Annotated in this window: 118 protein-coding genes, 7 tRNA genes and 2 pseudogenes (2 of these 127 only partly in view); 68 read left to right on the top strand and 59 right to left on the bottom strand. The window is 72.5% G+C overall.

Going from position 1 to position 108,103, the window contains the following annotated elements; genetic code table 11:
- Together ACBJ32_RS34225 and ACBJ32_RS34220 are read right to left on the bottom strand one after the other, a co-directional pair.
- Window positions 1-270, bottom strand: the start of a protein-coding gene (locus tag ACBJ32_RS34225; RefSeq protein ID WP_375130296.1) for a GbsR/MarR family transcriptional regulator. It extends 330 nt beyond the left edge of the window; only the first 270 of its 600 coding nucleotides appear in the window; its start codon is at window positions 268-270; the stop codon falls past the left edge of the window.
- A pseudogene (locus tag ACBJ32_RS34220) lies at window positions 259-393 on the bottom strand (helix-turn-helix domain-containing protein); the annotation flags it as partial. The gene ACBJ32_RS34225 and the pseudogene ACBJ32_RS34220, both read right to left, overlap by 12 nt.
- Window positions 394-552: 159 nt before the next feature.
- On the opposite strand from ACBJ32_RS34220, the gene ACBJ32_RS34215 reads away from it, so the two are divergent.
- A complete protein-coding gene (locus tag ACBJ32_RS34215) occupies window positions 553-1,374 on the top strand; it encodes an oxidoreductase (RefSeq protein WP_375130271.1) in 822 nt (273 codons plus the stop codon).
- A gap of 63 nt (window positions 1,375-1,437) precedes the next feature.
- Here ACBJ32_RS34215 and ACBJ32_RS34210 read toward each other — a convergent pair whose 3' ends face one another.
- From ACBJ32_RS34210 to ACBJ32_RS34195, 4 genes are all read right to left on the bottom strand, one after another.
- Window positions 1,438-2,313, bottom strand: a complete 876-nt coding sequence (locus ACBJ32_RS34210) for an alpha/beta hydrolase (RefSeq protein ID WP_375130270.1) — start codon at window positions 2,311-2,313, stop codon at window positions 1,438-1,440.
- Window positions 2,310-2,804, bottom strand: coding sequence for a nuclear transport factor 2 family protein (locus ACBJ32_RS34205; protein WP_375130269.1), 495 nt, complete (start codon window positions 2,802-2,804; stop codon window positions 2,310-2,312). Before ACBJ32_RS34205 ends, ACBJ32_RS34210 begins: the two co-directional genes overlap by 4 nt.
- The gene (locus tag ACBJ32_RS34200; protein WP_375130268.1) at window positions 2,801-3,205 is read right to left on the bottom strand and encodes a nuclear transport factor 2 family protein; all 405 of its coding nucleotides are present in this window, start codon (window positions 3,203-3,205) and stop codon (window positions 2,801-2,803) included. The genes ACBJ32_RS34205 and ACBJ32_RS34200 overlap by 4 nt, the downstream gene beginning before the upstream one ends.
- Window positions 3,206-3,287: 82 nt before the next feature.
- Window positions 3,288-4,193 (bottom strand): hypothetical protein, encoded by a 906-nt coding sequence (locus ACBJ32_RS34195; RefSeq protein WP_375130267.1) that lies wholly within the window; start codon window positions 4,191-4,193, stop codon window positions 3,288-3,290.
- A gap of 68 nt (window positions 4,194-4,261) precedes the next feature.
- On the opposite strand from ACBJ32_RS34195, the gene ACBJ32_RS34190 reads away from it, so the two are divergent.
- Window positions 4,262-5,014 carry a TetR/AcrR family transcriptional regulator gene (locus ACBJ32_RS34190; protein ID WP_375130266.1) on the top strand — a complete coding sequence of 251 codons (753 nt, stop codon included), beginning with the start codon at window positions 4,262-4,264 and terminating at the stop codon, window positions 5,012-5,014.
- A 36-nt stretch (window positions 5,015-5,050) separates the two neighbouring features.
- Here the strand turns inward: ACBJ32_RS34190 and ACBJ32_RS34185 are convergent, their stop codons facing one another.
- Complete coding sequence (locus ACBJ32_RS34185; protein WP_375130265.1) at window positions 5,051-6,028, bottom strand: DMT family transporter; 978 nt, start codon at window positions 6,026-6,028, stop codon at window positions 5,051-5,053.
- 154 nt (window positions 6,029-6,182) lie between these two features.
- Window positions 6,183-7,151, bottom strand: a complete 969-nt coding sequence (locus ACBJ32_RS34180) for a WYL domain-containing protein (protein WP_357889581.1) — start codon at window positions 7,149-7,151, stop codon at window positions 6,183-6,185.
- A 98-nt stretch (window positions 7,152-7,249) separates the two neighbouring features.
- Between ACBJ32_RS34180 and ACBJ32_RS34175 the strand changes: the two genes are divergently transcribed.
- The 6 genes from ACBJ32_RS34175 (at window position 7,250) to ACBJ32_RS34150 (ending at window position 12,779) form a co-directional block, all read left to right on the top strand.
- Window positions 7,250-7,672, top strand: a complete 423-nt coding sequence (locus tag ACBJ32_RS34175; RefSeq protein WP_375130264.1) for a VOC family protein — start codon at window positions 7,250-7,252, stop codon at window positions 7,670-7,672.
- Between the two features lie 68 nt (window positions 7,673-7,740).
- The gene (locus tag ACBJ32_RS34170) at window positions 7,741-7,932 is read left to right on the top strand and encodes a hypothetical protein (RefSeq protein WP_375130263.1); all 192 of its coding nucleotides are present in this window, start codon (window positions 7,741-7,743) and stop codon (window positions 7,930-7,932) included.
- A complete protein-coding gene (locus ACBJ32_RS34165; protein ID WP_375130262.1) occupies window positions 7,929-9,044 on the top strand; it encodes a winged helix DNA-binding domain-containing protein in 1,116 nt (371 codons plus the stop codon). Before ACBJ32_RS34170 ends, ACBJ32_RS34165 begins: the two co-directional genes overlap by 4 nt.
- 146 nt (window positions 9,045-9,190) lie before the next feature.
- Entirely contained in the window at window positions 9,191-10,243 is a 1,053-nt protein-coding gene (locus ACBJ32_RS34160; RefSeq protein WP_375130261.1) for an NAD(P)-dependent alcohol dehydrogenase, read from the top strand.
- A 21-nt stretch (window positions 10,244-10,264) separates the two neighbouring features.
- Window positions 10,265-12,094 (top strand): glycoside hydrolase family 15 protein, encoded by a 1,830-nt coding sequence (locus ACBJ32_RS34155; protein WP_375130260.1) that lies wholly within the window; start codon window positions 10,265-10,267, stop codon window positions 12,092-12,094.
- Between the two features lie 196 nt (window positions 12,095-12,290).
- Window positions 12,291-12,779 (top strand): DUF6463 family protein, encoded by a 489-nt coding sequence (locus tag ACBJ32_RS34150; RefSeq protein WP_375130259.1) that lies wholly within the window; start codon window positions 12,291-12,293, stop codon window positions 12,777-12,779.
- Window positions 12,780-12,842: 63 nt separating this feature from the next.
- Here ACBJ32_RS34150 and ACBJ32_RS34145 read toward each other — a convergent pair whose 3' ends face one another.
- Window positions 12,843-13,754 carry a nitrilase family protein gene (locus tag ACBJ32_RS34145; RefSeq protein WP_375130258.1) on the bottom strand — a complete coding sequence of 304 codons (912 nt, stop codon included), beginning with the start codon at window positions 13,752-13,754 and terminating at the stop codon, window positions 12,843-12,845.
- Window positions 13,755-13,949: 195 nt separating this feature from the next.
- On the opposite strand from ACBJ32_RS34145, the gene ACBJ32_RS34140 reads away from it, so the two are divergent.
- Window positions 13,950-14,336 (top strand): winged helix-turn-helix transcriptional regulator, encoded by a 387-nt coding sequence (locus tag ACBJ32_RS34140; protein WP_375130257.1) that lies wholly within the window; start codon window positions 13,950-13,952, stop codon window positions 14,334-14,336.
- Between the two features lie 64 nt (window positions 14,337-14,400).
- On the opposite strand, the gene ACBJ32_RS34135 is transcribed toward ACBJ32_RS34140, so the two are convergent.
- From ACBJ32_RS34135 to ACBJ32_RS34125, 3 genes are all read right to left on the bottom strand, one after another.
- A complete protein-coding gene (locus ACBJ32_RS34135) occupies window positions 14,401-14,988 on the bottom strand; it encodes an alpha/beta fold hydrolase (protein WP_375130256.1) in 588 nt (195 codons plus the stop codon).
- Entirely contained in the window at window positions 14,961-15,467 is a 507-nt protein-coding gene (locus ACBJ32_RS34130; protein ID WP_375130255.1) for an SDR family oxidoreductase, read from the bottom strand. Before ACBJ32_RS34130 ends, ACBJ32_RS34135 begins: the two co-directional genes overlap by 28 nt.
- Window positions 15,468-15,530: 63 nt before the next feature.
- A complete protein-coding gene (locus tag ACBJ32_RS34125; protein WP_375130254.1) occupies window positions 15,531-16,097 on the bottom strand; it encodes a TetR/AcrR family transcriptional regulator in 567 nt (188 codons plus the stop codon).
- Window positions 16,098-16,199: 102 nt separating this feature from the next.
- On the opposite strand from ACBJ32_RS34125, the gene ACBJ32_RS34120 reads away from it, so the two are divergent.
- Window positions 16,200-16,862, top strand: a complete 663-nt coding sequence (locus ACBJ32_RS34120; RefSeq protein ID WP_375130253.1) for a hypothetical protein — start codon at window positions 16,200-16,202, stop codon at window positions 16,860-16,862.
- Window positions 16,863-16,890: 28 nt separating this feature from the next.
- On the opposite strand, the gene ACBJ32_RS34115 is transcribed toward ACBJ32_RS34120, so the two are convergent.
- Together ACBJ32_RS34115 and ACBJ32_RS34110 are read right to left on the bottom strand one after the other, a co-directional pair.
- Window positions 16,891-17,481, bottom strand: coding sequence for a TetR/AcrR family transcriptional regulator (locus tag ACBJ32_RS34115; RefSeq protein WP_375130252.1), 591 nt, complete (start codon window positions 17,479-17,481; stop codon window positions 16,891-16,893).
- A gap of 9 nt (window positions 17,482-17,490) precedes the next feature.
- A complete protein-coding gene (locus tag ACBJ32_RS34110) occupies window positions 17,491-18,741 on the bottom strand; it encodes a cytochrome P450 (RefSeq protein ID WP_375130251.1) in 1,251 nt (416 codons plus the stop codon).
- Window positions 18,742-18,964: 223 nt separating this feature from the next.
- Here ACBJ32_RS34110 and ACBJ32_RS34105 point away from each other — a divergent pair, with 223 nt between their 5' ends.
- Window positions 18,965-19,864 carry an aldo/keto reductase gene (locus ACBJ32_RS34105; RefSeq protein ID WP_375130250.1) on the top strand — a complete coding sequence of 300 codons (900 nt, stop codon included), beginning with the start codon at window positions 18,965-18,967 and terminating at the stop codon, window positions 19,862-19,864.
- Between the two features lie 276 nt (window positions 19,865-20,140).
- Here the strand turns inward: ACBJ32_RS34105 and ACBJ32_RS34100 are convergent, their stop codons facing one another.
- Window positions 20,141-20,632: a MarR family transcriptional regulator gene (locus tag ACBJ32_RS34100; RefSeq protein WP_357889826.1), complete on the bottom strand. Its 492-nt coding sequence runs from the start codon at window positions 20,630-20,632 to the stop codon at window positions 20,141-20,143.
- 286 nt (window positions 20,633-20,918) lie between these two features.
- Between ACBJ32_RS34100 and ACBJ32_RS34095 the strand changes: the two genes are divergently transcribed.
- Genes ACBJ32_RS34095 through ACBJ32_RS34085 form a run of 3 tightly spaced genes read left to right on the top strand, consistent with a single transcriptional unit; the run spans window position 20,919 to window position 22,807 of the window.
- Window positions 20,919-22,061 carry an MFS transporter gene (locus ACBJ32_RS34095; RefSeq protein WP_375130249.1) on the top strand — a complete coding sequence of 381 codons (1,143 nt, stop codon included), beginning with the start codon at window positions 20,919-20,921 and terminating at the stop codon, window positions 22,059-22,061.
- Window positions 22,062-22,071: 10 nt separating this feature from the next.
- Window positions 22,072-22,395 carry a hypothetical protein gene (locus ACBJ32_RS34090; RefSeq protein WP_375130248.1) on the top strand — a complete coding sequence of 108 codons (324 nt, stop codon included), beginning with the start codon at window positions 22,072-22,074 and terminating at the stop codon, window positions 22,393-22,395.
- A gap of 19 nt (window positions 22,396-22,414) precedes the next feature.
- Window positions 22,415-22,807, top strand: a complete 393-nt coding sequence (locus ACBJ32_RS34085) for a hypothetical protein (protein WP_375130247.1) — start codon at window positions 22,415-22,417, stop codon at window positions 22,805-22,807.
- 243 nt (window positions 22,808-23,050) lie between these two features.
- Here the strand turns inward: ACBJ32_RS34085 and ACBJ32_RS34080 are convergent, their stop codons facing one another.
- A complete protein-coding gene (locus ACBJ32_RS34080) occupies window positions 23,051-23,596 on the bottom strand; it encodes a GNAT family N-acetyltransferase (RefSeq protein ID WP_375130246.1) in 546 nt (181 codons plus the stop codon).
- Between the two features lie 60 nt (window positions 23,597-23,656).
- Between ACBJ32_RS34080 and ACBJ32_RS34075 the strand changes: the two genes are divergently transcribed.
- Complete coding sequence (locus ACBJ32_RS34075) at window positions 23,657-24,127, top strand: MarR family transcriptional regulator (protein WP_357889639.1); 471 nt, start codon at window positions 23,657-23,659, stop codon at window positions 24,125-24,127.
- Window positions 24,128-24,584: 457 nt separating this feature from the next.
- Here ACBJ32_RS34075 and ACBJ32_RS34070 read toward each other — a convergent pair whose 3' ends face one another.
- A complete protein-coding gene (locus tag ACBJ32_RS34070) occupies window positions 24,585-24,980 on the bottom strand; it encodes a RidA family protein (protein ID WP_375130295.1) in 396 nt (131 codons plus the stop codon).
- A gap of 135 nt (window positions 24,981-25,115) precedes the next feature.
- Here ACBJ32_RS34070 and ACBJ32_RS34065 point away from each other — a divergent pair, with 135 nt between their 5' ends.
- A complete protein-coding gene (locus ACBJ32_RS34065) occupies window positions 25,116-26,090 on the top strand; it encodes a helix-turn-helix transcriptional regulator (RefSeq protein WP_375130245.1) in 975 nt (324 codons plus the stop codon).
- 164 nt (window positions 26,091-26,254) lie between these two features.
- Here the strand turns inward: ACBJ32_RS34065 and ACBJ32_RS34060 are convergent, their stop codons facing one another.
- From ACBJ32_RS34060 to ACBJ32_RS34020, 9 genes are all read right to left on the bottom strand, one after another.
- Window positions 26,255-27,073: a nitroreductase/quinone reductase family protein gene (locus tag ACBJ32_RS34060; protein ID WP_375130244.1), complete on the bottom strand. Its 819-nt coding sequence runs from the start codon at window positions 27,071-27,073 to the stop codon at window positions 26,255-26,257.
- 289 nt (window positions 27,074-27,362) lie between these two features.
- Window positions 27,363-27,435, bottom strand: a tRNA-Cys gene (locus ACBJ32_RS34055).
- Window positions 27,436-27,456: 21 nt separating this feature from the next.
- Window positions 27,457-27,537: transfer RNA gene (locus ACBJ32_RS34050), tRNA-Tyr, on the bottom strand.
- 15 nt (window positions 27,538-27,552) lie between these two features.
- A tRNA-Arg gene (locus ACBJ32_RS34045) sits at window positions 27,553-27,629 on the bottom strand.
- Window position 27,630: 1 nt separating this feature from the next.
- A tRNA-Glu gene (locus ACBJ32_RS34040) sits at window positions 27,631-27,703 on the bottom strand.
- A 1-nt stretch (window position 27,704) separates the two neighbouring features.
- Window positions 27,705-27,780, bottom strand: a tRNA-Leu gene (locus ACBJ32_RS34035).
- Window positions 27,781-27,786: 6 nt separating this feature from the next.
- Window positions 27,787-27,858, bottom strand: a tRNA-Gly gene (locus ACBJ32_RS34030).
- Between the two features lies 1 nt (window position 27,859).
- A tRNA-Ala gene (locus tag ACBJ32_RS34025) sits at window positions 27,860-27,933 on the bottom strand.
- Between the two features lie 342 nt (window positions 27,934-28,275).
- On the bottom strand, window positions 28,276-29,082 hold the full coding sequence (locus ACBJ32_RS34020) for an SDR family NAD(P)-dependent oxidoreductase (RefSeq protein WP_375130294.1): 807 nt from the start codon (window positions 29,080-29,082) through the stop codon (window positions 28,276-28,278).
- Between the two features lie 138 nt (window positions 29,083-29,220).
- On the opposite strand from ACBJ32_RS34020, the gene ACBJ32_RS34015 reads away from it, so the two are divergent.
- The 10 genes from ACBJ32_RS34015 (at window position 29,221) to ACBJ32_RS33970 (ending at window position 37,270) form a co-directional block, all read left to right on the top strand.
- The gene (locus ACBJ32_RS34015; RefSeq protein WP_357889651.1) at window positions 29,221-29,814 is read left to right on the top strand and encodes a TetR/AcrR family transcriptional regulator; all 594 of its coding nucleotides are present in this window, start codon (window positions 29,221-29,223) and stop codon (window positions 29,812-29,814) included.
- A gap of 33 nt (window positions 29,815-29,847) precedes the next feature.
- Complete coding sequence (locus tag ACBJ32_RS34010) at window positions 29,848-30,630, top strand: MerR family transcriptional regulator (protein ID WP_375130243.1); 783 nt, start codon at window positions 29,848-29,850, stop codon at window positions 30,628-30,630.
- A 23-nt stretch (window positions 30,631-30,653) separates the two neighbouring features.
- The gene (locus tag ACBJ32_RS34005; RefSeq protein ID WP_375130242.1) at window positions 30,654-31,292 is read left to right on the top strand and encodes a TetR/AcrR family transcriptional regulator; all 639 of its coding nucleotides are present in this window, start codon (window positions 30,654-30,656) and stop codon (window positions 31,290-31,292) included.
- 2 nt (window positions 31,293-31,294) lie between these two features.
- On the top strand, window positions 31,295-31,588 hold the full coding sequence (locus tag ACBJ32_RS34000) for a DUF6204 family protein (RefSeq protein ID WP_375130241.1): 294 nt from the start codon (window positions 31,295-31,297) through the stop codon (window positions 31,586-31,588).
- A gap of 61 nt (window positions 31,589-31,649) precedes the next feature.
- Window positions 31,650-32,204 (top strand): RNA polymerase sigma factor, encoded by a 555-nt coding sequence (locus tag ACBJ32_RS33995; protein WP_375130240.1) that lies wholly within the window; start codon window positions 31,650-31,652, stop codon window positions 32,202-32,204.
- Complete coding sequence (locus ACBJ32_RS33990) at window positions 32,204-33,025, top strand: hypothetical protein (protein WP_357889666.1); 822 nt, start codon at window positions 32,204-32,206, stop codon at window positions 33,023-33,025. Before ACBJ32_RS33995 ends, ACBJ32_RS33990 begins: the two co-directional genes overlap by 1 nt.
- Before the next feature lie 112 nt (window positions 33,026-33,137).
- Window positions 33,138-34,514, top strand: a complete 1,377-nt coding sequence (locus ACBJ32_RS33985) for a hypothetical protein (RefSeq protein WP_375130239.1) — start codon at window positions 33,138-33,140, stop codon at window positions 34,512-34,514.
- Complete coding sequence (locus ACBJ32_RS33980; protein ID WP_375130238.1) at window positions 34,511-35,077, top strand: helix-turn-helix domain-containing protein; 567 nt, start codon at window positions 34,511-34,513, stop codon at window positions 35,075-35,077. Before ACBJ32_RS33985 ends, ACBJ32_RS33980 begins: the two co-directional genes overlap by 4 nt.
- Before the next feature lie 17 nt (window positions 35,078-35,094).
- The gene (locus tag ACBJ32_RS33975; protein WP_375130237.1) at window positions 35,095-35,622 is read left to right on the top strand and encodes a GNAT family N-acetyltransferase; all 528 of its coding nucleotides are present in this window, start codon (window positions 35,095-35,097) and stop codon (window positions 35,620-35,622) included.
- An 85-nt stretch (window positions 35,623-35,707) separates the two neighbouring features.
- Window positions 35,708-37,270: a carboxylesterase/lipase family protein gene (locus ACBJ32_RS33970; protein ID WP_375130236.1), complete on the top strand. Its 1,563-nt coding sequence runs from the start codon at window positions 35,708-35,710 to the stop codon at window positions 37,268-37,270.
- On the opposite strand, the gene ACBJ32_RS33965 is transcribed toward ACBJ32_RS33970, so the two are convergent.
- Window positions 37,251-38,066, bottom strand: a complete 816-nt coding sequence (locus ACBJ32_RS33965) for a MurR/RpiR family transcriptional regulator (RefSeq protein ID WP_375130235.1) — start codon at window positions 38,064-38,066, stop codon at window positions 37,251-37,253. The genes ACBJ32_RS33970 and ACBJ32_RS33965 overlap by 20 nt on opposite strands.
- A gap of 64 nt (window positions 38,067-38,130) precedes the next feature.
- Between ACBJ32_RS33965 and thrC the strand changes: the two genes are divergently transcribed.
- The 10 genes from thrC (at window position 38,131) to ACBJ32_RS33915 (ending at window position 45,834) form a co-directional block, all read left to right on the top strand.
- The gene (gene thrC, locus ACBJ32_RS33960; RefSeq protein WP_375130234.1) at window positions 38,131-39,195 is read left to right on the top strand and encodes a threonine synthase; all 1,065 of its coding nucleotides are present in this window, start codon (window positions 38,131-38,133) and stop codon (window positions 39,193-39,195) included.
- A 160-nt stretch (window positions 39,196-39,355) separates the two neighbouring features.
- The gene (locus tag ACBJ32_RS33955) at window positions 39,356-40,018 is read left to right on the top strand and encodes a DNA/RNA non-specific endonuclease (RefSeq protein WP_375130233.1); all 663 of its coding nucleotides are present in this window, start codon (window positions 39,356-39,358) and stop codon (window positions 40,016-40,018) included.
- 24 nt (window positions 40,019-40,042) lie between these two features.
- A complete protein-coding gene (locus ACBJ32_RS33950; protein ID WP_357889689.1) occupies window positions 40,043-40,642 on the top strand; it encodes a biotin transporter BioY in 600 nt (199 codons plus the stop codon).
- A gap of 7 nt (window positions 40,643-40,649) precedes the next feature.
- Window positions 40,650-42,014 carry a class I adenylate-forming enzyme family protein gene (locus tag ACBJ32_RS33945; protein WP_375130232.1) on the top strand — a complete coding sequence of 455 codons (1,365 nt, stop codon included), beginning with the start codon at window positions 40,650-40,652 and terminating at the stop codon, window positions 42,012-42,014.
- A gap of 1 nt (window position 42,015) precedes the next feature.
- The gene (locus ACBJ32_RS33940) at window positions 42,016-43,146 is read left to right on the top strand and encodes a thiolase family protein (RefSeq protein ID WP_375130231.1); all 1,131 of its coding nucleotides are present in this window, start codon (window positions 42,016-42,018) and stop codon (window positions 43,144-43,146) included.
- Window positions 43,146-43,823, top strand: coding sequence for an energy-coupling factor ABC transporter ATP-binding protein (locus ACBJ32_RS33935; protein ID WP_375130230.1), 678 nt, complete (start codon window positions 43,146-43,148; stop codon window positions 43,821-43,823). The genes ACBJ32_RS33940 and ACBJ32_RS33935 overlap by 1 nt, the downstream gene beginning before the upstream one ends.
- Window positions 43,820-44,425: an energy-coupling factor transporter transmembrane component T family protein gene (locus ACBJ32_RS33930; RefSeq protein WP_375130229.1), complete on the top strand. Its 606-nt coding sequence runs from the start codon at window positions 43,820-43,822 to the stop codon at window positions 44,423-44,425. Before ACBJ32_RS33935 ends, ACBJ32_RS33930 begins: the two co-directional genes overlap by 4 nt.
- Window positions 44,426-44,477: 52 nt before the next feature.
- Entirely contained in the window at window positions 44,478-44,831 is a 354-nt protein-coding gene (locus ACBJ32_RS33925; protein ID WP_357889704.1) for a metalloregulator ArsR/SmtB family transcription factor, read from the top strand.
- Window positions 44,828-45,442 (top strand): SRPBCC family protein, encoded by a 615-nt coding sequence (locus ACBJ32_RS33920; protein WP_375130228.1) that lies wholly within the window; start codon window positions 44,828-44,830, stop codon window positions 45,440-45,442. The genes ACBJ32_RS33925 and ACBJ32_RS33920 overlap by 4 nt, the downstream gene beginning before the upstream one ends.
- Window positions 45,442-45,834, top strand: a complete 393-nt coding sequence (locus tag ACBJ32_RS33915; protein ID WP_375130227.1) for a VOC family protein — start codon at window positions 45,442-45,444, stop codon at window positions 45,832-45,834. Before ACBJ32_RS33920 ends, ACBJ32_RS33915 begins: the two co-directional genes overlap by 1 nt.
- Window positions 45,835-46,024: 190 nt before the next feature.
- On the opposite strand, the gene ACBJ32_RS33910 is transcribed toward ACBJ32_RS33915, so the two are convergent.
- Entirely contained in the window at window positions 46,025-46,804 is a 780-nt protein-coding gene (locus tag ACBJ32_RS33910) for an SDR family oxidoreductase (RefSeq protein WP_375130225.1), read from the bottom strand.
- Window positions 46,805-46,910: 106 nt separating this feature from the next.
- On the opposite strand from ACBJ32_RS33910, the gene ACBJ32_RS33905 reads away from it, so the two are divergent.
- Both ACBJ32_RS33905 and ACBJ32_RS33900 read left to right on the top strand, forming a co-directional pair.
- Window positions 46,911-47,546: a TetR family transcriptional regulator gene (locus ACBJ32_RS33905; RefSeq protein WP_375130224.1), complete on the top strand. Its 636-nt coding sequence runs from the start codon at window positions 46,911-46,913 to the stop codon at window positions 47,544-47,546.
- A gap of 193 nt (window positions 47,547-47,739) precedes the next feature.
- Window positions 47,740-48,678, top strand: coding sequence for a cyclase family protein (locus ACBJ32_RS33900; RefSeq protein ID WP_375130223.1), 939 nt, complete (start codon window positions 47,740-47,742; stop codon window positions 48,676-48,678).
- Window positions 48,679-48,766: 88 nt separating this feature from the next.
- Here the strand turns inward: ACBJ32_RS33900 and ACBJ32_RS33895 are convergent, their stop codons facing one another.
- Complete coding sequence (locus ACBJ32_RS33895) at window positions 48,767-49,747, bottom strand: hypothetical protein (protein WP_375130222.1); 981 nt, start codon at window positions 49,745-49,747, stop codon at window positions 48,767-48,769.
- Here ACBJ32_RS33895 and ACBJ32_RS33890 point away from each other — a divergent pair.
- Both ACBJ32_RS33890 and ACBJ32_RS33885 read left to right on the top strand, forming a co-directional pair.
- Entirely contained in the window at window positions 49,739-50,305 is a 567-nt protein-coding gene (locus ACBJ32_RS33890; RefSeq protein ID WP_375130221.1) for a LuxR C-terminal-related transcriptional regulator, read from the top strand. The genes ACBJ32_RS33895 and ACBJ32_RS33890 overlap by 9 nt on opposite strands.
- 162 nt (window positions 50,306-50,467) lie before the next feature.
- Window positions 50,468-51,106: an NAD(P)-dependent oxidoreductase gene (locus tag ACBJ32_RS33885; protein ID WP_375130220.1), complete on the top strand. Its 639-nt coding sequence runs from the start codon at window positions 50,468-50,470 to the stop codon at window positions 51,104-51,106.
- Window positions 51,107-51,142: 36 nt separating this feature from the next.
- Here the strand turns inward: ACBJ32_RS33885 and ACBJ32_RS33880 are convergent, their stop codons facing one another.
- Window positions 51,143-52,084, bottom strand: a complete 942-nt coding sequence (locus tag ACBJ32_RS33880) for a LysR family transcriptional regulator (RefSeq protein WP_375130219.1) — start codon at window positions 52,082-52,084, stop codon at window positions 51,143-51,145.
- Between the two features lie 127 nt (window positions 52,085-52,211).
- On the opposite strand from ACBJ32_RS33880, the gene ACBJ32_RS33875 reads away from it, so the two are divergent.
- A complete protein-coding gene (locus ACBJ32_RS33875) occupies window positions 52,212-53,096 on the top strand; it encodes a zinc-binding dehydrogenase (RefSeq protein ID WP_375130218.1) in 885 nt (294 codons plus the stop codon).
- Window positions 53,093-54,202 carry an alpha/beta fold hydrolase gene (locus ACBJ32_RS33870; protein WP_375130217.1) on the top strand — a complete coding sequence of 370 codons (1,110 nt, stop codon included), beginning with the start codon at window positions 53,093-53,095 and terminating at the stop codon, window positions 54,200-54,202. Before ACBJ32_RS33875 ends, ACBJ32_RS33870 begins: the two co-directional genes overlap by 4 nt.
- Here ACBJ32_RS33870 and ACBJ32_RS33865 read toward each other — a convergent pair.
- The gene (locus tag ACBJ32_RS33865; RefSeq protein WP_375130216.1) at window positions 54,132-55,238 is read right to left on the bottom strand and encodes an SWIM zinc finger family protein; all 1,107 of its coding nucleotides are present in this window, start codon (window positions 55,236-55,238) and stop codon (window positions 54,132-54,134) included. The genes ACBJ32_RS33870 and ACBJ32_RS33865 overlap by 71 nt on opposite strands.
- A complete protein-coding gene (locus ACBJ32_RS33860; protein ID WP_375130215.1) occupies window positions 55,235-57,979 on the bottom strand; it encodes a DEAD/DEAH box helicase in 2,745 nt (914 codons plus the stop codon). Before ACBJ32_RS33860 ends, ACBJ32_RS33865 begins: the two co-directional genes overlap by 4 nt.
- A 102-nt stretch (window positions 57,980-58,081) precedes the next feature.
- Here ACBJ32_RS33860 and ACBJ32_RS33855 point away from each other — a divergent pair, with 102 nt between their 5' ends.
- Genes ACBJ32_RS33855 through ACBJ32_RS33845 form a run of 3 tightly spaced genes read left to right on the top strand, consistent with a single transcriptional unit; the run spans window position 58,082 to window position 60,421 of the window.
- Complete coding sequence (locus tag ACBJ32_RS33855; RefSeq protein WP_357889752.1) at window positions 58,082-58,699, top strand: DedA family protein; 618 nt, start codon at window positions 58,082-58,084, stop codon at window positions 58,697-58,699.
- Window positions 58,683-59,786: a sensor histidine kinase gene (locus ACBJ32_RS33850; protein ID WP_375130214.1), complete on the top strand. Its 1,104-nt coding sequence runs from the start codon at window positions 58,683-58,685 to the stop codon at window positions 59,784-59,786. The genes ACBJ32_RS33855 and ACBJ32_RS33850 overlap by 17 nt, the downstream gene beginning before the upstream one ends.
- Complete coding sequence (locus ACBJ32_RS33845; RefSeq protein ID WP_357889758.1) at window positions 59,777-60,421, top strand: response regulator transcription factor; 645 nt, start codon at window positions 59,777-59,779, stop codon at window positions 60,419-60,421. The genes ACBJ32_RS33850 and ACBJ32_RS33845 overlap by 10 nt, the downstream gene beginning before the upstream one ends.
- A gap of 8 nt (window positions 60,422-60,429) precedes the next feature.
- On the opposite strand, the gene ACBJ32_RS33840 is transcribed toward ACBJ32_RS33845, so the two are convergent.
- Window positions 60,430-61,413, bottom strand: coding sequence for a S66 peptidase family protein (locus tag ACBJ32_RS33840; protein WP_375130213.1), 984 nt, complete (start codon window positions 61,411-61,413; stop codon window positions 60,430-60,432).
- A 131-nt stretch (window positions 61,414-61,544) separates the two neighbouring features.
- Between ACBJ32_RS33840 and ACBJ32_RS33835 the strand changes: the two genes are divergently transcribed.
- The 4 genes from ACBJ32_RS33835 to ACBJ32_RS33820 all read left to right on the top strand — a co-directional run bounded on the left by ACBJ32_RS33835 (window position 61,545) and on the right by ACBJ32_RS33820 (window position 64,543).
- Complete coding sequence (locus ACBJ32_RS33835) at window positions 61,545-62,090, top strand: dihydrofolate reductase family protein (protein WP_375130212.1); 546 nt, start codon at window positions 61,545-61,547, stop codon at window positions 62,088-62,090.
- A 2-nt stretch (window positions 62,091-62,092) separates the two neighbouring features.
- Window positions 62,093-62,494: a hypothetical protein gene (locus ACBJ32_RS33830; RefSeq protein WP_375130211.1), complete on the top strand. Its 402-nt coding sequence runs from the start codon at window positions 62,093-62,095 to the stop codon at window positions 62,492-62,494.
- A 95-nt stretch (window positions 62,495-62,589) separates the two neighbouring features.
- Window positions 62,590-63,408: a class I SAM-dependent methyltransferase gene (locus ACBJ32_RS33825; protein WP_375130210.1), complete on the top strand. Its 819-nt coding sequence runs from the start codon at window positions 62,590-62,592 to the stop codon at window positions 63,406-63,408.
- A 151-nt stretch (window positions 63,409-63,559) separates the two neighbouring features.
- On the top strand, window positions 63,560-64,543 hold the full coding sequence (locus ACBJ32_RS33820) for a BtrH N-terminal domain-containing protein (RefSeq protein ID WP_375130209.1): 984 nt from the start codon (window positions 63,560-63,562) through the stop codon (window positions 64,541-64,543).
- A 77-nt stretch (window positions 64,544-64,620) separates the two neighbouring features.
- On the opposite strand, the gene ACBJ32_RS33815 is transcribed toward ACBJ32_RS33820, so the two are convergent.
- Window positions 64,621-65,013: a hypothetical protein gene (locus ACBJ32_RS33815; RefSeq protein ID WP_375130208.1), complete on the bottom strand. Its 393-nt coding sequence runs from the start codon at window positions 65,011-65,013 to the stop codon at window positions 64,621-64,623.
- Window positions 65,014-65,486: 473 nt separating this feature from the next.
- On the opposite strand from ACBJ32_RS33815, the gene ACBJ32_RS33810 reads away from it, so the two are divergent.
- From ACBJ32_RS33810 to ACBJ32_RS33800, 3 genes are all read left to right on the top strand, one after another.
- Window positions 65,487-65,912: an SRPBCC family protein gene (locus tag ACBJ32_RS33810; RefSeq protein ID WP_375130207.1), complete on the top strand. Its 426-nt coding sequence runs from the start codon at window positions 65,487-65,489 to the stop codon at window positions 65,910-65,912.
- An 84-nt stretch (window positions 65,913-65,996) separates the two neighbouring features.
- A complete protein-coding gene (locus ACBJ32_RS33805; protein WP_375130206.1) occupies window positions 65,997-66,518 on the top strand; it encodes an RNA polymerase sigma factor in 522 nt (173 codons plus the stop codon).
- Window positions 66,515-67,018 carry a hypothetical protein gene (locus tag ACBJ32_RS33800; protein WP_375130205.1) on the top strand — a complete coding sequence of 168 codons (504 nt, stop codon included), beginning with the start codon at window positions 66,515-66,517 and terminating at the stop codon, window positions 67,016-67,018. The genes ACBJ32_RS33805 and ACBJ32_RS33800 overlap by 4 nt, the downstream gene beginning before the upstream one ends.
- 71 nt (window positions 67,019-67,089) lie before the next feature.
- On the opposite strand, the gene ACBJ32_RS33795 is transcribed toward ACBJ32_RS33800, so the two are convergent.
- Window positions 67,090-67,812 (bottom strand): hypothetical protein, encoded by a 723-nt coding sequence (locus tag ACBJ32_RS33795; protein WP_375130204.1) that lies wholly within the window; start codon window positions 67,810-67,812, stop codon window positions 67,090-67,092.
- A 70-nt stretch (window positions 67,813-67,882) separates the two neighbouring features.
- Here ACBJ32_RS33795 and ACBJ32_RS33790 point away from each other — a divergent pair, with 70 nt between their 5' ends.
- Entirely contained in the window at window positions 67,883-68,776 is an 894-nt protein-coding gene (locus ACBJ32_RS33790) for a LysR family transcriptional regulator (protein WP_375130203.1), read from the top strand.
- A gap of 144 nt (window positions 68,777-68,920) precedes the next feature.
- On the top strand, window positions 68,921-69,883 hold the full coding sequence (locus ACBJ32_RS33785) for a peptidoglycan DD-metalloendopeptidase family protein (RefSeq protein WP_375130202.1): 963 nt from the start codon (window positions 68,921-68,923) through the stop codon (window positions 69,881-69,883).
- A gap of 114 nt (window positions 69,884-69,997) precedes the next feature.
- On the opposite strand, the gene ACBJ32_RS33780 is transcribed toward ACBJ32_RS33785, so the two are convergent.
- The 4 genes from ACBJ32_RS33780 to ACBJ32_RS33765 form a co-directional block, all read right to left on the bottom strand.
- Window positions 69,998-71,329, bottom strand: coding sequence for a serine hydrolase domain-containing protein (locus ACBJ32_RS33780; protein ID WP_375130201.1), 1,332 nt, complete (start codon window positions 71,327-71,329; stop codon window positions 69,998-70,000).
- Window positions 71,330-71,347: 18 nt separating this feature from the next.
- Window positions 71,348-72,901, bottom strand: coding sequence for a hypothetical protein (locus ACBJ32_RS33775; protein ID WP_375130200.1), 1,554 nt, complete (start codon window positions 72,899-72,901; stop codon window positions 71,348-71,350).
- Between the two features lie 20 nt (window positions 72,902-72,921).
- Window positions 72,922-73,917, bottom strand: a complete 996-nt coding sequence (locus tag ACBJ32_RS33770) for an alpha/beta hydrolase family esterase (RefSeq protein ID WP_375130199.1) — start codon at window positions 73,915-73,917, stop codon at window positions 72,922-72,924.
- Window positions 73,918-74,062: 145 nt separating this feature from the next.
- Window positions 74,063-74,248 carry a DUF4236 domain-containing protein gene (locus ACBJ32_RS33765; protein ID WP_185104967.1) on the bottom strand — a complete coding sequence of 62 codons (186 nt, stop codon included), beginning with the start codon at window positions 74,246-74,248 and terminating at the stop codon, window positions 74,063-74,065.
- Window positions 74,249-74,424: 176 nt separating this feature from the next.
- Between ACBJ32_RS33765 and ACBJ32_RS33760 the strand changes: the two genes are divergently transcribed.
- The 3 genes from ACBJ32_RS33760 (at window position 74,425) to ACBJ32_RS33750 (ending at window position 78,601) form a co-directional block, all read left to right on the top strand.
- Complete coding sequence (locus ACBJ32_RS33760; protein ID WP_375130198.1) at window positions 74,425-76,638, top strand: ATP-dependent RecD-like DNA helicase; 2,214 nt, start codon at window positions 74,425-74,427, stop codon at window positions 76,636-76,638.
- A 155-nt stretch (window positions 76,639-76,793) separates the two neighbouring features.
- On the top strand, window positions 76,794-77,990 hold the full coding sequence (locus ACBJ32_RS33755; protein WP_357889809.1) for an Ig-like domain-containing protein: 1,197 nt from the start codon (window positions 76,794-76,796) through the stop codon (window positions 77,988-77,990).
- Complete coding sequence (locus tag ACBJ32_RS33750) at window positions 77,987-78,601, top strand: GNAT family N-acetyltransferase (RefSeq protein WP_375130197.1); 615 nt, start codon at window positions 77,987-77,989, stop codon at window positions 78,599-78,601. The genes ACBJ32_RS33755 and ACBJ32_RS33750 overlap by 4 nt, the downstream gene beginning before the upstream one ends.
- Before the next feature lie 23 nt (window positions 78,602-78,624).
- Here the strand turns inward: ACBJ32_RS33750 and ACBJ32_RS33745 are convergent, their stop codons facing one another.
- On the bottom strand, window positions 78,625-79,362 hold the full coding sequence (locus tag ACBJ32_RS33745) for a methyltransferase (protein WP_375130196.1): 738 nt from the start codon (window positions 79,360-79,362) through the stop codon (window positions 78,625-78,627).
- 101 nt (window positions 79,363-79,463) lie between these two features.
- Window positions 79,464-80,072, bottom strand: a complete 609-nt coding sequence (locus ACBJ32_RS33740; RefSeq protein ID WP_375130195.1) for a helix-turn-helix domain-containing protein — start codon at window positions 80,070-80,072, stop codon at window positions 79,464-79,466.
- 103 nt (window positions 80,073-80,175) lie between these two features.
- Here ACBJ32_RS33740 and ACBJ32_RS33735 point away from each other — a divergent pair, with 103 nt between their 5' ends.
- Together ACBJ32_RS33735 and ACBJ32_RS33730 are read left to right on the top strand one after the other, a co-directional pair.
- Window positions 80,176-80,853, top strand: coding sequence for a class I SAM-dependent methyltransferase (locus ACBJ32_RS33735; protein WP_375130194.1), 678 nt, complete (start codon window positions 80,176-80,178; stop codon window positions 80,851-80,853).
- A 42-nt stretch (window positions 80,854-80,895) separates the two neighbouring features.
- Complete coding sequence (locus ACBJ32_RS33730) at window positions 80,896-81,294, top strand: DUF1905 domain-containing protein (RefSeq protein WP_375130193.1); 399 nt, start codon at window positions 80,896-80,898, stop codon at window positions 81,292-81,294.
- Between the two features lie 35 nt (window positions 81,295-81,329).
- On the opposite strand, the gene ACBJ32_RS33725 is transcribed toward ACBJ32_RS33730, so the two are convergent.
- The 5 genes from ACBJ32_RS33725 to ACBJ32_RS33705 form a co-directional block, all read right to left on the bottom strand.
- On the bottom strand, window positions 81,330-82,367 hold the full coding sequence (locus ACBJ32_RS33725) for a tyrosine-type recombinase/integrase (RefSeq protein ID WP_375130192.1): 1,038 nt from the start codon (window positions 82,365-82,367) through the stop codon (window positions 81,330-81,332).
- Between the two features lie 74 nt (window positions 82,368-82,441).
- A complete protein-coding gene (locus ACBJ32_RS33720) occupies window positions 82,442-83,953 on the bottom strand; it encodes a helix-turn-helix domain-containing protein (RefSeq protein ID WP_375130191.1) in 1,512 nt (503 codons plus the stop codon).
- 34 nt (window positions 83,954-83,987) lie between these two features.
- Entirely contained in the window at window positions 83,988-85,691 is a 1,704-nt protein-coding gene (locus tag ACBJ32_RS33715) for an enoyl-CoA hydratase-related protein (RefSeq protein ID WP_375130190.1), read from the bottom strand.
- Between the two features lie 721 nt (window positions 85,692-86,412).
- Entirely contained in the window at window positions 86,413-87,675 is a 1,263-nt protein-coding gene (locus ACBJ32_RS33710) for a cytochrome P450 (protein ID WP_375130189.1), read from the bottom strand.
- Window positions 87,676-87,800: 125 nt separating this feature from the next.
- Window positions 87,801-88,046 carry a hypothetical protein gene (locus ACBJ32_RS33705; protein WP_357884463.1) on the bottom strand — a complete coding sequence of 82 codons (246 nt, stop codon included), beginning with the start codon at window positions 88,044-88,046 and terminating at the stop codon, window positions 87,801-87,803.
- 312 nt (window positions 88,047-88,358) lie between these two features.
- Here ACBJ32_RS33705 and ACBJ32_RS33700 point away from each other — a divergent pair, with 312 nt between their 5' ends.
- Window positions 88,359-88,688, top strand: a complete 330-nt coding sequence (locus ACBJ32_RS33700; RefSeq protein WP_357884465.1) for a hypothetical protein — start codon at window positions 88,359-88,361, stop codon at window positions 88,686-88,688.
- Between the two features lie 29 nt (window positions 88,689-88,717).
- Here the strand turns inward: ACBJ32_RS33700 and ACBJ32_RS33695 are convergent, their stop codons facing one another.
- The 4 genes from ACBJ32_RS33695 to ACBJ32_RS33680 are packed head-to-tail and all read right to left on the bottom strand — an operon-like array spanning window position 88,718 to window position 90,328.
- A complete protein-coding gene (locus ACBJ32_RS33695; protein ID WP_375130188.1) occupies window positions 88,718-89,101 on the bottom strand; it encodes a nuclear transport factor 2 family protein in 384 nt (127 codons plus the stop codon).
- A complete protein-coding gene (locus tag ACBJ32_RS33690; RefSeq protein ID WP_375130187.1) occupies window positions 89,098-89,427 on the bottom strand; it encodes a DUF952 domain-containing protein in 330 nt (109 codons plus the stop codon). The genes ACBJ32_RS33695 and ACBJ32_RS33690 overlap by 4 nt, the downstream gene beginning before the upstream one ends.
- Window positions 89,424-90,008 carry a TetR/AcrR family transcriptional regulator gene (locus tag ACBJ32_RS33685; protein ID WP_375130186.1) on the bottom strand — a complete coding sequence of 195 codons (585 nt, stop codon included), beginning with the start codon at window positions 90,006-90,008 and terminating at the stop codon, window positions 89,424-89,426. Before ACBJ32_RS33685 ends, ACBJ32_RS33690 begins: the two co-directional genes overlap by 4 nt.
- Window positions 90,005-90,328: a DMT family transporter gene (locus ACBJ32_RS33680; RefSeq protein WP_375130185.1), complete on the bottom strand. Its 324-nt coding sequence runs from the start codon at window positions 90,326-90,328 to the stop codon at window positions 90,005-90,007. Before ACBJ32_RS33680 ends, ACBJ32_RS33685 begins: the two co-directional genes overlap by 4 nt.
- A gap of 142 nt (window positions 90,329-90,470) precedes the next feature.
- Here ACBJ32_RS33680 and ACBJ32_RS33675 point away from each other — a divergent pair, with 142 nt between their 5' ends.
- The gene (locus ACBJ32_RS33675; protein WP_375130184.1) at window positions 90,471-91,424 is read left to right on the top strand and encodes a radical SAM protein; all 954 of its coding nucleotides are present in this window, start codon (window positions 90,471-90,473) and stop codon (window positions 91,422-91,424) included.
- Between the two features lie 61 nt (window positions 91,425-91,485).
- Here the strand turns inward: ACBJ32_RS33675 and ACBJ32_RS33670 are convergent, their stop codons facing one another.
- Window positions 91,486-91,734, bottom strand: a complete 249-nt coding sequence (locus tag ACBJ32_RS33670) for a hypothetical protein (protein ID WP_375130183.1) — start codon at window positions 91,732-91,734, stop codon at window positions 91,486-91,488.
- A 395-nt stretch (window positions 91,735-92,129) separates the two neighbouring features.
- Entirely contained in the window at window positions 92,130-92,384 is a 255-nt protein-coding gene (locus ACBJ32_RS33665) for a helix-turn-helix transcriptional regulator (protein WP_357884478.1), read from the bottom strand.
- Between the two features lie 75 nt (window positions 92,385-92,459).
- On the opposite strand from ACBJ32_RS33665, the gene ACBJ32_RS33660 reads away from it, so the two are divergent.
- Both ACBJ32_RS33660 and ACBJ32_RS33655 read left to right on the top strand, forming a co-directional pair.
- Window positions 92,460-94,715, top strand: coding sequence for an excinuclease ABC subunit UvrA (locus ACBJ32_RS33660; RefSeq protein ID WP_375130182.1), 2,256 nt, complete (start codon window positions 92,460-92,462; stop codon window positions 94,713-94,715).
- Between the two features lie 295 nt (window positions 94,716-95,010).
- The gene (locus ACBJ32_RS33655) at window positions 95,011-95,589 is read left to right on the top strand and encodes an AAA family ATPase (RefSeq protein ID WP_375130181.1); all 579 of its coding nucleotides are present in this window, start codon (window positions 95,011-95,013) and stop codon (window positions 95,587-95,589) included.
- A gap of 1,230 nt (window positions 95,590-96,819) precedes the next feature.
- Here ACBJ32_RS33655 and ACBJ32_RS33650 read toward each other — a convergent pair.
- The gene (locus ACBJ32_RS33650; RefSeq protein WP_375130180.1) at window positions 96,820-97,293 is read right to left on the bottom strand and encodes a GyrI-like domain-containing protein; all 474 of its coding nucleotides are present in this window, start codon (window positions 97,291-97,293) and stop codon (window positions 96,820-96,822) included.
- 83 nt (window positions 97,294-97,376) lie between these two features.
- Window positions 97,377-97,550 (bottom strand): annotated as a pseudogene (locus ACBJ32_RS33645) (MerR family DNA-binding transcriptional regulator); the annotation flags it as partial.
- Between the two features lie 71 nt (window positions 97,551-97,621).
- Here ACBJ32_RS33645 and ACBJ32_RS33640 point away from each other — a divergent pair.
- Genes ACBJ32_RS33640 through ACBJ32_RS33630 form a run of 3 tightly spaced genes read left to right on the top strand, consistent with a single transcriptional unit; the run spans window position 97,622 to window position 99,539 of the window.
- Entirely contained in the window at window positions 97,622-98,383 is a 762-nt protein-coding gene (locus ACBJ32_RS33640) for a MerR family transcriptional regulator (protein ID WP_375130179.1), read from the top strand.
- 50 nt (window positions 98,384-98,433) lie between these two features.
- Window positions 98,434-98,748, top strand: coding sequence for an ArsR/SmtB family transcription factor (locus tag ACBJ32_RS33635; protein WP_375130178.1), 315 nt, complete (start codon window positions 98,434-98,436; stop codon window positions 98,746-98,748).
- Window positions 98,745-99,539: an SRPBCC domain-containing protein gene (locus ACBJ32_RS33630; RefSeq protein WP_375130177.1), complete on the top strand. Its 795-nt coding sequence runs from the start codon at window positions 98,745-98,747 to the stop codon at window positions 99,537-99,539. The genes ACBJ32_RS33635 and ACBJ32_RS33630 overlap by 4 nt, the downstream gene beginning before the upstream one ends.
- A 65-nt stretch (window positions 99,540-99,604) precedes the next feature.
- Here the strand turns inward: ACBJ32_RS33630 and ACBJ32_RS33625 are convergent, their stop codons facing one another.
- Together ACBJ32_RS33625 and ilvY are read right to left on the bottom strand one after the other, a co-directional pair.
- The gene (locus tag ACBJ32_RS33625; RefSeq protein ID WP_375130176.1) at window positions 99,605-100,645 is read right to left on the bottom strand and encodes a DUF4037 domain-containing protein; all 1,041 of its coding nucleotides are present in this window, start codon (window positions 100,643-100,645) and stop codon (window positions 99,605-99,607) included.
- A gap of 212 nt (window positions 100,646-100,857) precedes the next feature.
- A complete protein-coding gene (gene ilvY / locus ACBJ32_RS33620; RefSeq protein WP_375130175.1) occupies window positions 100,858-101,730 on the bottom strand; it encodes an HTH-type transcriptional activator IlvY in 873 nt (290 codons plus the stop codon).
- Window positions 101,731-101,822: 92 nt separating this feature from the next.
- Between ilvY and ACBJ32_RS33615 the strand changes: the two genes are divergently transcribed.
- A complete protein-coding gene (locus tag ACBJ32_RS33615) occupies window positions 101,823-103,322 on the top strand; it encodes a hypothetical protein (protein ID WP_375130174.1) in 1,500 nt (499 codons plus the stop codon).
- Between the two features lie 189 nt (window positions 103,323-103,511).
- Here the strand turns inward: ACBJ32_RS33615 and ACBJ32_RS33610 are convergent, their stop codons facing one another.
- On the bottom strand, window positions 103,512-104,240 hold the full coding sequence (locus ACBJ32_RS33610) for a GNAT family N-acetyltransferase (RefSeq protein ID WP_375130173.1): 729 nt from the start codon (window positions 104,238-104,240) through the stop codon (window positions 103,512-103,514).
- Window positions 104,237-105,667, bottom strand: coding sequence for an adenylosuccinate lyase (purB, locus tag ACBJ32_RS33605; RefSeq protein WP_375130172.1), 1,431 nt, complete (start codon window positions 105,665-105,667; stop codon window positions 104,237-104,239). Before purB ends, ACBJ32_RS33610 begins: the two co-directional genes overlap by 4 nt.
- A 696-nt stretch (window positions 105,668-106,363) precedes the next feature.
- Between purB and ACBJ32_RS33600 the strand changes: the two genes are divergently transcribed.
- The gene (locus tag ACBJ32_RS33600; protein WP_375130171.1) at window positions 106,364-106,813 is read left to right on the top strand and encodes a hypothetical protein; all 450 of its coding nucleotides are present in this window, start codon (window positions 106,364-106,366) and stop codon (window positions 106,811-106,813) included.
- Between the two features lie 429 nt (window positions 106,814-107,242).
- Here the strand turns inward: ACBJ32_RS33600 and ACBJ32_RS33595 are convergent, their stop codons facing one another.
- Window positions 107,243-108,103, bottom strand: partial view of an efflux RND transporter permease subunit gene (locus ACBJ32_RS33595; RefSeq protein WP_375130170.1) — the 3' portion only. Its footprint extends 2,403 nt past the window's final position; the window shows 861 of its 3,264 coding nt (coding positions 2,404-3,264); its start codon lies beyond the right edge, outside the window; the stop codon is at window positions 107,243-107,245.

Below are 108,103 nucleotides of genomic sequence, written 5' to 3'. Positions count from 1 at the left end.
CTCCGCGGCGGTCAGGCTGCCGCTCTCGCTGATGATCAGCGCGGCGAACACCCTGGCCGTCATGGGCGACATCCCGGTCCCGATCATCATGGCGGCGAACTGCTCCTCGAACTCCCCGGCCGTACGGGCGTCCCGGCTCTCCGCGGTGCCCGGAGCGCCGGTGGGGGGGACGCCGGCGTGCGGGACGCGCTTGCGGCGGCGGGCGCGCCAGCTCGTCGCATGCTGGGCACGGGCCGCCCGGTAGCCGTGCGGGCCGCCGTTCCTGGCGATCTCGCGGGTGACGGTGGACCGGGAGCGCCCCAGCCGGCGGGCGATCTCCGCGTACGTCAGTCCGGCGGTCAGGCCCTCGGCGATCCGGCGGCGATCCTCGGCGGTCAACCGGCTTCCCGGCATGGGTTCCCTCCTCGCACGAGCCGGCGAGCGGTGCTGTTGCACTCAGCTACAAGCTCATTGCACCAATTCAGTGGCTCCCACCTGCGCATACGAGTTCTGCGAGTTGTCTTGCCACGGAACACGACCCTAGCGTCTACCTCGAAAGAAGAGGAGATCATCATGGAGAAGGTCGTTCTCGTCACAGGTGCCTCCGCCGGCATCGGCAAGGCCACCGCACTCGAGCTCATCCGCGCGGGCCACATCGTCTACGGTGCCGCCCGGCGCGTGCCCAAGATGGCCGACATCCGCGAGGCGGGCGGCCACGTCCTGGAGCTGGACGCGCGCCGCCCGGAAGACCTGGAACGGGTCGTCGCCAGCGTGGTCGAGGAGCAGGGCCGCATCGACGTCCTGATCAACAACGCCGGCACCGTCCTGCACGGCGCGGCCGAGGACATCCCCCTCGACCTGGCACGCGACCAGTTCGAGGTCAACGTCTTCGCGCCGGCCCGGCTGATCCAGCTCGCCCTGCCGCACATGCGCGAGCAGGGATCCGGCACGATCGTCAACGTCTCCTCCATCGGAGGCGAGATCGCGCTGCCGCTCGGCTGCTGGTACTACGCGACCAAGCACGCCCTGGAGGCCTACTCCGACTCGCTGCGCATGGAGGTCGAGCCGTTCGGCATCGACGTCGTGATCATCCAGCCGGGCATCATCAAGACCGAGTTCGAGGACCGTACCGCGCAGGAGCTGCGGGAGATCTCCGGCGCGACCGCGTACGGGGCGATGGCCGAGGCCATGGCCATGCGCGCCGAGACGCAGCTCGGCGACGACTCCCAGGGCAGCGACCCGGGCGTCGTCGCCGCCGCCATCCGCCAGGCCGTCGAGGCCGGCAAGCCCGAGACGCGCTACGCGGTCGGCTGGCTGGCCGACAAGCTGCTGGAGCTCAACAGGACGCTGCCGGACCGCGAGTTCGACAAGCTCGCCACGAACACCTCGAAGTAGGCCCCGATGGCAGGCTCCGGTCTGCCGCGCGGACGAGCGGGTGCGCGGCCGCGGTGACGGGGATCATCGCAGCGTCCTGCCGAAGTGAGCGGTCACGGTGTCGGCTGCCAGGGTCACCTGTGGTTCCTGGTCGTAGAAGTCGAACTGGGTGCCCTGGGTCCAGAAGATGTCCCTGGGCCCGGCCAGTCCGGCGTGGAAGCGTCGCGCGCCGTCGGGGATGGCGGCGTCCTCGCTGTGCACGAGCAGGGTGGGCTGGATGATCTGCGGGGCCAGGGCGATGGAGTCGTAGGTGAGCCAGTCGGGCCAGGCCATGACGGCGAAGCGGTTGGGCCAGGCGGGGATGCCGCCGCGGGCCGGGTTGAGGTAGAAGTCGATGTCGTACGGCATGGCGGCCCGTGGATCAGTGGCTGAGACGACGGGCACGTAGTCGACCTCGCCCGTCTCGTCATACCGCGACCTCGCCTCCCGCCCCATCTTGATCTTCTCGGCCACGGCCTCCGCACCCCCGTAGGCGGCCTCGCAGATGGCGGCGTCGTGCAGCCACGGCGCCACCAGCGCCAGCGACTTCACCCGGGGGTCGCGGGCGGCGTTCCCGGACATGTACATCGCCGCCGCGCAGATGCCGAGGGCTCCCAGCCGGTCACCGTCCACCGCCGGGTGGGCGGCCAGGAAGCCGAGAGCGTGGTGGATGTCGCGGACCTTGCGCTCCGGGTTCTCCACGTCCCGCGGCTCCCCGCCCGACTCGCCGAAGCCGGCGAAGTCGAAGGACAGGGCCGCGTAGCCGCGCTCGGCCAGGCGCTGGGCGTAACGGTCGGCCATCAGCTCCTTGACGCTGGTCCAGGTGCCCGCGACCACCACGCCGGGCGCCCGCTCCACTCCCTCGGGCAGGTAGAGGTTGCCGGCGAGGGTGACGCCGTCGCTGTCGAAACTCACGTTCACGCGTACTCCAAAGTGGCTTTGGTGATCAATCCGTCGGAGATGTCGAAGTGGTAGGCGGCGCGGAAGCCGCCCGTGCCGCCGGGCTGGAAGCGGACCAGCAGGGTGACGCCGCCCGTGCGCGGCGTGTGGTCGAGCAGGGTGTAGACGCCGCCGATGACCTCGGCCGCGGCCCAGCCGCGGATGGCGTCCCGGCCGCGGATCTCCCGCCCGACGTCGATGACCAGGCCGTCGGGGGCGAAGGCGGCGGCGAGCGCGTCGGCGTCCTTCGCCGCCACCGCGTCGAGGTAACGCTGGGCGGCGGGGTCAAGGGAACCGCGCGAGGCGGCCCGCGAGGGCGGTGGCGAGGACGGGGCCGGCGAGGGCGGGAGCGCGGACGGGGGCGGCGCGGTGCCGGTGGCGGCCGTGCCCGGGAAGCCGCTGGTGGTCACCGCGACCACCCCGCCCACGGCCAGGGCGGCCGCCGCCACCCCGGCGACGATCGGCCATCTCATGGCCGGCCGTCGCTCCAGACCGCGGTCATCACCACGCCGCCGATCCGCCACCCGGCGGCGGTCCTGACCAGGTCGAAGCGGTAGGTGCCGCCCAGCGTCCACAAGGTGTCGTCGGTCTTGCGATGGGTGGCCTGGAAGGAGGCGGTGCACACCGCGGTGTCGCCGTCGAGGGTGACCAGGTGGTTGCCGAGCAGGTGCTGGGTGGCCTGGAAGGCGCCGAGCGCGTCCTTCCAGGCCGCCACGATCTGGCCGGGGGCGAGGGTGGCGGGCTCGCCTCCGTTGAGGCTGGTGTAGTCCAGGGTCACCTCATCGGCGAACACCTCGGCCAGCCTGCTCCACTCCCGCTGGTCGGCGTGCCAGGCCATGCGGGTGCAGGTGTCGATGACATCGAGTCGGTCCATGCGGCCCAGCATGTCCGTGCCGCCGCCGGGCGCGGGAGACGGAGAGGTTGCACGACCGGGTGCAGGAACCTGCACCCGGGGCTCACAGCCAGCCGCGCTCCTTGGCCAGGAGCGCGGCCTGGAAGCGGGTGGCGGCGCCGAGGCGGGCCATCAGGTCGGCGACGTGGGCGCGGAGCTTGCGTACCGAGACGTGCAGCGCGCGGGCCGCGGCCTCGTCGGTGTCGTGGCAGGTCAGGGCGTGCAGGACCTGCTGCTCGATCGGGGACAGGGGCATCTCGTCCAGGTCGCGGGCGCGCTCCCACATGCCGTCGAAGACGTCGGCGAGCATGGCGACCATGCCGGGCTGGCGGATCTGCAGCGCGCCGGCCATCGGGTCGGCGGGATCGGCCTGGACGAAGGCGACGGCGCGGTTGACGACGGCCAGGTGCCGGATCGGCTCGGTGGTGACCCGGTGCAGGTCACCCAGGGCGTGCTGGACGCGGGCGTGGGGCTCCTGCTCGGGGTCCCGCAGGGCGCGGGCGGAGAAGAGGGTACGGCTGCGCAGGCCGCGGGCCAGCAAGCGGTTGAAGGGGGCGAGGGCGTAGCCGGTTTCCTGGTAGTAGGCCCGTTCCTTCAAGTGGGCGAACTCGCCGGGATCGTCGTTCATCAGCGTGCGCATGCGCAGGGTGACGGCCCGCCCGTCCGGCAGGTGCTCGACCATCTGCACCGTCCGCCCGCTGCGGTGCTCCTCGGTCAGTTCGGTGAGCACGTCCCAGGCCAGGCTGAGCTCGGCCAGGCGGCGCTGGGTGTGCTCGATGCGCCGCCGTACCAGCAGATCGACCGCGACGGCGGGGGCGGCCGCGTTCAGCGCCTCGTCCACCAGGCCCAGCGCCCGTAACTCGGTGAGAGCGGGCAGGCTGGGATCGAGGTCCGTGCCGGGGTTCCGCAGCAGACGGCGGTAGAGGTGTTCCTGCTCGGCGGTCAGCCCCAGGCTGGCGAGACCCGTCATCGTTCCCCCAAGACGCAGCACTCCGTACGAGATACAGTGTATAGCGTACGGAGTTTAGAGGGGGAGTCATGGGATCAGGGGACGAGCTGCCCACGGTGGTGGCGCGGATGTGGGGCCTGGAGGCGGCGTCGCGCCGGGGCCCCCGCCCCGGGCTGACCCTGGAGCGGATCACCGACGCCGCGATCGAGCTCGCGGACGCCGAAGGCCTGGCCGGAGTGCGGATGAGCAGCGTGGCCGCCCGGCTGGGCGTGTCCACGATGTCGCTGTACGGCTACGTGCCCAGCAAGGACGACCTGCTCACCGCGATGGTGGACGCGGCGGCTCCCGACCCGCCGGAGCCGGGCCGGCTCACCTGGCGCGAGTACCTGGCCCGCTGGACCCGCGCCAACCGCGACTTCCTGGCCGGCCACCCGTGGCTGCTGGCGGTCTCGCCCCTCACCCCGCCCATCGGGCCGCGCACCCTGCGCTGGCTGGACCGGGCGCTGACCTCGCTGGCCGGCGCGGGCCTGGCCGGGGTGGAGGCCGTCAACATCGCCTCCACGCTGTCCGCCTACGCCGTCAGCTCCGCCACCCTCCAGACCGCCATGACGGGAACGGTCGACGAGGCGGGGCCGGAAGGGCCGGCCGGTTACACCGCGCTGCTCACCCGGCTGGTCGACGGGCGCGGCTACCCGGGGCTGGCGGCGGCGCTCGAGTCCGGGGCGTTCGGCGCCGCGCCCGACTGGGTCGAGGACGACGACTTCGCCTTCGGCCTCACCCTGCTCCTCGACGGCATCGAGGCACTCATCGCCCGGCGAGGGGAAGGCCGAACCGAACTCTGATCGAAGCCGGGCGCGGCCACCGAACCGGGAAGCGGTTCATGGCGTCGTTCTCGCGGCGGCACGCCCTCCCGGGGAGACCGGTGTGAGAGCCGGCTCGCGGCCGGCCTTCCCGCCGGACCCGGTGGCGGTCTGGGCGAGGAGCGCGCCGGACAGCACGATCAGCCCGCCCACGATCTGGAACCCGCCGAGCGTCTCCCCGACCAGCCCCCACGCCACCACCGCCCCGCCGATGACCTCCAGCGACGCCACGGTGACGCCGACGGCGGCCGACAGCCGCCGTACGGCGCTCACCCCCAGGATGTACGCCACCACGGTCGCGACCACCACCATCCACAGGTACGCCACCACCACGGGCAGCGTCAGGCCGTCCGCGGAAGGCGTGACGGACACCGTGAACGCCTCCCACGGCAGGTCCCAGGGCCGCGCGAACGGGGTCAGCACCACGACCGCCCCCGCCATCCCCCAGGCGATGAGCCCGAGGGGGTCCAGGTCGTCGCCGAAGCTATCGTTCATCAGGAAATATCCGGCGGAGCACGCCGCGGCCAGCATCCCCAGCGCCAGGCCCAGCACGTCCAGCCGGATCTCCTGCCACGCCTCGACGACCAGCACGAGCCCGGCGACCGCGACGACGGCCCCGACGTACGCGGCGCGGGCGAGCCGGACCTTCCGTACGAGCCGCACCCACGCCACCACCATCACCGGCGCCAGGTAGACCAGCAGCAACGCGATCCCGACCGGCAGCCGCGTGATCGCGGCGAAGTACAGCGACTGCACCCCGGCCACCGCCACGACCGCGTACAGCCCGACGAACGGCACCCTGGAGCGGGGGATTCGCAACGCCCGCGGCCTGACCGCGGCCAGCACCGCCACCAGCAGCAGCCCGGCGCCCGCCATCCGCGTCCACACGGCCTCGATCGGCGTCAGCCCGGCGGCGTCGAGGTATTTCGCCATCGGCCCCGAGAACGCGAAGCACCACGAGGCCCCGAACGCGAGCGCGAGCCCCGCGTACCTCATCCCACACTCTCCCGCCTGCGCCGTCATGACCGGTCAGCAGGACAGTCACATGTCCGGCATCCCGCGCGCAACGGAATAAACTCCCCTCGCCGGGCGGCCGGCGGCGCCGGCAGCAGCGTCTGGAGCAGGCCGGGCCGGGTGCCCGTCACGGAGGTCAGCGGGCCGGGCGCGCGGCCTCGGCGTAGCGGCCGGCCAGCTGGGCGAAGGCGGCCCTGAGCTCGGGCGGGCCGACGACCTCGATGTCGGCGTCGAACCTGCCGACGGTGGCGGCCAGGCCGGTCCACGACCACGAGCCCAGCACGAGCCGGCAACGGCCGGGCCCGAGCTCCTCGACCACCCCGTCCCGGACGAAGGGGGACACGGCGGCGGCGGGCAGGGCGAGGATCACCTCGCCGCGGCAGGGCCACTCGCCGGAGCCGTCGGAGCCGAGGAACCTGCCGGCCACGAAGGCGGCCACCGTGCCTCCTGGCAGCTCGCGTGGGGTGAAGCGGGGCCCGGTCGGGGTGCGCGGGGCGATGCGGTCGGCGCGGAAGGTGCGCCAGTCCTCGCGGTCGAGGTCCCAGGCGACGAGGTACCAGCGCCCGCCCCAGGTGACGAGGTGGTGGGGCTCCACCCGGCGCGGCGGGGCCTCCTGCGAGCCGTCGTAGTCGAGGCGCAGCACCTCGCGGGCGTGGACGGCGGCGCTGAGCGCCACGAGCACGCCGCTGCCCACCTGCGGCCCGGGCCGGAGCGCGGGCCGCTCGACGGTGGTGACCCGCAGGGTGTCGATGCGGTGGCGCAGCCGGGCGGGCATCACCTGGCGGACGGTGCTCAGCGCGCGGGCCGCGGCCTCCTCGATGCCGGCGCCGCTGGTGGTGGCGACCTGCAGCGCGATGGCCAGGGCGACGGCCTGCTCGTCGTCGAACAGCAACGGCGGCAGCTCCGAGCCGGCGTCCAGCCGGTATCCGCCCTCCGGCCCCTTGAAGGCGACGATGGGGTAGCCGAGCTCGCGCAGCCGGTCGACGTCGCGGCGCACGGTGCGCGGGCTGACGTCCAGCCGGTCGGCGAGCAGCGCCCCCGGCCAGTCGCGGCGCGTCTGGAGCAACGAGAGCAGCGCCAGCAGCCGGGCTGAGGTCTTCGGCATGTTCCCCATTCTGCCCGGAGTAGAGGCCACACCCTGTCCGCTACCCCTGCGACCGTGGTGCTCGCAACGACCTCCCTCGCCATGAACAGGAGCCACATATGTCTGTCACGACCACCGCTCATCTGAACTTCAGGGGCGACGCCCGCGCGGCGCTCGAGTTCTACCAGTCCGTGTTCGGCGGGCACGTCGCCGTCGTCACCTACAAGGACGTCGGGAACGTGCAGGACCCCGCCGACGCGGACCGGGTGACGTGGGGCCAGGTGCTCGCCGGGAACGGCTTCCACGTGATGGCCTACGACGTGCCCTCGGGGATGCCGTGGGACCGGGGTGAGAACGCGTTCTTCGTCTCCGTCCGCGGCGAGGACCCGGAGGAGATCACCGCGTACTGGGAGAAGCTCTCCGACGGAGCGACCGTCGTCCAGCCTCTGGGGCCCGCGCAGTGGGCCCCGCTCTACGGGATGCTCACCGACCGCTTCGGGGTCGTCTGGGTCCTGGACGTCGTGAGCGAGTACAACGCCTGAGCCTCCAGCGTGGTGCGGGACCTGCCCGCACCACGCCCCCCTCCTCCTGCCGAAGGGAACGACCAGACATGAGAACGCGCCCCCTCGGGCGGACCGGGATCCAGGTGAGCCCCTACTGCCTGGACACGATGATGTTCGGCCGGGTCGGCAACCGCGACCACGACGACTGCGTCCGCATCGTCCAACGGGCCGCCGGCCGTCACCCGGGCGGCGCTGCGCAGGCGGCCGTCCGGCGAGCGTGCCGCGGCGTGAGGCGATGACCGTGCTCAGCACCCGGGCGCTGAACCGCGCGACGCTCGCCCGGCAACTGCTGCTCGACCGCGCGGACCTGCCGGTGTCCGGCGCGGTGGCGCACCTGTGCGGCCTGCAGGCGCAGGAGCCGCAGGAGCCGTTCGTCGGGCTCTGGTCGCGGCTGCGCGCCTTCGACCCGGCGGCGCTCTCGGAGCTGCTGGCCGGGCGCGGTGTGGTGCGTACGCACCTCATGCGGCGCACCGTGCACCTGCTCACCGCCGCCGACGCCCTGGCCTGGCGGGCCCGCCACGACGCCATGCTGCGCCAGCGCGTCCTCGGCACCTACCGGCGCGAGCTGGCCGGGGTGGACCTCGACGAGCTGGCGGCGGCGGGCCGGGCGGTGGTGGCCGACGGCGAGCCGCGCTCGATGAGCGAGCTCGCGCGGGCGGTGGCCGCGCGCTGGCCGGAGCCGGGGCCGCGGGCGCTGGGCGAGATGCTGGTCGCCGCGCTCATCCCGATGGCTCAGCTGCCGCCGCGCGGGATGTGGCGGAGGAAGGCGGGGGTGCGCAACGTCCCCCTCTCCTCCTGGCTGGGGCGGGAGATCGACCCGCCGTCCGCGGACGGCTCCGATCCGGTGGGGCAGGCGCTGGTGCGGCGCTATCTCGCCGCGTTCGGCCCGGCCGCCGCGGCCGACCTGCGGGCCTGGTGCGGTCTCGCCGGGCTGCCCGCCGCGGTGGCCGCGGTCCGCGAGGAGCTGGTCGACTTCCGGGACGAGCGGGGCCGGGTGCTGCTCGACCTGCCCGACGCGCCGCGCCCCGACCCCGGCGTCCCGGCCCCGGTACGGTTCCTGCCGGCGTTCGACAACGCGATACTCGGCTACCACGACCGCAGCCGGATCATCGACGACGCCCACCGCGGCCTGTCGGTCGCCGGTGCCCGCGTGGTCCTGGTGGACGGCCGGGTCGGCGCGACCTGGACCGTCGAGGACGGTGCCGTGACCGTCGTCCCGCTGCGTCCCCTCTCCCGGGCCGACCGCGAGGCCGTGGCCGAGGAGGGGCGGGCGCTGGCGTCGTTCCTGTCCGACGGCGACGGCGATCGCGTACGGCTCCACGTGGGGTCAGGTGACGCAGTGCAGGCATGACCGGGCGAGAGCGCCGTCCACGACGCCGTCATGGCCGGCGCCGATCGCCGCGACCGGGTGGGGGCCGAGGTTAAACGCCGAGGTCAGCCGGGTAGGCCTGGGCATGTTTGCGGCGTTTTACGGGGGCGCCGAACGTGGGGGGCACGATGCGAGCGTTCGTGATGAGGGAGATCGGCCAGGTCGGGTTCATGGACAAGCCCGTCCCGCGGCCAGGCCCGCTCGACGCCGTCGTCAAGACCACCGCCGCCCTCATCTGCACCTCCGACTCCCACACCGTCAAGGGCGGCATCGGACCGCGGGAGAACCTCACGCTCGGCCACGAGGGTGTCGGCGTGGTGCACGAGGTGGGCGACGAGGTGAAGGCCTTGCGGCCGGGCGACCGGGTCCTGGCGGGCGCCATCACGCCCGACTGGGGCGACCTCGCCTCGCAGAACGGTCACCCGTCGCAGTCCGGCGGGCCGCTCGGCGGGTTCAAGTTCGCCAACTCCAAGGACGGTGTCTTCGCCGAGTACTTCCACGTGAACGAGGCCGACGCCAACCTGGCGAAGATCCCCGACGGCGTCCCCGACGAGATGGCCGTCTACTGCGCCGACATGCTCTCGACCGGCTTCATGGGCGCGGAGAACGGCAACATCCCCATCGGTGGGACGGTGGCCGTGCTCGCCCAGGGACCGGTGGGGCTCATGGCCACCGCGGGCGCCAGGCTGCGCGGCGCCGGCCTGGTCATCGGGGTCGAATCGGTGCCCAGCCGGCAGCGGCTCGCCCGCGAGTACGGCGCCGACGAGATCGTCGACTTCACCAAGGAGGACGTCGTGGAGCGCGTCCTCGACCTGACCCAGGGGCAGGGCGTGGACACCGCCATCGAAGCCCTCGGCGCGGACGCCACCTTCCAGACCGCCATCAAGATCACAAAGCCGGGCGGGACGGTGTCCAACACCGGCTACTACGGGGAAGGCGAGTTCGTACGCATCCCCCGCATCGAGTGGGGCGTCGGGATGGCCGACAAGACGATCACGACCGGCCTGTGCCCCGGCGGCCGGCTGCGCATGGAGCGGCTGCTGCGCGTCCTGCAGGGAAAGCGGCTCGATCCCACGCCCCTGACCACCCACACGTTCCGCTTCGAGGAGATGGAGCGGGCCTTCGAGGTCTCGGACAAGAAGCTCGAGGACATGGTGAAGGTGCTGATCACCTTCCCGTGACAGTGACGGAGAACGCCAGCCATGCTCGATCCCGATCCGCCCTTCCGGCCGGTCCGCCGGCACGCGGGCTACCTGCCGCTGGAGGACCTGGGCCTCATCGGCGACGGCACGACGGCGGCGCTCGTCGGCCTCGACGGCTCGATCCCGTGGCTGTGCCTGCCCCGCTTCGACAGCGACCCCCTGCTGTGCGGCCTGCTGGACCACGAGCGCGGCGGCCACTTCACGCTGACCGTGGACGACCTGCGCGAGGCCAGGCAGTTCTACGAGCCGGACACCGCGGTGCTGGTCACCGAGCTGCGCGGCCCGGCCGGCCTGGTCCGCATCACCGACGCGCTGGCGCTGCGCCCCGGCGCCGACCTCAGCGACGACGCGGGCGGCGGCCGGTCCGAGCTGGTCCGGTCCGCGACCGTCCTTTCCGGTACCGCGCGCCTGCGGGCCGAGCTGGAGCCGCGCGGCGGCGCGCAGGCCCGGGTCCTCTACAGCGGCCTGGAGGTGGGCGCCTCCCGGCGGCCCGACCTGCGGCTGCATCTGCGTGCCAACCGCCCGCTGGCCGGCCTGCGCAGCGCGTACGACCTTCAGGAGGGTGACCGGCTCGACCTGGTGCTGTCCTGGGGACGCGTGCACCGTCACCACCGGTTCGACCCCGAGGCGATGTTGCGGCAGACCGCCGAGGCCTGGCGGCGCTGGATGCGCAAGTGCAGCTACAGCGGCCCCGAGGAAGCGCTGGCCCGGCGCTCGGTGATCACGCTGAAGCTGTGCGACGACTGGGGCAACGGCTCGCTGGTCGCGGCGCCCACGTCCTCGTTGCCGGCGCCGATCGGCGGGGTGCGCAACTGGGACTACCGCTATACCTGGATCCGCGACGCCGCCTACGCCGTGTTCGCGCTGCGCCGCGTCGGCTTCGAGGAGGAGGCCGACGCCTTCCTCGGCTGGGTTCTCGACGCCTTCGAGCAGAGCCGCCATCCGCGCATCATGTACACCCTGGGCGGCGGCCCCGTACCGGAGGAGATCCACGACGCCGACCTGGAGGGCTACCGGCGCTCGGCCCCGGTGCGATGGGGCAACGGCGCCGCCGACCAGCGCCAGCACGACGTCTACGGCGAGGTGCTGGACTGTGCCGACCAGTGGCTGCTCCCCGGCCGCGAGCTCCAGCCGGGCCTGTGGTCCGGTCTGGCGGAGCTGGCCGAGTCCGCCGCGTACGCCTGGCAGCAGCCCGACCAGGGCATCTGGGAGGTACGCAGCGAAGGCCGGGTCTTCACCTACTCGGCCGGGATGTGCCAGGTGGCCCTGGACCGGGCGGCGGCGATCGGCGAGCGGCTCGGCATGTCCGGGCCGATCGCGACGTGGCGGGCCGCCGCGGAGAAGCTGCGCCGGCTCATCCTGGACCAGGCGTGGGACGAGGGCGCGCGGTGCCTGAGCGAGCACCTCGACGGCGGCGGCTCCCTGGACGCCAGCCTGCTGGCGCTGCCGCTGCGCAAGGTCGTCCCGGCCCGCCATCCGCGCATGGCGGCCACCACCGCCGCCATCGCCGAGCGCCTGTCGGCCGGCGACGGCCTGCTCTACCGCTACCTGCACGATCACTCACCCGACGGCCTGCCAGGCGACGAGGGCGCCTTCGTGCTGTGCAGCTTCTGGCTGGTCGACAACCTGATCCTGCTGGGGCACCTGGATCGGGCCGAGGACCTGTACGCGTCGCTGTGTGCCCGGGCCAGCCCGGTCGGGCTGCTGCCCGAACAGATCGACCCCGCCACGGGGGCCTTCATGGGCAACTTCCCGCAGGCCTTCAGCCACATCGGGATCATCGCCAGCGGCGTCAACCTGGCGCGGGCGAGAGCGGGGATCACCGCATGATCGTGGCGATCAGGACGGGCGTCCGGATCGGGCCCGACGATCACCCCGGTCCACCTCCTGCGTGCTGGACGATCTCGGCGGTGCCGGCCACCCGGGCCGTAGCGACCGGCGGGCCACGGACGATCCCTGGAGCGGGGGAGCGGCATCCCTCCGGCGGGGGAGTTCATGAGGCCGTACCCCCGAGAAGCTGACACCCATGAGCACTCGACCCGCGGCCCACCTGCCGGCCACGTCCGGATCCCCCAGCCGGCTCACCATCTGGGCCGGACGCAGCATGGTCCTGATCGCCGTTCTGCACACGGCCGTTTTCGCCCGCCTCGCCCCTTGGGCGAGCTGGTTCAGTGGAGATCTTCGCAACGATGCCGCGGACGGCCACTCGCTGGCGACGTTCTGGGCGCTGCCCGGTGGATTCGTCGTCACACTGATCCTGCTGGGGCTGCTGGTGGCACGAGCAGGACGGCGGGGACAACCCGTTCCCGCGTATGTCGGCTGGGTGATCCTCGGCTGGGCGGCGCTGGCCGTCAGCCTGATCGGACCGAGCGGTTTCCTCTTCGCCACGATTCCGGCCGGACTGCTCATCGCGGCGAGCCTCACCGCCGGACCACGCCACCGCGGCCAGGACCGGGTCCTGGACCGGTCAGGCGGAGGCCGGCCGGAGCGCGGAGCAGGTGCCGCCGAGGGGTGAACCTTCGGCGTGGAGGGTCCCTGATGCGCCCGCGCGATGTCGCGGGCGATCGTCAGGCCGACGTCACCGGGGCAGCGGAGCGCCGCCACGGTAGCCGAGCATCTGGTCGTACAGGTCGGTACGCCGATCGCGGTGCAGGTCGTTGAGCTGGTTCCAGATCGGGGCCGTCCGCGCCGCGGTGAGATCGATGTCGGCGTAGATGATGGTGTCCTCGTCCGGGCCGGCGATGCGATCGATGGGCCAGCCGTTCGTGCCCGCGATGAGGGAGTTGCCCATGAATCCGGCGCCGCGCTCCTGGCCGATCCGGTCCGCGGTGGCGATGAACACGTTGTTCGCGTGCGCCGCCGTGATCGTCAGGTAGGCGGCCATGCAGACGCCGCTCTGGTCGTACAGCGGCGGCGGGGTCCAGACCCAGCCGGTGGGGACGCAGATGATGTCCGCGCCGAGCTGCGCCACGATGCGGGCCGTCTCGGGGAACCAGATGTCCCAGCACACCAGCAGCCCGATCCGCCCGATGCGGGTGTCGAACACCGAGTATCCCTCGTCACCGGGCGTGAACCACAGCTTCTCGGTGTTCCACAGGTGTGTCTTGCGGTAGCGACCGATGTACCCCTCGGGGCCGACCAGGACCGCGGTGTCGAACAGCCTGTCGCCGTCCTGCTCGGCGACGCAGGCCACGATGTACACGTTGCGCTCGGCCGCGAACCGCGCGAACCCCTGCACTGTGGGGCCGTCCGGTACCGCCTCGGCGTGCGCGAAGGCTTCCTCGCGGGTCTCGAAGACGTAGCCCGTGGTGGCCAGTTCGGGCAGGACGATGAGGCCGGCGCCGGCCTCCGCCGCGGCCGTCAGCCGCTGCTCCACCGCCAGCGCGTTGGCCTTCAGGTTCTCGACGCCCACGCGGGGCTCGAACTGCACCACCGCAACCCGGACCGGGCTGACCCTGGTGTCCTCGCCGGTGTCCTGTCGTTCCGTCATGACCTCTCCTCGGGCCGCACTCTTCGTCCAGCGGTTTCATTTTGAAACCACTCATGGCGACCCTAGAGGAAGCTGGTTTAAACTTGCAACCACTCGCGTGAGCTGTCTCCAGGCAGTCGGACGGACAGGGGTGGCATGCAGGGACGGGGTGTCAGTCATCGGCAGGCGGAATGTCCTGTCGCCAGGACGGTGGACGTGATCGGGGATCGATGGTCCCTGCTCATCGTCCGGGACGTTCTCGACGGGATCCGCCGATTCAGCGAGCTGCAGCGGAACCTGGGGCTGGCCAAGAACATCCTGGCGTCCCGCCTGCGTGAGCTCGTGGCCCAGGGCATCCTGGAGATGGTCCCGGCGACCGACGGGTCCGCCTACCAGGAGTATGCGCTCACCGCGAAGGGCCGCGAGCTGTTCGCCGTGATCGTGGCCCTCAGGAAATGGGGAGAGGCGCACCTCTTCGAGGAGGACGAGCCCCGCTCGGCGCTGGTCGACATCGAGAACGAGCTTCCCGTCCGGCTCCAGGTCACGGACGCCACGGGCCGTCCGATCAGTTCTGACGAGGCGTTCGTGCGCAAGGCGTCCTGAACGCCACCGGCCGGCGACACGGACTCGGCGCGACGGAACGCCTGACCCCGGCCGCTGGGCGGGTTCACCGGATGGCGGCGGCGACCTCAGCGGGATGGGTGAGCTGCGGATAGTGCCCCGCCCGCTTGATCGTGGTCACGGGCCGGCCCACCGCCGCGGTCAGCGGATCGGCGGACCCCGTGACGATCTCGACGGGCACGCTCACCCGGGCCAGGAGCTGCCGCAGCTCGTCACGGGCAGCGTGCGCGGCCCGCAGCGCCGCCACCACCCGGCGGGCCTGGCCGGGGCGGGCCAGGCCGGCCGCCAGCACGGGCCCGTCGAGCCGGTCGGCGACCTCCTGCCACGAGCCGGAGTCCCGCGGCAGCCCGTGCAGCAGCACGTGAGCCGGCCGTTCGCGCTCGCCGCTGATCCAGGTGGCGGTGCCCGCCACCTGCTGGTAGCCGTACGGGCCGTGCGGCGTCTCCGCGGCGCCGAAGCGGGCCGCCACCAGATCGTCGGCCCACGCCCTGAGCGCCGCCTCGACCGGCGGCATGCGCAGCCCCGCCCGTTCGGCGAAGGCCCGGGCGGACGCGGTGTCGTACCGGTCGGTGGACAGGAACGACAACGTCTCGGGATCGGCCCCGGTCAGGGCGCGAGGGAGGATCCGCAGCAACCCGACCGGGATCGCACGCCGGGGCGCCCGCACCCCATGTGCGCGGCGAGCAGCCCGATGAGTTCCGGCAGGACGGGCGCGCGGTCGTCCAGGATCCAGTACGCCTCTTCCCGGCCCCGGTCGTGCTCCGGCAGGCCGGCCCGGGTCGCGGCCCAGTCGAGCACGTGCACCGCTCCGGTGACGTTCGTGGCGCGCGCCTGCTCGGCCGTGAGCCCGAACGCGTACCGGCCGGCGCAGTTGTAGACGTCGCGGACCGCCGTCAGATCGCCCGGCGGCAGCCCGAGATCGGGCCGGGTGATGTCGGCCCGGACGACGGCCAGCCCGTCCAGCGGAACGTCGCGGCCCGTCAGCCAGGCGGTGAGGCCGTCACCGCCGCCCCGGGCCGCCGCGGCGACGGTGTGACCGCGGCGCAGGAGCTCCGCGACCAGGAAGCGCCCGATGAGGCCGGACGCGCCGAAGACGAGTGGATCGGGTTGCATGAGTCTTTCTATAGATCGATCTACATATTTTTGGGGCATGCGCAGACGGGGCCCGCCCGGCCCTCAGCCGCCGAGCAGGACCGCGACGCTCCTGGCCGCCCGGTCGAGCGGATCCCGGCTCCGCCGCGCCCGCGCCAGCACCAGCGCCCCCTCAACCAGGGCCAGCACGCTCGTGGCGACGTCGTCGGCATCGGGGTGCCCGTCGGCGATCAGCCGCTCCCGCAGCACGCCCTCCCACGCGTCGTACACCTCGGCGCAGACTTGCTGCAGCGCGTCGTTGCCCGCCGCCATCTCCAGCGCGACGGTCGCCACCGGGCAGCCCTTGCGCCACGCCGAGCCTTCCAGCCGGTCACCGAGCAGCTTGATCACCCCGGTCACCAGGGCGGTCGCGTCCGGCGCCGCGTCGGCGAGGTCGCGCATCGCCTGGCCGAGCTCCAGGCCCGCCCACCGCAGCGCCTCGGCGACCAGTTGATCCTTGCCGCCGGGGAAGTGAAAGTAGAGGGAGCCCCGGGGCATCCCGCTGGCCGCGATCACCTGGTTGAGCCCGGCGCCGAAGTATCCGCCGGCCTCGATCAGGTCCTGCGTGGCGTCGAGCAGCCGCCCGCGCGTCTCGTCCCCCTTGCGTCCCATGCTCACAAAAATAGACCGATCTACCTATTTCCGCAACCTGGCGGGGCGTTCACGCCGCCGGGCGGCGGGCAGGAGATCGGCCGGTCGAAGGAGAGGATCACCATGCCGGAAGGAATCCCCCCGATCAGCTTCACCACCCCCTCGCCCCGCGGATATCTGTACGCCTGCGCGAGCGTCGATCCGCCCGGCCGCGCCCCCTTCGTCCGCAGGAGCGCGCGCCGCGAGCGGATGCTCGCCCAGTGGCGGGCACTGGCGCAGGATCTGACCGAGCTGGACGAGGTGGCCTGCGCCACCGTCTTCGAGGCCGTGCTCATCCCGCCGATCCAGGGCGGCCCGCGCCACGACGTGCTCATGCTCGTCCAGACCACCTCCCCGGCGCAGCTCGCGGCCGTGCCGGTCGAGAAGCTGCGGGCCGACCTGGTCATGCCGGCCAGCAACACCAGGCGCATCGGCGACACCGACGCGACGGCGCAGGGCACGTTCCTGTTCAACCACTTCACCGCACCGGACCCGGAGGCGGGGGTGGCGGCCTGGGAAGGGCTGGCGGCCTGGTACACCGCCAAGACCGGCGTGGACAACTCCACGCTGCTGCGGCCCGTCGAGGAGAGCGGCCCGTACGCGTTCGTCAACTACGTACGGCTTCCCGGCAGCGCCCCCGCCTTCCTGCTCAACCAGGTGCTCAGGCCCAGCTTCCACCGTTACGTCAGGTCCACGCTGAAGGCCAACGGCATGGTCGCCATGCCGATCCTCTGCCGCCCCGCTTGACGCCTCACCTGAGGGCCCGCTTGACGCCTCACTGCTGGTTCGCCGGCGCGAGCCACTGGCGGGCGAGGTCGCGTACGGCCTCCAGCCAGCTCTGCCGCTCCTCGCCGGCGGCGATCGCATCCGCGGCGCCGTGCAGCACCGTGAACAGGATCGTGGCCGCGATGTGCGGATCGATCGGGCGGAACGCGCCGTCGTCCATGCCGCGTCGCAACGCCGCGGCGATCGCGTCGACGACGTCGAGCCGCCCCCCGTCCGTGAGCTCGGGCGCGGAGTGGAAGACGGCGGCGTGCAGCCCGCCCGGCCGGGAGATGTCCTCGATGGCCGCGGCGCACTCGGTGTCGAGGGTGGCCCACCAGTCGATCGGCCCGGTGGACTCGGCGAGCCGGTGGAAGCGGGTCACGTAGTCGCGCAGCACGTGGTCGCGCACGGCGGCGAGCATGTCCTCCCAGGAGGAGAAGTAGACGTAGAAGGTGCCCTTGGCGGCGTCGGCCTCGGCGGTGACGGCCTGGACCCAGTTGGTCACCTCCTGGCCGGAGCGCAGGAGCCGGATGGCGGCGTCGACGAGTTCGCCGCGCCTGGCCTCGGGAGAGAGGCGACGGCGGCTCCTGGAGGTGACCACCGCACCAGGCTAGCGACCGCGCGTGCCGTGCCCAACCAGGAGCTCGCTGACGCCGCGGAGGTTGACGTGCTCCCGGTACGGCGGCGGGTCGGCGACGAGCCGGGGCTCCTGGACGCGCCGGGCGAACGCGGCCAGCGCCACCCGTCCTTCGAGCCTGGCCAGCGGCGCGCCGAGGCAGAAGTGCGCGCCCGCGCTGAAGCCCAGATGCCGCACCTGCCCGCGTCCCGGGTCGAACCGGTCCGGGTCCGGGTTCGCCTCCGGGTCCCGGTGGGCCGCGGCCAGCAGGAGGATGATCAGGCCGCCCGCGGGCACCTTCGCGGTCCCGACCCGCAGGTCCTCGCGCGCGACCCGGGCGGTGAGCTGGACGGGCGGGTCGTAGCGCAGGACCTCCTCGACGACCGCGGGAGCCCTGCGGGGGTCGGCCCGCAGGGCGGCGAGGTGGCCGGGGTGGCGCAGCAGGGCGAGCACGCCGTTGGCGATCAGGTTGACCGTCGTCTCGTGCCCCGCCACCAGCAGCAGCACGATCGTGGAGACCAGCTCGTCATGGCTGAGCACGTCGCCGCCGTCCTCGGCGGCGAGTAACGCGGAGATCAGGTCGTCGCGGCGCGGGCTCCCGCGCCGGTCGGCGACGAGCTCGTTGATGTACCGGTGCATCCCCACCATGCCGCCGGCCCACTGCTCCTCGTCGTCGTCCGGGCCGGAGAAGCCGTCGAGCTGCCGGGTGAGCTGGGCTGACCAGCCACGGAACAGCCGCTCGTCCGCCGCGGGAACGCCGAGCAGGTGGCAGATGACCGTCACGGGCAGCGAGTAGGCGAGCCCGGACACCACGTCGAACGGGTCCCGCTCGCACGCCCGGTCGAGCAGGTCGTCGACCAGCCGCGCCACGTAGGGCTCCATGCGGGCGATCGTGCGGGCGGTGAACGCGCTGCTGACCAGGCGCCGCAGCCGGGTGTGGTCCGGCGGGTCCATGGACAGGAACCACGGCTGCCGCACCGAGGACGGCGCGTCGGGGGGATACGGATCGACTTCCCGGCCGGCGTCGAAGTGACGCCAGCGCTCGGCGCTGAGCCGCGGGTCGCGCAGCAGCGTCTCGCAGTCGCGGTAACCCGTCACCACCAGCGCGGAGATCTCGTCGATCCAGACCGGGCCGAGAGCTCGGAAGCCGGCGTAGACCGGGTACGGGTCGGCTCTCGACGCGGGATCGAGGAGCTTCCCGACCAGGTCGAGGCCGGACGTCTCGCTGTCCGTCGCCAGGGACATGTGCACTCCTTGGGAGATTTATTGACCTGAGGTCAGTATTGATGACCTCAGGTCAATACGTCAACGGGCCAGGACTGGTAGTCTTAGGGGCATCGCAGAGCCTTCTCGGCCGGATCCTCATCCGCCCCGGGGAGGCTTTTTTCATGCCCGGATCCGGTCTCGCCCGGATGGCCGTGGCACTTCCCCACCCCACCCACACCGGCCACTGCCGTGAGGACCGATCATGACTGCACGTACGAACACCGCGGCCTCCGCGGGCACCTGGAAGCTGGGCGACCTGACCGTCAACCGGATCGGGTTCGGCGCCATGAGGCTGACCGGACGCGCCGCCTTCACCGCCGGCGCCGGCGCTGACCGCGAACGCTCGATCAGCGTCCTGCGTCGCGCGGTGGAGCTCGGGGTCAACCACATCGACACAGCCGCGTACTACTTCTCGCCACGCCTGTCGGCCAACGAGCTGATCAACCGGGCCCTGGCGCCGTACCCCGACGACCTCGTCATCGCCACCAAGGTCTGGCCGGCCAGGAGCCCGTCGGGGGAGTGGTGGTGGGCCGAACCCGAGCAGCTCCGCGGCCAGGTGGAGGAGAACCTGCGCCAGCTCGGCCGCGACCATCTCGACGTCGTGAACCTGCGCGTCCCGCCCAGCGGGAAGGCCGGCTCGATCGCCGACCACTTCGGCGCGCTGGCCGACCTGCGCGACGCCGGGCTCATCCGCCACCTGGGGGTCTCCAACGTCACTCCGGCCCAGCTCGCCGAGGCCCAGGCCATCGCGCCGGTGGTCTGCGTGCAGAACCCCTTCGGCGTCGGCTCGACGGCCGGCCAGCGAGAGCTGCTGCGGAGCTGCGGCGAGCAGGGCATCGCCTTCGTACCGTTCTTCGCGATCGCCGGCGCGGGGCGCGAGGCCGGTCTCGCGGGCGACGGCGAGCACGAGAGCGTCCTCGCCGTCGCCCGCGCCCACGGGGCCACGCCCGCCCAGGTCCGGCTGGCCTGGACGTTGCGGCAGGGGCCGCACGTGCTGGCCATCCCGGGCACCGGCGACCCCGGCCACCTCGCGGAGAACGTGGCCGCGGGCACGCTGACGCTGTCCGACGACGAACTGGACCGCCTCCAGTCCATCGGCTGACCGTCCCCGCACGTCCACGCCACTCGAAGGCACGCCCCGCCCCAGCGCTTTGCCGCGCGGTCTGTCCCCCCGGCGTCCGGCCGCGTCGCCACCGGCCAGCAGGGGACGACGGCGCACGAACGCCGGCCGGGCGCCGTCGTCCCCTGCCACCACGCCCCACGAGAGCACGGGCCGGGGGCGGCGGCGCGGACACCTGTCGTGGGGCCGACGGCCCCACGGACGCTGTGCGCGAAGGCGCCGGCTGGCGGCGGTGCTGCCGTGCCGCAGGCCGCGGGCCTACCCCTGGGGCGTGTCGCCGAGCGACTCGAGCAGGCCGCGCAGCAGGCCCGCGAGCTGGTCCCGTTCCCGCGGGCCCAGCTCGGCCAGCAGGCGGGCCTCGTTCTCCACGTGCGGGCCGACGAGCTCGTCGATCTTGGCCAGCCCCTGCGCCGTCAGCCGGACGCGGATCGAGCGCCGGTCCTCCTCGTCCGGCAACCGTTCGACCAGACCCTTGGCCGCGAGCCTGTCGATCCGGTTGGTGATCGCCCCGGAGGTCACCATGGCGGCCCGGTTGAGGGTCCCGGCCGTCAGCTCGTACGGGGAGCCGGACCGGCGCAGGGTGGCCAGCACGTCGAACTCCCATCGCTCCAGCCCGTGTGCGGCGAAGAACTCCCTCAGCTCGCGATCCAGCACCCGCGACAGCCTGCTCACCCGCCCGATGATCCCCATGGGCCAGACGTCCACGTCGGGCCGCTCGCGCTGCCACTGGCTCAGGATCAGGTCCACCACATCAGCCAACGGGGCCTCCTTCCGCCTGCTCGGCGATCTGCCATGCCGCCCACCAGGCCTCTCTCAACGCTAACTATCTCAACGTTCATTTATTTGACGTTGAGCTTCCTTCCATGGTGTTATCTCAACGTTGAGATTATCAACGCGGAGGGACCGGGATCGCCGTCCCCGCGCGTCCCCGGCCGTCCTCCGCCTGAACGATCAGAGGAAATCAGTGGCCACACACCATGGACACCCGCGCTCGGCCCTGAGGGCATGGCTGGGTGTCGCCGCCATCACAGCCAGTTTGTTCGTCTTTCTCACGACCGAGCTCATGCCGGTCGGCCTGCTCACTCCTGTCAGCGCCAGCCTGCACATCTCGGTGGGCGTCGCCGGGCTGATGGTCACCCTGTACGGCGTTTCAGCCGGGCTGGGCGTGCCCTTCATCGTGGCCTGGACCAGGCGCGTCAACCGGCGCGTGCTCCTGTCGACGCTCCTGGCCATCCTGACCGTGGGAAACTGTGTCACCGCCGTCGCGCCCAGCTATCCCTTGGTCCTGACGACCCGGCTGGTCATGGGATTCGCCAGCGGCGTGTTCTGGGCCATCGGCGTGAGCATGGCGATGCGCCTGCTCCCCGAGCGCCAGGCCAGCAGGGCGGCCGCGGTCGTCATGTCGGGCATCTCGATCGCCGCCGTCGTCGGCATCCCGCTGGGAACCGTGCTGGAAAGCCTCACCGACTGGCGGACCACGTTCCTCATCTGGAGCGGCCTCAGCGCGCTGGTGTTCCTCGCCGTGGCGACCGTCGTCCCGTCGCTGCCGTCGGCGAACGCGGTCCCGGTCAGGGAAGTCTTCGCGCTCCCGTTCAGGAACGTGCCGCTGCGCCTGGTGCTCGGCACGGTCGTGCTCTTCGTGCTCGGCCACTTCGGGGCGTACACCTTCGTACGGCCCTTCCTGGAGGGCAGCACCTCCGCCGCACCCGCCTTCATCACCGTCGTGCTGATGATCTACGGCGTGGGCGGCGCCATCGGGAACTTCGTCGCCGGCTACACGGTGAACAGAAGCCTGCGGGGCAGCTTCATCGTCGGCTGCGCGGGGCTCGTGGTGTCGATGCTGTTGCTGCTCACGACCGGCCACGGGCAGGCCGGGTCGATCGTCGCGCTCGTGCTCTGGGGGGTTTCCTTCGGCGTCGTGCAGTTGTGCCAGGTCAACATGACGCAGGCGGCCGCGCCCGACACCTTCGAAGCCGCCATGTCGCTCAACACCATGGCCTACAACACCTCCATCGCGCTCGGAGCGCTCTTCGGCGGGCTGTTCGCCGATCACCTGGGGGTCACGAGTGTGGTCTGGTTCGGCGTGGTGCTGACGGCGGCCTCGCTGCTCCTCACGCTCGGCACCGGCCGGCGCACCTCACGCGCCGCCTCCGACGAGGAACTGGTCGCCACCCGGTGAGCCCGTCCTGGTGGGACGCACATCCCGCCAGGGCCATGGCCATGCGGCCATCCAGCTGGGGCGTGCGACCCGCCACGACCACGCCCGCGCGACGACCCGGCTGGACGCGCATCCCGCCACGACCACGCCCGCGCGACGATCGGCGCGCGACCGTGGCGGGATCTCCGACGCCTGGCGGATGAGCCAGGCAGCGGCGGCCGGGAGGATGGCCGACATGGATCCCCAGCTTGAGGCCCGCATCCCGGGCGCCCGGGATGCGTTCCCCACCCCCGGGCGCCCGAGTCTCGTCCTCCGCCCCGAGGGCGCGATGATCGCCACTGTGGTGGTGGGATAGCCCGCCGACCTTCGATCCCATGCTCACGGAACGCGTGCTGAGCGGCGGCGCCGGTGAGTACGTGGTGAAGGCCATATTCGTCGAGGCCGGCGGGGTCACCGCCGGGCTGATCGGACCGGTCGTGATCAGCGGCATCGTCGCGGCATGGGCGGCTGCGCAGCAGGGGCGGTGGAAGAGCGGCGCCCTCGCAGGCACGGCTGGTCCTCTCCTGCTCTGCTCCGTCTATTTCACGATCGACCCAGGCCTGAGCGATCAGGAGAGCATTCAGGACACTCTGTGGGGGTATGCCGTCTTTGCGGTGCCGGTCGGGCTGTGCGTCAGCACCATCACCGCCACCGTCGCCGCCCAGATCGTCGCGAAACGGAAGCGGCCGGGTGCTGACCAGCTCCGGCAACCCAGATTCGAGTCGTGAAGAAACATCTGCGTCGTCCCAGTTTCGAGTATCTCGATCCTGGCCTGGCTCTCCGCGGCCGATCACCGGCCTCGCCGGAACGGGTTCATGACGTTGTGCCGTACCGGCCGGCCTCGCCGGTACGGGCTCACGTCGTTGTGCCGTCCGCCACGATGCGTGGCCGGTGCCTCCTGGTGAGCCTTCGGCTTCCGACCGATCCGCCCGACACCGCGGCCCGGGGCAGCGCGCCCCCGCAGCCGCGCCTCAGCTGGGTAAGAGGTGGCGGACCCGCACGGTGTTGAGCGTGGTGGTCGGGCCGGTCTTGCCGCCCTCGCATTCGCCGGCCTTGACGAAACCGTGCTTGTCGTAGATCTGGTCCAGCTCGGCGCTTCCGGCCCAGTGGTCAAGGCCCAGGGCCGGTGCTCCGTGCGCCCTGGCCTGGCGGGCGGCCTCCTCCAGGAGGACGTGGCCCACGCCCCGCCCGGCCGGGCCGCGGGCGGACATGATGGTGTGGATGAACAGGGAGCCTTCGGGGATCAGCCCCGGCGGGATGCGCGGCGGGGGCGAGGGAGCCAGGGCCAGGAGGCCCACGCAGGTGCCGCCTCGTTCGGCCGTGGTGATGGCGCCCTGCGACGTCCAGCCCGTGAAAAGCTCGGGGAAGCCGGGGAGGCGTGAGAACGGCACGGTGCCCCACTGCTCCGTGCGGCCTCGTGCGACGAGCCAGGTCAGGACCGAGTCCATGAGTGCGAGCAGGGCAGGGATGTCCTGCGTCGTGGCTGGGCGCAGCGTGAGGTGCTGGTCGTCCGACATGCTCGTCTCCCTGGGGAGTAGGATGCTGGCGAGAGAAACTTTAGTTTTCTAAGGATTAGATTGTCAAAGCAGAGCGTGATCGATGCCGTCACCAAGGCCGTGCAGGATCTGCAGGACGCCACCGACGTGCTGGACGAGCGGGCCGCGCGCCGCCTCGCCATCAACCGCACGGACCTGCGCTGTCTGAGCCGGTTGAGCACGCGCGGGCCGCTGACGGCCAGCGAGCTGGCGACCGCAGCCGGGCTCACCGGCGGCGCCATGACCACCGTGATCGACCGGCTCGAGCGGGCGGGGCTGGCCGAGCGGCGCCGCGATGCCGCCGACCGCCGCCGCGTCCTCGTCCACCTGACGGAGCACGCGGAGCGGATGAGTGCGGAGATCTGGGGTCCCGTGCTGACGGATGCGCAGGTCGAGCTGGGGAAGTTCAGCCTGGCCGAGCTCGCCGTGATCGAGAGGTTCCTGTCGCTGGCGTTGAAGAACCAGCAGGATCACGCCGAGCGCCTGCGAGGGCCTGTCCCGGAAGCCGGGTGAGGAGTCTCGATCGAGGGGCTGGGTGTGCTCGCAGAGAGGCGTTCCTCGCCGTTGGCGGGCTTCGCCCGGGTGGAGGGCGACCGCCTGCCGGGAACCCGGGGCCGTGGACGGTGGGACCCGCATCCTGTTCGCCGCCCGCCACCAGAGCGCCTGAGGCCAGGCGGGCCGGCCAGTGACGGCGAGCGGCCACACGGCGGGTCGGGCGGGTGAGTGCTCGCGGGCACCCACACGGCCGAGCGGGCGGGTCAGCGATCGCGGGCGGCCACACGTACCCGGGCGAGGCGTTCTTACGGCCTGACGGAGGCGTCCCTTGCGTTCTGGCGGAGGCGTTCCCTTGCGCCCCGGCAGCGGCGCGGGCGCCTGCCGCTCCCTTTCGGCGGTCTTCCCCAGCGTGCTCGACGAGCGGACCGCCCCTGTGCCGCCTCCCGCAGCCCTGCCGGAGGCGGCACAGGCCGCATCACGCGACGGCGGTCCCCTCCAGCTCGACCATCAGGTCAGGGATCGCCAGCCGTGTCACCCCGAGCATCGTGGTGGTCGGCGCCACCCCGGCCGCGCCCAACCGCGACGCCAGCACGCCGTAGTGCTCGAAGAGCCGATCGACGTCGGTGGTGTACACGTTGAGCCGGACCAGGTTCGCCAGGGACATTCGGGCCTCGCCGAGCACGGCCTCCAGGTTGTCGAGGCTCAGCGCCAGCTGCGCCGCCATGTCATCGGCATGCTGGGGCTTGCCGTCGCCGCTCATCGCGGTCTGCCCGGACAAGTACAGGGTCCGGGTGTGCCCGGAGACGATCTCACCCTGGTTGTACCCGAGCTCCACCGACCAGGCCCACGGGTTGACCGCCGTTCGCTCCATTGCCACATCAGCTCCATTCGATTTCGTCGACTTCACGCAGGGCCGCAGGCCCGGGGGCCGCCGCCTTTCGTGACGTCGAAGAGCCTCCCAGCGAATCACGACATCCTTTGTCGTGTATTTCGGTAATGTCCTCGCATGCGCGCCGACCGGCTGGTTTCCCTGGTGTTGCTGCTGCGGCAGCACGGCCGGATGTCCGCGACCGCGCTGGCCCGCGAGCTGGAGGTGTCCACCCGCACCGTGCTGCGCGACATCGAGGCGCTGTCCGCGGCCGGCGTCCCGGTCTACGCCGAACGCGGCCGGCACGGCGGGTTCGCGTTGTTGCCCGGTTTCCGCACCGAGCTCACCGGGCTGAACCACGACGAGGCCCTCGCCCTGCTGGTCGCCGGCTCGCGGCGCGGCGCGCAGGCGTTCGGCCTCGGCTCGGCGCTCGCTTCGGCGATGCTCAAGGTGGTCGACGCGCTGCCCGAGAGCTACCGGCACACCGCGGCCGGCGCGGCCGAGCGCTTGCTCATAGACCCGGAGACCGACCTCCTCTCGCGCCGCCTGGTCGACGAGGAGGTGCCCGACGCCATCGTGGCCACGGTGCTGCGCGCGGTGTTCACCGGGCGCAGGCTGCGCATCCACTACGCGGCTGTGGACCGGAGCCCGCAGTGGCGCACGGTGGACCCGATCGGCCTGGTCACCGTGCGCGACAGGGGCTACTTGCTGGCCACGCGGTCCGGCGCGGACCGCACCTACCGGCTGTCCCGGGTCCTGGCCGCCGAGGAACTCGCCGAACCCGCGCAGCGCCCGGACCGGGTCGATCTGGACCGGGCCTGGCAGGAACGCAGCACGCGGTTCCGGACCGGTGGTGACCAGGTCGCCGTGCGGGTCCGGCTGAACCCGGCGCGGCGGGAGGACCTGGTGGGCACCGCGCTGGCCGTCCTGGCCGAAGAAACCGACCCGGACGGCTGGCTGCGGCTGGAGGTGACCTTCCAGGACTCCCGGCACGCCGAGTGGGCGCTGTGGCAGCTCAGCACGAACGCCGAAGCCCTGTCCCCGCAGTGGTTGCGCGACTCCCTGCGCAACCGCGCCACCGCGATCGCCGCCCGCTACGCAGTGCCGTCCTGACCCGCGGCCCTGACCTGCGACCGTCCTGACATGCGGCCGTCAGCATGACCGGCGCCGCGCACGCCGTCGTTCTCAGGAATCCACGTGCTCTTGGCGCCGGGCCCGGACGCGATGCCAGGATACGTTCCCGCCTGTTCCTTCTGCCACAACGACACCATGGAAGATCAATTCAGCAGCGGGACGAGCTGCTCCTCCTCGTAGTCCAGATGGGCCTCCAGTTCCCGGGTGAGCCGCTCCACCTCCGCGAGCAGCTCGGCCGGTTCGACGTCCTCGGCGCGCAGCAGCGCCTGCAGCTCCCCGAGCAGCCGCGCGACGACCGCGTGCTCGTCCCGCAGCCGCGCCATCACCGGCGCCAGCTCCGGATACCGATCCTCCAGCGCGGGGAACATGTACTCGTCCTCGCGCGAGTGGTGCACGTGCAGTCCCTGGCACATGGTCAGGCAGTTGACCCGGAGCTGGGCGGCCAGGCGCGGACCGGAGGCGGCCACCTCCCGGCGGATCAGGGCCAGCTCGCGGCGGAAGTTGTCGTGCATGGAGATCAGCGCGTCGCCCATCCGGCCGGTGGGCGGTCCGAAGTCGGTCGGCACCAGCGCCACCACGGGCAGCGTCCGCCCGGACCTGGCCTCGTACGCGCCCCAGCCCGGGTCCAGCTCGACGGCGCGGGCGAACACGCGGTCACGCTCCTCGCCGTCGAGCACCACCGCCTTGGCCGTGTACGTGAACAGGCCGGTCTCCACCGTGACCTGCGGATCGGCCCGCAGGTTGTGGTACCAGGCCGGGTGCTTGGGCGAGCCGCCGGCGGAGGCGATGACGAGGAGGCGTTCGCCGTCGGGCAGGTAGCCGAGCGGCGTGGTGTGCGGGGCGCCCGATCTGGCGCCGGTGGTGGTCAGCAGGAGCAGCCTGGCTCCTTCGAAGGGGCCGCCGACCTGGCCCTTGTTCGCGCGGAACTCGTCGATGATCTGCTGGTTGAAGTCCATGGGCATGCTTTTTCCGGCTCCTGGCGGGTGAGATGTCGAAAAGGACGAAAAACCCGCGCGGGCATGCCGACACGCAGCGGGCTTCTACGACACCGCCGAGGGCATGGGATGACGCGCGGGCGCAGTGCGCTCAGGCACGACCGACAGTGTGAGTGGTCACGGCGTCATCCCCTTTGATTCGGCGCCTCCATGCCCCGACCGTCCTCCCGGCCGGCGACACGCGACGCGACGGTTATTACGCACACATCCCGGCAGAACTGTCAAGCCGTACGGATCTCCGCAGCGGAAGCACCCTTGGAGACGCAGGCGAGAGTCGAACTCGCACGGGCCGGTTTTGCAGACCGGCCTCCGCACCGGCGAACTGCGCCGCGATGGACCAGGCAGGGGAGTGCGCGAGGACGGAGTCGAACCGCCACAGCCGAAGCGTCCGGTTTACAGCCGGGTGGGCTCCCCGCGTGCCCAGCTCGCGCAGAAGGGGAAATCAGTGGCCCCAGCAGGGATTCGAACCTGCGACGGACCCGGCTTCGTAGGCCGGCGCTCTGTCCCATTGAGCTATGGGGCCGTACCCCGTACCGGATTCGAACCGGCGATCTCCCGGGTGAAAGCCGGGTGTCCTGACCACTGGACGAACGGGGCGTGGTACGTCCGGCGGGATTCGAACCCGCACCGTCCGGCTCCTTAGGCCGGTGCCTCTCCCCTTGGGCTACGGACGCGTGCAGAGCCGCAGCGGGGACTCGAACCCCGTCCTGCTGGGTGGAAGCCAGCTGCCTTACCAGTTCGGCCTCTGCGGCGTGGTGGACCGACGGGATCTCGAAACCCGAACTCCTGCTTGCAAGGCAGGTGTGATGCCTTTTCACCATCAGCCCATGGTGCTCCGCCGTGGAGTTGTCAAAATGCGCGGCCCGCATTCCGGGCAGGGGGAAAAGAAAAGGCCGCCTGGTGTTCACCTGGCGGCCTCCGGAATACTCCTCTTCGGGGTTTATCCAGAAGCCGTCCCGAGCAGGGCGCAGCCGAGCGCCGCAGGTCGGCGATAGCAACACCGTTCCTGCCCGAGTGCGGCGGCTGCGAGGAGCATGACTGGCCTTTCCTTGTCTGATCGGTGGAGGGGGCGGATCGGCGCCGCCCCGTGTTCCGTTGTCTTTGACATTAATGGCGGGCCCGGCGGCCGTGCCACCTATTTATGTGACGTGTGAGCGCGCGGAAAGGTTTCATCCCGGCGCCAGCCGGCTGAGCCGTTCCCAGGCACGGTATTGCTCGGCGCGGGCCTGCTCCATGTGCAGCACGATGTCGTAGGAGGCGCTGCCGACGATCAGCCGCACCGGCGGCTCCGGCAGGTCGACCAGCTCCATGATGACGGGCGCGGCGGTGCTCGGGTCGGGGCCGGCGTCGTCGCCCCACATCTCGGCCAGCTTGGCGCGCAGTTCCGCGTAGCCGGGGTCGGGTTCGGTCGCGGTGGTGCCCACCGTGAACAGGCCGGTGTCGTAGCCGCCCATCTGGAGGATGGTGACCTTGACGCCGAACGGCTCGACCTCCATGGCCAGCGCCTCGCTCACGGAGTCGAGCGCCGCCTTGCTCGCCGCGTACATGCCGGTCGAGGCGAAGCCGCCGCCCGCGCCCATCGAGGTGACCTGGAGGATGTGGCCCGAGCCCTGGGCCCGCAGGTGCGGCACGACGGCCTGGGTGACCCAGACGGCGCCGAAGAAGTTCACGTCGAAATGGGCTCTGAGCTGCTCCTCCGTGGCTTCCTCCAGCATGCCGAACAGCATGCCGCCGGCGTTGTTGAGCACGATGTCGAGCCTGCCGAACGCGGCCACGGCCCGGTCCACGCCCTCGAACACGGCCGCGCGGTCGGACACGTCGAGCGGCAGCCGTACGAGAGCGCCGGGGTGTTTGCGGGCCAGTTCCGCCAGCGGCTCCACGTTCCGCGCCGCCGCGACGACCTGGTCGCCGGCGGCCAGCGCCGCCTCCGTGAACGCCCGTCCGAGGCCGCGCGACGCACCGGTGATGAACCACACTCGGGTCAAGATTTCTCTCCTCAGTGAGCAACTGCGAGACGATACGAACCGTCTCGCTGAATGCCTCTACTGTGAGGCGTGCGTCCCGTCGTGTCAAGACGGAGCGTCTCGTCTCGTCGAGCTGCTATGCTGCCTCGCATGCCGAAGCACCCCGACCCCTCCCGCCGCAGCGAGCGCTCCCGCCAGGCCATCCTCGCCGCCGCCCGCGAGCTGGTCTCCGAGGTGGGCTACGCCAAGGTCTCCATCGAGGCCATCGCCGCCCGGGCCGGCGTGGGCAAGCAGACGATCTACCGCTGGTGGCGGTCCAAGGGGGCGGTGGTCTTCGACGCGTTCCTGGCGCTCAGCGAGGCGGAAGAGGGCGGTATGGCGCTGCCCGACACCGGCGACATCGAAGCCGACCTGAAGCTCGTGATGCGGGCCACGGCGGCGGAGTTCGCCGATCCGGCGTTCGAGGGGCCGATCAGGGCGCTCAACACGGAGATCATCAACGACCCCGACCTCGCCGCGCAGTACCGCGAACGGCTGGCCGCGCCGGTGGACGAGGCCAAGAAGGCGCGCCTTCGCAGCGCGCAGCGGGCCGGCCAGATCGCCGCCGACGCCGACCTCGACCTGGCCCTGGAGCTGCTGTACGCGCCCCTCTTCCAGCGCTGGCTGCACCGCTCGGGCCCGCTGACCCCCGAGTACGCCGACGCTCTGGTGGATCTGTTCCTCAAGGCCGTGCGCCCGACTTGACGTTGACGCCACGTCAACGTCTTAACTGGAGGCATGCGGATCGGAGAGCTGGCCGCGTTGCTCGGGGTATCCACCCGGACGGTGCGCTACTACCACCACCAGGGCGTGCTGCCGGAGCCGCCGCGCCTGGCCAACGGCTACCGCGAGTACGGCATGCGCGACGCCGTCGCCCTGGCCCGCGTCCGCCGCCTGGTCGAGCTGGGGCTGAGCCTGGACGAGGCTCGCGACGTCATCGCGGAAGACCGTTCCAGGGAGCTGCCCGAGATCCTCGCCGAGATCGATGCCGACCTCGCGGCGCAGGAGCGGGAGATCCACCTGCGGCGGGCCCGCCTGGCGGAGGTGCTGGCACGCGCCGAGGACGGCACGCTCGGCCCCGACGACACCGCCTCGCCCGACCTGGTGGCCTTCCTGCGCGTGGTGGACGTGCCCGCGTCGAAGAGCGCCGCCTGGGATCGCGACCTGCTCGTGCTGGTGGACAGCATGTCGGCGGCGCCCGACCGGCAGCGGACGCTGGCGATGCTCGACACGCTGGCCGTCAACCCCGCCACGGCGGAGCGCGGGCAGGAGTTCTACCGCAGGCTGGACGAGCTCGCCGATGCCGAGCCCGACGACCCCCGGGTGGCGCCGCTGGCCGCGACCCTGGCCGACTACAGCGTCGAGCACGTGCTGCACGAGCTGCGGCCGGGTCCCGGCTGGGACCCGCAGCAGCTCGAGCCGTTCCTCGAAGCGCTGGCCCCCGCGCAGGCGGAGGTCATCCGGCAGGCGACCCGCCTCATCGCGGCTCAGCTGAACGATCCAAAAATGCAATCGACTTAAAGCTTGTAGTACGCTTCAGTTTTATGACCGAAGGACTGCGCGAGCGCAAGAAGCGGCAGACCAGGCAGCGCATCTCCGAGGTGGCCATCGGCCTGTTCGTCGAGCGCGGCTTCGACAACGTCACCATCGCCGAGGTCGCCGCCGCCGCCGAGGTGTCGGTGAACACCGTCTACAACTACTTCCCGGCCAAGGAGGACCTGGTCCTGCCGCCAGAGGAGGCCTCGCCGCAGCGGCTGGCCGGCATCGTGCGCGAGCGGGCCGCCGGCGAGTCGGCGGCGGGCGCGGTGCTGGCGCGGCTGCGCCAGGAGGTGCGCGGGCGCGAGCGCCAGGTGGGCCTGACGGCCGGGTTCGGGCGGGTGCTGGAGATGATGCGGGCCGCGCCCACGCTCACCGCCCGGCTGGAGGCGCTCGGCCACCAGATGACCGACGCGCTGGCCGAGCTGCTGGCCGAGGAGAGCGGCGCCGCGAAGGACGATCCGCTGCCGCGCGTCATCGCCTGGCACCTCGGCAGCCTGCACGCGCTGGTGCTGTCGGAGATCGGCCGGCGCACGACGGCGGGCGAGCGGCCCGACACGATCGCGCGAGCCGTGCTGGAGCTGCTGGACGCGGCGGAGAGCGTGCTGGGCGAGCGGGTCCTGGCCTACGCCGTGCGAGGGGAGTGACCGTGTTCAGGGTGACGATCAGGGGCAAGTTCAAGGGGCTCGATGACGCGGGCAGGGCCGCCGTGCTGGCGGCGGCGGGCGCCGGGTACACCGAGGCCGGCACGTTCACGCACGACGCGAGCGTGTCGGTGTTCACGTTCCGCTGCCAGGTGCCCGCCGAGGGCCCGGACGACGGCGAGGACGACGCGGCGCTGGGAGCGATGGCGGCGCTGGAGGCGTACGGGGTCCCGCACGAGATCCTGAAAATCGCGGTGACCGACATGCGGGACATCAAAATTCGCCGGAAATCGGGGTGAAACTATCCGGTAGGTGCGGACAGGTACGGGGTGTCGGACCTATCGGATGAGAGAAGGCAGCGTGACCCGCCATGACCGCAAGCAGCGCTTCGAGGTGATTTACGTTGCCAACTACGCCGACATCCTTGCCTACATCCGGCGGCGTACCGACTCCCACGAGGACGCCGCCGACACCCTCGCCGAGACGTTCGCCACGGCCTGGCGCCGCCTGGACGACATCCCGGAGGGGCGGGACGCGCGGCTGTGGCTGTTCGGAGTGGCCCGACGGGTGCTGGCCAACGGCCGCCGCGCCGAGTCGCGCCGCAGCGAGCTGGTGGAGCGGCTCGGCCGGGAGCTCGCCGTGTGGGCGGAGCGGGTTGAGGCCGGCGAGAGCCTGGCGGGCGTGCAGGAGGCGTTCGCGCGGCTGAGCGCCGACGACCGGGAGATCCTCGCGCTGGCAGGCTGGGAGGGGCTGGGCTCCGACGAGATCGCCACCGTCCTGGGCTGCTCGCGGGCCAACGCCCGGCTGCGGCTGCACCGGGCCCGCAAACGGCTGGCCACGCATCTGGACGCGGCAGGCATCGACCTGGCCCGCATCGGCCTGCGGGCCGTCGCCATGACGAAAGGGGCCATGTGATGCACGAGATCGACCGCCTGGTGGCCGGCATCGCACCCGACCCCGGCCCCGGCACCACGCCGATCGCCAGGGAACTGCTGGAGGAGATCACCTCCGCTCCCGTCGCCGAGTCCCGCGACCGCAGGTGGCCGCGCAGGTGGGCGGCCGTGCCGGTGCTGGCCACGCTGGCGGCCCTGCTCTCCTTCGGCCTCGCCCAGGCGCCCGCCTCCGCCGCGCTGGACATCGAGGTGGTGGACGACCACTACGTGATCACGGTCAAGGACCTGATGGCCGACCCCGAGGTGTACCAGCGCGAGCTCCGGGCCAGGGGCCTGGACATCACGCTCGACCTGGCGCCGACCTCCGCCAGCCTGACGGGCCAGATGTTCGTGATCAACGACATGGACCGGCTCAGGTCCGGCGAGCCGGTGCCCGCCGAAGGCCCGATCACCACGATCGACTCCCCGGGCCCGTGCGAGCGGTTCCTGGGTTGCCCCATCGGGGTGAAGGTGCCGATCGACTTCGACAAGAAGGCCGAGATCACGCTCGGCAGGCGGGCCCTGCCCGGCGAGCGGTACAAGATGCCGCCCGGCATCGCCAGGCCCGGCGAGCCCCTGCACTGCGTGGACTACGTCAACAAGACCGTCGCCGAGATCTCGGCCCTGCTGCGCGAGCGGGGCGTCACGCCGTCGTACATCTCCCACGGCCGGCCCTCGGGCCCCTCGGCGCCAGGCGACTGGTACGTGCACGACGGCGTCATGTCCGCCGACGGCCAGGCACTCCTGCTGGTCGGCGCCGAGCCCAGCACCCGGCGCGGCGTGGTGCCCGAGTCTCGCTGCTGAGCTTTCCCTGAGCCTTCTGGGCGCGCGCGGCTGAGCGCGCGCCCACTTTCACCGCCATGCGTCGTCCTCGGCATGCGCGGACCCCAGTCATGCCCCCACGATCGGATTTCGCGTGCTCACCGACACCCGCCCCGCGCTGCCCGCGCAGCGCCGCCTCGCCGCACTCGCCGGCCACCGCGTCTTCGCCACGCTGCTGGCCCTGGCCGCCGCGCTGCGGGTGGTGACGATGCTCGGCTACCGCCCCGTCACCCTCTACTGGTACGACTCCTTCACCTACCTCGACACCGCCGTGCACCCGGCCCCGTCGGCGACCTTCCACCCGATCGGCTACCCGCTGCTGCTGCGGGCGCTGCTGCCGTTCCACAGCGTGGAACTGGTCGCGGCCGTCCAGCACGCCGCCGGCCTGGGCACCGGGATGCTGCTCTACGCGGTGCTGCGCCGAAGGTCGGCGCCCGGCTGGGTGGCGGCGTCGGCGGCGGTGCCGCTGCTCTTCGACGCCTCCTTCCTGCGGCTGGAGCACGGCGTGCTGTCCGACACGCAGTTCATCTTCCTCGTCGTGGCCGGGCTGGCCGTGCTGATGTGGTCGCCGAGGTTGTCCGCGCGCGCCGCCGCCGGGGCCGGCCTGCTGTTCGCCGCGGCCGCGCTGACCAGGACGATCGCGCTGCCGCTGCTCCTGCTCGTCGTGCTCGTCCTGGCCGTGCGGCGGGTGGGGTGGCGGCCACTGGCCGCGCTGGTCCTGGCCGGCGCGCTGCCCCTGGCCGGCTACGCCGCCTGGTACGCCCAGCACCACGGCCGGTTCGCCATCAGCGGCGCCGACGGCGTCGCCCTGTGGGCGCGCACGATGACGTTCGCCGACTGCGCCCGCATCCAGCCGCCGCCCGATCTGGCCCGCCTGTGTCCCAACGGGACGAAGGTGGACGCGGCCTCGGAGTACGTGTGGGCGCCCGGGGCCTCGCTCAACCTGCTGCCCGGCGACCGCTTCACGCACAACGACCTGGCCCGCTCGTTCGCGATCGGCGCCATCCTCGCCCAGCCCCTGGACTACCTGGGCCACGTCGCACGCGACACCGGCATCGCCTTCTCCTGGACCCCGATCCCGCACCCCGACCGCACCACGCCCGCGTTCGGCTTCAGGAGCGGCCACTGGGAGTTGCCCGGCCAGCCCTTGATCGACAAGGTCAAGCGCGAGTACGACCCGGACATCCGCGGCCTGTCGTCGGTCTCCCCGTACGCGGACTTCCTCATCGCCTACCAGTACGCCGCCTACCTGCGCGGCCCGTTCCTGGGCCTGATCCTCCTGCTGGGCGCGGTCGCCGCGGCGCGGCGGCCCCGCGTGGCGCTGCTGCCGTGGGCGGTGGCGATGGGCCTGCTGATCGGCCCGGTGGCGGTCCTGGACTTCGACCACCGGTACGTGCTGCCCGTCATCCCGGTCGCCTGCCTGGCCGCCGGCCTCGCGCATCCCAGATGTGGGATACGATCCCAAATGTGAGAAGTCTGGAGGACGTGGACGCCCGGCTCGCCGACCGCCTGGCCGAGCTGCGCGTCGAGCGGGGCTGGCCGCTGGAGGAGCTGGCGCACCGGTCCGGCATCAGCCGCTCGACGCTCTCGAGGCTGGAGCGGGGCGAGATCAGCCCCACGGCGGCCCTGCTCGGCAAGCTGTGCGAGGTGTACGGGCGGACGATGTCCCGGCTGCTGGCCGAGGTCGAGGACGAGCCGCCACAGGTCCTGACGGCCGCGGCGCAGCCGGTGTGGCGGGACGAGGAGTCGGGGTTCGTGCGCCGCTCGATCTCCCCGCCCCATCCCGGGCTGCGGGGCGAGGTGGTCGAGTCGACGCTGCGGCCGGGGGCCGACATCTCCTACGACGCGCCGCCCGTACCGGGGCTGGAGCAGCACATCTGGGCCCTGGAGGGAGCGGTGGAGATCACCGCCAACGGCCGCACGCACCTCGTGGAGGCGGGCGACTGCCTGCGCTTCCGCCTGTGGGGCGCCTCCCGCTTCCGCTGCCCCGGCCCTGGCCCGTCCCGATACGCGATCTTCGTCGTCCTGCCCTGATCAGAAGAGGGGATCACATGCGCACCATCGCCCGCCTGTCCGCCGGGGAGTTCGAGCGCTGCGTCAAGGAACTGGCCGCCCTGCTGGTCGACGCCGTGGACGACGGCGCCTCGCTGGGGTTCGTGACACCGTTCGACCACGAGGCCGCGGCCGCGTGGTGGCGGGCTCAGGCCCCGGCGGTGGCCTCCGGCGGCCAGATCGTGTGGGCCTGCCGCCTCGACGGCGTCATGGCCGGCACCGTCAGCCTGATCCCGGCCGCCAAGGCCAACGCCCGCCACCGCGCCGAGATCGTCAAGCTGATGGTCCACCGCGACGCCCGCGGCCAGGGCCTGGCGCGCGCCCTGCTGGCCGTGGCCGAGCAGGCCGCCCTGGACGCCGGAGCCACCCTGCTGCTGCTCGACACCGAGACCGGGAGCACCGCCGAGCACGTCTACCTGTCCGGCGGCTGGACCCGCTACGGCATCGTCCCCGACTACGCCGCCTCCCCTGACGGCACCCTGCGCGACTGCAGCTTCTTCTACAAACGCCTGACGCCGTCCGGCTGAGAGCTAGGCGATCGCCGGGCTCCCGTATACGGTCATGGCGCCCGCATGTGTACGGTCAGGGCGCTCCCGCCGGAAGGAGATTTCCGTGCGACTCATTCCCGCAGCAGCGATTCTGCTCCTCACCACCCTCGTCACCACCACCACCCCCGCCGCCGCCGACGCCGGGCCCCCGGGCCAGGTCCGGACGGACAAGGGGGTGGTGCGGGGCGAGGTCCTGAAGGACCGCCGGGAGTTCAAGGGCATCCCGTACGCCGCGCCGCCGGTCGGCGAGCTGCGCTGGAAGGCGCCCCGGCCGGCCGGCGCATGGCGGGGCGCGCGCGACGCCACGGCGTTCGCCGGGCAGTGCGCGCAACCCGCGACCCCCTTGGGCAGCCCCCAGGCGACCTACGACGAGGACTGCCTCTACCTCAACGTCACCACCCCGCGCCGCACCGGGCGGCTGCCCGTCATGGTCTGGCTGCACGGCGGCGGCAACCTCAACGGCAACAGCGCGATGTACGACGGCGCCAAGCTGGCGGTGGACGGCGGCGTCGTGGTCGTCACCGTCAACTACCGGCTGGGCGTGCTGGGCTGGCTGGCCCACCCCTCGCTGGAGGCCGGCGAGCGGTACCAGAGCGGCAACTACGGCCTGCTCGACCAGCAGGCGGCGCTGCGGTGGGTCCGCCGCAACATCGCGGCCTTCGGCGGCGACCCCGGCAACGTGACCCTGTTCGGCGAGTCGGCCGGCGCCGCCGACACCTGCGCCAACCTGGCCTCGCCGACCGCGGCGGGGCTGTTCCACCGCGCGATCCCGCAGAGCTACAGCTGCGCCTGGCCCACCAGGACCGAGCAGGAGGCCGAGACGGCCGGCGCCGCCTTCGCCGAGGCCGTGGGCTGCTCCGGCGCCGCCTGCCTGCGCGCGCTGCCGGCCAGGACGCTGCTGGAGGCCTACCAGGAGCAGAACCCGTACGCCGTGGCAGGAGCCGACGGCGTGCTGCCCGCGCAGCCCCGCGACGCCATCGCCTCGGGACGCTACAACCGCATGCCGATCATCCACGGCAACACCCTGGACGAGATGCGGCTGTTCATGTCGCTGCAGTTCCCGCAGCCGATCACGGTGGAGCAGTACGAGGGGTTCGTGCGCGAGGCGTACGGGCCGGCCGCCCCCGCGGTCCTGGCCCGCTACCCGGCCGCAGCCTATCCCGACCTGCGGATCGCGATCGCGACCCTGCTGACCGACTCCGGCTCGCCCTTGTCCACCTGCGGGCACCTGGACGCGCTGGGGCTGTTCGCGCGCTCAGGCGTGCCCGTCCACGGCTACCAGTTCGCCGACAGGACGGCGCCGCCGCTGATCGACGTGCCGGGATTCGAGGAGGGCGCGTACCACGCCTCGGAGCTGGAGTACCTGTTCCCAGGCCTGGTGCCCGGCGCCGAGCTGAACGCCGAACAGGAGCGGCTGTCGGACGCCATGGTGCGTTTGTGGACGTCGTTCGCCGCCACCGGCCGCCCCGAGGCGGCGGGCTGGCCGCGCTTCCGCTCCCCGGGCGACGTGCTGAGCCTGGCGCCCGGACCGGGCGGCATCCGCACGGTGAACCCGGCCGAGGCGAGCAACTGCGCGTTCTGGGAGTCGCTGGGGGCCACGCCGCGCGTCAGGACAGGGACCGGGTGAGCGCGTCGAGATCGGCCAGCCGCCGGGCCGGCGCGAGCCGGGCGGCCGTGGCGACGAGCAGCAGCTCGGTGACCGCGATCTCGTGCGCGAGCGGCGCGATCGGCCCGCTCGCCTCGCGCGGCAGGCTGATCAGCACCTCCGCGTGCGCGGCGAGCGGCGACCCCCAGGCGTCGGTGACGAGCACCAGGCGCGCCCCCCGCTCGTGCGCGGCGCGCACGAAGCGGGCGGTGTCGGGGGAGTAGCGCCGGAAGTCGTAGGCCACGACCACGTCGGACGGCCCCAGGTCCAGCACCGTACGGGCCCGCGCGGGCACCGGGTCGGGCACCCGGTGCGCGCCCGGGCGCAGGCTGGCGAGCTGGCGGATCAGGTACTCGGCCGCCAGCTCGCTCAGCGGGCCGCCGAGCGCCCACACGGTACGCGCCTCGGCCAGCAGCCCGGCGACCTGGTGGCAGAGCGGCTCGGGAACGGCGCTCAGGGTGCCGTCGAGCCCGGCGCGCAGGTCCTCCGCCGCCTGTCCCAGCCCCGCGGCCCCCGTGACGTGCTCCAGGAGCTGTGAGCGATCGCGGACCCCGTCGCGCACGGCCGCCTGGAAGGCGGCGAACCCCTCGAACCCGAGCCGGTCGAACAGCCGCGAGGCCGTCGGCGGGCTCACCCCCGCCCGCTCGGCCAGGGCGCGCAGCGAGCCCAGCGCCGCGAACGGATAGTCGTCGAGCAGCACGCGCACGACGGCGCGCTCCCCGGGCGGCAGCTCGGGATAGACGGCGCCGAGGCGGGCCGCGATCGGATCGTTCTCCACAATGACAAATGTTACACCAGACCCAATTTGGCGACATGTACGAAACAAGTGTTACGGTGCCGCCATGACTACCTGGCACGGCCTGATCGACAGCCCCTACCGGCGCTGGCTGCCGGTCACCGCCGACACCCCGTCCGTCTCGCTCAACGAGGGCAACACCCCGCTGCTGCGCTCGGAGCACCTGTCCCGGCTCACCGGCTGCGAGGTCTGGCTCAAGGTCGAGGGCGCGAACCCGACGGGGTCGTTCAAGGACCGCGGCATGACGGTGGCGATCAGCCGGGCCGCCGAAGCCGGCGCCGAGGCCGTCATCTGCGCCTCCACCGGCAACACCAGCGCCTCGGCCGCCGCCTACGCCGCCCGCGCCGGGCTGACCGCCGCCGTGCTGGTGCCCAGGAGCGGGGTCGCGCTGGGCAAGCTGAGCCAGGCCGTACGGTACGGCGCCGAGATCGTCGAGATCGACGGCACCTTCGACGACTGCCTGCGCGTGGCCCGCGAGCTGGCCGCCCACCACCCGATCGCGCTGGTCAACTCGGTGGGCAACGAGCTGCGCCTGGCCGGGCAGCGCACCGTGGCCTACGAGATCGCCGACGCCCTCGGCGACGCTCCCGACGTGCACTGCCTGCCCGTGGGCAACGGCGGCAACATCACCGCCACCTGGGGCGGCTACCGCAACTACCGCGAGGCCGGACTGACGTCGCGGCTGCCGCGCATGTGGGGCTTCCAGGCGGCCGGCGCGGCCCCGCTCGTGCGCGGCGAGCCCGTCGCCGAGCCCCGCACGGCGGCCACCGCGATCAACATCGGCCACCCGGCCACCTGGGACGGCGCCCTGGCGGCCCGCGACGAGTCCGGCGGGCTGATCGCCGCGGTGACCGACGAGCAGATCTTCGCGGCCTACCGGCTGGTGGCCCGCCGCGACGGCGTCTTCGCCGAGCCCGCCTCGGCGGCCGGCGTGGCGGGCCTGCTCGACCTGCACGCCAGGGGCGAGCTGGAGCGGGGCCTGCGCATCGTGATCACGCTCAGCGGCAACGGCCTGAAGGACCTCGACGCCTCCCTGCGTGACGGTTACACCGCGACGGAGACCTCGGCCGCCACCGCGGACGTGGCCCGCGCCCTGCGCCTGGCTGCCTGAAACAACCAACAGTAACTACTTGGTAACGTTATGTGACTCTGGTCACGGGCATGGATGTCGCGACAAAGCCGACGAGGCGGCCGATAAGGCCATTTGCCTGCCCCTCCATCGGCCTACTGCGCCTGGCCGGCGAACTCCCCTTTCACGAGAGGAACGCCCCGTGCCCGCACTTCTCCCTGCCCTGCGCCGCGCGAGCGCCGCCGCCCTGCTGCTCACCGCCGGAGCGGCGGCCCCCGCGTACGCGCCCGACAGCGCTCCCTGCGAGCGCCACCTGAAGCCGGCCCACACCTACCACGCCCACCGCCAGACCTTCACCACCGACGACGCGGGACGTCCCGTCGAGGCGCTGGCCAGGAAGCTCGTGGACAGGTCCGCCACGCGCACCGCGTGCCAGAGCACGGTGGGCGACTGGGGCGGGCGCGGCGACTGGAACGGCGGTCACCTCATCGCCGCCTCCTTCGACGGCGTCGGCCTGCGCTACAACCTGGTCCCCATGCGCGGCAGGCAGATCAACCAGGGCCTGATGAAACGCATCGAGGACGGCGCCCGCTCCTGCCTGGAGGGCGACCACGCCGTGACCGACTACCGGGTCCGCCTGCGTTACCCCGGCCGCACGGCCCTGGCGCCCGACCAGATCCGGATCACCCTGTCGGCCTCCGGGAAAGTGGAGTTCACGCTGCCGAACCGCGAGCTCACCGCCAAGGAGCTGCGCACCCGGCAGGAGGAGATCACCAGGACGTTCGAGAAGCTCTGTGCGAACGGTAGCGGTCGCCAGCAGATGATGCCCGGGAATGTTGTGGGATCCCTCCATGCCCGTTCGTGACCGTCGTGGTGTGAGATCGACCCCATGAAGAAACAGCGCGGGTTCGCGATGCAGACCCTGGCGAGGGTGGCCGTGTTCGCGGCGCTCATCGCCGTCCTCGGCGTGCCCGGCACGTTGAACGTCTTCGGTGCCGCCGTTCCCATCACGCTGCAGACGATGGGCGTGATGCTGGCGGGGGTGATCCTGGGCTCCTGGCGGGCCGCGCTGGCCGTCCTGGTGCTGCTCGTACTGATCGCCGCCGGTCTGCCGCTGGCGGCCGGCGGGCGGGGCGGGCTCGGGGTCTTCACCGGGCCGTCGGCCGGGTTCCTGATCGGCTGGCTGCCGGGGGCGGCGGTGACCGGCTGGCTGGTGGAGCGGGCGGGCCGCAGCCCGAGCACCCTGCGGCTGTTCCTGGCCTGCTTGGTAGGTTGCGTCGGCGTGATCTATCTGTTCGGGATTCCCGTCTGGGCACTCGTGGGCGGGATGTCGCTCGGCGCGGCGGCGTGGAGCACCCTCATCTTCCTGCCCGGCGACCTGATCAAGGCGGGGCTGACCGCGGTCGTGGCCAGGGGCACGCAGCGGGCCTACCCCGACGCGGTGCCCGCCGTGCACCAGGAACGCGTGCGCTCGGGCGGGGGGCGTTGACCCTTCGATGCCCGTAGCTCGACACGTCCTGTCGCACGCCGCCGGGCGCCCGTCCCGGCTCGCGGTGTGCGGCCCCCAGGGCGAGCTCACCTACGCCGAGCTCGCCGACAAGATCAACGGTGCCGCCCGTCACCTGCGCGGCCGGGGCGTCGGCCCCGGCGCGCTGGTCGCCATCGCCCTGGCCGACCCCGTGGAGCTGCTCACCGCCGTGCTGGCGACCGACCTCGCCGGGGCCACGCCGCTGGTGGGCGACCACGCCTGGGACCGCGAGCGGTGGGACCAGGTCACCGGTGAGGACCTCGCCGCCCGCATCGGCGCGCCGCTCCCGTACGCGGCGGGCGCGCCCGTGCGCGTCGAGGCCGGCCCGCACGATCCGGCCTGGGCGTGCTTCAGCTCCGGCAGCACCGGCCGCCCCCGCGCCGTCGTGCGCACCCGTGCCTCGTGGACCGGCTCCTACCCGCATCTCGACGAGCTGACCGGGATCGGCCCCGACGACGTCGTGCTGGTGCCGGGCCCGCTCGTCTCCTCCCTGTACGCCTTCGCCGCCCTGCACGCCCTGGCCACCGGCGCGACGGCCGTCGTGCCCGGCCGCTGGCCTGGCCGCTCCCTGACCGCCCACCTGGCCGGGGCGAGCGTCGTGCACGTGGTGCCGCACCGGCTGCCCGACGTGCTCCAGCGGCCCGGTTCGGTCCGCGTGGCCGTGGTCGGCGGCGCGGCGCTGGGCCCCGGCGCGCGGGCGGACGCCGCCGCGGCCGGCGTGCGCGTCGTGTCGTACTACGGGGCCACCGAGCTGTCGTTCGTGGCCGTGGACGCCGACGGGGGCGGGCTGCGCCCCTTTCCCGGCGTGGAGATCGAGGTCCGCACCGGTGCCCACGGGCCGCTCGGCGAGGTGTGGGCCCGCTCGCCCTGGCTGGCCTCGGGATACCTGGCGGGCGCGGCCGGGCCGCTGCGCCGCGACGGTGACGGCTGGGTGACCGTCGGGGACCTCGCCGAGCCGTACCGGGCAGGACAGGCGCTGCGGCTGCGCGGGCGTGGCGACGGCGCGATCCAGACCGGCGGCGCCACCGTCGTGCCCGAGGACGTCGAGGAGGTGCTCAGGAAGGTGCCCGGCGTGGACGACATCGTGGTGGTCGGCCTGCCGCACCCGTCCCTGGGCTCGGTGGTGACGGCCGTCGTCGAGGCCGGGCGGGCGTCCACGCCGCCGCGCGCCCTGCTGGAGGCCACGGCCAGGGGCGGGCTGGACGCCGCGCAGAGGCCGCGCCGCTGGTTCGTGGTGCCGAGCCTGCCGCGCAACCCGACGGGCAAGCCCGCCCGGGGCCTCGTCGCCGCCCGGCTGGCCGGGGGCGACCCCGAGATCCGGCGGCTGGCCTGACATGGGCGACACCCCTGTGGTGGTGGCGGCGCGGCGCACGCCCATCGGCACGGCCGGGCACGCGTACAAGGAGCTGACCGTCGACCGGCTGGCCGCCCCCGTGATCGCCGCCGTCGCCGCCGACGTGCCAGGGCGGCGGGTCGACGACGTGGTGCTGGGCAACTGCATGGGGCCCGGCGGGAACGTGGCCCGGGTGTCGGCGCTGGCCGCCGGGCTGGGGCACGAGGTGCCCGGGCTGACGGTGGACCGGCAGTGCGGCAGCGGGCTGGCCGCGATCCTGGTGGCCGGGCAGGCGGTCCGCGCGGGGGAGTCGGACCTGGTGATCGCCGGCGGGGCCGAGAGCGCCTCGACGGCGCCGCTGCGCACGTTCAGGGGGGCGGCGCAGCCGTACGAGCGGGCGCCGTTCACCCCCGAGGGCCATCCCGACCCCGACATGGGGCCGGCCGCGGAGGCGCTGGCGGCGGCGTACGGCATCGGCCGCGACCGCCAGGACGCCTACGCCTGCCGCAGCCACGCCCGCGCCCTGGCGGCCAGGCAGGCGGGCCGCTTCGAGCAGGAGATCGTCCCCGTCGGCGAGCGCCGCGACGACCAGCGCCCGCGCCCGCTGCGCGCGGCGTCGCTGGCCCGCCTGCCTGCGGCGTTCGTCGCGGGAGGTACAGTGACGGCCGGTAATGCCTCCCCCGTCAGCGACGGCGCGGCGGCCGTGGCCATCGTGCCGGAGCGGCTGCGCGCGGGCCTGCCGGGGATGCGGCTGGTGGCCGGGTCCGTCGTCGGGTGCGATCCCGGGCTGCCCGGATGGGGGCCGGTGCCGGCGATCCGCCGGGTGCTGGCGCGGACGGGGGTGGACGTGGAGCGGGTCGCGGCGGTGGAGATCGTGGAGGCGTTCGCGGCGCAGGTGCTGGCGGTGACCGACGCGCTCGGGCTCGACCCGCTGGGCGCCGACGCCGAGCGGGTGTGCCCCGACGGCGGGGCCCTGGCGCTGGGCCATCCGTGGGGGGCCACCGGGGCTGTGGTGGTGACCAGGCTGTTCAGCAGGCTCGTGCGCGCCGCCGCCCCGCCGGGGACGCTGGGCCTGGCGGCGGCCGCGGTCGGGGGCGGGCTGGGCGTGGCCGCGCTGTTCGAGGTGGTGTGATGGCGATCGAGTTCGCCGACGTGCACGTCCGCCTCGGGCAGCGCGACGTGCTGCGCGGTGTCACCGCGTCCCTGCCCGAGCGGCGCGTCGGCGTGGTCGGCGCCAACGGCTCGGGCAAGAGCACGCTGGCCCGCCTGGTCAACGGCCTGGCGCTGCCCACCTCGGGCAGCGTCACCGTGCTCGGCCTGGACACCCGCCGCCACGCCGCCAGGATCAGGCGCGGCGTCGGCTTCCTGTTCACCGACCCCGACGCGCAGATCGTGATGCCCACGGTGGCCGAGGACGTGGCCTTCTCGCTGCGCCGCAAGGGCCTGTCGCGCGAGGAGATCGACCGGCGCGTGACGGAGGTCCTGGCCCGCTACGGCCTGGCCGATCACGCCGACCACCCCGCCCATCACCTGTCCGGCGGCCAGAAGCAACTCCTGGCGCTCTGCTCGATCATGGTCCTGGAGCCCGAGATCCTGGTCATGGACGAGCCGACCACGCTGCTGGACCTGCGCCACTCCCGCCAGGTCGCCGGCCTGCTGCGCGACCTGCCCCAGCAGGTGCTGGTGATCACCCACGACCTGCCGCTGCTGGACGGCTTCGACCGCGTGCTGGTGCTCGACGAGGGGCGCGTCGTCGCCGACGGCTCCCCCGAGGAGGCCATCGGCCACTACAGGAAGCTCATGGCGTGAACGGCCTGACCGGCGCCTACGTCCCCGGCTCGTCCGTCCTGCACCGCCTGCCCGCCGGCGCCAAGCTGGCCGGTCTCGCCGCGGCCTGCACCGTGCTGGTGCTGCTGCGCGCGCCGGTGGCCCTGGCCGCGGCGGGGGTGCTGGTCGCGGCCCTGTACGCGCTGTCGCGGGTGGGGGTGGCGGCGGCGTGGGCGCAGGTCAGGCCGGTGCGCTGGTTCGCGATGGTGCTGTTCGGGATGCAGCTCGTCTTCGCCGATCTGGACGGGGCGATCTCGACGACGCTGCGGGTGGTGCTGGCCGTGGCGCTGGCCGGGCTGGTCACGCTCACCACCCGCACGGCGGCCATGATGCGGACGCTGGAGCGGTGCCTGTCGCCGGCCAGGTTCGTGGGGCTGGACCCGTTCCGGCTGTCGTTGCTGCTGTCGCTGACCGTGCGGAGCGTGCCGGTGGTGGCCTCGCTGGCCGGCCGGGTGCGGGAGGCGCAGCGGGCCCGGGGCGTCGAGCGCAGCCTGCGGGCGTTCGCGGTGCCGCTGGTGGTCAGCTCGCTGCGGCACGCCGACGCGCTGGGGGAGGCGCTGAGCGCCCGCGGCCTCGACGACTGAACGATTATCCCAGGCTTGACTTATATAAGGCTTCACTGAAACACTGCAGGCCGTGCACGCATTCGACGTCCTCGGCGATCCGGTCCGCCGCCGGATCCTGGAGCTGCTCGCAGGCGGTGAGCGCAGCTCCGGAGAGGTCACCACCGTCATCCAGGACGAGTTCGGCATCTCCCAGCCGGCCGTCTCCCAGCACCTGCGGGTGCTGCGGGACAACGGGTTCGCCAGCGTACGGGCCGAAGGCACCCGGCGGCTGTACGCCGTCGAGCCGGGACCGCTGCAGGAAGTCGACCTCTGGCTGGAACGCTTCCGGGGTTTCTGGGACCAGCGCCTGGACGCGCTGGCCACGGAGCTGGCCCGGGGCAAGCGCGAACGCCGTCTGAACACCGACAAGGAAGACAACCCATGAAGATGATCGACCACCTCACACAGACACACCACGAACTGATCGACGGCGCCCGCAAGACCGTGGTGCTGCGCCGCCACTACGACGCCGAGGTGGAGGACGTCTGGCAGGCCTGCACCGACGCCGACCGGCTCAGCCGCTGGTTCCTGCCCATCAGCGGAGACCTCCGGCTGGGCGGCAAGTACCAGCTCGAGGGCAACGCGGGCGGGGAGATCCTGCGCTGCGAGCCGCCGAGCCTGCTCAAGGTCTCCTGGCTGTTCGGCCCCGACCCGGGCTTCTCCGAGGTCGAGGTGCGCCTGGCCGCCAAGGACGGTGGCACATTGTTCGAGCTGACCCACACGGCGGAGCCGCCGGAGGAGTTCTGGTCGCAGTACGGCCCCGGCGCCGTGGGCGTGGGCTGGGACCTGGCCCTGCTCGGCCTGGGCCTGCACCTGTCGGGTGGCGAGAAGGTCGACGAGGCCTCCTTCCACCTCACCGAGGAGGGCCGCGCCTACATCACGGGCAGCGCCCAGGCATGGGGCGAGGCCTACCGGGCCGCGGGCGCCCCGGACGACGTGGTGGCCGCCATGGTCGCCGCACTCACCGCGTTCTACGCCCCCGAGGAGGGCTCCTGATGAAGGTCACCACGTTTCTCATGTTCCAGAACGGCGACGCCGAGGAGGCGATGAACTTCTACGTGTCGCTGTTCGACGACGGCAAGGTGGTCGCCGTCGAACGCTTCGGCCCGGGAGAGCCCGGCCCGGAGGGCACGGTCAAGCACGCCCTCTTCACGCTGGCGGGGCGCGAGTACATGTGCATCGACAGCGTTCCCAAGCACGACTTCACCTTCACGCCGTCAATGTCGCTGTTCGTCGACTGCGACAGCGAGGAGCAGATCCAGCGCCTGTACGACGCGCTGGGCGAGGGGCGGCAGGCGCTCATGCCGCTCGGCTCGTACGGGTTCAGCACGAAGTTCGGCTGGGTCAACGACCGCTTCGGGGTCTCCTGGCAGCTCAGCCTGGCCTGAAACCCCACCGGGCCAGGCCCGACCGCGCCAGGGCCCGACGACGCACCTGGGCCCTGGCGCGTGGGGACTTGGCGCGCGGGGGCTTGGCGCGCCGCCGTCCGGGGCTGCGGTCCCAACCCGGCCCGGCCCGCCCGCTCCCACCGGCCCTGCCCGGCGCTGCGGGGCCGCAGGGCCGGGCGGGGCAGCAGCGTCAGACCAGGGCCTGCCCGCCGTCCACCGTGACCACCGTCCCGGTCATGAAGTTGTTGGCCATGAGGAACAGCGCCGCCGAGGCCGCCTCCTCCGCCGTGGCGAAGCGTCCCAGCGGCGTGCCCTGCCCGGCCGCCGCCATGGCCGCGTCGTCGGCCAGCCCCAGCGCGCCACGCGCGAGGGGGGTGTCCACGACGCCGAACCTGATCGCGTTGACCCGCTGCCTCCGTGGCGCCAGCTCCACCGCCAGGGCGCGGGTGAGCCCCTCGATGGCGCCGATGCTGGCGATGGCCGCGGAGGCGCCGGGGACGGGGCGGGTCAGGTAGTGGCCGGAGCTGAAGGTGATGGAGCCGCCGGCGGGCAGGCGCCGGGCGGCGGCCCTGGCCGTGCCGTACGCGCCCCAGATCCGGCCCTCCACGGCCTCGCGCACCTGGTCGCGCGGGGTGTCCAGCAGCGCCCCGGTGCCCAGGACGCCGGCCGTCACCAGGACGTGGTCGACCGGGCCCGCCTGGTCGAGGGCCTGGTCCAGGACGTCCTCCGCCGTGCCGTCGCCTGCGATGCCCGTCACGGAGGCGCCGGGCGTCGTGCGGAGCCGGTCCACCGCGGCCGCCAGGCGGGCGGGGTCGCGGGCCAGGAGGGCGACGCGGGCGCTCACGGAGGTCAGCAGGGCGCCGGCGGCCAGGCCGATGCCGGAGCTGCCTCCGACGATCAGCACCGTGCGGCCCTCCAGGGCGGTGGGCAGGGGCGAGGTGACGGGCATCGGGGCAAGGGTCGTGGACATGGGGACACACTCCTCGATGAAATAAACCATCTGGTTGGTTTAGCTCGTGGGCATCACCATGGCGCATGTTCGGCGAATAAGTCAACTGGATGGTTTAATTGGTGGCATGACGTACGACGCGGAGGCCACCCGGCAGCGGATCTTCCAGGCCGCCACGGCCGAGTTCGCCGAGCACGGGCTGGCCGGCGCCAGGATCGACCGCATCGCCGCCGCCGCCCGCGCCAACAAGCAGGCCATCTACCTGTACTTCGGCGGCAAGGAGAAGCTGTTCGGCGCGGTCGTGCGAGCCAAGATGGACGAGATCTGCCACACGCTGAGCCTCGACCCGCGCACCCTGCCCGAGGCGGTGGGGCAGCTCTACGACTGGTACCAGGAGCATCCCGAGCTGATCCGCCTGCTGCTGTGGGAGGCCCTGGAGTCCGGCCGCCAGGTCGAGGGCGAGGAGGAGCGCAGGGAGTCCTACCGCGGCCACGTGGACGGCCTGCTGACCGCCGGCCTGCCGGACAGGGCGAGGGCGCAGGACTGGCTGTTCACCATCCTGGGCCTGGTGGCGTGGAACTTCGCGGTGCCGCAGGTGCGCCGCCTCATCCTGGACGAGCCCGACACCGAGCGCGCCGTCGCCCGCCGCCGCGAGGTCGTGGTGGAGCTGGCCGGCGTGCTGGCCGAGCGGATGACCGCGGCCACGTCCCGGGGGCCGGAGAGATGGGGAACGGGCGCCAACGGGGTTCGCGCAGGTCAGTAACCCCCTGCCGCTCCGGCTGATCCGCTGGAGGTGCCGAACCAAATCCCGCACGTCGTCGCCGCGCAGCGCTGACCTTGTATCATGCCGGCTCAGCGGCCTTGGCATGTCAAAGGAGAGGGCGGGACACCTCGCCTTCGGTGCCCCGAGCCGCGTGACCGGAGGAGCCGATGCTGGGATGACGGCAGAGCGACCGATGCCCACACAGGACGACGTGCTCGGGTACTTCAACACGCTGTCGAACTGGGGACGGTGGGGCGACGACGACGAGCTCGGCACTCTGAACCACATCAACGACGACGTCCGGCTGGCGGCGGCGCGGGCCGTGCGCCACGGCAGGAGCGTGTCGTGCGCATGGGAGGTCGCCGTACCGCAAGACATGGAGCGGTCGACGACGACGTGCCCGTGCGCCGCCGACATGCCGGGCGCCGAGAACATGCCGGTGGCCGCATTCCACGCCGACCGGCGCTGGGGCTTCTCGTCCGAACGGCTCGGCATCACGTTCCACGGCAACACCCTCACCCACATCGACTCGCCGTGCCACATCTTCTGGGACGGCACGATGTACAACGGGCGGTCGCACTCGCTGGTCGACCCCGCGACGGGATCGGCGTGGGCGGCCGTCACGGCGGCGGCGAACGGGATCGTCACGCGTGGTGTCCTGCTGGACATCGCGAGGGTCCGCGAGGTGCCGTGGTTGGAACCGGGGCAGGGCGTGTTTCCCGAGGATCTTGAGGAGGCCGAGCGTCGCCAGGGTGTGCGGGTACGATCCGGCGATGCGGTACTCCTGCGGACCGGCCATGGCCGCGTCCGGCACGAGACCGGTGAGGCCGGCGGTCTCACGCAGGCCGGCTGGCACGCGTCCTGCCTGCCGTGGCTGCACGAGCGGGAGGTCGCGCTGATCGGCGCCGACACCCCCCAGGACGTCCAGCCGTCGGGGTACGAAAGCGTGTTGATGCCGGTGCACGCCGTGAGCCTCGTCGCCATGGGGTTGTGGATGCTCGACAACTGCGACCTGGAGGCGTGCGCGACGACGGCTGCCGAGCTCGGCCAGTGGGACTTCCAGCTCGCGGTCGCGCCGGTCCGCTTCGCCGGCACGTCCGGCAGCCCGGTCAACCCGATCGCCACGTTCTGACCGCGGTTCACGAGGGGGTGCGACGCCATGAAGAGCCCGGCCCGCACCCGGAACGCGGTTCACCTCCTGACCCCTGGACGACAGCGATTCACGCGACGGCACCTCCGGCACTCCTCGATGGCTCAGCGGTTCTGCGGCGCGCCCAGTAGGCGAGCACCGCGGCCCCCAGCAACGGACCCCGCACCGGGCACGGGAACATCAGGACGAACAGGACGCCGTCCACCCACGAGCCCATCTGGACGCCCCCGGCCAGCACGCCGGGGGCCGAGACGCACAGCGCCACCGCGCCGAACGCGCCCGGCCCGACGGCCAGCATCACCGGGACCGGCCGCCCGTCCAGCCGGGGCACCCATCGCGGCACGACCTCACCCCAGCGGCTGATCAGGCCGAGGGCCAGCACGACGGCCAGGACCGCGCTCAGGCCGATCAGGAACCCCTGCATCCGAGTGGCCGCGTCGCCGCCCTCCACGGCGATCAGCGTGATGTGGCCGGTCCGCGGGTCGAAGCCGCCGAGCGGCCACGGCGTCACCCACGTCACCCACGTCAGCGCGTACGGCACGGGACAGAGGGCGGCCGCGATCGTGACGGCCCTCGCCCGCCGCGGGACCGTCACCTTGCGCCCACGCGCGAACGATCCGTACGCGAGCCACGCCCACCCGACCGCGGCGATCGCCATCGCCCACGACCGAGCGATCCGCCCGCCGTACACGCCGAACCCTGAGGCCACGTTGACCAGGTAGCGGGAGACCGCGTCGGTCATGGTCAGCGACGCGATCAGCCCGGCCGGGAGCAGCACCGCCAGCACGTACGCGACGGGCTGCCGCCGTACGCACCCCACCGCCACCGACCCGGCGACCCCCAGCAGGACGGCAGGAACGAGCGCGTACCCGATGGACGACAGCACGGACGCGTCCGACATCACCAGCAGGAAGAAGGCGCTCTCGGCCACGGCGGCCACGCCGGCGGCTCTCGGCCGGGACCGGACGCCGAGCGCCGCCAGCACCCCCAGCACGCCGGAGGCCACCATCAGGCCCCGGCGCGTCGAAGCGAGGCTGCCGCTGTGATCCACGTCGTCCTGGCCGACGACGGCAGGGAAGCCGTCGAGGCCGGCGCGGGCGCCGACGTCGTGCTGATGGACATCCGCATGCCCCGCATGGACGGCCTTGCCGCAACCGTCGAACTGACCCGCGGCTCCCCGTCCACCCGCGTCATCGTCGTCACCACCTTCGAGAACGACCAGCTGGTGTGGGCCGCGCTGCGCGCCGGAGCCGCCGGGTACGTGCTCAAACGCGCCCCGGCCGGCGAGCTGGTGGAAGCCGTCCGGCTGGTGCACTCCCGCCGCGCGGTGCTCTTCCCCGACGCGCTGCGCCGCATCGCCTCCCCGCAACACGGCAGCGCCCGGCCGCGCCGGCCGGTCACGCTCACGCCCCGCGAACTCGAGGTGCTGCGGCACATCACGCTCGGACAGGCCAACCCGGAGATCGCCGCGGCCCTGCACGTGTCCCGGGAGACGATCAAGACGCACGTGACCAACGTCCTGGACAAACTCGGCGCCCGCGACCGCACCCACGCCGCCGTCCTGGCCTACGAACTCGGCCTGATCCTCCACGGCATCGAACCCGGCTGAACCCGGCCGCACTGGCAAGGGGCCATTGACCTGGGAGAATCCCGTGAGCGCCGGACTCCCTTCCACATCTCTCCTGCCCCCCGAGGCCCGGCACCCCGACCGGCGCCTTCTCCGGCTATCGTGGTGAGTAAATACTTACACACCACCGAGGAGCGAACCCACGTGAAGATCACCGTCTTCGGAGCCACCGGCGGCACCGGTCTGGAGCTCCTGCGTCAGGGCCTGGAGCGGGCCCACGACATCACCGCCGTCGTCCGCGACGCGAGCCGCCTCCCGGCCGACCTGCGCCACCGCCTCGACGTCGTCGAGGCCGACATCATGAACCCCGCCGCCATCGCCCCCGCCGTCAAGGGCCGCGACGCCGTGCTGAGCGCGATGGGCTCGCGCGAGCGCGGCCCGACCACCGTCCAGACCGGCAGCATCACCTCCATCGTCGCCGCCATGGGCCGGGAAGGCGCCCGCCGCCTGCTCATGGTCAGCGCCGCCGGTCTGGAGGCCGACGCCGGCGACGGCCTCTTCACCCGGTACGTGCTCAAGCCCCTCGTCATCCAGCGCTTGTTCCGCCACTCCTACGCCGACCTGGCCAGGGCGGAACGCCTGCTGCGGGCCGCCGACCTGGACTGGACGATCGTCCGCCCCGCCCGCCTGACCGACGACGGCCGCACGAACGCCTACCGCACGGCCTGGGACCTCAGCATCCGCGGCGGACTCAAGACCACCCGCGCGGACGTGGCTGACTGCATGCTGCAGCTGATCGGCGACCGCGCCTCGATCGGTCACGTCATCTCGGTGGCCTCCTGACGGGCCTGCGCGAGGGCCGATACCTGTGCGGGGCCCTCAGGCCGGCGTCGAGGCGCGGGCGTCGTGGCGCTCGGGCAGCCAGTCGCGCAGGGGATCGTACTCCAGCCACCGGCTGCGCTCCGCCTCCGCCACGAAGGCGCTCACCAGGGCCTCCAGCAGGGGATGGCCGCCCTGGCCGCGCCACAGCAGCGACCAGGCGTACAGGGGTGTGGGGTCAACCAGCGGGATCGAGCGGATGGCGGGGCCGGGCGGGAGGGGCACGTCGGCGGGCAGCAGGCTGAAGCGGCGGGTGTCGGCCGCGAGGTCGGCCAGGAAGTGCTCCAGTCCCAGGTTCGTGCCCTCGGCGCGGTCGCGGACGCCGAAGGAGTCGGCGAAGCGGCGCAGGAAGTCCAGGCGGTGCAGCGCTCCCGGGGCCCACAGCACGCCGTCGCGCAGCTGTGCCGGCCGGATCGCCGGCGCGTCCGCCAGCGGGTGGTCGGCGCCGAGGATCGCGTCCACCGGCTCCAGCCGTACCAGGCGATGGGTCAGGCCGGCCGGCAGCGGCGCGTGGACGCGGCCGAAGGCGGCGTCGATGTCGCCGTGCAGCAGCGCGGCGATCACCGAGGGCAGGTCGCGGCCGTGGCCCAGCTCCAGCCGGGGCGCGTCGGCCGCGACCCGGGCCAGCGTGCGCATGGGTGCGTACAGGTGGCCCCACATGTCGACGCGCAGGGGGCGGTGCGCGTCCAGGACCGCCGCCACGGCCAGGTCGGCGGCGGCCAGCGCCTGGCGGGCGGGCTCCAGGAAACGCCGCCCGGCCTCGGTGAGGCGCACGCCCTGGCCACCACGGTCGAGCAGGCGCCTGCCGAGCGTGGACTCCAGGCGGGCGATGCGCTTGGACAGCGCCTGCTGGGAGATCGACAGCTCCTCGGCCGCGTGCCCGAAGTGCAGCTCCTCGGCCGCCAGCACGAACGCGCGCACCTGCGCCAGGTCCAGATCCACGCCTGTCACCATAGGCGACAACCAACGGTTGTCGGCCTGCCGCGTCTGTTGTTGGAGCCTCCGAGCAGGATGCCGGTTTCATTGCCGCATGCGTAGATTGATCCCTACGGGGGATGGTTCGCGGCCAGTGGAGTTCGCCCAGGCCGCTCAGCCCGTGCCCGCTCCGGACGAGGTGCTGGTCAAGGTCGAGGCGTTCGCGCCGAATCGCGGGGAGACGTTCCTGCTGGAAGCGCCGGAGCCCGGGCTGCTGCCCGGCAAGGACGTCGCCGGCCTGGTCGTGCAGGCGGCGGCCGACGGCTCCGGGCCGCCGGTCGGCACGCGGGTGGTGGGCCATCCGCCGAGGGGCGGCTGGGCCGAGTACGCGAGCGTGGCCACCGGCTCGATCGCCGTCCTGCCCGACGAGCTGACCACCGTCCAGGCGGCCGCCCTGCCGCTGGCCGGGATCACCGCGCTCCGGCTGCTGCGCGCGGCGGGCACCGTGACGGGCAGGCGCGTGTTGCTGACCGGCGCCTCGGGCGGGGTCGGGCACTACGTGACCGAGCTCGCCGCGGCGGCCGGGGCGGAGGTGACCGCGGTGACCGCCACCGCCGAGCGCGGCGCGCGGCTGCGCGAGCTGGGCGCCGCGGCGGTCGTGCACGGCGTGGACGAGGCGGAGGGGCCGTTCGAGGTGGTCCTGGAGTCCACCGGCGGCAGTGCCCTGGGGGCCGCGCTGGCCAGGCTGGTGCCGGGCGGCACGCTGGTGTGGTTCGGGCAGGCCGGCCGTACCCCGGCGACGGTGGACTTCTTCGACCTGCTCGCGGGGCCGGAGAACGCCGTGATCCGGCACTTCCACTACGCGGGCGCCCCCTACGGCCGCGACCTGGTCACCCTGGTGCGCCTGGCGGCCGGCGGGCGGCTGCATCCGGAGATCGGCCGCACCGCAGACTGGAGCCGGGCCGCCGAGGTGCTGGTCGATCTGCGGGAACGCCGGATCCGCGGCAAGGCCGTCCTGACGATCGGAGCGGCACGATGAGCAAGACGACGAGCGACACGACAGGCGCCTCCGGGTTCGCTGCTGAGTTCGCCGCCGCCACGTTCTCCCGCGCGACCGGAGCCGGGCTGGACCCGCACGAGTACCTGCGCGTCACCGGGGAGCTGGCAGGCCTGGAGCAGTGGGGCGAGGCGTTCATGCGCACCGCGCGCGAGCACCTGGCCCGCGCCGGACGGGCGGACACGCCGATCTCCGCGGCCGGGCACCTCCAGGTGGCGGCGCGCTGGTTCCACGTCGCCACGCTGGGCCCGAACCCGGACAGCGCGCCGGCGGCCGGCGAGGCCGACGCCGCCATGGGCCGCGCCCTGCACCTGCTGGAGCCGCAGGCGCGGCGGATCGAAGGGCCGGGCTTCGCCGGCTGGCTGCGCGGCCCCGCCGACGCCGCGGCGGTGGCCGTGGTGGTGCCGGGGCTGGACTCCGGCAAGGAGGAGTTCCACGACCTCGCCGAAGCTCTGCTGCGCCGGGGCGCGACCGTGTTCGCCATGGACGGGCCCGGGCAGGGCGTGCTCGCCGCCACCAGCACCGTCCGCGCCGACTACCACCGCGTGATCGGCGCGGTCGCCGACGCCCTCGGCGCGCGGCGGGTGGGGCTCGTCGGGCTGAGCCTCGGCGGCTACTACGCCGCCGAGAGCGCCGCCAGGGAACCCCGCGTCACGGCCGCCGTCACCGTCAGCGGCCCGTTCCGGCTGGACTGGGACGCCCTGCCCGCTCCCGTGCGGGACCTGCTCAGCCGGCGCGCCGGCGGCGAGGAGGCGGCCCGCCGCTTCGCCGGTGAGGTGGACCTGTCCGCCCTCGCCCCGCGGATCACCTGCCCCCTGCTGGTGATCGACGGCGGCCAGGACGTCATTCCCGGCGTGACCGGCGGCGAGCCGCTGGCCCGCCTGGCGCCTCAGGGGCGGTACCTGCGCGTTCCGCACGGCGACCACCTGCTCGGCAACGCCCGCCCTGACTGGCTGGCGGGCGCCGCCGACTGGCTGTCCAGTGCGCTTGCGGGGGATGCCGGGAGCGTTGAGCCGATCAGCCGAGCAGGGCGGACGGGTCGCGTTCCGGCGGGCCGGCGGGCCACCACTCGTCCTCCCGCCGGGTGAAGGGGTACCAGCGCCCGTCGCGGCCGTAGCGCAGCTGCACCGGGCCGACGGTCCAGCGGTTGCGCCACGCCTCCACCTGGGGCGGGTGCTCGCCCTCCCAGCCGGACTCCAGCAGCGCCTGGGCCCTGGCCAGCTCCCGCCGGGGCGGCGTCCACGTGCTGTCCAGGACGTCCAGCCCGTCGGCGCCGCCGTACCGCCACGCCTGGACGGCCGCGCCGAGCCCGAGGTCGAGGTCGTGCTCGGCGGCCAGCCGGACGCGGTCCTGGTACTCGCTCAGCTCCGGCAGCCGGCCGCGCCTCAGCAGCTCGCGGGCCCGCCCGGCGGCCGAGGCGGCCAGCACCCGCAGCGCGTCCACGTCCACGCCGGGGGCCGGCTCCAGGGCGGGCGGGGTGTAGGCCACGTCGTACGGCGGCGGCTCCGGCAACGGCGGCACCCCCGCCGCGTACGCCAGCGCCGCTGGCACGCCGGACGGCTCCTGGACGGGCGCCTCGCGCTCCTGCAACGCCTCGATGACGTCGCGCTCGCCGCGCCCGCGCATCAGCAGCAGCATGAACGGGTCGGCGTCCAGCAGCCAGGACACCTGGTAGCACAGGGCGGCGGCGTGCTTGCAGGGGTGCCCCCAGTCGGGGCACGAACATTCGGGTTCCAGATCGCCGACGGCCGGCAGCAGCGGCACGGCGGCGTCCTCGGCGGCCTCCACCAGGTCGTGCGGCATGTCGCGGTCGAGCAGCGCCGCGATGTGCCCCGCCTTGGCGGCGACCTGGTCGAGGAAGCGCTCCCAGGCGGCGTCGGTGAGCTGCTCGACGCGGACGACGACGTCGTACTCGCTCTCGGCGACGGCGGCGATCCTGCCGGGGCTGACGGTGATGGGGCCGAGCCGGCCGTGCTTGGCGTACGCGCGGCCCTTGCGCAGCAGGCCGTGGTCCAGGGAGGTGTCCTCCATGGCCTGGATCCAGGCGCGTCCCCACCAGGAGGTGGCGAAGCGGGCGCCGGCGCGCTGCGGGGGGAAGGCGGCGAATCCGCGGGCGGCGGTCATCTCAGCTCCACGAGGGCGGCGAGTTCGGCGTCGGTCAGCTCGGTGAAGGCGGCCTCGCCGGAGGCCAGGACGGCGTCGGCGAGCGAGCGCTTGGCGGTGAGCATCTGGGCGATGCGGTCCTCGATCGTGCCTTCGGCGATGAGGCGGTGCACCTGGACGGGCCTGGTCTGGCCGATGCGGTAGGCGCGGTCGGTGGCCTGGTCCTCGACGGCGGGGTTCCACCAGCGGTCGTAGTGGATGACGTGGTCGGCGCGGGTGAGGTTCAGGCCGGTGCCGGCGGCCTTGAGCGAGAGCAGGAACACCGGGGCGCTGCCGTCCTGGAAGCGCTGCACCATCTCCTCGCGGCGGGCGACGGGGGTGCCGCCGTGCAGGAGCTGGGTGGGCACGCCTCGGCCGGACAGGTGGCGTTCCAGCAGGCGGGCCATGGCGACGTACTGGGTGAAGACCAGCACGGCGCCGTCCTCGGCGACGATGGTGTCGACGAGCTCGTCGAGCAGCTCCAGCTTGCCGGAGCGGCCGGGCAGGCGCGGGCTTGCCTCGTGCAGGTACTGCGCGGGGTGGTTGCAGATCTGCTTGAGCCCGGTGAGCAGCTTGACGATGAGGCCGCGCCTGGCCATGCCCTGGGCGTCGGCGATCTGGGCCATGATCTCGCGCACGACGGCCTCGTACAGGCCGGCCTGCTCGACGGTGAGCGCCACGGGGCGGTCGGTCTCGGTCTTGGGCGGCAGCTCGGGCGCGATGCCGGGGTCGCTCTTGCGGCGGCGCAGCAGGAACGCCCCGACGAGCCTGGACAGCCGCTCGGCCGCCTCGGTGTCGCCGGACTCGACGGGCCTGGCCCAGCGTGCCCTGAACCTGCCGAGCGGTCCGAGCAGCCCGGGCGTGGTCCAGTCGAGGATGGCCCACAGCTCCGACAGGTTGTTCTCGACGGGGGTGCCGGTGAGCGCGACGCGGGCGGCGGCGGGGATCTCGCGCAGGGCCTTGGCGGTGCCCGAGGCGGGGTTCTTGACGTGCTGGGCCTCGTCGGCGACGACCAGGCCCCAGCGGTGGGCGGCGAGCCGGGCCGCGTCCAGGCGCATGGTGGCGTACGTGGTCAGCACGAACCCCTCGTCGGCGAGGGAGCGGTTGCTGCCGTGGAAGCGGCGTACGGGCACGCCCGGCGCGAACCTGGTGATCTCGCGCTCCCAGTTGCCCAGCAGCGAGGCGGGGCAGACCACGAGCGTGGGGCCGGCGCCCTCGGCGGTGCGGTGCAGGTGCAGCGCGATGAGCGTGATCGTCTTGCCCAGGCCCATGTCGTCGGCCAGGCAGGCGCCGAGGCCGAGCGAGGTCATCCTGGCCAGCCAGCGCAGCCCGGCGAGCTGGTAGTCGCGCAGGGTGGCGGCCAGGCCGTGCGGCGGGTCGACGGCGGCGGGCTCGGCCAGCCGCTCGCGCAGCTCGTTCAGCCAGGCGGTGGGCTCGACGGGCACCTGCTCGCCGTCGACCTCGACGGTTCCCGTCAGCGCGGCGCCGAGCGCCTCGATGCCGGTCAGCGGCTTGAGGTCGCGCTGGCGGGCCTTGCGGGCCAGGTCGGGGTCGATGAGCACCCACTGGTCGCGCAGCCGTACGACGGGGCGGTGGGCCTCGGCGAGCCGGTCCATCTCGGCGGCGGTCAGGCGCTCGCCGCCGAGGGCCAGCTGCCAGTCGAAGCTGGTCAGGTGCTGCCCGCCGAGGAAGGAGGGCAGGTCGGAGGGGGCGGCGTCGCGGTCGCCGAGGGCGGCGCGGGCGCTGAGGCCGCGCACGAGCGACTTGGGCCAGTGCACGTCCACGCCGGCGGCTGCCAGCCGGTCGGCGGCTCCGGCCAGGAGGTCCTCGACGTCGCCGTCGGAGAGCGTGAGCTCGTCGGGGACGGCGCTGTCCAGCAGGCGTTCCAGGCGGGGCCAGGCGCGGGCGGCGCGGCGCACGGCGAGCGTGGCCTCGATCCTGGCGCGGGCGCCGAAGCCGGGGTCGCGGCCCTGCCACAGGTCGGCGGCGTCCACGACGAGCGAGGGGTCGGCCAGGCTGTGGAGCTGGACGACGGCGCGGAACTCGGCGGTGGCCGGGTCGTCGGCCTCGATGCGCAGCGACAGCCGCACGCCGGCGTCCAGGCCGGCCGAGATCTCCTCGGACCAGCGGCGCAGGTGGGGGACCTTGACGGGCCTGGCGGCGGCGAAGGGGGTGGTGCCGGTGGCGCGTACGGCGCCGGGCGAGCGCGGCATGGCGTCGGCGACCGCGTCGAGGAAGGCCCGCACGAGAGGTTCGGCGTCCGGCAGCAGCGGGCCCTGCGGGTGCGGCGGGGCGTCGAGGGGGATTGCGAGGGGGATGGCGCGGGCGGCGGCGGGCATCGCGGCGGCCAGCTCGCGCACGCGCCGCAGGTCCTCGGCGTCCAGGGGCCCGGCCCGCCAGGAGTCGTGCTCGCCGGACGTCACGCCGGGCAGGACGCGGCCCCGGGTGACGAGCTGCAGCGCGACGAGCGCGGCGGCGCCCCAGAAGCGGGCGGCCGGGTGGGCGTGCGGGTCCATGCGGGCCCGGGCCAGCGCCGCCACCGCCTCCCCGACGGGCACCAGGGTGGCAGCGGCGGACCTGGTCGTGACCTGGCCGTCGTGCTCGTCCGCCACGGTGACCAGGCCGTCGCCGCCGGGGTCGAGGAAGGCGACCTGGCCGGACCTGGGCGGGTCGCCGGGTTGGAAGACTGCCGAGTGCCGGACCAGATCCGTGGAAGAGCTCACGGCCGTACAGTGTACGGTACGTGGAGGGTGCGGTTTACCGCAGTCAGGATCGGGCAGGCTCCCCATTCCGCGTTTTTCCAGATCTTCCATAGCCTTGATCTCATGACTGACTGGCTGATCGGACTGATGGAGAGCCTTGGTGCCGTGGGGGCGGGGCTGGCCATCGCACTGGAGAACTTGTTCCCGCCCCTACCCAGCGAGGTGATCCTGCCGCTGGCCGGTTTCACCGCGAGCAAGGGGAACATGGACCTGATCGATGTCCTGGTGTGCACGACGCTGGGCTCGGTGGTCGGCGCGCTGGCGCTGTACGCGGTGGGGGCCCTGCTGGGCCGCGAGCGGACGCTGGCCATCGCGGCCAAGCTCCCCCTGGTCAAGATCGCCGACATCGAGAAGACCGAGGCGTTCTTCCAGCGCCACGGCCGCAAGGCCGTGTTCTTCGGCCGGATGATCCCCATCTTCCGGAGCCTCATCTCCGTCCCCGCCGGCGTGGAGCGGATGCCGCTGCCGACGTTCACGCTGCTCACCACGGCCGGCAGCCTCATCTGGAACTCCGTCTTCGTGCTGGCCGGCTATCGCCTGGGCGAGAGCTGGCACCTGGTGGAGACCTACGCCGGCATCGGCAGCAAGGTCGTGCTCGGCCTGGTCGGCCTCGCGGTCGTCATCTTCGTCGTGGTGCGGCTGACCGAGCGCGCCAAGGGCAGGCATGCGAGCGGCCGCTGAGGGTTTGCGCCTGGGCGGCGCGGTGGTCCTGGGCGCCGTCACGGCGCTCGCCGAGCTGGTGTTCCTGCTGCTCACGCTGCCGTTCCTGGGCAATCCCAACGTGCGGGCCGCCGCCCGGCGGCTGGCCCGGCTGGAGGCCCGCCGCCTGCGCCTGGACCTGAGCGAGCTGGACGCGCTGGCGGACGGGCGGGGCGGGCGGGCGAGCAGGTACCTGGCCACGCGGGTGCCGGTCGGCATTCTGGGCGGCCTGGTGATCCTGCTGCTGGGGTTCGGGTTGTCGATCACGGTGCAGCTCGCGGCCGCGTGGGGGCGGGGCGAGCCGTTCGACAAGATGGTGCCCTCGGTGCCGCTGGTGACCTACCTCGGCGTCACCGGGTTCGTGGCGCTGTTCCTGGTGCTGTCGGGCCTGGTCGGCGTGCACGCGCTGGAGCGCATGCTGGCCAGGCGGATGCTCGGCCCCGACCCCACGCAGGCGCTGCAGCGCCGGATCGCCGAGCTGGCCGAGAGCCGGGCCGGCATCGTGGCGGCGGTCGACTCCGAGCGGCGCAGGATCGAGCGTGACCTGCACGACGGGCTGCAGCAGCGGCTGGTCGCGCTGTCGATGCTGATCGGCCGGTCCCTGCGCGGCCGGACCGAGCTGATGCAGCAGGCGCACCAGGAGGCTCAGCAGGCGCTCGCGGAGCTGCGCGAGGTGGCCTGGCGGGTCTACCCGAGCGGGCTGGACTCGCTCGGGCTGGGCGAGGCGCTGGCGGGGGTGGCGGAACGCTCCAGCGTCCCGGTCAAGGTAGATTGCCGGCTGCGGGAGCGGCCGCCGATGGCGGTGGAGACGGCGGCGTACTTCGTGGTCTGCGAGGCGGTGACGAACGCGGCCAAGCACGCCGGCGCCACGCTCATCACGGTCGAGGTGCAGGAGGAGGAGTCGGCGGTGGTCGTACGGGTGCGCGACGACGGCTCGGGCGGCGCGCAGGCGTCTGGAGGCGGCCTTTCGGGGCTGGCCAGGCGGGTGGCGGCGCTCGACGGCAGGTTCGAGGTGACCAGCCCGGCGGGCGGGCCCACGACGATCACGGCGGTGCTGCCGTGCGGGTGATCCTCGCCGAGGACTCCACGCTGCTGCGCGAGGGCCTGGTGCGCCTGCTCCTGGAGGAGGGTCACGAGGTGCCCGCGGCCGTCAGCGACGGCCAGGCGCTCGTGGCCGCCGTGGACGAGCACCGCCCCGACATCGTCGTGGTGGACGTCCGCATGCCGCCCACCCACACCGACGAGGGGCTGCGGGCTGCGCTGGAGATCCGGCGCCGCTGGCCGGACATCAAGGTGCTGGTCCTGTCGCAGTACGTGGAGAAGCGCTACGCCACCGAGCTGATGAGCTCCGACGTCGAAGGCGTCGGTTACCTGCTGAAGGACCGCGTCGGGCAGGTCGGCGACTTCCTCGACGCGCTGGAGCGGGTCGCCGCGGGCGGCGCGGCGTTCGACCCCGAGGTGGTGCGGCAGCTCCTGGCCCGCACCACGCAGGTGGACCCGCTGGCCCGGCTGACGGCGCGCGAGCGCGAGGTGCTGGAGCGGATGGCGCAGGGGCTGACCAACGCCTCGATCGCCCAGGAGCTGCACGTGTCGCAGAGCGCCGTGGAGAAGCACGTCAACTCCCTGTTCGACAAGCTGAACCTGTCGCACACCACCGGCTACAGCCGCCGCGTGCTGGCGGTGCTGCACTTCCTGGAGTCCTGACCCGGGCGTCAGTGGCGGCGCAGGGTGAGGCTCGCCTCGCCGCCACCGACCGCGAGCCCGGCCAGGCCGCCGATCGGGACGGTCGCCAGGGGGTAGGTGTGGCCGACGTCGAGGTTGGCCAGCACCGGCACCCCCTCCAGCGGCGGCTGGGTGGCGATGATCTGCTCCAGCAGCGGGCGCGTCATGCGGGTCGCCTTCTGGAAGCGCCCGACGACCAGCCCGCGCACCCCGGCGGCGTCGGGCTGTTGCAGCAGCGACGTCAGGTTGCGGGCGAAGATCGCCGGGTGCGACTCGAAGTCGTCCTCCAGCAGGAGGATCGCGCCGTCGAGTGACGGCATGTAGGGGGTGCCCTGGAGCAGGCTCAGGGTGGAGAGGTTGCCGCCGACGAGGCGCCCCTCGGCGGCGCCGGGCCGCAGCCGCCACCAGCCCTCGTTGGGGATGAGCTCGCGCTTGTCCTGGTCGAGGAACCACAGGTCGTCGCTCCAGGCGTCGGCGGGCGCGAGGGTGACCGGAGCCGAGCCGAACATGACGTCGGTGAACCAGCGCAGCGTCTGCTCGAAGTGATCGCGCATCCCGAACGTCGACCAGTGCGGCCCCGAGTAGGTCACCAGCCCGGTGCGGGCGAGGATCGCGTTCTGCAGGGCGCTGATGTCGGAGTAGCCGCACAGGATCTTGGGGTTGGCGCGGATCAGCTCCCAGTCCAGGTACGGCAGGAGCTCGTTGCTGTTGTAACCCCCGATGACCGTGAGGATCGCCGCGACCGACGGGTCGGCGAAGGCGTCGTGCAGGTCGGCGACCCGGGAGGCGATGGAGGAGGAGTCGAGGGCGTCGCGCTCGTCGACGTGGCGGCCGTAGGTGAGCGTGAGGCCGAGCTCGGCGAAGCGGGCTTCGATGAGGCCGGTGTGGTCGTGCTCGGTCACCATCGCGCGCGATCGCGCCGGGGCCACGACGCGGACCACATCGCCCCTGGTCAGCTTGCGGGGAAAGGTCATGCCCCCGGACCCTATCGAGCCTTCGGCCCGCTTCTCACCCGCATTTCGCCACCGACCAACTCGCTTGCCTTGACAATTCTTTTTGTCGGTGGAACGCTGGAGCCACCTCGGAGAACAAGGAGCCGAAACTCATGAGAAAGATCGTCGCGGGGCTGTTCATCTCGCTCGACGGCGTCGTCGAGGCGCCCGAGACCTGGCACTTCCCGTACCTCAACGACGAGATGGGCCAGGCGGTCGCCGCCCAGATGCAGGCCGCGGACGCCCTGCTGCTCGGCCGGCACACCTACGACGCCTTCGCCGCCCACTGGCCGCACCAGGACGCCACCAAGGACCCCATGGCCGCCACCCTGAACGCGGCACCCAAGTACGTCGTCTCCACCACCCTGACCACCCCCACCTGGGCGAACACCACCGTCATCGCCGGCGAGCCGCGCAAGGAGCTGATCCGGCTCAAGCAGGCCCCCGGCAAGGACATCGGCATGAGCGGCAGCCCTACCCTGGTGACGTGGCTGCTGCGCGAGGGCCTGCTCGACGAGCTCAACCTGCTGGTGCACCCCATCGTGCTCGGCCGCGGCCGCCGCCTGTTCGACGACGGCATCGGGCAGATCCCCCTGACGCTCACCAGATCCGCCACCTTCAGCACCGGCGTGCTGAACCTGACCTACACGAGGGCCTGACCATGCCTGCCAAGACCGTCGCCGAGAAACTGCTCGTCAAGCCGGGCACCGCCGTGTGGACCTCCGAGGACGCCCACCGCCCGCTGGTGGAGCCGCTGCCCGACGGCGCCCGCCACGCCGGGCACCTGAAGGAGGCGGACGTGGCGGTCTTCTTCGCCGCCGACGCGGCCGCCGCCCGCCGGCTGCTCGACGAGCACCGCGCCCTGCTCACCGAGCCCGCCGTCGTCTGGGTGGCCTACCCCAAGGGCAACAAGTCGGACATCAACCGCGACACGCTCTGGCCGATCGTCGGCGAGTACGGCCTGCGCCCCAACGGCCAGGTGGCGGTGGACGAGACCTGGTCGGCACTGCGCTTCCGGCCGCTGAAGGAGGGCGAGCCCCCGTTCACCGGCGGGCGCGGCTGAGCCGCACCCGGACAGTCTTGCCCCTCCCGCCCAGACCTGCGACACTCCGGCCAGATCCGGCCGTCACCGCCGGAGCACGCCAGCGAGGAGGGCCGATGAACGCGGCCACTGGGCACACCCACGACCCGGCCACCCCGTACGCCTTCGACAACGACGCGCCCCACGCCGACGAGCTGCTCGGCTCGCTGGGCGAGATGTGCGACGAGTTCACCACGGCCAGGCTCGAACGCCTCGGCGTCGCCGAGGGCGCCCGCTGCCTGGAGGTGGGCGCGGGCGCGGGCACGATCGCCGCCTGGCTCGCCGACCGCGTCGGCCCGCAGGGCGAGGTGATCGCCACCGACGTCAAACCCCAGCACGTACGCCCCCACCCCCGGCTCACGGTCATGCGCCACAACGTGGCCGTCGATGCGATGCCGGCGGGCAGCTTCGACCTCATCCACGCGCGAGCCGTGCTGCAGCACCTGCCGCAGCGCCGCGAGGTGCTGGCCCGGCTGGCGGGCTCACTCGCCCCCGGCGGGGTGCTGCTGGTGGAGGAGCTGGAGGCGCGCTGGGCCGCGGCCGTGCTCGACACCCCCGACCCGCGCGCCCACGAGGTGTTCGCCGCCTACGAGCGCGGCATCCGCGCCGTCCTGCGGGCCAACGGCAACGACCCCTTCTGGGGCCGCCAGGTGCACGCCGCGATGGCCGGGGCCGGGCTGACGCGCGTCGAGACCGAGGCCTGGCAGCGCTCCTGGCGCGGCGGCACCGGCGTCGGCCTGCTGGCGCACTTCGGCAGCAGGGAGCTGGCACCCCAGCTCGTCCAGGCCGGCATGGCCGCCGAGGACCTGCGGCTCATCGCCGAGCTCTCCCTCGATCCGCGCCTGGTGATGCTCGGCATCCCGCTGCTGTCCACCTCCGGCGTGCGCGCGGAGTGAGCGGCTGCCGCGCACCCCCTCTCCCGGCTCGAGCGCGCCCAGGCGAGGAAGGCCGGACCCGGACGTGAGAACGTTCCCCTGGACTCTCCCCCCGGGGGAGGCCTCATGCTGGGCCATCATGAAAGTGCCAGGGACAGGGGAGAGCGGACGCATGACCATCGTGCAGGGCATCGAGGCCCGCGGCATGCAGCACTGCGAGACGACGGCGCTGGGCGTGTTGTTGCGGCACGAGGGCCTCGACCTGTCCGAGCCCCTGCTGTTCGGGCTCGGCTCGGGCCTGTCGTTCGTCTACTGGGACAGCAAGGGCATGCCGTTCCCCTTCCTGGGCGGCCGCGTCAAGCCTTTCGAGCTCACCAGGAACCTGGCCGCCAGGCTGGGGCTGACGCTGGCGGTCGCCGAGACCACCTCACCGCGCAAGGCGTGGCAGAACGTGGCCACCCCCCTCGACGCGGGCCGGCCGGTCGGCCTGCAGCTCGACTCCTACCACCTGGACTATTTCCGGTCCAGGGTGCACTTCGGCGGTCACGTCGTGGCCATGTACGGCTACGACGAGCACCACGCCTACCTGGTGGACACCGACCAGCAGGGAGGCACGGTGCGCACCAGCCGGGACGGCCTGGCCAGGGCGCGGGCCGAGCGCGGCCCGATGACCGCCAGGAACCGATCCTTCACCCTCACCCTGCCGGCGCGCGTGCCCGCCTGGCAGGACCAGCTCATCCCCGCCGTCAGGGACTGCGCCGAGGCCTTCCTGTCCGCCCCCATCGCGAACCTGGGCCACCGCGGCATCGCCAAGGCCGGCAAGCAGGTGCCCGGCTGGCTGCGGCGAGCCGGCGAGCCGGGGCGGGACCTGCCGCAGGCCGCCCTCCTGATGGAACGGGGCGGCACCGGCGGCGCCCTGTTCCGGGCCCTGTACCGCGACTTCCTCGACGAGTGCGCCCGGCTGATCGACGACGACGGCCTGCGCACAGGTCACCGGCTGTACGCCGAGGCCGCCGTCCTGTGGACGGAGGTGTCCACCCTGATCGCCAAGGCCGGCGAGAGCGGCGACGCGGACTGCCTGGAACAGGCCGGCGCCGTCCTCCACGAGCTGTCGCGCATCGAGCACGACGCCATGCAGGTGCTGCGCACGCTGTAACCCGGACGACGGCCGACGCCCAGCCGGCCGGGCATCGACGCGGGGACGACCGGGACCCGGCCGGGGCCGCTTCACCCTCACAGCGCGGTGCCGGTCTCCTCGGCCAGCCCCTGCAGGAGGCGGTCCTGGAAGGCCTCGTCGTGGACGGCGCGGTGCGGCTGCAGCCGCCGGCGGTGGTACCAGTACCCGCCGCTGGTCAGAGCCTCGGGATCGTCGCTGGAGGCGAGCCACTCCTGCGTCCGGTGGCCGAGCTCGAGATCGTCAGGCGCGTCGGGTCCGCCCATCCTGGTCGGCACCCAGCCCGGATCGACGGCGTTGCTCAGCAGCCCGGGCCGCAGCCGCGCCACCTCGGCCGCGAGTGTGGTGACGAACAGCTTGCTGTCGGCGTACGAGCCGGCGCTGCGGCCCCGCCAGTCGACCCCGGCGAGCGAGGGACGGCCCTCGAAATGCGAGCTGCTGCTCAGGTACACCAGCCGGCGTGGCCCCCGCGGACAACAACGCATCCGCCGCGGCACGCCCCAGGCCGTCCGCGGAACCCGTCACCAGAATCCGGCTCACCTTCACACCGTCCTGTCCCTCGCTCGCGGGCCATGGCCGTAATACCCGCTGCTCCACCCCTGCTCTGACCGCCGCCGAAGACGACCCCCGTACCCCACTCCCGTACCCGACCGGCGAAGCCGGGCGTGTCGCGGCCGACGGGGGCAGCACGCTGCCGGAACCACCCCCGGCACAGGCAGCCTGTGCCCAGGGTCGTGCCCCCTCCTGCCGCCACCACGCGCCATCGACACCCTTCCGGTGCCTGGAGCGGGCGAGCCCGTCAGGCACGCCGGGTTCGTTCAGCCCGATCATGAGCAGGTACTTCGCGGGAGCCGGGGACAGCCAGCGGGTCCGGCCGTTCCCGGGCGAAGATGTCGGTAAGGGATCTGACGAGGGGAGCATCCTGGTGAAACCCGTGTACGCGGCCGCCGCCGTGCACGTACCCGCGCCGCCGGAGCAGGTGTTCGCGGTGATGACCGACTGGCCCCGGCATCAGGAGTGGATGCTCCTGACCACCGCCCGGAGGGTGGGCGCGGACAGGCTGGAGGCGTACACGGGGGTGCGGCCGTTCGGCATCCTCGACACGATGACGATCACCCACTGGGAGCCGCCGGCGCTGGTGCGCGTCACGCACACCGGCCGCGTCGTGCGCGGCCGCGGCGCCTTCAGCGTCCGCCCGGAGCGGGACGGCAGCCGGGTGATCTGGGCCGAGGAACTGGAGCTGCCGTTCGGCGCGCTGGGCAGGGCCGCCTGGCCGCTGGCCCGCCCGTTCGCCGTCGCGCTGGCCCGCCACTGCCTGCGACGGCTCGCCAGGCTCGTACCGCCTGCCTGAACCCGTGAACCCGTGAAGTCTGGCGTCCGGACCGTGAACCCGAGGGGCCTGCCGCCCGACTGTGCAGGGTGACGGGAGGACGAGATGACCGATGAGCTGCTGGTGGTCCGCGCCCAGCTGGGCGAGCGGGCGGCACTGGCCGAGCTGGTGGCCCGCTGGCGGGTGCCGGTGTGGACGTACGTGCGGCGCATGCTGGACGCCGAGCGGGCCGACGACGTGAGCCAGGAGATCTGGCTGGCGGTGGTGCGCGGCCTGCCCCGGCTGCGGGAGCCGGACCGGTTCGCGCCGTGGCTGTTCACCATCGCGCGCCGCTCGATCACCGACCGGCTGCGCGGCCAGTACGCCCGCGAGCCCGAGACGCTCACGGCCGGCGAGGCCGCCGCCGGGGACCCGGTGGAGGCCATGGTGGACCGCGCCGAGCTGATCAGCGCCCTGGCGCGGCTGCCGGTGCCGGAACGGGAGGTGCTCGTCCTGCACTACCTGGAGGACCTTTCGGTGGAGGACTGCGCGCAGATCTGCCAGGTCCCGGCCGGGACGATCAAGTCGCGGCTCAGCCGGGCCCGCCGTCTGCTGCGGGCCCATCTGGAGGAGGGAGATCGGTCATGAACGAACGTGAGGAGCCGCGCCTGTCCGCGCGGGAGATGATCGAGCGGCTGGAGCCGTCGCTGGGGGTCGGCCGGCGGGTGCGGGCGGTGGCGGCGCTGGTGGCCGGGCTGGCTGGTGCGGTGTTCGTGGCCGCGCTGTGGTGGAGCGAGCCCGGCCCGCTGCCGGGCCGCACGCAGGCGGCCTTCGCGCTGTTCACCGTGTTCTGCCTGGCCTGGGCGGGTTACGGCGGCTGGCTGGTGCGGCGGCGGGTGCCGCTGTTCGCCACCGACCGGGTGATCGCCGCCTGGATCAGCCTGGCCGCCTCCGTCGCCACCACCGCCCTGGTGGGCGTGGCCGCCGTCCAGCGCGGCGCCGCCGTTCCCGGGCCGGTCCTGGCGGTCGGGGGGTTGTTCGTCGCGGCGGCGCTGGTGCTGGTCGTCCGCGCCCATGCCCGGCGGGCGGCGCTGCTGCGCCGCCTGCGCGAGCTGGGCGGCGAGCCGGACGGCGGGCGGGAGCGGTGACGGCGGACGGGCTGGAGGGAGGGACAGCGAGCGGCAGCGGTGGAGGCCGGTCGCGGCCCGCGCGCGGGAGATCAGCCCCGTGACGTGACGGCCGCGGCCGCGGGCAGGTCGTGGCCGGTGTGGCGGCGGGCGACGGCCGCCGCGAACGCCGAGATCACCGGATGCGGCCGCCGCCCGTCCCCGGCCAGCTCCGGCTGGAACAGGGTGGCCACGAAGAACGGATGCCCGGGCAGCTCGGCCACCCGCGCCGTCCCGTCGTCGGCGTGCCCGGAGAAGACCATCCCGTGCCCGGCCAGTGTCTGCTTGTAGTCCTCGTTGAGCCCGTAGGAGCAGATGTAGGACTCCATCGTCGAGGGCGCCCCGACGATCTGCTCGATCCGGGTGCCGGGCACCAGCCGCACCCGCCCTTCGTGCCCGGCCAGCGAGCACGCCAGCGGCGTCAGCAGGAGGTCCGCCGCGCCCGGCTCGTTCTCGGCGTGCGCGACGGGCAGCCCGCACACGTGCCGGGCGAACTCCAGCAGCATGTGCTGGAACCCCGCGCACGTGCCCAGGAACGGGATCTCCTGCTCCCGCGCCACCCGCACGGCCTCCACCGCGCCCGCCTCGTCACGGTACGGGCTGCCCGGCACCAGCCAGATCCCGTCGAACCCCGCCACCCCGCTCACGTCGTCGGTGGGCATCCAGTAGGCGTCCAGCGCGATCCCGTCCCGCTCGCGCAGCGCCTGCATCAGCAGCGGGATCCGGGCGTGGGAACGGACACCGGGGGAGCGGTCCCCCACAAGAGCGATTCTCATGACACCATCGTGACCGGCGCCCCTCGTTAAGCGCCAACGATGATTCCTGCACCGAAGATAAGCAACGCTGATGGACCCGCACCTGCTGACCACGTTCGTGACCGTCGCCCGGCACGGCTCGTTCTCCGCCGCCGCCTCCGAGCTCGGCTACACCCAGTCGGCGATCTCCCAGCAGATCGCCGCCCTCGAGGCCGACCTCGGCCTGCCGCTGCTGCGCCGCCGCCCGGTCGAGCCCACCCCGGCGGGGCGGCGGCTGCTGGAGCACGCCGAGCCGCTGCTGCTGCGCCTGCGCGCGGCCCGCGCCGACGTGCTGCGCACCGCCGCCGCGCCCCGCCACCTGCTGGACCTGGCCGCCACCCCGCTGGCCGTCAACCCGGCCGTGGCCGCCCGCCTGGCCCGGGCCCGCGCCCACCGGCCACGCCTGGAGGTACGGCTGCGCACCTGCCGGGCCGAGCAACTGGCGGCGCTGGTCGCCGAGGGCCACGCCGACCTGGGCCTGGCCGGTGGCATCGCCGCCCCGAGCGACCCGCTGCGGCTGCCCGACGCCGGCCCCATGACGACGGCGGGGGTGACGGAGGAGGACCTGGTCGTGGTGCTGCCGTCCGGGCATCCGCTGGCCGGACGGGCGTCGCTGCGGCTGGCGGACCTGATCGACGCCCGCTGGCTGCAGAGCCCGCTGTGCCCGCTCGCCCGGCTGCGGGACCTGGTGGGCGACGGGTTCCCGGCGGGCCTGGAGTACGAGGGGGACGACGTGCACACCGTGCTCACCCTGGCGGCGGCCGGCCACGGCCTGACTCTCCTGCCCGCCTCCGCCGTTCCCGCCGTTCCCGCCGGGGGCGCAGGGGGTGGCGGGGTGCGCACGGTGCCGGTGGCCGCGCCCCGGCTGGTGCACCGGGTGGAGCTGCTGCACGCCGCCCTGCCCCCGGGCGCGGCGGCCGACCTGGCCGCCGCCCTGACCGGCTGACCACCCAGACCGTGAGCGGCCGATCCTCGGCCGGCCGCTCACGGCATAAGAGACCGGTCTATGTAGATATCTTTCATTCGCTCTCGCGGGTTGGTTGAATACTTTCGCCTCTGCTTCCCCTCAACCCCCCGGAGGGAACAGCTCGTGAAAATCATCACTCGCTTATCGGCCACGGTCGTGGCGGCCTGCCTGGCCCTGCTCGGCCCCGCCCACCCCGCGGCGGCCGCCACCACCACGGTCGACAACGCCACCGCCGGACAGTTCACCGCAAGCGCCGACTGGGGCACGTCGGCGTGGTCCGCGCAACGGTACGGCGCCGACTACCGGTTCGCGACCCCGAACACCACCGCGAGCGACGTCGCCTGGTTCAGGGCGTCGATCCCCGCGGCCGGGCCCCACCTGGTCGAGGTCTGGTATCCGGCGGACGCCGGATACAACAGCGCCACCCCGTTCATGGTGGCCACCGCCGACGGCACCCGCGGCATGGTCGTCGACCAGCGCGCCAACGGCGGCCGCTGGGTCAGCCTCGGCACGTTCACCCTGGCGGCGGGCGACTACAACGTGGTCGGCGTCAGCCGCTGGACCAGCCAGCCCGGCTACGTCGTCGCCGACGCGGTCCGGATCACCTCCTCGACCGGCTCCACCTCGTTCTCGCTGCCCCTGCCGCGCGGCGCGCTGCCGCGCAGCGAGTACGACGACCCGCACCACGACTATCCCGCGATCGACCTCCCGGTCGGCACCGGCACCCCGGCGTACGCGGTGCGCGCCGGCACGGTGACGGTCATCGACGACAGCCTGTGCGGGCGCGGCATCAACCTGACAGGCACCGATGGGGCCATCTACACCTACTGCCACTTCTCGTCGTGGTCGGTCTCCAACGGCGCGTCGGTCGGCGCCGGGCAGCAGATCGGGCTGACCGGCAACACCGGCAACTCGACCGGCCCGCACCTGCACTTCGGCATCCGCACCGGCAGCACCCGGCGCTGCCCGCAGAACTTCCTGCTGGCCGTCTACGACGGCGCCACGCCGCCGGCGGCGAGCAGCCTGCCCACCACGGGCTGCTCCTACGTCAGCCGTTCGACGGAACCGGTGATCCCGCTCGGCTGAAACGACGCCGACGACGGGCCCGCCGGCTGGGCCTTCCAGCCTGCGGGCCCGGTCGAATCGCCCGGTGGAATCGCCCAGCCGAGGCGCCCAGCCGGCGGACCCAGCCGGCGGGCGTCAGGCGTGCCAGTCGCCCGCCCCGCCCGGCACCGGCGCGTCCGGGTCGTACGGTGTGCGGGTGAAGATGAAGGTGTTGAGGTCGAGATGGTCGGCCGCCACGCGCAGCGTCTCCCCGGCGTAGTAGCCGTCCAGCCCCAGCCACGTCCCGTCGTCCTGCGGCACGAACCGCGAGGCCCGCCCGGCCCCGCCGACCGGCTCCAGCGACAGCCCCCGCTCGGGCAGCAGCCGCAGCGTGTACGCCTTGGGCCCCCAGTGCCACAGCCCGGTCAGCGCGAGCAGGTCCGGGTCGGCGGCGACGGGCCGCCACTCGTCGGGCAGGCGCGGCTCGTACCGGTCGAGGATGTCGAGCAGGTCGGTCAGCAGGGTGCCGCTCATGCCGCTGGTGGTGTTGGCCAGGAACAGCACCCCGACGCCGTCGGCGGCGTCGGTCCACACGGTGGCCAGGAAGCCGGGCATCGAGCCGCTGTGGCCGGCCAGGCGGCGCCCGCCGATCCTGGCCAGCTGCAACCCCAGGCCGAAGCCACCGGTCCAGGCGTCGCCGTCGTCGACGCCGATCGGCTCGCGCATCTCGGCGAGGGTGCCGGGGCACAGCACGCCGCCGGTCTCGCCGCCCAGGAACGCCGCCCAGCGGGCCAGGTCGTGCGCGGTGGACCACAGTTGCCCGGCCGGGCCCATGGCGTCGGCGTCGTGCTCGGGCTCGGCCAGCACCACGTCGGCCCACGGGTGCACGGCGTAGCCGGTGGCGTGCGGGGCGCGGGGGCGGGCGGTGGTGGCGTGCATGCCGAGCGGGTCGAGCACCTCGGCGCGCAGCGCCTTGAGCCAGGTGGTGCCGCGCAGGCGGGCCACCAGCTCGCCGAGCACGGCGAAGCCGACGTTGGAGTAGTGGAAGCGCCGGCCGGGCCGGTGCTTGAGCTCGCCGGGCCCGAGCCGCTCCAGCAGGTCGCCGGCGGGGATGCCGGGGGTGCGCTCCCACCAGGCGGTGGGCGGCTCGGCGGTCAGGCCGGCGGTGTGCGACAGCAGCTGGGCGATGGTCAGGTGGCCCAGCCGGGTGCCCGGCAGGTGCCGTTCGAGCGGGTCGGTCAGGTCGAGCGCGCCCTCGTCGCGCAACCGCATCACCACGACCGCGACCATGCTCTTGGTGATCGAGCCGATGCGGTACTGCGTGGCGGCGGTCGGCGCGGCGCCGTCCACGCTGCCGCGCCCGGCGAACCACGCCGGCCGCCCGTCGCGGACGATGGCCGCCGTCAGCGACGGGATCCTGCATTCGGCCTGCTCGACGGCGAGCCTGCGCAGCAGTGCGCGCGCCGCCTCATGTCCCACCTGCGTCATGGGCGACAAGGGTAGCGCTCAGATCGGGATCAGCCGTGGCCCGATGAGCTCGCCCTGGTGGGGCTGGGGGTGGTCCTGGTCGTGGAAGTAGTGGCCGGCGTACCAGACGACGACGTTGGCGCCGTTGATGTTCTCGCCGTCGAGGAAGCGGTTGATCGCGGCGCGGTTGCGCGGGCCGGGGTTGCCGTCGTCCAGCTCGCGCGGGTGGTGGCGCAGGAACCACAGGTCGGACACGCCGTAGGCGTCGGCGGTGCCGTCGAACGGGCCGGGGTGGATCTGCAGGCCGCGGCCGGAGGCCTTGTCGCGCACCTGCCAGTAGCGGGCGGGCGGGCGGCGCCGCCTGGAGGTCTCGCGGATGATCGTGACCGGCTCGGGGATGAGGGAGCCGGTGTCGTCGATCTGCTCGACGACGTCGTTGCCGGCGCCTTCGACGTCGAAGTCGAGCCGCCAGTAGCAGTGGTGGCGGTGCACCAGGCACGTCATCGGGTTGCGGGTGGCGGCGAACCCGAAGCGCGGCAGGATCTCGCCGTCGTCGGCCAGCCGCCAGTCGCTGGCGTAGCGGTACCAGCCGGCCTCCAGCTCGCTGACGATGCGCAGATGCTCGCCGTCGTGGTGGAAGGCGACGCCCTGGAAGTTGCCGGCGTCGGTGGAGGGTCGTTCCAGGATCGTGCGGGGCGGGCGGGTGCACAGCCGCCATCCCCAGCCGACGGGGTCGCTGCCGGTGGCGCTGAAGCGGGTCTCGAGGTTGACGTCGTCGCGGAAGGTGGTGCCCTCGTCGTACTCGACGTTGAGGATGGGCACGTGCGCCTGCCGCAGGACGAGCCGGCCGCGGTGGCGGACCTGGCGCAGCTCCACGCCGCCGCCCAGGCCGGGGCTGCGGGGCGCCGAGGCGCGCGGGCGGACCACCAGCAGGTTCCACAGCTCGGTGCCGCCGCGGTGGACGCGCACCCGCACCTGGTCGGGGCCTCCGCGGTCGGCCAGCGCGTCCACGCCGACCGGGACGCTGTCCTCGCAGTCGTGGTGCATGCGCACGTTGACGCCGGCGGGCGTCCAGTCGACCGAGCGGGCGGCCAGGTCGACGGCCACGACGCGGTGCCGCAGCCCGGTGGGCTCGCCCGGCGTGTACAGGCCGAGGGCGGGGCGGCGCACGGTGGTGCCGTCGGGGTTCTCGGCGTCGGCCAGGGACGGCATGGGCCGGTAGACGACGACGTCGTCCCCGGCGGGGAAGCGGGGGTCGGCGCGCAGGATCGCCGCGGCGGCGACGAGCTCCTCGCGGCTGGGCGGCGGGCGGTAGGAGCTGGGCCGCAGCTCGGCGCGTTCGGGACGGTCGAGGGTGCCGCGCAGCTCGACGGCGCGGTTGCCGACCGGGTCGAACACGGTGGCCTGGAACGGGGCGTTGTCGCCCGGGTCGTGGCCCAGCCCGGGCGCGAAGGCGACGGTGAGGCGCTCGGGGTCGGCGACCTCCAGCACGGCCAGCGCCTCGGGGTGCTCGGCCACGGCCTGGCGCAGCCGCTGCTCGCTGAGCCCGGTGCGGGGGACGGCCTCGAGCGTGACGCGTACGTCGTCGGTCATGCTGGACTCCTTTGCGGGGGTCAGCGGGAGGGGGCGCGATCGAAGGCGTCGAGGATGAGCCGGGTGGCGTCCAGGTCGCGGGCGGTGGCCCCGAGCCAGGGCACCTCGACGGGGCCGGGCCAGGTGTGCCCGCCTCCGTCGATCGTGTACAGGCGCAGTGTGGTGCCGCCCGGGCAGGATTTCCAGTCACGCACCCGTATCCGCGCCGACAGAGTGTCCGGCGGGGTGTCCGGCAGGGTGGTGGTGGTGCGGCCGGTGCAGCCGAGCAGCCTCGCCCAGCCGGCCGCCGCGTCCTCGACGGGCTCGAGCACGACCAGGTCGGCGAGCGTGCGCAGCTCGCCGGTGGCGTCCTGGAAGGGGTGTCCGCCGTGGTAGGGGACGATGCGGTCGGCGGTGCCGTGGAAGGCCACGACGGTGGTGGGGGGCGGCCGCCGCTCGCAGGGGCGCACGATGTTGAGCCCGGCGACGGCGGCCACGCCGCTCAGGCGGCCGTCCAGCGCGCAAGCCAGCGCGGTGGCCATCGCGGCGCCGTAGGACAGGCCGGCGGCGAACTCGCGCCGGTCGTCGACGCACAGGCCCCGCTCGAGGTGGTCGAGCAGGGCGGTCAGGAAGGCGGTGTCGTCGGGTCCGGCGGTGTGCGGCAGCGTCCAGCCCATGCGGCCCTCGGCGGCCTGCGGGGTGGCGACGATGTAGCCGCGGCGCGAGCCCTCTTCCGGCAGGCGGCTGTAGGCGGCCTGCTGGGCGGCGGTGGAGCCGAGACCGTGCAGGTCGAGCAGGACGGGGTGGGGGTCGTCGCCGTCGGGCAGCGACAGCAGGAAGCGGCGTTCGAGCTCGCCGGAGCGCAGCCGGTGGGTGCCGGGTTCCAGAGGGTGCGCGGCCTGGCAGCCGCTGGAGCCCGCCTGCGCCGAGGAGGTCCGCGCGGCGGGGTCCTGGGGGCCTTCGGGCGGGGGCGGGGCGCCGCCGCAGCGGGCGGCCAGCAGCAGGGCCGCCAGGAGCAGGGTCGCGCGTGTGGGCATCGCCGTCGTGCCTCCCGCCGCCGCAGGAACTGTTGGCATGTCTGTAGGCAGTGTGCTGGACGGCGGCGCCGCGCGCGAGCCCCCGTGCCGCGCGACGGGGCACGGGGGCTGGGCTCGCTGGGTGGGCTCGCGGGCTGGATGTGCCTCAGCGGCGGGCGCGGGTCTTGCGCCAGGTGAAGCCGCCGGGCAGGTTGACCGACACCGTACGGCGGCCGTCTGCGCCGCGCGTCACCCGGAACAGCCGGTTGCCCCAGCTGTGGCCGACGCCACGGTTGGACAGGTTCAGCCGGAACGGCCCGATCTTGATCGACTTCCGGTAGCTCAAGCCCATATCGCTTTCCTCCGTTGAGTTCGCGGAAAGCCTTCGACTACCCGAACGAAGCGCGATATATCGGGTTCCTTCATGCGGAGGTCAACTCCGCCCGGTGCAGCTCGCCGGCTCACGCGGCCCGACGATGTCGCCCGCGCCTGCTCTAATGTGGCCACGAGCACAGAGAAGGGGCATGCGTGAAGCCAGGCGCGGAGGGTCCACCCGCTTCCATCATCGACGGGGTTCTCGAACGCATCACCTATGCGAACGAGGAGACGGGCTACACGATCGCCCGCGTCGCCACCGAACGCTCCGGTGCCGACCTGCTGACCGTCGTCGGCCCCCTGCTCGGCGCCCAGGTCGGCGAGTCGCTGCGGATGCGCGGCCGCTGGACCTCCCACCCGCGCTACGGCCGCCAGTTCGAGGTGTGGTCCTACAGCACCGTGCTGCCCGCCACCGTGCAGGGCATCCGCCGCTACCTCGGCTCCGGCCTGATCAAGGGCATCGGCCCCAAGATGGCCGAGCGCATCGTCGACCACTTCGGCACCGACACCCTGGACGTCATCGAGCAGCACCCCCAACGCCTGGTCGAGGTGCCCGGGCTCGGCCCCAAGCGGACGAAGATGATCGCCGCCGCCTGGGAGGAGCAGAAGATCATCAAGGAGGTGATGATCTTCCTGCAGGGGGTGGGCGTGTCCACCTCCATCGCCGTGCGCATCTTCAAACAGTACGGCGACACCTCCATCTCCGTCGTCAAGGGCCAGCCGTACAAGCTGGCCGACGACGTGTGGGGCATCGGCTTCAAGACCGCCGACACCATCGCCCAGGCCGTCGGCATCCCGCACGACAGCCCCGAACGCGTCAAGGCCGGCCTGCGCTACACCCTGTCGCAGGCCGCCGACGACGGCCACTGCTACCTGCCCGCCCCCAACCTGGTCGCCGACGCCGTCAAGATCCTCGACGTTCCCGCCCCGCTGGTCACCACCTGCCTGGAGGAGCTCGTCGCCGACGAGGGCGTCGTCCGCGAGACGATCCCCGCCGGCGACAACGACGTCCCGGCCGTCTACCTGCCGCCCTTCCACCGCGCCGAGACCGCCCTGGCCGGCGGGCTGCTCACGCTGCTGCGCAACGGCCACGACCGGCTCAAGGCCTTCGCCGACGTCGACTGGGAGCGCGCCGAGGCCTGGCTGCACGGCCAGACCGGCGCCGAGCTGGCCACCGAGCAGCGCCAGGCCGTCCGCCTGGCGCTCACCGAGAAGGTCGCCGTCCTGACCGGCGGGCCCGGCTGCGGCAAGAGCTTCACCGTGCGCTCCATCGTGCTGCTGGCCCGCGCCAAACGCGCCAGGGTCATCCTGGCCGCCCCCACCGGCCGCGCCGCCAAGCGCCTGGCGGAGCTGACCGGCCACGAGGCCACCACCGTGCACCGCCTGCTGCAGCTGCGCCCCGGCGGCGAGGCCACCTTCGACCGCGACAACCCGCTGGACGCCGACCTGGTCGTCGTCGACGAGGCCTCCATGCTCGACCTGCTGCTGGCCAACAAGCTGGTCAAGGCTGTGGCCCCCGGCGCGCACCTGCTGTTCGTCGGCGACGTGGACCAGCTGCCGTCCGTGGGCGCCGGCGAGGTGCTGAAGGACCTCCTGGCCGCCGAGGACATCCCGCGCGTGCGCCTGACCCAGATCTTCCGCCAGGCGCAGGAGTCGGGCGTCGTCGTCAACGCCCACCGGGTCAACACCGGCCGCCACCCCGTCCTGGAGGGCATGAAGGACTTCTTCCTGTTCCCCTGCGAGGAGCCCGAGGAGATCGCCGAGCTCACCGTGGACGTCGTCGCCCGCCGCATCCCGCGCCGCTTCCGCCTCGACCCGCGCCGCGACGTCCAGGTGCTGGCGCCCATGCACCGCGGCGCCGCCGGCGCCGGCGCCCTCAACATGGCCCTGCAGGAGGCGCTCACGCCCGCCCGCGAGGGCATGCCGGAGCGGCGGTACGGCGGCCGCGTCTTCCGCGTCGGAGACAAGGTCACCCAGCTGCGCAACAACTACGACAAGGGCGCGGCCGGGGTGTTCAACGGCACCGTCGGCATCGTCACCGACATCCGCCCCGACGAGCACAAGCTCACCGTCCTGACCGACGAGGACGAGGCGGTCGACTACTCCTTCGACGAGCTCGACGAGCTCGCCCACGCCTACGCCGTGTCCATCCACCGCTCCCAGGGCAGCGAGTACCCGGCCGTCGTCATCCCCCTGGCCACCAGCGCCTGGATGATGCTGCAGCGCAACCTGCTCTACACCGCCATCACGCGGGCCAAGAAGCTCGTGGTCATCGTGGGCTCGCGCCGCGCGCTGGCGCAGGCCGTCCGCACCAAGGGGGCGGGCCGCCGGCACACCGGCCTGACCCACCGCCTGACACGCCGCTGACCGGGACGCTGACGGAAGGCGCCGGCAGGCCGCCACCCACTTCCGCTAGAAGTAATTGAAATGTGATCGAACTCTCCCAAAGGATTCCGCGTCTTACATGCGGGAGCATTAAGGTTTTTGGGGTGCCATTGTGGTGCCGTGGGGAGAGGACAGAGTTGAACGTTGCGCCTGCTTGGAGGAGACCCGCCACCGCGCTCGCGCTGCTCGCGGCGGCAGCCCTGACGGCCTCATGCTCCAGCGCCCCCACCGCGCAACCACCGGACGCCTCCGAGGCGACCACCACCGCCACCCCCCAGGCCCCCACCGTCAAGATCACCCCGGACGAGGGTGCCACCAAGGTCAGCCCCGAGAAGAAGGTGGTCGTGGCCGCCGCCGGCGCGCCGCTCGACAACGTCACCGTCGAAGCCGGCGGCGAACAGCTCGAAGGCAAGTTCAACGCCGACAAGACCCGCTGGGTGTCCAAGACCGCGCTGAAGCCGTCCACCAGCTACAACGTCTCGGCCACCGCCGGCGTCACCACCGCCACCAGCACCTTCACCACCGCCAAGCCCGAACGCGCGCTGCAGGTCGCCGACGTCACCCCCAACGCCAAGGGCGAGACCCTCGGCGTCGGCGCTCCCATCATCGTCACCTTCAACCAGCCCGTCACCAGCAAGGCGACCATCGAGCGCGCCCTGGAGGTCGAGGCGGAAAAGCCCGTCGAGGGCGCCTGGCGCTGGATCAACGACACCGTCGTCATCTACCGCACCGCCAAGTACTGGCCCGCCCACCAGAAGGTCACCTTCAACGCCAACATCACCGGCATCAAGGGCGGCAAGGGGCTGTACGGGGTCAAGGACTACACCGCCAACCTCAAGATCGGTGCCAAGCAGATCAGCAAGGTCGACACGCGCAAGAAGATGATGTACGTCTACAAGGACGGCAAGCGCGTCCAGACCATGCGCATCAGCGCCGGCATGGCCACCACCCGCGAATACACCACCACCTCGGGCGTGCACCTCACCATGGAACGCGGCAACCCCGTCCGCATGATCTCCCCGGGCCGCAAGAAGGGCGACCCCGGCTACTATGACGTCATGATCAACCACGCCGTGCGCATCTCCAACTCCGGCGAGTACGTCCACGCCAAGGACAACGTCTGGGCCCAGGGCGTGCGCAACGTCAGCCACGGCTGCATCAACGCCCGCCCCGACCAGGCCAGGTGGTTCTACGACAACGTGCAGCGCGGCGACGTCGTCGACATCACCGGCACCGACCGGGCGCTGGAGTGGAACAACGGCTGGGGATACTGGCAGATGCCGTTCTCCCAGTGGAAGAAGGGCAGCGCCCTGAACAAGAGCAGCAAGTCGTGACCCGCGACCCCGCCACGCCCCAGCAGCCCGCCCAGCAGCCCGCGCAGGAGCAGCCCGCCTTCGCGCAGCAGTCCGCCCAGCAGTCCGCCCAGCAGTCCGCGCAGCAGCAGCGGACCGTCATCCGGCCGGCCCGTGACGGCGACGTGCCGGCCGTCCTGGCCATGTTCGACTCGGCCGTCACCTGGCTCACCGCCAGGGGCCGCACCGGCCAGTGGGGCACCCGCCCCTTCACCGGCGACGCCAAGCGCACCGAGCAGGTCGCCTCGTGGCTGGCCGGCGGCGGCATGCGCATCGCCGAGCACGACGGCGACCCGGCCGGCTGCATCTCCGTCGGCCCCGCCCACGACTACGTCACCCCGGCAGCCGAGCCGGAGCTCTACGTGCAGGCCCTGGTCACCGACCGCCGCCACGCCGGCCACGGCATCGGCCGCGCCCTGCTCGACTGGGCCGCCGGCGAAGCCCGCGACCGGGGCGTCCACCTGCTGCGCGTCGACTGCTACGCCGGCCACGACGGCCGCCTGGTCGCCTACTACGAGAGCTGCGGCTTCACCCGCGTCGCCCCCTTCACCGTGGGGGAGTGGCCCGGCATGCTCCTGCAGCTCCGCCTGTAGCTCCGCGCCCCCCGCGCAGGCGCTCAGAGGGCTCGGGTCATGCGGAAGGCGAAGTAGTCGACGTTCCAGCCGTCCTTGACCAGGCTCCGGTGCGCGACGGTGCGCGAGACGAATCCTTCCTCCTCGGCCAGGCGCTTCAGATAGGCCAGGTCGCCGGAGCTGCCGAAGAAGACCAGCATTCGCCCGCGGGGTGCGAGGTACCGCCCGGCGTTGCGGAAGAACGTGGTCATCGCCCGGTAGTTCTCATCGGTGGTGGCGGACTCCAGCAGGTCACGCGGGGCGAACCAGCGAAACGGCGGATCGAAGACGATGAGATCGAACCGGCCGTCGACGTCGCTGAACATGTCGCTGTGGCGGACTTCGACGCGGCCGGCGACACCGTTGCGCCCGGCATTGTCCCGGGCGGCTTCGACGGCGACGGGGTTGATGTCCACGGCAAGGACCTTCGCCGCGGTCGACGCGGCCAGGATCGCGTTGACGCCGCTGCCGGTGCCCATGTCGAGAACATGATCGTCATGGCGCACCTCGGCCAGCACGGCTTCGCCCAGAAGATGCGACATGCCGGTGATCGGCTGCACCTGCGGGGGGACCACCAAGGTCTTGCCGAGGTAGGTGAAGGTCCGGCCGGTGGCCGCTTCCGCTCTGGCGGCCTCGTAGGCGCTCTGGTGCCACCGGCGGATGCGCTCGACCTCCGTCCCGGACAGGGTGGAGGCATGGACGGGAGCGGCCGGCCGGGGATCGGCCGAGTCGGGGTGGGCCATGCCGGAATGCTACGCGGACGGGACCCGGCCGCCCGCTGCGGCGGCCAGGCCGGCTGCTCGAGGCCGGATGAGGCCGGGTCCCGATCCCTCGGGCTGCCGGCTCAGAACGCGCGCGGATCCTGCCGGCGCGTGCGCGGAGCGGCACGGACGTGCGCGCGCTCGCCCTGCTTGCCGATGAGACTCAGGAACTCCACGGGACCGGCGCTGGTGGCCCCGAACCAGTGCGGGGTACGCGTGTCGAACTCCGCCGCCTGCCCGGGCTCGAGCAGCAGGTCGTGCTCCCCGAGAACGAGACGAAGCGTCCCGTTGAGCACGAAGACCCAGTCATAGCCCTCGTGCGTGCGCAAATCCGGCTCGGCGTCGTCGCTCCCGGCAGGCAGGACGAACTTGTAGGCCTGGATCCCGCCCGGCCTGCGGGTCAGCGGCAAAACGACCGCGCCATCACCGCTCGCGATGGGACGCAGGTTGATGCGGGGATCACCGGTCGGCGGCGCGTCGACGAGCTCGTCGAGCGTGACCCCGTAGGCGCGGGCCAGCGGGAGCAGCTGCTCCAGCGTGGGACGCCGCAGGCCCGCCTCGAGCCGGGACAGCGTGCTGGTGGAGATCCCGGTCTGCGCCGCGAGGTCGGCCAGCGTCACGTCCCGCTGCAGCCGCAGGCGTTTCAGCCTCGGCCCCACGGCGTCGAGAGTGCGGTCAATGGTTTCGTCCATCCCGCCATTTTGCCATTCGGCAACAAGGTTTGCTCATCCGCCTTCTCGTTCACCACCATGAGAAACCAGCAGAGCCCACCACCCGCGGACAAGGAAACCACTGATGACGCACGCCTTCGACAAGGACTACTGGGAGCAGCACTGGCACGGGGGACACGCCTCCATGGGCGGCAACCCGCCCAACCCGTACCTCGCCCAGGAGACCGCCGGCCTGGCGCCCGGCACGGCCCTGGACGCCGGATGCGGCGGCGGCGCCGAGGCGATCTGGCTCGCCGAGCGCGGCTGGCACGTCACCGCCGCCGACATCTCCTCCCAGGCCCTGGCCGTCGCCGCCGACCGCGCGGCGGCGAGCCGCGCTACCGGACGCCTGCACTGGATGCGGGCGGACCTGACCACCTGGCGCCCGGACGCGGCATTCGACCTGGTCATGACCCACTACGCCCACCCCGCGATCCCGCAGCTCGACTTCTACGACCGCATCGCCGGCTGGGTGGCCCCCGGCGGCACCCTGCTCATCGTCGGCCACCTGCACACCCCCGACTCCGCCACCTCCCACTCTCATTCCGGCCACTCTCATTCCGGCCACTCTCATTCCGGCAGCCCCTCCGGCGGCCACGCGCATCACCCGCCCGCCGAAGCCTCAGCCACCCCCGCCGCCATCACCGCCCGCCTGCACGACACGCAGTGGGAGATCGTCACCGCCGAAGAGCACGTGCGCACCCCTCCGGGCCGCTCCGTTCCCCTGCACGACGTCGTCGTACGCGCCACCCGCCGCCGGTAGACCACCACGAAGTTCCGCACCTTTGTCGAGCCTGCCGAGCCCATGAGAGGGCTGGAGGTTCCCGAAGAGGTGGTGGAGGCACTCGGCGGCGGCAAGCGGCCGAGGGTGACCATCACGATCAACGGGCACCCGTGGAAGAGCAGGATCGCCATCATGCGCGGCCGCCACCTGCGAGGTACGCGCCGACCGCCACCACGCGGCAGCGCACGGCGTCACCGGCGTGCCCAGCCTCGTGATCGACGGCCGCCCACCCGTCTCCGGAGTACAGCCCGTCGCCGACCTGCGACAGCTCCTGCGACTCGACCCGACCGGCCCGTCCGACACCCCGGCCAAGCCCCACCGGCCGAACCGATGACGACGGACCTCGGCATCCGGTCATGCCCGATGCAGCGAAGGCACGACCCCCGGGGGAGTGGCACGCCGGACGCGCGCCGGACATGACCGGCTGCCCGACCGGCACCAGCCACAGGGGCCCGTCAGGGACGGCCCCGCAGCAGCGGATGCGACCGCATCGCCACCTCCAGCTCACCCGGCAGCTCATCCCGATACCGCCCCAGCGTCGACAGATCACTGTGCCCCAGCACCCGCCGCACCGCATCCATGTCCACCGCATCGGCCAGCAGATGCGTCGCCGTCGTATGCCGCAACCCATGCGGCGTCACCGACCGCCGCTGATCCGGATCCACCCGCCGCTGCACCCGATCGATCACCGCCTGCACATCGCCCCGCGCCAGCCGCCGCCCCCGCCACGACAACAACAACGCCTTCTCGCCACCCGCCCCGGCCATCTCCGGCCGCCCCCGCACCAGATACGCCTGCAACACCCGCGCCACATCATCAGGCAACGGCACATCCCGCGTCCGCCCGCCCTTGCCGAAGATCCGCCAGTACCGCACCCCGTCGTTGGTGAAGAAATCCTCCACATTCGCCCGCACCAGCTCCGACACCCGCGGCCCCACCGTCGCCAGCAACAACACGATCACCGCATCCCGCAACCCCGTACGCTGATCACGCCGCTTCCCCGGCTCCGCCGGCGCCTCCTCCAGCCCCCGCGCCGCCCCGACCAGCCCCTGAGCCTGCTCCCGCGTCAACGCCCGCCGCTCGGCCCGCAGCCCGCCCCGCTGCCTGGACGTCACCGTCGAAACCGTCATCGGATTGATCTGCACCCACCCCGCCAGCGCCGCATGCTTGAACAACGCCGAGATCGACCGCCGGAACCGCGCCTGCGACGACGGCGACTGCCCCGCCCACTCACCCTCACGCGCCGAACCAGGGGAGGAGCGGCCATCCGGCTTACGCGCGAACGCCAGCAGGATCGCATCCACGTCCGCGCCCGTCAGATCGTCCAGCACCACCCGCTCGCCGGCCAGCTCCACCAGCGTCGCCACATCCCGCGCATACACCTCCGCCGTCGCCGGCGACAACGCCCCCGTCAGCGTCCTGGCCCGCACCAGCTCCACATACCGGTCCGCCGCCTCCGCCACCGTCACCCGCTCCAGCTCCGCAGGCCGCACCGCCGCCCCTTTCCCTCACCGCAACGAGCAGAAAGATCCAGCAACGACGGTAGCGGCCCGCACCGACAGAAACGTCAGATGTCGCGGAAGGTCTCGATGCGCGCCCCCAGCGCGTTCAGCCGCTCGGCCAGATCCTCATACCCGCGATTGATCACATACACGTTCCGCAGCACCGACGTGCCCTCGGCCGCCATCATCGCCAGCAGCACCACCACCGCCGGCCGCAACGCAGGCGGGCACATCATCTCCGCGCTGCGCCACCGCGTCGGCCCCTCCACCAGCACCCGATGCGGATCCAGCAGCTTCACCGACGCCCCCAGCCGCGTCAGCTCCGTCAGATAGATCGCCCGGTTGTCGTACACCCAGTCATGAATCAGCGTCGACCCCTGCGCCGACGCCGCGATCGCCGCGAAGAACGGCACATTGTCGATGTTCAGCCCCGGGAACGGCATCGGATGGATCTTGTCGATGGGGGAGACCAGCTTCGACGGCCGCACCGTCAGATCCACCAGCCGCGTACGCCCGTTCGCCGCCGGATACTCCCGCCCCCGGTCGTGATCCAGCCCCATCTCCTCCAGCACGGCCAGCTCGATCTCCAGGAACTCCACCGGCACCCGGCAGATCGTCAGCTCCGACGACGTCACCACCGCCGCCGCCAGCAGGCTCATCGCCTCCACCGGATCCTCCGACGGCGAATAGTCGACGTCCCGCTCGATCTCCGGCAGCCCGTGCACGGTCAGCGTCGTCGTCCCGATGCCCTCCACCCGCACCCCGAGCTGCTCCAGGAAGAAGCACAGATCCTGCACCATGTAATTGGAGGAGGCGTTACGGATCACCGTCACCCCGTCGTGCCGCGCCGCCGCCAGCAACGCGTTCTCCGTGACCGTGTCACCCCGCTCCGTCAGCACGATCGGCCGCGACGGCGACACCGACCGATCCACCCGCGCGTGATAGAACCCACCCGTCGCCGTGATGTCCAGCCCGAAATGCCGCAGCGCCGACATGTGCGGCTGCACCGTACGGGTGCCCAGATCACACCCGCCCGCGTACGGGATCTGGAACTGCTCCGTGCGATGCATCAGCGGCCCCAGGAACATGATCACACTCCTGGTACGGCGCGCCGCCTCGGTGTCCATCGCCTCCAGCTCCAGCCGGGACGGAGGCACGATCTCCAGATCACTGCCCTCGTTGATCCACCGCGCCCGCACCCCGATGGACGCCAGCACCTCCAGGATCCGGTACACCTCCTCGATCCGCGCCACCTTCCGCAAGATGGTGCGGCCGGAGTTCAGCAGCGACGCGCACAACAGCGCCACACACGCGTTCTTCGACGTCTTGACGTCGATGCTGCCCGAAAGGCGGCGACCACCCACCACCCGCAGATGCATCGGCCCCGCATAACCGAGCGAGACGATCTCACTGTCGAGCGCCTCACCGATCCGGGCGATCATCTCAAGACTGATGTTCTGGTTACCGCGCTCGATGCGGTTGACCGCGCTCTGACTCGTCGCCAGCGCGTCGGCCAGCTGCAGCTGAGTCCAACCGCGATGCTGGCGCGCATCCCGGATCAGCCGGCCGATCCGCACAAGATAATCATCTGCCACAACAGGCAACCATATCTCACATATGAGATGCCCCCGCGCCCCCCGCAGGCGACGCGCCGGACAACTCCCGATGACCCGCCAACCGCTCCGGCGTCGCCGCAGCCTTCACCTTCCGCACGAACTCCCGCCGCGCCAGCCGGAACCCGCAACGGTCGTCGAACATGTCGCGGCTCATCTCCGCCAGCTCCTCAGCCCGGTACGCATCCAGCGGCTTACGCCGCTCATCCACCTCACGCACCTGCCGCCTGCCCGCCAGCAACCGATCGTAACCCGGATCAGCCGCCAGCCGCTCCGCATACTCCAGCACCCGCCGCTCGAAATCCAGCCGCGACCCCGGCAACGCCTTGTCCGCCAGCCCGCACTCCACCGCCTCCACAGCCCCCACCGGCAACGCCTCCTGCGTCAACCGCCGCGCATGCTCCGCACCCACCCGCCGCGGCAGCACATACGTCCAGTACTCACTCCCGAACAACCCCATCGTCCGGTAATGCGGATTCAGCACCACCGAATCCCGCACGATCACCCGATCCGCACCCAGCCCCATCATCACCCCGCCCGCACCCGCATTCCCCCCGATCGACGTCACCACCAGCTGACTCGTGCACCCCACGATCTCCCGGCACACCGCGTTGATCGCGTTGATGTTCATCCACGCCTCCAGCTCCGGATGCCGCGACGCCTCGATCACATTCAGATGGATCCCGTTGGAGAACACCTCACCACCCCGCACCACCAGCACCCGCGTGTCCTGCGCCACCGCATACCGCAACGCCGAAGCCAGCCGCCGGCACTGCTCGGTCGACATCGCCCCGTTGTAGAAATCGAAACTCACCACCCCCACCCCCTCGCTGCGGTCATAGGTGATCTCGCTGTACCCCGCCCGCTGCGGCACCCCCGCCACCGCCTCACCCAGCGCCATCGCGGCCGGCAACTTGATGGCACCCTCCTGCTCCACCCGCACATGACCCACCCACACCGTCCCGTCACCGGTGTGCACCAGCACCGCACCCTCACGCCGCGCCACCACCTGCCCCGCGACACCCGCCAGCTCCGGCCCCCGATACACGTCGAACACCCGCACCGGCAGATCACACAACTCCGCACGCCCGCCCGGCGCACCGTCCGCCGCCCGCACCCGCCGCAGAATGTCCTCCGTCGGCTCCGCCCACGAGAACTCCCGATCGGCATGCCGCATCGCCCGCCGCAACCGCCCCCGAACCCCGGGGGAGCGGTAATCCAGCGGCACCGGCACGAACGACGCGTCACCCGCCTTCGCCGCCACCTCCACCACCAGCTCCGCCGCCGCCTCGGCCACCGGCCCGTTGTACAACGCCGACTTACGCGGCGCCTCCGCCGGCATCGCGAACGTCCGAAACCCCCAGATCGGCCCCGCATCCATCTCCTCGACCGCCTGCAGCGCCGTCACCCCCCACTCCGCCTCACCCTCGAGGATCGCCCAGTCCAGCGACGACGGACCCCGGTCCCCGGGCGGCCCCGGATGAATGATCACCGTACGATGAGCCCGCCACAACGCCGCCGGAACCCGCTCCTTCAAGAACGGGCAGATGATCAGATCCGGCTTGGCCAGCTCGGCCGCCTCCACCATCACCTCCGGCGACAGGGCCAGCTCGACCGAAACCTCATGACCGGCCCGGCGCAACTCCAGCCAGGCACGCTGGGTCAGGCCGTTGAAGGAGGAGCAGAGCAGCAGGATACGCAACGCGATACTTCTTTCCGAGCAGGGGAGAGGACTACACCAGGGCGGGAACTACCGGCCGGACCACGGGCAGACACACGTGTCACAGGCATTTACGGCAGACCCATATGACCCATACATCCCACGATGCTGACACGAAACGCCCACTGCTGGTGACCATTCCCCGCAAAAAGCTGCCCTGACCAGCCCCAATTGACCCGCTTTGCCCAGAAAATCCCTCCCTCGCCCGCGCACCGAACCAGGGGAGGGGGCCCGGGCGAGGGAGGCAACCCGGACCCCCAGGCGATGACACAACCCCCGCAAACGGAGCCACGCCACCGCGCACCACCTGCGCCGACACCCTCCAGCATCACCCCGCACCCCGCCCCGCCAGGTCACGGCCAGGACAGGAGTCCCCGACAGCCCCTTGACACAACCCCGCGCAACGGCGATCCAAACCCGGCACCCAGCCCCGGGCCGCCCGCCCCGCCAAAACGGCTTGAGCCGCCCTTGATCACCGATTGGCGTCCCGCGCCGGGGGAGTGACGCCGGTCACAGCGGACGCGGCACCCCCTGAAGCGCCCGCGGGACGGGCCTCTCGCGGGACGGACCCCGTCGGCCGCGCGTCCCGCAGGGAACCAAGACTCCGCAAAACCGGACCCGGAGGATCAAAAGTGACGATATTGGCCAAACCAGACAGAATCCAGCTTCTGTACGGTAACGCATACTTTCACCCAACCCACGGTCAAACGAGGGAGTAGCGGATCGGCAGCCGCTTCAACCCGCCCACGAACGTCGTCGCCGTCCACGCCGGCTCACCGTCCAGCTCGACCTCCGCCAGCCGGGGCAGCAGCTCGGCGAACAACGCCGCGACCTCCATCCGCGCCAGCGCCGCGCCCAGGCAGAAATGCACCCCGAACCCGAACGCCAGATGCCGGTTCGGCTCACGCCCGGCCTCGAAGCGGAACGGCTCGTCGAAGACGTCCTCGTCCCGGTTGGCCGACGGGTAGGACAGCAGCACCGACTCGCCCGCGCCGATGGGGACGCCGCGCACCCGGGTGTCGGCGGCGGCGGTGCGCATGAACGCCTTGACGGGGCTGACCCAGCGGATCATCTCCTCGACGGCGGCCGGGAGCAGGGCGGGATCGTCGCGCAGGCGGCGCAGCTGATCGGGGTGGCGGATGAGGGCTTCGAGGCCGCCGGCGATGGTGGAGCTGGTGGTGTCGTGGCCGGCGGTGGCGATGAGGATGTAGTAGGAGGCGGCGGTGTTGTCGTCGAGGAGGCGGCCGTCGATGCGGGCGTTGGCGATGCGGGAGGCGAGGTCGGCGGTGGGGTGGGCGCGGCGGGTGGCGGTGAGGTGGTGGAAGTAGGCGAAGAGGTCTTCCAGGACGCCGGTGTGGTCGCTGGGGGTGCCGGTGCCGCGTCCGGTCTCGTCGTCGTTGTGGCCGAAGAGCTGCTGGGTGAGGTGGAGCATGCGGGGGAAGTCGGATTCGGGCAGGCCGAGGAGGGTGAGGATGACGTAGAGGGGGTAGTGGGCGGCGATCTGGCGGGCGAAGTCGCAGGTGGTGCCGTGCTGGGCCATGAGGTCGACGTGGCGGCGGGCCAGGTCGCGGATGCGGGTGTGCAGGGTGCGCATGGCGTGGGGGCGGAACCAGTCGGCGGCGACGGCGCGCAGGGGGCGGTGGTGGGGTTCGTCGAGGTGGACGATGCTGGTGAGGGCTTTGCCTTGTTCGCGGCGGGTGTGCAGGGCGTGGTCGAGTGCGGTGGTGCGCAGGACGGGGCGGGGGGCGTTGAGCCAGAGGGTGTGGTCGCGTTCGATGGCGAGGATGTCGGTGTGGCGGGTGATGGCCCAGAAGGGGTTGTAGCCGGGGGCGTCGACGTGGTGGACGGGGGCTTGGTGGCGCAGGAGGGTCAGGGCGGTGTGGAGGCGGGTCTCGTCGGTGTAGGTGCGGGGGTCGGCCAGGGCGTGGCCTGCTTGGGTGAGGGTGGTGGGTGCGGGGGCGGGCATGGGTGTCTCCCTGGGCCGGGGCTGGTGGGTGGCGGGGTCCGTTGGGTGGTGCGTGCGGGTCCCGTGCGGTGGCCAGGGGTGGCATTCCCGTGGTGGGTGGCGCCCAAGCGTGGATAAGTGGTGGCTTATAGGCGGTTGACGAAGCGGGCGGCGGCGCGCTGGCTCATGCCGGTTTCGCCGCGGACGAGGAAGACGGCTTCCTGGATCTGGCCGAGTGCTTTGAGTTCGCGGGCCTGGTCGACGAGGTCGACGCTGATGCCGGGGCGGTTTCGGGGGTTTCTGGTGAGTCTGGCGGCGAGGATGATGAGCCAGATGGCGGCGGCGGTGATGACCGCGGTGAGGGCGATGATGCTGGGTGAGGCGATCTCCATCGGGGGCATGGTGGGGCGTCTTCCCGGGTGCGGGTGGTTTATGCGGGCGCTCTCCGTGGTTGCTCGATAATGAACATTATGTCAAGTAGTGGTGGTGGAGGCTCCCCTTCGCGGGTGGGACGGCCGGGTCTGGTGGGAAGATTTTTCCGGCGCCCGTGGCGGGTTCCGGGCGGGGTGCGAGGGGGCGGCGGAGGGCGGCTGAGCGGGGGTTACGCGGTGTCATCGGCTCTGGTGGCGGGCCCTGTGCGGGCGTTGACGCCCGGCTTGACCTTTCGTTGATTCGCTGTCCTTGGCGCCAGGTGTGGTCATAAGGTGGAGCTCCTGCTATTCGCGCCGCGAGAGGAGCAGCACGTGGGGAACGAGTCGGTGTTATGTCCGGTGTGCCAGAGGGTTCTGCCCGCTTCCGGTAAGGAGTCGTACACGCCGCTGCGGGGGCGGCTGATCGTGACGAACGGGTACTGCGCGGGCGGGTGCGCCGAGCGGCGCGCGGAGCCGTCGGAGCAGACGCAGCAGATGGTACGCCCGCAGGCCGCCCCCTCCCCTGCTCCGGTGCCGTATCCCGGGCACGGCCAGGCCCCCGCACAGGGTCAGGGTCAGGGTCCGGTGGGCGCGGCGCGTGCGGCGCTGCGGGTGGTGCGCTGAACGTGCGGTGGTGAGGCCGGCGGGCCTGGTCAGTGGTGGCCGTCTGCGGTGTGCCAGTAGTCGCGGGTCCGTACGGCGAGGCCGTCGGCGTCGAACTGGGCGAAGACGCAGCCTGCGAGGGTGACGGGGCGGCCGTTGTCGTAGGCGTGGACGCGGAACTCGATGGCGGCCTGGTCGCCGTCGGTGATGGGCGTGGAGAAGGTGACCTCGGGGTCGCTCTCGCCGGTGAAGGACCAGGCGATGTAGTCGGCGATGGCCTGCTTGCCGTGGTGCGGTGGGCGGAAGGGCATGCTGGTGTGGACGGCGTCGTCGTGGTAGAGGGCGGTGATGGCGGCGACGTCGTGGTGGGTCCAGCCGTGTTGCCAGGTGCCGGCGAAGCGCTGGGCGGCCTGCCGGGTGTCGTTGCGGGTCATGGGGTGCTCTCCCCCGCTGCTGCGGGGTGGTAGGGGCGGGTGGCGGTGACCGCGGTGACGGGCAGGGGCCCGTACAGGTGGGGGAAGCCGTTCTCGAGGCGGATGTCGAGTCCGGTGGGGTCGATGTCGAGGACGATCAGCGGCTCGGACAGGTGGCTGTAGTAGGCGGTGTGCACGCCGTGCAGCTGGGTCAGGTCGCGGCTGCAGTGGATGAAGCCTTCCTCCTCCAGGGTGCGGCCGAGGGTGGAGATGCGGTACTCCCCCGCCGCGCGGGCGTCGTCCCAGTCGGTGCGCAGGGCGAGGTGGTGGATGCGGCGGGTCGTCATGGGGTCCTTTCTGTGGCGTGGGCCAGGGCGAGGGTGAGCAGGGTGCGGGCTTCGCCGGGGGGACGTTGTTCGACGACGTGCTCGAGCCAGAGGGTGGAGACGGTGGTGTAGAGGAGGCGGGCGCGGGGGTCGGTGGCGGGCAGGCCGAGGGTTTCGGCGATGAGGCGGACGCAGCCGTCGGTCCAGCGGCGGGCGATGTGCTGCAGGACGGGGTCGCGGCCGGCGTGGACGTAGAGCTCCCACAGGCTGAGCTGGCGGGTGCGGTCGGCGGCGGCCTGGTCGGTGAGGGCGGCCAGGCCGTGCTGGGTGATCCAGGTGCGGGTGGTGGCGAGTTCGGTCTCCACGAGCTGGGCGAAGGCTTCGGCCAGGAGCTGGTCGCGGGAGGCGAAGTAGTAGGTGGTGGCGGCCAGCGGCAGGCGGGCGCGGTGGGCGACGGCGCGGTGGGTGACGGCGTTGAAGCCGCCTTCGGTGAGCAGGGCGACGGCGGCGTTGAGCAGGGTGGTGCGCCGGCGGCGGCTGCGTTCCTGGCTGGGCCCGGGGCCTGGGTGGGGGCCGGGGTGGGGGTTCAGGTGTGGGTTCAATGGCCACCTGCGAGGTTGAGGAGGACGACGCCGCCGATGATGAGCAGGATACCGCCGATCTTGAGGGGGGTGAGGGTCTCGCCCATGAAGGCGGCGCCGATGAGGGCGATGGCGGCGGTGCCGGCGCCGGACCAGACGGCGTAGGCGGTGCCCATGTCGAGCTGGAGTTTCAGGACGCGGGCCAGCAGGGCGAAGGAGGTGATGTAGCCGGCGGCGACGGCGATGGTCCAGCCGAGGTGGGTGAAGCCGTTGCTGAGTTTGAGTGCGGTGGTGGCGAGGACTTCGGTGGTGATGGCGAGGGCGAGCAGGAGCCAGGCCATGGGTGGTTTCTTCTCCGGGGGTCGCAAAAGTGGTACGGGTGTCCTGATTTTAGTGGTGGTCCTCCCCCGTGCGTGTCGGCGCGGGCGCGGGTTGCGGGGAATCGCTTGAAAACGCAGTCGAATACGTGTTCCACTGGAGGGTGTGGCTTGGGACGCGCTTTCGCTGGTCGACGCCGCCGACGATCGTCCGCTGATCGAGCGGCGGGCGGTGGTGCGTGACGGCTTCTACGAGCTGCAGGCCCGCACGGTGATCGAACGGGTGCCGCAGGCCGCGGGCATCGCCCAGCAGTGGGCCGTCTCCCCCTACCGCGGCTGCGCCCATGCCTGCCGCGGCTGCGGCGCCCGTGCCGCGCACCGCCGGCTGGGCCTGGACGCGGGCAGTGATTTCGACACGCGGATCGTGGTGCGGCCGAACGTGGCCGAGCGGCTGCGGGCGGAGCTGGCGCGCTGGGACGGCAGCGAGCTGGCGGTGGGGCTGGGCGGCGACTGCTATCAGGCGGCCGAGGAGACCTACCGGCTGATGCCGCACGTGATCGGGGCGCTGGCGAGCTCGGGCACGCCGTTCACGGTGTACACCAAGGGGCCGCTGGTGCTGCGGGACGCGCAGCTGCTGGCGCGGGCCGGGGCGCGGGTGGCGGTCTCGATCGCGTTCGTGGACGAGCGGATCCGGCGGTCGGTGGAGCCGGGGGCGCCGTCGGCGCAGGCACGGCTGGAGCTGGTCTCGGCGCTGGTGGAGGCGGGGGTGGACTGCCGGGTGGTGATGGCGCCGGTGCTGCCGCTGCTCAGCGACGCGGCCGACCAGCTGGGGGCGACGGTGCGGCGGATCGCGGCGGCGGGGGTCAAGCGGGTGGAGCCGGTGGTGCTGCGGCTGCCGCCGGGGACGCGCGGCTGGTACCTGGAGTGGCTGGAGCAGGCGCATCCGCAGCTGGTGGCGCGCTACGAGGAGCTGTACGACCGGGCGGGGCTGCCGTCGGCGGCGTACGAGGGGCGGATCACGGGGCAGATCGCGCAGTTGTGCCGGGTGTACGGGATGGAGTGCGGCGCGCCGGAGGTGGTGCGGTCCGAGCCGCGGGCGGCGCAGCTGGCGCTCGTGTGAGGTCCCCGGCGTTTCCGGGGTTGCCGCGCGTGCGCCTTCGCCGCGCTGTGCGGCGGGCGGGTCAGCGCTGGTGCTGCTCGGGCAGGTGGCTGCCTGCGTGCGCCCAGGCCAGCACGTTGGGCACGTTCTCCCGGTCGAAGAACGCGAGCACCTCCCGGTCGGTGTGGCGCAGGCTGAAGTGGGTCAGCACGAACAGGGTCCGCGGGTGCGCCAGGACGTACGGTTTGAGCTGGCTCCACACGGTGTGGCCCACGCGGCGGGCCCGCTCGGTCTGCGCGTCGTCCAGGTAGGTGCACTCAGTGATGACCACCGGGTAGTCGGCCAGGGCGGGGTTGCGGGCGAGCGCGCCGGCGTGGGTGTCGCCGAGGTAGGCGAACAGCGGCCGCTGGACCTGCCGGTCGACGGCGATGCCGCGCCTGCGCCGGTCGGCGACGAGCCGGCCGAACTCGGCGGCGGGGAGCCTCGCCTTTGAGCTGTTCGGTCTCCGGTAGGAGGGCCCGGCGGTTCTCGGCGACGCCGTACCCGGCGCTGGGCACCTTGTGCTCGGTGTGCAGGACCCGCACCGTGTGGGAGCCGTTCCGGCCGATGGGGAACTCCTGGCCGGGCTGTACCCCGTGCACGCGGGCTCCGGCGGCCAGGGTGGCGTCGAAGGCGGCGCTCTGGTTGAGCTCGGCTTTTTCCCGTCCCCCTGTCCCCCGTGTTCCGCTATGGGGTGGGCGCGGGGGTGGAGCGGACGGCGAGGCGGTCGAGGGAGATGCCGAGCACGTCGGCCAGCGCGGCGATGGTGAAGAACGCCGGCGTGGCGATGCGGCCGGTCTCGATCTTGCGGAGGGTTTCGGCGGACATGCCGGCCGCGGCGGCGACCTCGACGATGCTGCGCTCGCCGCGGGCCTGGCGCAGCACGTGGCCGAGCTGCTCGCCGCGCAGGCGTTCCTCGGGGGTCAGCGGTGGTCGCACCATGCCCCCACCTTATACCGGGCCGCGCGGAAGCTCCGGCCGTACACCGTGCCGTACACCATACGGTAGCGTGGCGGCATGGACGACAGCATCGTGATCACCGGCGCGCGCGTCAACAACCTCAAGAACGTCTCCCTGCGCATCCCCAAGAACCGCCTGGTCGTCTTCACCGGCGTGTCCGGCTCCGGCAAGTCCTCCATCGTCTTCGACACCGTCGCCGCCGAATCGCAACGCCAGCTCAACGAGACCTACACCGCCTTCATCCGCAACCGGCTCCCCTCCTACGACAAACCCGACGTCGAAGCCATCGACAACCTCGGCGCCGCCATCGTCGTCGACCAGAAACCCGTCGGCGGCAACGCCCGCTCCACCGTCGGCACGATGACCGACATCATGCCGATCCTGCGCGTGCTGTTCTCCCGCTACGGCACCCCCAGCGCCGGCTACTCCTTCGCCTACTCCTTCAACGACCCCACCGGCATGTGCCCCGGCTGCGACGGCCTCGGCCGCGCCGTCCAGCTCGACCTCGACGCCCTCATCGACCCCCGCCGCTCGCTCGACGACGGCGCCATCCGCTTCCCCCTGTTCGGCGTCGGCACCTGGCAGTGGCAGATCTACGCCCGCTCCGGCACGTTCGACCCCGCCAAGCCCATCGCCGACTACACCCCCGCCGAACGCCACCTGCTCCTGCACGGCAGCGGCTTCACCGTCGACGTCCACGGCAAGAACGGCACCCTCAACAAGGTCGACTACGAAGGCGTCGCCGACCGGTTCACCCGCCTCTACCTCAAACGCGACACCTCCACCCTGTCCGAACGCACCCGCCGCTCCGTCCAGGAACTCGTCACCGAAGGCGTGTGCCCCAGCTGCCGCGGCGCCCGCCTCAACCCCGCCGCCCTGGCCACCAGGATCGGCCCCCACTCCATCGCCGACCACGCCGCCATGGAGATCACCGACCTCATCACCGTCCTGGCCGGCCTCGACAACCCCGTCGCCGCCGCCGCCGTACGGGCACTGCGCCGCCTGGACGACATCGGGCTCGGCTACCTCAGCCTCGACCGCGAGACCTCCACCGTCTCCGGCGGCGAGGCCCAGCGCCTCAAGACCGTGCGCCACCTCGGCTCCGCCCTCACCGGCATGACCTACGTCTTCGACGAGCCCAGCGCCGGCCTGCACCCCAGCGACGTCGGCCGCCTCACCCGGCTCCTGCAGGCCTTGCGCGACAAGGGCAACACCGTCCTGGTCGTCGAGCACGACCCCGACGTCATCACCGTCGCCGACCACGTCATCGACCTCGGCCCCGGCGCCGGCGTCCACGGCGGCCACATCGTCTACACCGGCAGCCCCGCCGGCCTCGCCGGCTCCGGCACCCGCACCGGGACCGCCCTGCGCCGGCGCGCCACCCTCAAGACCGAACCGCGCCGCCCCACCGGCCGGCTCACCATCGCCCCCGCCAGCCTGCACAACCTGCACGACGTCACCACCGCCATCCCCACCGGCGTGCTCACCTGCGTCACCGGCGTCGCCGGCTCCGGCAAGTCCACCCTCATCACCCGCATCCTGCCCGCCCAGCACCCCGGCGCCGTCGTGGTCGGACAGGCCGCCCCCGGCACCTCGGCCCGCTCCAGCCCCGCCTCCTACCTCGGCGTCCTGGAACCGATCCGCCGCCTGTTCGCCCGCGCCGCCGGCGCCCCGCCCACCCTGTTCAGCTACAACTCCGGCGGCGCCTGCCCCCGCTGCGAGGGACGCGGCATCATCCACACCGACCTGGCGTTCATGGACCCCGTTACCACGGTGTGCGAGCTGTGCGCCGGCACCCGCTACCGGCCCGAGGCGCTCGCCCACCGGCTGCGCGGCCTGTCGATCGTCGACGTGCTCGCCCTGACCGCCGAACAGGCCGCCACCTTCTTCACCGAACCCGCCGTGGCCGGCCGCATCGCCGCCCTCGTCGACGTCGGCCTCGGCTACCTCACCCTCGGCCAGCCCACCAGCACCCTGTCCGGCGGCGAACTGCAGCGCATGAAACTCGCCGGCGAACTGTCCAGGACCGGCGCCGTGCACATCCTGGACGAGCCCACCACCGGGCTGCACCTGTCCGACGTCGAGACGCTCATCGACCTGCTGGACCGGCTCGTCGACGGCGGCAACACCGTCATCGTCATCGAGCACCACCTCGACGTCGTCAAACGCGCCGACTGGGTGATCGACCTCGGGCCGGGCGGCGGCAGGCACGGCGGCCGCATCCTGTACGAAGGGCCGCCGGCCGGCCTGCCCGCCGTCCCGGAGTCCGTCACCGGCGCCCACCTCAAGGCCGCACTCGCCACCGAAGAGTGAACGCCTGGCGCGCACCGGCGACCGGACACGGCCTGGCCGGTGTCCGGGAGCCTGGCTCGGGCGTGGTCGAAGTCGAGGGTGATGGCGAACGGCTCGAAGAACTCGTGGGTGAAGTTGGCGATCGGTGTCGAAGGTGACGACGCGGGGCCCGAAGTCGTCGAGCGAGCCCAGCGTGCAGGGGAAGTGGTCCTTCACCTCCGCCGCCCCTAACCGGCGGCCATGTCGCCCGGCTCCCGGTGCTCGCCTGCCATGTGACGGGAATCTTCCGCGGTATCCCGGCCGCCCGTTCAATCAGATGTCAGTCAACGTCCGGCTGGCTACCATCGGCTGGATGGGAGATCGTCTCAAGGACACCTACGCACCCCTCTACCTGCTCGCGGGGGCGCCTGGCGCGGGCAAGACGACCTTGCTACCGCACCTCCTCCAGGCGGCGGACGGGCTGGTCGTGATGGATATGGACGAGTTGCTAGAGGAGGGCGCGCTGATCGGCGTCCCCATTGCGGAGCCGGAGGCAGCGCCGATCTGGCCGGCCTACGACCGGATGTGGCGACGCATCGTGACCATGGTGCGCCGGGCGGGCCATCCCGTGCTGCTGATGTGCCCCATCCCCGACGCCATCGAGGTGCCCGCGTTCGTCCGATGGGACGGGCCGGTGCACTGGGCCCTGCTGGACTGCCCCGATGACGAGCGGAAACGCCGACTGCAGAAGCGCGGCGCGCCGCAGAGGTGGATCGACGACGCGCTGGCGGACGCGGCCGAGGGCCGGGACCTGATCACGACCGTGTTCCAGTCCGTCGGTGCGGATCATGCCGGGCTGGCGACACAGGTGCTCGCGTGGGCTGCATCTCCCCCAGCAGACCGTTGCAAACCCTAGATCCAGACCGTGGCGAGCCACCCGGCCGCCGCGGCGACCGCCGGCCACACCGCGACCCGGTCAGCGGCACCAGGATCAGCCCCGCCACGCCGACAACCTCCAGCACGCCGATCACCCGCACCAGCGGCATCGGGACGGTGTCGACCCAGCCCATCAATGGACCCTGCTCGTCGTCGCCACCCTCGACCAGGGCACCCTGCGCTTCACCCGAACTCCCCACCGGCAAGAGCCTCATCCCACCCGCACTCGCCCTCGCCGGCTGGGCCGTCGAACACGTCCCCCACATAGAAGCCAGCCGAGCCACCCACGAGACCAGCGACCGGCGCGGGCAGGAACACCCGCGCCCACAATCCTCAGGAACCAGGTAATAACCCGTGATCCAGCACGGCGACCGCCCCATGACGGCACACACGCCGCCCACACACCCGGCGCGCCACCACCACGGCCGCCCCATCATCGCGCGAACCCCGAGGCGGGCCCGCAGACGCCACCACCACGACGCCCGCCCCGCCCCGCAAGGGCCTCGCTAATAACCCGTACATCGGACGGGCCACCCGCCGCATGACAACCGCGCGGCGCCCTCCGGCACCCGCCACCGGCCCCACTCGCCGCGCCCTGACAGGCCCCCCACAAAGCCGCGAAGGCCGCCGCGCATCGGCACGCACCGACCCGCCGGGCCGGCGACGATCCGCCCCGCCCACGCGACGGAGCCCGGCGCGCCGCCCCGCGGCCGGCGCCACAGCAGCCGTTCCTCTTCCTAACATGAGGCGTAACTCCAGTCGATCAGCGCCCACGGCGCCCGGCACCGGGGCCACCGGCCCCGAAACCCCCACGCCGAACAGGCGGGCGAGGCCACCATGACCACACCCCCAGGCCGTCGCACCCAGGTTATGTCCCGGCCACGCCGCCAGGACGCCCTGCTCACGAAGCCACAACAAGATTTGACCCGCACATGGCACGCCACCTGCCCGCCCTTGACCGGCACTCCGCCCAGAAACGACAAAAGCGCCCCAGCCGCCGCAACGGCCGGGACGCCCCACATCCCGGATGCTACGCCCGCCGCACCGGCTGCCGCAGCACCGTACATGGAGACGGATCATCCAGCCCCGTCAGACACACCTCATGAAGCGGCCCGTTCACCATCAGCCCCCGCTCCGCCATGAACGCCCCCACCACCGCCGGCGACGTGCACTCCTCACTGAACCCCGACCGTACAAACCAGCTCCACACTCACCACGACTCCTCCTCCACACACACCAGCAACCGCGTCACCAGCTCCTCCGGCGGCGTCACCGCCGGATCCGACACATACACCTCACGAATCGCGCCCCGCACCACATGCCGCCGCTCCGCACACCACGCCAGCACCGCATGCGCAGTCAACGAAATCTGGTCATACGGCCCCACATGCGTCGCACACGCGAACACCCCGCCCGGCAAGACCCGCACCTCCACCCCTGCGCCCGCCTGCCACCCCTCCTCCAGCACCACGGCCACCGACACCTCCACCACCTCCCCCAGATCCACCGGAAACAGCCCCACCAGCCGCACCGGGCCCTCCCCCGAGAACCCGCCCGCCAGCAACCGCGCCACCGCCGCCGACGTCGCCCGCCCGATGTCCTCCGTCCCCGCAGCCCGCTCCCGCACCATCGCCACCCGCCGCACCAGCTCCGCCTCCAGCGCATCCCGCACCCCCGCCAGCACCCCCGCCGCCTCTCCACAGGCCCCGACAACACCTCACCCACCACCGGCAACGGCACATCCAGCGACCGCAACAACCCGATCGACAACGCCACCCGCGCCTGCGACGCCCGGTAATACCGGTAACCCGTCTCCGCATCCACATACGCCGGCCGCAACAACCCCAGCTCGTCGTAATGCCGCAACTGCTTCACACTCAACCGCCCCAACCGGGCGAACTGCCCGATCGGCAGCAACTCCTCATCCACGCCCACCAGCATGGCCCCTCCCACAAGGGGAGAGTCCAACCCGGCTTGACCCCCACCCCACGTGAGCCCCCAAGCTGGAAACCATGAGCTTCTCCGTGGGACAGGTCGCCAGACTCGCCGGCATCACCGTCCGCACCCTCCACCACTACGACGAGATCGGCCTGCTCACCCCCGGCGAGCGCACCCACTCCGGCTACCGCCGCTACACCGACGACGACCTCACCCGCCTGCAGCAGATCCTCCTCTACCGCGAGCTCGGCTTCCCCCTCGACGAGATCGCCGTCATCCTCGACGAACCAGCCGCCGACGAGCTCACCCACCTACGCCGCCAGCACGAGCTCCTCACCCGCAAAGCCACCCGCCTGCACGAGGTCATCGCCGCCGTCGAACGCGCCATGGTCGCCCGCACCACCGGCATCACCCTCACCTCCGAAGAACGCTTCGAAATCTTCGGCGACTTCCGCCCCGAAGACCACGACGCCGAGACCGAACGCCGCTGGGGCCACACCGACGCCTACGCCCAGAGCCGCCGCCGCGTCGCCGCCTACACCGAAGCCGACTGGCTCCAGCTGAAAGCCGAAGCCGCCACCATCACCGACGACCTCGTCGCCGCCTGCAAAGTCGGCCTGCCCGCCGACGGCACCCCCGCCATGGACCTCGCCGAACGCCACCGCGGCCACATCACCCGCTGGTTCTACGACTGCCCCCACGAGCTGCACCGCTGCCTCGGCGACCTCTACGTCGACGACCCCCGCTTCACCGCCACCTTCGACGACATCCTCCCCGGCCTGGCCACCTACCTCCGCCACGCCATCCACGCCAACGCCCGCCGCCACGCCCCCTGACCCCTATACATGCCCTTGCAGGCATATAACCAGACCGGTATATTCACCGCATGCCCTTCGACGTGCTCGCCGAACCCGCACGACGCCACATCCTCGACCTCCTCCTCCAACGCCCCCACCAAGTCGCCGAACTCACCCACCACCTCGGCCTCACCCAACCCGGCACCAGCAAACACCTGCGCATCCTCCGCCAAGCCGGCCTCGTCACCGTCCGCAAAGACGCCCAACGCCGCTGGTACGAACTCCGCCCCCAACCCCTCGCCGAGATCGACGCCTGGCTCACCCCCTACCGCAAACTCTGGAACACCGCCCTCGACAACCTCGAACACCACCTCGACACCATGGAAGACGACCCCACCCCATGAACGAAACCCTCACCCTCCACCCCGACGGCCGCACCACCCTCACCCTCCAACGCCGCCTCCCCCACCCACCCCACAAGGTCTGGCGCGCCATCACCCAACCCGAACACCTCGCCGCCTGGTTCCCCGCCGACGTCACCATCGACGGCGACCACATTGACTACGGCTTCGGCCCCGACGGCCGCATCACCGAACACAACCCACCCCACACCTTCGCCCACACCTGGGGCGACGACGAACTCCGCTGGCACCTCACCCCCGACGGCACCGGCACCCTGCTCACCTTCACCCACACCTTCACCGACCGCCACGGCGCCGCCAGCTTCGCCGCCGGCTGGCACACCTGCATCCAAGCCCTGCACGCCCACCTCGACCAGCGCCCCAGCCACCTGCCCGAACACCCCGACCCCGCCCACTCCGCCCGCCTCCACGAGGACTACATCGCCATCCTCGGCCTGCCCTCCACCACCGTCGACGGCGACACCGTACGCGTCGAACGCCAGCTCACCCGCCCCGCAGAAGACGTCTGGCACCTCCTGCACGGCCCCGACGCCACCCCCGGCACCCCGCCACCGGCCCCCTTCACCGTCCCCGGCCTCCAGCCCGGACCGGTCACCCGCACCGAAACCGCCAAACTCCTGGAGTACGACACTCCCACCGGCCCCGTCCGCTGGGAGCTCACCCAGGGCACCGGTCAAGGGCCACGCCTCATCGTCACCCACACCGGCGACCCCGCCACGGCCGACGCCTGGCGCATCCGCGTCGAAGACCTCGCCGCCACCCTCCTCGCCTGACGGGGTTTTGGAAAGGAAAGGGCGAGAGGTTCTGTCTACACCCTCGCCCTTTACGTTGTAGATTACTAAGCTGTCAGACCCAGCACCGCAGCCGTCACCGCCCGCGCCCGCCCCGGCGCGACCAGCAGATCCGTCGAATCCGACAGCTGATCCACGCACCCCGTCACCGGCAGCCCCCTGATCACCGGATCCGACACCGACGCCATCAGCGCCTCGACGAACCGTCCCGCCCCGATCACCTGGAACGGCCGGTCGAAGAACCCCCGCACCCCCTCATCCAGCCGCTCCGCCAGCGCCATCCGGTTCTGCAGCGCCGCCACCCGCCCGTACGCCGCCGACAACCCCGCCTCCCGCTCCCGCCACGACCGCGCCGCCACCGCCGCCCCCAGCGACTCCCCCAGCTCCGCCGAACCCGGCAGCCGCGCCAGCGCGCTGCCCAGCCATTTCGCGTACGGCGGATACCGCCGACGTAGCAACAACGCCAGCCGCATCACCTCCCGCGCCAGCCGCGCCCCCAGCACCGCCGACCCCAGCTCGTCGCCCACCTCCCCGCACCGGCCCACGAACGGCTCCTCCTGGCAGATCCGCTGCCACTGGCACGCCAGCACGTACCGCCACACATCCTGCGGATACCAGCGCAACACCGCCCTGGCCGCCTCCAGCCCCCGCTCCCCCAGCCCGTCGAAGAACACCTCTCCCCCGGTCACCTCCGCCAGCCGCTGCCACGGCGCCGACAACCAGTCCAGCAACGACACCCCCTGCCGCGGATCGAAACCCAGCCGGTCCACCAGCCACTGGCCCAGATCCACCACCGTCACCCCGGGCCGCACCCGCTCGTGATAGGCGAACACGGTCGGGAACCCGCCGAACCGGTCCGGCAGCCCCGCCACCACCTTCGCCTCCACCTCGGCCACCCGCTCCGCCGCCACGAACAGCAGCACCCGCGGCCCCCAGTCATGATCCGCCGAACGTGCCGTGTCGAACTCCAGCACCTCCGACCCCGGCCCGATCAACGCGGCACTATGCGCAACTCCCGACACCAGCGGCGCCACCACCTCGCCGTAGAAGGCGCGCGACAACTCGATACCAGGTACAAAATTGGACATCACTCCGTCAACTCTGCACGAGCGCCGCCGGAACCTCATCCGAATTAACGCCCAGCGGGATCGCCCACCTCGATCACCCCCGCCATCCACTCGCGCCATCCACTCGCGCCATCCGCTCCGGCGCCGGCGCGCGGGATCGGCGCGTCCGTCAACGGGCCTGCCCAGGCGACCCGCCGGGCGCCGCGTGATCCGCCTGGGCGTCCGCCGGGCGCTCACCCGCGCCCGGACGGCTCCGTCAGGCTCCACAACGCCGCCACCAGCGGCCGCCGCAGATCAGCCCGCCGCACGCACAACCCCACCGCCAGCGGCGCCGGCGCCGGATCCGCCGGCACCACCCGCACCCGATCACGCATCACACTCGTCTCCAGCACCATCCGCGGCACGATCCCCGTCCCGTACCCCAAAGCGACCAGCGCCAGCAGCGCCTCATGCCCCTCCGGCTCGGCCACCACCTCCGGCCGCCACGGCAGCCGCCCCCGCAACCACCGGTCGGCCGCCTCCCGCACCAGCCCGCGCCGCGGCAGCACGAACGGCCCCTCCAGACCCGCGACCCCAGATCCCGCCGACCCTGGACCCGCCACGAACACCAGATCCGTCACCGCGACCGTCCGGCTGACCAGCGACGCCGGCAACCGGCCCGGGATCGCCGCCACCGCGGCGTCCACCTCCCCCTCATCCAGCCGCGCCAGCGCCGCCGCCGCGTCCCCCGTCCGCAGATCCACCCGGATCCGCGGATGCGCCGCCCGGAACGGCGCCAGCAGATCAGGCAGCAACGCCTGGCAGGCCGTCACCGTCGCGAACAAGCCCAGCCGCCCCGACAACTCCCCCGAATCCACCTCCCCCTGCCGGTAGGCGTGCCACAGGTCCAGCGCCGCCGCCGCGTACTCCCGGAACCGCCGCCCCTCATCCGTCAGCGCCACCCCGCGCGGGCCCCGATCGAACAATCGCTGCCCCAGCCGCGCCTCCAGCCGCTGCACCAGCCTGGTCAGCGTCGCCGGGCTCACATGACAGTCCTGACTCGTCCTGCCGAAGCTCAGCGTCTGCGCCAGATGCAGGAAAACCCGCAACTCGCGATGCTCCTCCATGCCGCCCCACCTCGAACGTTCCGCACCCTGCAACGCCCCGCTGCACAGGTTGCGCTTGCCGCGGGATCGCAGCGGATCCTACAACTGACGCCATGACCTCCACCGACAACTCCTTCACCTCCGCCGTCTTCCCCCTGCAGACCATGGACGTGCCGGGCGGCACCGAAACGGTCCTGCCCGGCGGCCGGCACCTGTTCCCCCTGCTGCCCGCCGCATTCGCCGGCGTCCACCAGATCGGCGTCATCGGCTGGGGACCCCAGGGCCGCGCCCAGGCACTCAACCTGCGCGACTCCCTGACCACGAGTACCACCGGCACAGGCATCCGGATCGCCGTCGGCCTGCGCCCCGGCTCCGCTTCCGCGCCCGACGCCCGCGCCCACGGCTTCACCGAGCACGACGCCACCCTCGGCGACTGGCTCGACGTCATCGCCTCCAGCGACCTGGTCATCCTCCTCATCGCCGACGCCGCCCTGGCCGCCCACCACCAGGAGATCTTCGCCGCGCTACGGCCCGGCGCCGCCATCGGCCTGTCCCACGGCTTCCTGCTCGGCCACCTGCGCGCCACCGGCGGCACGTTCCCCCACGGCCACGACGTCATCGCCGTCTGCCCCAAAGGCATGGGCGACTCCGTACGCCGCCTGTACGAGCAGGGCGACCACGTCGGCGGCGCCGGCATCAACGCCAGCTTCGCCGTGCACGCCGACCACAGCGGCCGCGCCGTCGACCTCGCGCTCGGCTGGTCGGTGGCGCTCGGCTCCCCCTACACCTTCCGCACCACCCTCGCCGGCGAGTACCTCTCCGACATCGCCGGCGAACGCGCCATCCTGCTGGGCGCCGTCCACGGCCTGGTCGAAGCCCTCTACGGGCACTACCGGCTGACCGGCGACGACCCCGTCACCGCCTACGAACGCTCCTGCGAGACCCTCACCGGCCCCATCCGGCAGACCATCTCCCGCTCCGGCCTCGCCGCCGTCCGCGACCGGCTCGACCCCGGCGGCCGCGACACCTTCGACCGCGCCTACACTGCCGCCTACGGCCCCGCCAGGGAACTCGTCGCCGAGATCTACGACGAGGTCGCCGACGGCACCGAGCTCCGCAGCGTCATCCTCGCCGAACGGCGCCTGGCCGACCGGCCGATGAGCCGCATCAGCGGCTCACCCATGTGGGCGGCCGGCCAGGCGGTACGAGCCCGCCGCGCCGACCGGGCGGTGGGCGTCGAACCGTTCACGGCCGGGCTGTTCGTGGCGACGATGATGGCCCAGGTGGACGAGTTCGCCGAACGCGGGCACCCCTGGTCGGAGATCGTCAACGAGTCCGTGATCGAGGCCGTCGACTCGCTGCTGCCGTACATGCATGCCCGGGATGTCGCGTACATGGTGGACAACTGCTCCCGTACCGCGCGGCTCGGCGCGCGCCGCTGGGGGCCGCGCTTCCAGGCCGCCTACGAGCAGATCGCCTTCCCTGCCGCGACCGCGCCCGCCGACGGCGACCTCGTGTCCGCCTTCACCCGCCACCCCGTCCACCAGGCCCTGGCCGCCGCCGCCAAGCTGCGCCCCTCAGTGGACATCTCCCTGCCCGACGCACCGCGATGATCAGAGTGGACGCTCCTGCCAGGTCGACAGGAGACCACCCCGGTTTGGATGGCGCAGCGCGGAGCCGGCCGACGGTTCCACCGCGAACGCGAGAACACCACGACCTCCGCCCGCGGCCTCGTCACGACCCACCGCGCCACTCCGGGGGAGCCCTGAGGAGCCGCCCCCATCACTCACCCGCAGCCGGCATCAGGCCACGTACGCGGCCAGTACCCGCCTGCGCCGGTACCCGATCCGCTCATACACCCTGATCGCCGCCGCGTTCCCATCGTCCACCATCAGCGCCGCCCGCCCGCAGGCCGCCACGAGCTCCCGCGACACCCACCGGCACACCAGCCCGGCCAGCCCCCGCCCGCGCAGGGACGCCCGCGTGGCGACCCCGGCCACCAGCCCCACCGTCGGCGCCGACCACGCCTCCGCCGCCACCGCCGCCAGCACCCCGTCCACCCGGACACCCGCCCACCGGCTCACCCCGGCCGCGCCGGGCACCGCGTACGAGTGCGGCGCATCGGCCGCCAGCAGCTCCGCCACCTCACCCGCCGCGCCACCGTCCAGCCAGCCCACTCCCTCACCGGCCGCCGGTACCCGGCCGGACAGGCTCATCCAGGAGAACTCCGCGGCCTCCCGCACGCCGTCCACCTTCGCGGCCACCTGCCGCATCAGCTCCACCTCGCCCAGCGGCCGGTACGACGGACCCAGCTCACCCAGCGCATGCCGGACCAGCCCGACCGCGTCCGAAGCCTCCCCCCACACGGCTAACCGGTCATGCCGCGACACGTTCGGGCTGCCGGCCACCACCGCACCGCCCAGCGCCCATGCCCGGCTGCCCCCGAGCAGGTCCTGCGCCGCCCACATCACCAGGTCGTCATCCCCGCACGCGGCCCGCACCTCGTCCAGGGAACGCAGCCGTCTGATCACAAAATCGCGCCGGGACGGTACGCTGCCGCCTCCGGATACGCAGCCACGACCTCGCCCACCCGCTGCGAGACCGCCTCCACCTGGTCGGCCGCCGCCCCGGTGAACGACACCCGGTCCGCCAGCAACGCCTCCAGCCGCTCCCGGTCCAGCGGGAACCGCTCGTCGGCCGCCAGCAGGTCCAGCAGCTCGTTCGCCGCCCCGCGCGAGCGCATCGCCAGCGCCGCCGCCACCGCGTGCTCCTTGATCAGCTCATGCGCCTGCTCGCGGCCCACCCCGGCCCGCACCGCCGCCATCAGCATCTTGGTCGTGGCCAGGAACGGCAGGTAACGGCCCAGCTCGGCGGCGATCACCGCCGGGAACGCCCCGAACTCGTCCAGCACCGTCAACATCGTCTCCACCAGCCCGTCGAAAGCGAAGAACGCGTCCGGCAGCGCCACCCGCCGCACCACCGAGCAGGACACGTCGCCCTCGTTCCACTGGTCGCCCGCCAGCTCTCCCACCATCGAGGCGTAACCGCGCAGCACCACGGCCAGGCCGTTCACGCGCTCGCAGGAGCGGGTGTTCATCTTGTGCGGCATCGCCGAGGAGCCGACCTGGCCCTCCTTGAACCCCTCGGTCACCAGCTCGTGCCCGGCCATCAGCCGGATCGTCTTGGCCAGCGACGACGGCGCCGCAGCCAGCTGCACCAGCGCCGTCACCACCTCGAAGTCCAGCGACCGCGGATACACCTGCCCCACGCTGGTGAAGCGGTGCTCGAACCTCAGATGCGCGGCCACCCGCCCCTCCAGCTCGGCGAGCTTGCCGCGATCACCACCCAGCAGGTCGAGCATGTCCTGCGCGGTGCCCACCGGCCCCTTGACGCCCCGCAGCGGGTAACGGGCGATCAGCTCCTCCAGCCGCCGGAAACCCACCAGCAGCTCGTCGGCCGCCGTCGCGAACCGCTTGCCCAGCGTCGTCGCCTGCGCGGCCACGTTGTGCGAACGGCCCGCCATCACCGTGGCCTCGTGCTCCTCGGCCAGCGTGGCCAGGCGCGCCAGCAGCGCCACCACCCTGTCGCGCACCAGCAGCAGGCTGTCGCGCACCTGGAGCTGCTCGACGTTCTCGGTCAGATCGCGCGAGGTCATGCCCTTGTGCACCTGCTCGTGCCCGGCCAGCGCGTTGAACTCCTCGATGCGGGCCTTCACGTCGTGCCGGGTGACCCGCTCACGCGCCGCGATGGACTCCAGATCGACCCGCTCGACCACCTTCTCGTAGTCGGCGACCGCCCCTTCGGGCACCGCGATCCCCAGCTCGGCCTGCGCCCGCAACACCGCCAGCCACAACCGCCGCTCGGCGATGATCTTGTATTCGGGCGACCACAGGCGCGCCAGCTCCGCCGAGGCGTAGCGGCCGGCCAGGACATTGGGGATACGCGGCTTGGAAGTCACGTTCGACAAGTGTATGCACATCACTCCCGCCACCTGACGGCTTCCCCCCGTCGCGGAGGTTGTCTCTGATGCAGTGGTGGTAAAAACAACAACCCAACGCCTTTACATTGTAGATTTTCAGCGGCCAGGACCGGATGCGGGCACAGGGTCCGCGCCGGCGTGGCGTGCGCGCATCTCGGTCCGGTAGGCGGCGCGCACGCGCTCAGCCCCTGAAGCTCCACGCCGGCATCCACATGCCTCGGATCGGCGCCGGTCTCGCCGGCGGTTCATGGGACCGGATCGAGCCACTCATCCTCAAGCGGCTGACCGAGCGCGGGATCCCGGTCACGGTCTACGACCTGCCCTGACCGCCCGGTGCGGGGTCGGGAGACCACTGAGGCTTGCAACGAACGCCCGTCGCCGAGTGGCCACCAGGACGAGATGCGTTTGACCCCAGGCCTTTACATTGTAGATTCATTCTTGCCCTGCGCGGGCGTCCCCAACTCTCATCGCCACCAGCAGGGTCTCGCCGAGGTGGGCTCGCCTGGGACCCCTGCCGTCCCACGATGTCCAATACCGCTCGATGTTCACATGAGCTCGAAATGCCCGACTATTGTCCGGCCGCTGTCCTGGTTGCCGCGGGAACGAGAGAGTTACCTTTCTCGCAATAGCCGTTCTTCGCCACAGGAAGAACCGCGAAAAGGCAGGAGACAAAGAATGAACAAAATGGCATGGGCTGCCGCGATCACCCTGACCGCCGGACTTCTGACCAGCGCGGCACCCTCCGCGGCGACGGCCTCGCCAACGGACAACGAGGTGCACAACACCAGCACGATCGCCGTCGGCGCCGTCCAGGTCTACAGTGTCCCTTCCTGCGTTTACAGACAGGGCTGTTATGACGCCCTGATTCCAGCAGGACAATACTCAGGCTGGCGGCACACCGACGCCATCTTCTACGGAGACAATTATTGCCTGAGGGTACGCCCCTGGCTACCGGGAGGTGGTCTGGGGCCCGTACAGATCAGCCCTGAGGGGCCCGGGTACGCCGTATTGCCCGATGCTCCTCCTGGTTTCGACGTGAGGGCAAAACCGATCGGCGATGCTCTCTGCCGGCGCTCCGCAGAGACCTCCGTGGATGCGGGGTACTTTGTTCAGGCCGAGCAGTAACGCAGACGAGCCAGAAGACACTTAACCTGTCAACGCAGGCATGAGCTCCAGCCCTTCATGGGGCGCCTACGTCGAGGATTTCCGCTTCCGCGCGCTTGTGACCCTGCCGTATGCGGCCGTCACTCCTTGGCTGGTCCGGTCGTGTATCACGCGGCTACCTCACGACTTCTGAGGGAGAGCCGTGGCTCTGGGTGCCCTTCACCTTGCAGGCGCTACTTCTCGTCGTGCTCTGGATCCTGGCCCCGCCACCACCAAGACGATGAGCCGCGCAACGCCCGTCGGATCAAGCGGGTGCGCGACCGCGGTGATGGCGTCCACCTCTTTCCGTGGCCGAACCGAGCTTGCCCGCCCGCCGTCTCCAGCCTGGCAAGCAAGACGCCCGGCGGGATCGAGCGATCCCGCCGGGCGTTCACCACGGCGTCAGCGTCGTCAGGCCGGCTGGCCGGCCAGGTTCTCCTTCCCGGCCTCCTCGCCGCTCCGCTCGCCGCCCTGCGCCCCGGCCGCGTGGCGCGGGCCCCGGTCGCGCTTCCTGGTGACCACGACGTACAGCGTCGGCACCAGGACCAGGGTCAGCAGCGTCGAGGAGATCAGGCCGCCGATCACCACGATGGCCAGCGGCTGCGAGATGAACCCGCCCGAGCCGGTCACCCCCAGCGCCATCGGCGTCAGCGCGCAGATCGTGGCCACCGCCGTCATCAGGATCGGCCGGAGCCGGCGCCGGCCGCCCTCGATCACCGCCTCGACCACGCCCATGCCCTGATCGCGGTACTGGTTGATCAGGTCGATCAGCACGATCGCGTTGGTCACCACGATGCCGATCAGCATCAGCATGCCGATCAGGGCCGGCACGCCCAGCGCCGTGTCGGTCGCCACCAGCAGGCCGATCGCGCCCGTGGCCGCGAACGGGATCGACACCAGCAGGATCACCGGCTGGATGAAGCTGCGGAACGTCGCCACCATGATCAGGAACACGATGGCGATCGCCGCCAGCATCGCGATCCCGAGGTCGGAGAACGCGTCGGCCTGCTCCGCCGACACGCCGCCGATCTCGTACGACGCGCCCGCCGACAGCGCCAGCCCGTCCAGCTTCGTGGTCAGCTCCTGCGTCACCGCGCCGAGGTTCCCCGAGTCCGCGGCCTTGGCCGACACCGTCGCCGAGCGCTCGCCGTCGATCCTGGTCACCTGCGTCGGCCCGGCCACCTCGCGCACCTCGGCCACCGACGACAGCTTCACCGTCCCGCCGGCCGTGGCCAGCTTCAGGTCCTCGATCGCCTTGATGTCGTCCGGCGC

The organism is Nonomuraea sp. GTA35, from assembly GCF_041950525.1.
In the GTDB taxonomy this organism is placed as follows: domain Bacteria; phylum Actinomycetota; class Actinomycetes; order Streptosporangiales; family Streptosporangiaceae; genus Nonomuraea.
This window is presented reverse-complemented; position numbering and strand designations above follow the sequence as displayed.

What these genes read in the sequence shown, in the direction of transcription:
- ACBJ32_RS34215 (WP_375130271.1), top strand. Translation starts at nt 553, where the DNA reads ATGGAGAAGGTCGTTCTCGTCACAGGTGCCTCCGCCGGCATCGGCAAG.
- ACBJ32_RS34205 (WP_375130269.1), bottom strand. Translation starts at nt 2,804, where the DNA reads ATGAGATGGCCGATCGTCGCCGGGGTGGCGGCGGCCGCCCTGGCCGTG.
- ACBJ32_RS34200 (WP_375130268.1), bottom strand. Translation starts at nt 3,205, where the DNA reads ATGGACCGACTCGATGTCATCGACACCTGCACCCGCATGGCCTGGCAC.
- ACBJ32_RS34195 (WP_375130267.1), bottom strand. Translation starts at nt 4,193, where the DNA reads ATGACGGGTCTCGCCAGCCTGGGGCTGACCGCCGAGCAGGAACACCTC.
- ACBJ32_RS34190 (WP_375130266.1), top strand. Translation starts at nt 4,262, where the DNA reads ATGGGATCAGGGGACGAGCTGCCCACGGTGGTGGCGCGGATGTGGGGC.
- ACBJ32_RS34185 (WP_375130265.1), bottom strand. Translation starts at nt 6,028, where the DNA reads ATGAGGTACGCGGGGCTCGCGCTCGCGTTCGGGGCCTCGTGGTGCTTC.
- ACBJ32_RS34180 (WP_357889581.1), bottom strand. Translation starts at nt 7,151, where the DNA reads ATGCCGAAGACCTCAGCCCGGCTGCTGGCGCTGCTCTCGTTGCTCCAG.
- ACBJ32_RS34175 (WP_375130264.1), top strand. Translation starts at nt 7,250, where the DNA reads ATGTCTGTCACGACCACCGCTCATCTGAACTTCAGGGGCGACGCCCGC.
- ACBJ32_RS34170 (WP_375130263.1), top strand. Translation starts at nt 7,741, where the DNA reads ATGAGAACGCGCCCCCTCGGGCGGACCGGGATCCAGGTGAGCCCCTAC.
- ACBJ32_RS34165 (WP_375130262.1), top strand. Translation starts at nt 7,929, where the DNA reads ATGACCGTGCTCAGCACCCGGGCGCTGAACCGCGCGACGCTCGCCCGG.
- ACBJ32_RS34160 (WP_375130261.1), top strand. Translation starts at nt 9,191, where the DNA reads ATGCGAGCGTTCGTGATGAGGGAGATCGGCCAGGTCGGGTTCATGGAC.
- ACBJ32_RS34155 (WP_375130260.1), top strand. Translation starts at nt 10,265, where the DNA reads ATGCTCGATCCCGATCCGCCCTTCCGGCCGGTCCGCCGGCACGCGGGC.
- ACBJ32_RS34150 (WP_375130259.1), top strand. Translation starts at nt 12,291, where the DNA reads ATGAGCACTCGACCCGCGGCCCACCTGCCGGCCACGTCCGGATCCCCC.
- ACBJ32_RS34145 (WP_375130258.1), bottom strand. Translation starts at nt 13,754, where the DNA reads ATGACGGAACGACAGGACACCGGCGAGGACACCAGGGTCAGCCCGGTC.
- ACBJ32_RS34130 (WP_375130255.1), bottom strand. Translation starts at nt 15,467, where the DNA reads ATGCAACCCGATCCACTCGTCTTCGGCGCGTCCGGCCTCATCGGGCGC.
- ACBJ32_RS34125 (WP_375130254.1), bottom strand. Translation starts at nt 16,097, where the DNA reads ATGGGACGCAAGGGGGACGAGACGCGCGGGCGGCTGCTCGACGCCACG.
- ACBJ32_RS34120 (WP_375130253.1), top strand. Translation starts at nt 16,200, where the DNA reads ATGCCGGAAGGAATCCCCCCGATCAGCTTCACCACCCCCTCGCCCCGC.
- ACBJ32_RS34110 (WP_375130251.1), bottom strand. Translation starts at nt 18,741, where the DNA reads ATGTCCCTGGCGACGGACAGCGAGACGTCCGGCCTCGACCTGGTCGGG.
- ACBJ32_RS34105 (WP_375130250.1), top strand. Translation starts at nt 18,965, where the DNA reads ATGACTGCACGTACGAACACCGCGGCCTCCGCGGGCACCTGGAAGCTG.
- ACBJ32_RS34085 (WP_375130247.1), top strand. Translation starts at nt 22,415, where the DNA reads ATGCTCACGGAACGCGTGCTGAGCGGCGGCGCCGGTGAGTACGTGGTG.
- ACBJ32_RS34080 (WP_375130246.1), bottom strand. Translation starts at nt 23,596, where the DNA reads ATGTCGGACGACCAGCACCTCACGCTGCGCCCAGCCACGACGCAGGAC.
- ACBJ32_RS34070 (WP_375130295.1), bottom strand. Translation starts at nt 24,980, where the DNA reads ATGGAGCGAACGGCGGTCAACCCGTGGGCCTGGTCGGTGGAGCTCGGG.
- ACBJ32_RS34065 (WP_375130245.1), top strand. Translation starts at nt 25,116, where the DNA reads ATGCGCGCCGACCGGCTGGTTTCCCTGGTGTTGCTGCTGCGGCAGCAC.
- ACBJ32_RS34060 (WP_375130244.1), bottom strand. Translation starts at nt 27,073, where the DNA reads ATGCCCATGGACTTCAACCAGCAGATCATCGACGAGTTCCGCGCGAAC.
- ACBJ32_RS34015 (WP_357889651.1), top strand. Translation starts at nt 29,221, where the DNA reads ATGCCGAAGCACCCCGACCCCTCCCGCCGCAGCGAGCGCTCCCGCCAG.
- ACBJ32_RS34010 (WP_375130243.1), top strand. Translation starts at nt 29,848, where the DNA reads ATGCGGATCGGAGAGCTGGCCGCGTTGCTCGGGGTATCCACCCGGACG.
- ACBJ32_RS34005 (WP_375130242.1), top strand. Translation starts at nt 30,654, where the DNA reads ATGACCGAAGGACTGCGCGAGCGCAAGAAGCGGCAGACCAGGCAGCGC.
- ACBJ32_RS33990 (WP_357889666.1), top strand. Translation starts at nt 32,204, where the DNA reads ATGCACGAGATCGACCGCCTGGTGGCCGGCATCGCACCCGACCCCGGC.
- ACBJ32_RS33975 (WP_375130237.1), top strand. Translation starts at nt 35,095, where the DNA reads ATGCGCACCATCGCCCGCCTGTCCGCCGGGGAGTTCGAGCGCTGCGTC.
- thrC (WP_375130234.1), top strand. Translation starts at nt 38,131, where the DNA reads ATGACTACCTGGCACGGCCTGATCGACAGCCCCTACCGGCGCTGGCTG.
- ACBJ32_RS33950 (WP_357889689.1), top strand. Translation starts at nt 40,043, where the DNA reads ATGAAGAAACAGCGCGGGTTCGCGATGCAGACCCTGGCGAGGGTGGCC.
- ACBJ32_RS33945 (WP_375130232.1), top strand. Translation starts at nt 40,650, where the DNA reads ATGCCCGTAGCTCGACACGTCCTGTCGCACGCCGCCGGGCGCCCGTCC.
- ACBJ32_RS33940 (WP_375130231.1), top strand. Translation starts at nt 42,016, where the DNA reads ATGGGCGACACCCCTGTGGTGGTGGCGGCGCGGCGCACGCCCATCGGC.
- ACBJ32_RS33935 (WP_375130230.1), top strand. Translation starts at nt 43,146, where the DNA reads ATGGCGATCGAGTTCGCCGACGTGCACGTCCGCCTCGGGCAGCGCGAC.
- ACBJ32_RS33920 (WP_375130228.1), top strand. Translation starts at nt 44,828, where the DNA reads ATGAAGATGATCGACCACCTCACACAGACACACCACGAACTGATCGAC.
- ACBJ32_RS33915 (WP_375130227.1), top strand. Translation starts at nt 45,442, where the DNA reads ATGAAGGTCACCACGTTTCTCATGTTCCAGAACGGCGACGCCGAGGAG.
- ACBJ32_RS33910 (WP_375130225.1), bottom strand. Translation starts at nt 46,804, where the DNA reads ATGTCCACGACCCTTGCCCCGATGCCCGTCACCTCGCCCCTGCCCACC.
- ACBJ32_RS33905 (WP_375130224.1), top strand. Translation starts at nt 46,911, where the DNA reads ATGACGTACGACGCGGAGGCCACCCGGCAGCGGATCTTCCAGGCCGCC.
- ACBJ32_RS33900 (WP_375130223.1), top strand. Translation starts at nt 47,740, where the DNA reads ATGCCCACACAGGACGACGTGCTCGGGTACTTCAACACGCTGTCGAAC.
- ACBJ32_RS33870 (WP_375130217.1), top strand. Translation starts at nt 53,093, where the DNA reads ATGAGCAAGACGACGAGCGACACGACAGGCGCCTCCGGGTTCGCTGCT.
- ACBJ32_RS33865 (WP_375130216.1), bottom strand. Translation starts at nt 55,238, where the DNA reads ATGACCGCCGCCCGCGGATTCGCCGCCTTCCCCCCGCAGCGCGCCGGC.
- ACBJ32_RS33855 (WP_357889752.1), top strand. Translation starts at nt 58,082, where the DNA reads ATGACTGACTGGCTGATCGGACTGATGGAGAGCCTTGGTGCCGTGGGG.
- ACBJ32_RS33850 (WP_375130214.1), top strand. Translation starts at nt 58,683, where the DNA reads ATGCGAGCGGCCGCTGAGGGTTTGCGCCTGGGCGGCGCGGTGGTCCTG.
- ACBJ32_RS33840 (WP_375130213.1), bottom strand. Translation starts at nt 61,413, where the DNA reads ATGACCTTTCCCCGCAAGCTGACCAGGGGCGATGTGGTCCGCGTCGTG.
- ACBJ32_RS33835 (WP_375130212.1), top strand. Translation starts at nt 61,545, where the DNA reads ATGAGAAAGATCGTCGCGGGGCTGTTCATCTCGCTCGACGGCGTCGTC.
- ACBJ32_RS33830 (WP_375130211.1), top strand. Translation starts at nt 62,093, where the DNA reads ATGCCTGCCAAGACCGTCGCCGAGAAACTGCTCGTCAAGCCGGGCACC.
- ACBJ32_RS33825 (WP_375130210.1), top strand. Translation starts at nt 62,590, where the DNA reads ATGAACGCGGCCACTGGGCACACCCACGACCCGGCCACCCCGTACGCC.
- ACBJ32_RS33820 (WP_375130209.1), top strand. Translation starts at nt 63,560, where the DNA reads ATGACCATCGTGCAGGGCATCGAGGCCCGCGGCATGCAGCACTGCGAG.
- ACBJ32_RS33805 (WP_375130206.1), top strand. Translation starts at nt 65,997, where the DNA reads ATGACCGATGAGCTGCTGGTGGTCCGCGCCCAGCTGGGCGAGCGGGCG.
- ACBJ32_RS33800 (WP_375130205.1), top strand. Translation starts at nt 66,515, where the DNA reads ATGAACGAACGTGAGGAGCCGCGCCTGTCCGCGCGGGAGATGATCGAG.
- ACBJ32_RS33795 (WP_375130204.1), bottom strand. Translation starts at nt 67,812, where the DNA reads ATGAGAATCGCTCTTGTGGGGGACCGCTCCCCCGGTGTCCGTTCCCAC.
- ACBJ32_RS33790 (WP_375130203.1), top strand. Translation starts at nt 67,883, where the DNA reads ATGGACCCGCACCTGCTGACCACGTTCGTGACCGTCGCCCGGCACGGC.
- ACBJ32_RS33780 (WP_375130201.1), bottom strand. Translation starts at nt 71,329, where the DNA reads ATGACGCAGGTGGGACATGAGGCGGCGCGCGCACTGCTGCGCAGGCTC.
- ACBJ32_RS33775 (WP_375130200.1), bottom strand. Translation starts at nt 72,901, where the DNA reads ATGACCGACGACGTACGCGTCACGCTCGAGGCCGTCCCCCGCACCGGG.
- ACBJ32_RS33770 (WP_375130199.1), bottom strand. Translation starts at nt 73,917, where the DNA reads ATGCCCACACGCGCGACCCTGCTCCTGGCGGCCCTGCTGCTGGCCGCC.
- ACBJ32_RS33765 (WP_185104967.1), bottom strand. Translation starts at nt 74,248, where the DNA reads ATGGGCTTGAGCTACCGGAAGTCGATCAAGATCGGGCCGTTCCGGCTG.
- ACBJ32_RS33745 (WP_375130196.1), bottom strand. Translation starts at nt 79,362, where the DNA reads ATGGCCCACCCCGACTCGGCCGATCCCCGGCCGGCCGCTCCCGTCCAT.
- ACBJ32_RS33740 (WP_375130195.1), bottom strand. Translation starts at nt 80,072, where the DNA reads ATGGACGAAACCATTGACCGCACTCTCGACGCCGTGGGGCCGAGGCTG.
- ACBJ32_RS33735 (WP_375130194.1), top strand. Translation starts at nt 80,176, where the DNA reads ATGACGCACGCCTTCGACAAGGACTACTGGGAGCAGCACTGGCACGGG.
- ACBJ32_RS33730 (WP_375130193.1), top strand. Translation starts at nt 80,896, where the DNA reads ATGAGAGGGCTGGAGGTTCCCGAAGAGGTGGTGGAGGCACTCGGCGGC.
- ACBJ32_RS33710 (WP_375130189.1), bottom strand. Translation starts at nt 87,675, where the DNA reads ATGCCCGCCCCCGCACCCACCACCCTCACCCAAGCAGGCCACGCCCTG.
- ACBJ32_RS33705 (WP_357884463.1), bottom strand. Translation starts at nt 88,046, where the DNA reads ATGGAGATCGCCTCACCCAGCATCATCGCCCTCACCGCGGTCATCACC.
- ACBJ32_RS33695 (WP_375130188.1), bottom strand. Translation starts at nt 89,101, where the DNA reads ATGACCCGCAACGACACCCGGCAGGCCGCCCAGCGCTTCGCCGGCACC.
- ACBJ32_RS33690 (WP_375130187.1), bottom strand. Translation starts at nt 89,427, where the DNA reads ATGACGACCCGCCGCATCCACCACCTCGCCCTGCGCACCGACTGGGAC.
- ACBJ32_RS33680 (WP_375130185.1), bottom strand. Translation starts at nt 90,328, where the DNA reads ATGGCCTGGCTCCTGCTCGCCCTCGCCATCACCACCGAAGTCCTCGCC.
- ACBJ32_RS33665 (WP_357884478.1), bottom strand. Translation starts at nt 92,384, where the DNA reads ATGGTGCGACCACCGCTGACCCCCGAGGAACGCCTGCGCGGCGAGCAG.
- ACBJ32_RS33660 (WP_375130182.1), top strand. Translation starts at nt 92,460, where the DNA reads ATGGACGACAGCATCGTGATCACCGGCGCGCGCGTCAACAACCTCAAG.
- ACBJ32_RS33655 (WP_375130181.1), top strand. Translation starts at nt 95,011, where the DNA reads ATGTCAGTCAACGTCCGGCTGGCTACCATCGGCTGGATGGGAGATCGT.
- ACBJ32_RS33640 (WP_375130179.1), top strand. Translation starts at nt 97,622, where the DNA reads ATGAGCTTCTCCGTGGGACAGGTCGCCAGACTCGCCGGCATCACCGTC.
- ACBJ32_RS33635 (WP_375130178.1), top strand. Translation starts at nt 98,434, where the DNA reads ATGCCCTTCGACGTGCTCGCCGAACCCGCACGACGCCACATCCTCGAC.
- ACBJ32_RS33630 (WP_375130177.1), top strand. Translation starts at nt 98,745, where the DNA reads ATGAACGAAACCCTCACCCTCCACCCCGACGGCCGCACCACCCTCACC.
- ACBJ32_RS33625 (WP_375130176.1), bottom strand. Translation starts at nt 100,645, where the DNA reads ATGTCCAATTTTGTACCTGGTATCGAGTTGTCGCGCGCCTTCTACGGC.
- ilvY (WP_375130175.1), bottom strand. Translation starts at nt 101,730, where the DNA reads ATGGAGGAGCATCGCGAGTTGCGGGTTTTCCTGCATCTGGCGCAGACG.
- ACBJ32_RS33615 (WP_375130174.1), top strand. Translation starts at nt 101,823, where the DNA reads ATGACCTCCACCGACAACTCCTTCACCTCCGCCGTCTTCCCCCTGCAG.
- ACBJ32_RS33600 (WP_375130171.1), top strand. Translation starts at nt 106,364, where the DNA reads ATGAACAAAATGGCATGGGCTGCCGCGATCACCCTGACCGCCGGACTT.